We start from the raw sequence: 104384 nt of genomic DNA, 5'->3' as shown, positions 1-104384 counted from the left end.
CTCTGCGCCGATGGTACTGCAAGGGGGACCTTGTGGGAGAGTAGGACACCGCCGGACTTCAATTGTAAAATAGCCACACCCTTCGGGGTGTGGCTATTTTGCTTTAACCACCTATGGCGTCACAAAGGCAATGCCTGGGCGTACAGCTTCGCGGCGTAGCGTGAGGAGTGGATGCACTAGCGGCCCTCCCGCGAACTCCTCACTTCAGGGCACGCTCGCAGCACTCCCCAACTGCCAGGAGGCGACCATGCAGGTCATCGTCAATACCGATAACAACATCACCCTCAGCGAAGACACCATTGCGTCAATTACGGCGGAGCTCGAATCCAAGCTCGCGCACTTCAGCGCTCACCTCACGCGACTTGAAGTTCACCTGAGTGACGAGAGTGCCAGTCGCAGCACAGGCGACGACATCCGCTGCCAGCTTGAAGCCCGCCCCGAAAACCGCACCCCCGAGCTTGCCAGCGATAACGCGTCAACAGTGGATGCTGCACTCAACGGCGCCACTCGAAAGATGCAGCACGTGCTCGAGACCACCTTCGGCCGCGCTGACCAGCACAAGGGTGCCAGCTCGATGGGCGGGGTTGAACCGAGTTAATCCGTGCGCGCGCGCCTAGTGCTGCGCGCTCTGCATCTGAGTGTGCAGGGCGCAGGGCGCCGGGCGCCGGGCGCCGGGCGCCGGGCGCCGGGCGCCGGGCCGCTGACTTCGCATCGACAAAGTGGGTCGCCGCTGGCAGACTGAATGGCATTGCAATTGCAATGTCACTCAGAAGCGCGGGAAGGCTGGCCAATCGTGGCGGAACAGTATTCGACGGTGGATTACCACACGGGCGGTGAGCCGTTCCGAATCGTTTCGTCGCTGCCGGTGAGCATTGAGGGCGCGGGAGTTCCCGAGAAGCGCGTCTTCGCGATGCAATCACCGGAGATCGAGCGCATCCGCCAGATTCTCTGCTTTGAACCTCGCGGCCACGCTGACATGTATGGCGGCTTCATCGTTGAACCGAACGACGCCGGCGCACACTTCGGCGTGCTGTTCTGGCACAAGGACGGTTTCTCAACCGCGTGCGGGCACGGCACGATTGCACTCGGCGTCTGGTCCATCGAGAGCGGACTCGTTGCCATAGACCCGAGTGGGCTTACCGACGTTGTCATCGATGTTCCTTCGGGGCGAGTCACCGCGCGTGTGCACACCGATGGCGACACCGTCACCGGCGTCGACTTCATTAACGTCGCGAGTTACGTGCTTGCCGAACGCGTTCCCGTCGCTACTTCGCGGGGCGAGGTCGTAGTCGATGTGACTTTTGGCGGCGCAATCTACGCGCAACTGGATGCGGCATCCGTCGGGCTCACAGTGACCCCCGAAGATGCGGCAGCCGTGATCGCGATCGGGCGGGAGATCAAGTGGGCTCTCAACGATTCGGCGTGTGCCGTGCATCCGTCCGACGAGCGACTGAGCGGCATCTACGGAACTATCGTGTACGAAACGTTGCCACCGCATCCGGGCGGCGCTGTTCACCAACGCAATGCCACGATCTTTGCCGACGGCGAGCTCGATAGGTCGCCGTGCGGTTCGGGCACGTGCGCACGCCTTGCGACCCTCACGGCGAACGGCACTCTCGCTGAGGATGCAACGCTGGTGCACGACTCGATCGTGGGCTCGCAATTCACCGCCCGCGTACTCGAGCGCGTTGAGGCGGAAGGCCACGACGCGGTGATGCCGCAAGTGACGGGGATGGCGTTCAAGACGGGCGAGCATGTCTTTACCGTCGACGCTCGCGACACCCTCACCCCAGGGTTCGTGCTGCGATGAGCGCCGCGCCCCGCTACCTCGACACCGCGGCTCTGTATGCCGCGATCAGCCCTGTCGAAGCCGTTGGTGCAATTCAGGATGCGCTGCTCGCCGGATTCGATACGGGAACCGACCATGTGCGGTCGACCGAGAAGCTGACCCAGGGCGACTTTCTCCTGATGCCCTCGGAGGTCGGGCCCTACGCCGGCATCAAGATCATCACGATCAGTCCGGAGAATCCGGCGCGGGGACTGCCGCGCATCCAAGGCCTCTACGTGTTGTTCGACAGCGAAACGTTGACGCCACAACTGCTGATGGAGGGGGCCGCGCTCTCGAACATTCGCACGCCCGCCGTCTCGTTGGCTGCCACTGAGGGGGCGCTACTGCGCAGCGCGGAGCCACTCCACGTCGTCATCTTCGGGGCCGGGCCGCAGGGAATCGATCATTTTGCAACGCTGAAAGCTGTGCTGGGCTCGAAGCGTGAGCTCGCCTCGGTCACGTTCGTGGTGCGCACTCCGCGGCCCATTGACGTCGTTGAAGCCACGGTCGTGGCGGCGGGGAGCGCCGATGCCGAAGCCGCCGTCGCCGAGGCCGGTCTCATAATCTGCGCGACGACAGCCCGCACTCCGCTCTTTGACTCCGCGGCCGTTCGAGATGACGCCGTCGTGATTGCCGTTGGCTCGCACGAACCGGATGCCCGTGAACTCGACTCCGCGCTCATGGCGCGCGCGCAAGTGATCGTCGAAGACGTGCCAACCGCACTGCGGGAAAGTGGCGACGTGATCCTCGCGACCGGGGAGGGCGTGCTTTCGGCCGACAACCTTCTTGCGATGGCCGATGTCGTGTGCGGCCGGGTCGAACTGCAGGCTGACCGTCCGGTGGTGTTCAAGAGCTCGGGGATGAGTTGGGAAGACCTCGCTGTTGCGTCCGCGATTAGTCGTGCAACGGCACCATCGAGGGTCGACGATGGCTACGGCGTTACGGGTACTGATGACTGAGCAGACGGCGGCGTCGCGACCGCCACGCGCGAGCATCCGCCAGTACGTTGCTGACACGTTGCGGGCGGCACTCATCGCGGGCGAGCTGGTGCCAGGGCAGGTCTACTCGGCCCCGGCGCTCGCCAAACAGCTCGACGTTTCGGCAACGCCAATTCGCGAGGCGATGCTCGATCTTGCCCGCGACGGGATGGTCGATGTTGTGCCCAATACGGGCTTTCGCATAACGGAGGTCACCGCGCACGACCTCGACCAGATCGCCGAAGTACGCCTGCTGCTCGAAGTGCCGATCATGGTGGAAGTGGCTGCGGCATCCGGTGCTGAGCGGGATGCACAGCTGAACGCCCTGCGACCCATCGTCGACGAGATGGTGGATGCCGCCCGCCGTAAGGACCTCACGGCGTACCTCAGTGCGGATGCGACTTTTCACACCCGCTTCCTTGCCCTGCACGGCAACGAGATCCTCGTGGCGACCGTGCGGGAGCTGCGCGATCGCACTCGCCTGCACGGACTCAAGGGGGTTGCCGATGCGGGCCACCTTGTCGAAAACACGAACGAGCACTACGCGATGATCGATGCGGCGCTTGAGCACGATCGCACCGCGATGGAGCAGATCATGCGCAACCATCTCAGTCACGTGCGCACGAACTGGGCTGCTGGCGAAGCACCGCAGGGCTCGCGCTAGAGCGCACTCACGCTACCGTCGACGACGTCGCTCCGAGGTGCGCACTCCGTTGCGCCGCTGGCGCGGTCTCAGTGGCGGTGAAGCTCGAAGGGTGCACTGCTCCGGTACTGCTGACTCCATCCGGAGGTGTAGCGTGCACTAGCGTGGCTGGCCGTTGGCCGGCACCAACCAAAGGATCACACATGGATGTTGAGAACGAAGTTCTGCCCACCAGCAAGGAGCGTCTCGAGGAAATCGGGCAACCCGGTCCGGAAGGTCCCATCTTCATGGTCAACATGCTGAAGTTCAAAGATCACGCCGAGTACCCCGACGGCAGAGAAACCGAGCTCACTGGCCGCGAGGCCTACCACCTCTATGCCAAGGTGGCGGAAGAACTGATCCGGGGCATCGGCGGAGAAGTGACCTTCGACGGCGACGTAACGTTCCTGAACACCGGCGAGGTCGAAGAGCTGTGGGACGAGATCATGATCGCGCGCTATGGCCAAAGGTCCGATCTTGTGGACATGGTCCGCACGGACGAGTGGAAAGCCGCTGCGGTTCATCGCGTGGCAGGGCTGAAAGGCGAACTCAATATTGAAACCGTGGCGTCAGCTACGAGCGTTCAATCGGTGTAACCAGCATTGCTAGGAGCCGAGCCACAGTCTGAGCTCGGTCTCCGGCGCGCGGGAGGAGTCGGCCGTTCAGTCGCGAATGGTCGGCTCCTCGGCGAGGGGGAGGTGCAGCTCGAAGGTTGCACCGCCTCCCGGGGTTGGCCGCAATTGCACAGAGCCGTGATGCTGGAGTGCGATCTCCAGAGTGACGGCAAGGCCGAGACCGGCGCCGTCGTGACTGCTCCGTACGCGAGACGGATCTGAGCGATAGAAGGGCTGGAAGATTTTGTCTCGCTCGTCTTCGGCAATGCCTGGTCCGTGATCCACGATGCTGATCACAGCCTTGTTGTCAATGAGGTTCGCAACGACAGCGACGGCGGTATCAGTCGGAGTATGGCGGCACGCGTTCGCAACGAGGTTAAGCAGTGCTTGGTGGAGTTGCGCCGGATTGCCGGTGAGCGGAACGTTCACTACTGCGCCGAGATCGGTCGTGATCGTGCGCGACGGGAAAGCGACCCGTAGATCGTCGACCACGTTCTCTGCCACCGTGACCAGGTCAACATCCTCTTGCACGGCCTCAAGCGGTTTTCCCTCCCGCACCAGTTGCAACATCGAGTTGACGAGCACGTTGAGGCGGATGCTTTCGTCGCCTACGCGGGACATTGCGCGATCGAGAGCGCCCGGAGTGGAAAGCATGTCTTGCGCGTAGAGGTCGCTGTAACCCTTGAGGGCGGTTAGTGGGGTGCGAATCTCGTGCGCGACATCCGCAAGCAGACGACGCATGTCATTTCGAGCCCGCGTAGCATCGGCGGCGGACTGCTCTCGCTCGGCGAGGGCATCCCGCAGTCGGTTCACCATCCGATCGATATCGGTCGAGAGCTCCGCGATCTCGCGCGAGCCACCCGCCGGTGCAATCGGGGTATCAAGCCCGCCATCCGCGATCTGCGTAACGCTCCGAGCAACTCCGGCGAGTGGCCGTGCGATCTGCCGGGCGAGGAACCAGGCCATCGCAGCTTCGAGCACGGCGATCGTGACCCCGCCGACCACTAGCGTGCCGCGCAGGCTCGCCAACGCTGCGTTGTAGGAATCGAGCGATAACGCGGTCACGCGAACCACACCATCCGGGGTCGGCGAGATTGACACCCGATAGTTGTCGACCGTGACTGTAGTGCTCGTGGTCGTTGCCCCGAAGTACGCGAGATCCGCCGCAGCGAACGGGCTTGTGATCCCCAGATTGTCGAGAACAGTACCGTCGGGTGCGACGGTGAACTGGACCGGGAGGCTCTGGTCATCAATGTTCGGAGTGGGTGGCGCTTGCTCCGACTCCGTGGTCGGGCCGCTATCGGGAAGAGAATCGGGGCGTGGGGCAGGGGCGTCGGGGTCCGCGTCGGCGGGCGGTGGAACAGTGGTCACTTCCGCACGGGCGAGTTCGGCGTCCACTTCTGCGAGGCGACGAGCACTTTCGCTGACGTCCACAGCGAGGGCGAAGGCGAGGAAGCCTACGACGATCGTCGCGAGAACGGGCAGCAGCAGCATCCATCTCAGAGAGAGGCGTCTCACGGGGCATCCTCGCGCAGAACATAACCTATGCCGCGGCGGGTATGAATGAGGGTCGGATGCCCGTCGTCGAGCTTGCGGCGCAGGTAGCCGATGTACAACTCGACCACATTCTCGCTGCCGGAGAAGTCGTCTTGCCACACCTCAACGAGGATCTGGGCCTTAGAGAGCACAACGCCGCGATTGGCCATGAGGTAGTGCAAGAGCCGAAACTCTGTGGCCGAAAGATCAACGAGGGCTCCGCCGCGACGAGCCTGGTGGCCGGCTAGATCAAGAGTGAGCGCGCCAACCTGCAGCATGGTTGTAGCCGTGCTCGGGCTGGTGCGACGCAGGATCGCCGCAACGCGGAACACCAGCTCGTCGACGGTGAACGGTTTGGTCAGGTAGTCGTCGCCGCCGGTGGCGAATCCGCGGATGCGATCCTCGGGCTCCGCCAGCGCAGTGAGAAAGAGAATGGGGGTCGTCGACCCGGTGGCGCGCAGTCGGCGGCACACTTCGAGACCGTCAATGCCGGGGAGCATCACATCGAGAACGATGAGATCAGTGGGCTGGGCGAGCGCCGAGCTGAGCGCCTGATGGCCATCGGCGACGCTCGTAACCGCATGGCCCTGAAAGCTCAAAGCGGTGGTCACGACGTCACTAATCGCTTCGCTGTCTTCGGCTACGAGGATGCGATGGGCGGGTGACTGCGGTGCGTTCGACACGGCCTGAATCTAGCAAGAAAAACTGTGGCACAGTTGTGGCGAATTCCACAGCGTGACCACAGCAACCGCGCCGAGGGTGTCACTATGAACACAACTGTACGGCGCGACATCCGCCTCAAACGTCCCCCGCTGTTCGCGGGCGTGCTCGTCTTGTCAGCCCTCGCGCTGGCAGCGTGCGCTTCGGCCGACACCACCAGCTCGACCTCAACCGACGGTTCCACCACTGCCGTGTCGGCTGGACTCGACCTTGACCTGTTCGTTGATGGAGCGATCGTTGGTGACCCAGCGACCGTCGACTGCACGCTTAACGGCGGCACGGAAACGACCTGTTACGAGATCACGATCTCCGGATACCCCACCGACCACGAGATCGGCCCGTTCTGCCCTGACACGACCTCCACTTCGGCTGACGACGCCGGTATTTGGTTCGATGGAGAAGAGGTCTACGACCTCGATGGTGAGTTCATCGCGAACCTCGCGGAGACCTACGGCGACGACGGCTGGCACATGTATGACGAGGACGGCAACGTCTACGTCACCGACACCGTTGAGGCCTTCGAAGCCGCAGCGCGTCCGGATGTCGACCCCGAGTACCAGAACTACTGCATCGAGGGCAGCTATGACTTCCTCGACAACGGTGAGCCGATCGAGTCGACCGTTCTGATCCCCACCACTCCTGTTGCCGCTGACGCGTCAGCAGCATCGCAGGGCAACCAGGGCATCACTCTTGACGGTGTCGTCATCGCCGAGTCCGCTCCCGTTGACGCCATCCTCGGCGCCTACACGATCGCCTCGTTCGACGACTGCGGCGCCCACTTCAACCCGTTCGAGGGCTACCACCTGCACGGTGCGACAGGGTGCTCCGAAGTTGGCGATGCCGCCGAAGGCGAGACCCCGATCTTCGGTTACGCGATGGACGGCTTCGCCGTGCACAGCCCCTACAGCGACGAAGAGCTCGCCAACGTAGAGCTCGACGAGTGCAACGGACACACCACCGACGAACTCGGTTACCACTACCACGCGAACTCCGCTGAAAAGAACCAGGTTATTCAGTGCCTCGTCGGCGAGACGGTAGCCAGTGACGATGAAGGCGCGGGCGGCCCGCCCGCTGGTGGCGCTCCCGCTGACCCTAACGAATAGCCCCAAAGGCGATTGCAACTGAACCGTTTCTGACGAAACCTTCTGGAGAATCAGTATGAAAACATCCGCCCAATTTGTGTTGGTGCCCTTGGCCTGTCTCGCGCTGCTACTGAGCGCGTGCACAGCAGTTGACGACTCGACGGAGAGCACTAGCGACGCGGTATCGTCGGCGACGGATTCCGAAGTCGCAGCGCTCTTCGCCGACGGAGCGTTGACGTCAGACGCGATCACCGTTGACTGCACCCTCTCCAACGGCAGCGAGTCAACGTGCTACCAATTTGAGGTCGCGAGTCTCTCATCAGCGGTCGATACTGAGGGCCCGTTCTGCCCCGAAACCACCACAGACGAGGGTGGAATTTGGGTCTGGGATGGGGACGAACCTGGTCTCTACGCGCTCGATGAAGACTTCTGGGCCCTCATGGAGTCGCAGGGCTTCGAGTTCGCTGACGCGGATGGCGACATCACGATCGTGGACCCTGCTGGCGGAACTCCGTCGTCATCGACGACAGAGAATTCCTGCCTGCAGGCCACACCGGATGACAGCTATCACCTGCAGGTGCTGATCCCCACGACGCCCGAGCTTCTTGACGAAGTAACGGACCTCTCGGTGATCTCGCAGATCGGCCTCGCCTTTGACGGTGTAACCATCTTCGGCGACGCTCCCTCGGTGCTCGACACCGGCGGACTCCCGGCGCTTGATGCCTGTGGTGGACACATCGACCCCTCGGGTTACTACCACTGGCACTTCGGCGCCGAGTCGATCCAGTCGATCTTGGATGCCGCGGGTGCGAACGTGACCTGTGCGATCGAGCAAGATAACGAAGCTCCCGTCGCGCTCGCCTACGACGGCTACGTGATCTACGGCTCAGAAGAGGATGGCGCAGTACCTACCGACCTTGATGAGTGCGGCGGCCACGTTTCTGACACCGAAGAGTTCGGTGAGGTGTACCACTACCACCTCAGCACCGACGCATCCAACCTGCCGCTGTGCCGAGTAGGGGCAACGGCAGAGGTAACACTCTCTAGCCCTGACGGCGACAACGTCGCGTTGCCGAACGGCACCGCTGGTGGCGGAGGCGGCGCACCCGGTGACGGTGGCCCGCCCGACGGCGAAGCTCCTGGCCAAGGAAACTAGGTAGTGCACCACAGCACCACAGCACGATCCGCACGGCACGGTGGGTTCTCGCCTCTGGCGAGGCTCACCGTGCTGGCCGGGCTTATCGTTGCAACGCTGGCCCTCGTTATGCCGACTGCGGCATACGCTCACGACGGCACAAGTGAAGCCCTCATTCTTACCGTCGATCAGGGAAGAGTTGTCGGGACCGGGCTCGTCGAATTCGCCGAACTGGGCCTCGAAGACACCAGCGGCGACGGCCTGATCGATGCCACCGAACTAAGCGAACAAGAAGCCGCGGTTGCGGCGACGCTTGTAGGTACCATTCGCGAAAACGTGACCCTCACCGTCAATGGCGAGGTGCTTGAGATTATTGGGGCCGGGCTCTCGTTTCAGGGATCCAGCACCGATACCGAACTCGCGGCATCCGAATACGTTGGCGTCGCTTTCGCTTCAGCAGAATTTGAAGGCGAGCTGGATGAACTAGCCGTTACGTGGACATTCCCCTCACCGAGCAATGCGATTCTGCTTTCTGACGCGGAAGGCGCCGTTCTCGGCCACCTCAGCGAAGAGGGCGCAGTCTCGTTCACGCTGGGCGCCTGGGCGACCGCAAGCTCATTTCTCTTGCAGGGCTTCGAGCACATTCAGCTCGGCCCTGACCACCTCCTCTTTCTTGTCGTGCTCGCGTTGGGCGTAGTCGGAGTCAAGAAGGGTCGCGCCGTGTGGTGGCCCGCCATCAAACTCGTGACCGCGTTCACCGTCGGGCACGCGATCAGTCTCTGCCTTGCCTACTTCAGCATCGTGTCGATTCCTGCGGGCATCGTCGAACCGCTCATCGCCCTCTCCATCGTTGCCGCCTCGGTTCTCGCACTCCGACGAAAAGCTGGCGAATACCGCTGGTGGATCGCAGGTGTCGTCGGTCTGGTGCACGGCCTCGGCTTTGCATCCAGCCTCTCTGAACTCGGGCTCGTCACCTCTGACCACGTCATTGCGCTCATCTGCTTCAACCTCGGAATCGACATTGCACAGACCATCGTCGTGCTGCTCGTGCTCGCCGTTGCGGCAGTGCTGACTCGACTGGTGCCCAAACGCTTCGAAATCATTCGGGTCAGCGCGAGCATTGCGATCGGGCTCATCGGACTCTATTGGACCGTCACGCGAGTGTGGCCGTTCTAAGAGGCTGAAGCTAACGCACTCACGAGCCCGGGTGTCGCCCGCAAGTCTCCCGCACGATCTACCGTGATGACGTCGACATCCCAACGATCAGCAACATCGTCGAGAGCAGCCCGGCCACCCGCCACAATCGTTGTCGCCAGAACATCGGCGGTCACAATGTCATTCGCGACGACACTGACCTGCACGAACTCGGCAGGCTCGAAACTGCCGCCGCGCCAAATGTGATCGCCGCGTTGAGCGCTGCCCGAGGTCGCGATCGCGCGCCGCCGATGCCGCAACTCCAGCGAACACAAGAGCTGCGTGGGGGCGGCAGGGTCGGCGATCCCGGCACGCAGAAGCGGGGGCGCGAGTTGCCCGGCCGAAGAGGTGACCGCGGTGGCTGCGCCGGTGGGGGAGACGAGAATGTCGCCACCCACGTTGATGCTCCACTGCGGGCATCCGACCGACGTAAGGTATTCGCCAGCCTGCTCAATCGCTTCGGCCTTGACGATCCCGTTGAGGTCAATCGTGCCGTCGGGACGGTGTGGACTAAACAGCCCCGCCGTCTCGTTGCGCCAGGTGAGCGCGCGAGCGTAACTGGCGAGAAGCTCAGCGCTGGCGCTGGGCAAGACCAGTCGACCGGTCGCTAGCTTGCTGAGTTCTGACTCGGGGCGGTGCAGGCTGAAACGCTCGTCGATCAGGGAAAAGATGCGTTCGAGCGCTGCAACTTCTGACGTCCAGTCTTGCGGCAGCTCGATGGACGCGACCGTGCCCATCGTCTGAAACGTGTGGCGCATCAGGCACCCGCCGCATCTAGAGCAGACTGCAGCGACGCCAGATACGCGTCAGCCGTGTACGTCGCGCCGCTCACATTTGCTACGTCGGCAGTCTGCGATTCGATCACCGCGGCGCGCAGAATGGGGATCGCCTCGTTGCTGATCTGAGCCGACCGCCCTGTGGCCGTGAGCTGCAGGGTCGCCACATCGGCGATGGTTCCCGCACTGATGGTCACGGCGACCTGCACGTCGCCGTAGCGGGTCGTAACCGTCGCGCCGGAGTAGGTGCCATCGGCTGGTCCGGTCGGTTCTGCGTCTTCGGACGGCACCTCGTCGGTTGCCGTCTCGTCGGCCGCAGCATCGTCATCTGTCACGTTGGGGACGGTGTCTTCAGCGGCGTCCGACTCGGACGCGTCGGTTTCGGCGCCGGTGTCCGTAGACAGAACGAGTGAGGTCGCATCACCCGCGATAACCGTCGCACCGGCCTGATAACCAAGAACAAGAACACTCAGCGACGCCAAAATGCTGCCTAGAATTGCTCGGGTTCTCACCAGTCAAACCTTTCTGGGTGAACCTGATGGGGGTGGATTCCGGTGGCGCGAACATCCGCTTCGACGAGGTCGAGCCACGGCGTGGGGCCGCAGAGGTACACGTCGGAGTCGGTCAGGTCGGGGAAGGCGGTCGCGAGGGTGACGCCGCGTTCGGCATCCGCTGCAGCCATCCAGCTGAGCGTGTGTTGTGGTCGGTGGCCGATCATGGAGTAGCAGGTTGTGCCCTGCGCGGCGGCAATCGCTCGGATCTCGTCCCAGTGATAGGTCTCTTCTGTTGTACTAGCTCGCAGCAGAACGGTCGCTTCTCCGGGGGCAAGCGCAGCATTTTCGAGCAGAGCGCGCACGGGGGTCACACCGATCCCCGCGGCAATAATGGCCAGTTTCGGTGACGTGCGTGCGACGGACGAGAACAACCCATAGGGCCCCTCGATGCTTACGCGTGTGCCCATCGGCAGGGTGGCGAGTTGAGCGCTGCCCTTACCGAGAGCGCGAACGGTAATGCGCGCGGAAAGGTTGTTGGGCATCGAGGAAAGCGAAATCGGGTGGGAGTGCCACCAGGTTCGCCCCGTCCAGAAGCGCCAGATAAAGAACTGTCCGCCCGAGGTGCCCAGCGCTCGAAGCCTGCGACCAGAAAACTCGATGGTTGTCACGCCCGGGGCAATCTCAGTAACGGAGGACACGCGGAGGCGGTGGCGCAGGCTCGAGACAATCGGCTTGGCGAATCGAAATGTCACGATGCCGCCGATGGCGACAATGTAGAGCGAGATCCAGTAGGCCCGTTGAAAGCTGCCTTCGGCGAGCACGCCACCGACACTGAGTTGATGCGGCAGCGCAAAGAGCACAGAGGCGTAGCTGAGGAGGTGGATGAGGTGCCAGGCCTCGTAGCTGAAGCGCTTGCGCACGGCGATCAGTGACGTTACGACGACAACAATGAGGAGCCCCAAGGCGATAAACGCGAGAGGCATATCGGGCAAGGTCAGCATCGAACCGATCTCGGCGATCGGATTGATGCCCGATGACAGCCCATAACCGGTGAGGAGCAACGCCGCGTGCGCGAGCAGCAAGTAGAGCGCTGGCTTGCCCAGCGAACGGTGGAGAGCGATGGCGCGATCGTGACCGATCGTCGCATCGATGAGAGGGATGCGGGCGGCGAGCACCAGCATCACCAGAATAAAGTCAGTGCCGATCAACCCAGCGAGGATTCCGACGCTGGTGACGATTTCGGCGATCGAAGAAAACTGGCTGAGGCCTCCGGAGGCCAGAAAGAGCGCAGCGGCCGCGGCCCCGGACGCCCATAGCGCGATCACGAGCGCGTCGGAACGACGCCCACGACGCGCGAACGTACGCCGGTAGTCGCCGCCAGCGATAGGGGATTGGGCGACGACGCGTCGGGTCGCGGCGTGGGTGGTCATGTGTATACCCTGTGGCTTCAAGCTATGGGATTGCCCGGAACCATCCACCTATTAGCTGAGCGAGATCCGGGTTGGGAAGAGCGAGGTTCGCGAGCCGCCTCAGGAAGCAGCTTGGTCGAGTGCCGATTGCACCGACTCAAGATAGGCCTGACTCGTGTAGGTCGCACCGCTCACGTTGGAGACCTGAGCAGACTGCGACTCGATAACTTCAGCACGCAGAATCGGTGCCGTTTTGTTGCTGGTCTGGTCAGAGCGACTGTATTTGTCGGCCAGAGTGAGAGCCGCAACCTCGGTAACGATGCCGGCTGAGACCGTCACGGCGACTTGAACATCGCCGAAACGAGTGTTGATGCGTGATCCGGTATATGTCCCGTCAACGAGATCTAGCACGGCCTCCTCTGGCGTGATCACCACGCTCGGAGTGATAGCTGGTGTTGGATCGATTGGAGCCGTCAACGACGTGCCGTCGCTCGTGACAACTCTCATGCCTGCTTGGTGACTGACGATCAGCACGCTTCCGGCGGCCAGAATGCTCGCCAGCATTGTTCGTGTTCTCACCAGTCGAACCTTTCCGAGTGAATCTGATGAGAGCGCAGGCCGGCGGCTCGCACTTCTGCTTCAACGAGATCGAGCCACGGGGTCGGCCCGCAGAGGTACACATCGGAGTCGGCCAGGTCAGGGAAAATAGTGGCGAGGGTGACACCACGATCGACATCGGCGGCAGAGATCCAGCTCGAGGTGGTGCGAGACCGATGCCCGATCATTGTATAAAAAGCGGCACCTTTTGCGGTGGCGATCGCCCGAACCTCATCCCAGTGGTAGGCCTCGTCTGGAGTGCTGGCGCGCAATAATACAGTCGCATCGCCGGGGTCAAAACTGGCTTGCTCGAGAAGGGCACGCACCGGTGTCACACCGATCCCGGCGGCAATGATCGCCACTTTCGGGCTGGTGCGTGCGACATTCGAGAACAGCCCGTAGGGACCTTCGAAGCTCACGCGGGTGCCGACCGGCAAGGTTCCTAGTTGAGTGCTGCCTTCGCCGAGGGCTCGGACGGTAATGCGCGCTGACCTGTTGGTCGGCATCGCGGAGAGTGAAAAAGGGTGCGAGTGCCACCACGTGCGTCTCGTCCAGAAACGCCAGATGAAGAACTGGCCACCGGATGCGTCAAGTTCACGCAGCGCATGACCGCTGAACTGAATTGCGGTCACCCCGGGAGCGATCACGTCGACCGCCGAAATGCGAAGGCGGTGACGAATGCTCGACACTATCGGCTCGACAAAACGAAACATCACGATGCCACCGATCGCCGCAACGTAGAGGGCGATCCAGTAGATGCGCTGAAACGTTCCTTCAGCGAGCACCCCGCCGACGCTGAGCTGGTGCGGAAGAGCAAACACCACAGACGCGTAACTGAGCAAGTGAATGAGATGCCAGCCCTCGTAGCTGAAACGGCGCCGCACGGCGACGAGCGACGACACCACGACAGCAATCATGAGCCCGAGGGCGATGAAGGCGAGCGGCATATCGGGGAGGGCAAGCATCGGGCCGATCTCGGCAATCGGGTTAACTCCTGTGCACAGCCCATAACCGATGATCAACAGGACGGCATGGCCGAGCAGTAAATAGAGCGCAGGTTTGCCGAGTGAACGATGCATGGCGATAGCGCGGTCGTGGCCGATGGTCGCATCGATGAAGGGGATGCGGGCCGCGAGCACCAACATCACGAGAATGAAGTCAGTACCAATCAGGCCCGCAACGATGCCCATACTCGTGATGGTTTCGCCGACAGTGAATTGGCTGGCGGTTTGCGAGGCTAGATAGAGGGCGGCGGCGGCGGGCCCGGAGGCCCAGAATGCAATGACAAGGATGTCGGAACGACGGTTGCGGCGGGCATACTTGCGTCGGTATTTGGCGGCGGAATTGCGCGGTTTTGAGGCAGCGCGACGGGAAGTGGCCTGGGTATTGGCCTGGGTAGTGGGCATCCTCCCACTCTGTTCCTGCAAACTAAGGGAACGCTAAGAAATGGGCCGCTCTAACATGAGTGAACTCACATGTTTGGCAGAGTGACGATCACGCGTAACCCCGTGTCCGTATTCTCCAACGCCGCCGTGCCGCTGGCAGCCACAGCGATCGCGTGCACCAGAGCGAGTCCGAGACCACTCCCTCCCGTCATGGCAGTGCGGGAATTGTCGGGACGGGAGAAGCGATTGAAGGCGATCGGGATGAACTCCTCAGACATGCCGGGGCCGGTGTCGTGCACCTCCAACCGCAGTTGTGTCGCATCCTGATGCAGCGTGGCAACGACCTCACCCTTCGCGGCGATAGCGGCCACCGCATTCGATAACAGATTGTCGACGAGTCGACCAAAAGTGTGAACGCCCACGGCATAGCGTGCGCTCTCATCAGCCACATCGACCGTGAACTCCACCCGCGCCGACTTGGCCATGCCCACAAGCCGCGCCCGGTCGATGCTGCCCATGAACTCATCGAGAAGGCCGTTGGCTGCGGTCTGCATCGTGCCAGAGTCTGTATCTAGTCGATTGAGCTCCAACAGATTCGACGCCAACGAGGTCAGGCGATTGACGGATGCCTTGGCCAATGACACGTGGGCGGCGAGGGCAGCCGCATCTCCTAGGTCAGAGTGTGCGAGCTCAAGCTGAGTTTTGAGTGCCGCCAGAGGGGTGCGCAACTCATGGGCCGCATCCGACACCATCTGTTTTTCGCGTTCGGTAGAGGCGCGGCTGCCGGCAAGAAAGGTGTTGAGGGTTTCAGCGAGGGCCGATAGTTCGTCTCGAGCAGGGCCAACCGGAAGGGTAGCTTCGGAGTCTGCGCTGAGTTCTTCGGCTTTGCGACGCATCGCATTCACCGGCTGGAGGGCGACGGTCGCAAGAATCCACGAGGCGAGAGCGAAGCCGACTAGCAGAACGATGGCGGCGATCACGAGAATTTCGCTGAGGCGTTGCAGGGCTAGTTCACTGGCGGCAGTGGAGCGTGCTGCCCAGACCACCCAGTCCCCGGAGGTAGTCGCAACAACAGCACCGGAGATGACAAAGGCGTGTTTCTCATCGTCACGAAAATCGAAGGTTCCGGTGACCTGTTCGTGGCTATCGATGACCTCTCTCACCGTGAACGGCACCGAGTTGACCTGCACCGCTCCGGAGGGATCACACACATACACGAGAACGCCGGTGCCGGGACTCTCAATCGTGCCGTCGGGGTTTTCAGTGATGGCGGCGATAAGCGGGACTAGGTCGCTCGAGGCAAGGCTGTAATCGGCCTCAATCAGCATCTGATCGACTGAGGCACGGACAACCAACAGGGCGATCGTCAACAGGACCGCCACGGCCGCAACACTGCCCAACGTGATGCGGGCACGGATAGAGAGGGCCGAAAACATTACGCCTTTACTGACAGCGCGTAGCCAACACCGCGCACGGTACGGATCGCGAGCGCCGATTGAGTGGGCTGCAGCTTGCGGCGTAGGTAGCTCACGTATTGATCCACCACGTTGGCATCAATGTGCGCGGTCGTGCCCCAGACCTCCTCCAAGATCACCGAACGGGTGAGCGGTTCGCCTTCGTGCGAGGCGAGCATCCAGAGCAGCGCAAACTCTTTTGAACTCATGGGCAGGGGAGTGCCGCCAACGGTAGCGCGCACGGTAGCGGCATCGAGCGTGAGGTTTCCGATGATGAGGGTCGCTCTGCTGATAGCTAAATCTCGACGAACGAGAGCGCGGATACGAGCCGAGAATTCGACGAAAGCGAACGGTTTCGTGAGGTAATCATCCGCCCCCGAATCGAGGCCGACCACGCGGTCTTCGACAGCATCCCTGGCGGTCAGTAAGAGCACGGGAAGCAGGTTGCCTTGCTCGCGCAGGTGACGGCAGATTTCGAATCCGGTCATTTCGGGCAGCATGACGTCGATCGCGGCGGCCGAGTAGGTGTCGTGGGCGACGGCGATCAGGGCATCGACACCGTTGGTGACGAGCGTGACTTCGTGGCCGTCATCCTCGAGTCCATGTTGCACAAGAGCCCCCATGGTCGCGTCGTCTTCCACGACAAGGATCTTGGTCATGGCGGTCAGACTACGCGAGCGGGCTCGCGCGCAACGGCAGCGAGGGCGCGCCTGTGGACAAGAGCACCCTCACGCTAGTTACTCGCGTCTGAGCGCGCTGGCGGCGCAGACCGATCCCAGGCCGAATTGCGTGGCACTATCGGGCGCTGCAGCGCTGATACCGTGGCGGTGCAGCCAGTTCTCACCCGACTGGTGACACCAACACTTCGCTCAAAGGAAACCATGTCGCCGGAATCCGTTCCCATGCCCGATGCCCACCCGCACACCGCTCCCGCAGCGTCAGTGCCGCACCCTGATCGTGGCGACCCACGGTTGCCGCACTTGCGCAACGCGACCGGGTTCATCGAGTACATGGAGACCGGGTGGGCCACTCCCGACCGCACCCCCGATACTGTGCCGGGCATCGCCGCGGCAACGGCAGCGCACCGCGCACGACTGAGCCCCGCCTTTGCTGGACGCACGATTGTGGTGGCCGGCGGCACGGCTCCGGTGCGCGTGAACGACAACTACTACGGCTTCCGCCCCGACAGCAATTTCTTCTGGTTGAGCGGATGCTCGGCAGAAGACGCCGTGCTCGTGATGAGCCCCACGGCCGGTGGCCACGACGCGACGCTGTTTATTCCCGCCCCGGCATATCCCGGTGAGGCAGACTTCTTTGCGGATGCTGCCCACGGAGAACTCTGGGTCGGCTCCGCACCCGGGATGCCCGAGTGGACGGCCGCGCTGCAGATCGAGACGCGTCCACTTTCGGAACTCGATGCAGCTTTGGCGCGTGCGAGCGACATCGCGCTCACCGGATCACTGCACGGAGCGAACCCGCTGCTGCGCGACATCCCGGTCTCGCAGGATCTTGGTCGTGTGCTTTCGGAGATCCGGATGATCAAAGACGAGTGGGAAATCGCCGAACTGCGCGGTGCCGTGAACCACACGATCGAAGGCTTCAAGGCAGTCGCCCGCGAGATTCCGCAAGCCATCGAGTTCGGTGGCGAGCGCTGGCTGCAGGGCACCTTCGACCGCTACGCGCGCACCGTCGGTAATGGCACCGGCTACACCACGATCGTCGGCAGCGGAAAGAATGCGCCCGTGCTGCACTGGGTGCGCTGCGACGGCCCCGTGAATCCGGACGCCGCCGTGCTGCTCGACATGGGAGTGGAAGCCCGCTCCTTATATACGGCGGATGTCACGCGCACGCTTCCGGCATCCGGAACGTTCTCGGCCGCTCAGCGTCAAGCGCACGACCTCGTAGAGAAGGCGCACCGTGCGGGACTTGCGGCGGTTGGTCCCGGCAAGATCTTTAGCGACTTTCATCTCGCTGCGCTCGAAGTGATCGCGACGGGTCTGCACGACTGGGGCATGCTCCCCGTCTCGGTCGACGAAGCGTTGAGCCCGCAGGGTCAGCATCACCGCCGCTACATTGTGTGCGGCATCGGTCATCACCTCGGCCTCGACGTTCACGACTGCGCGCAGTCGAGCTATTCCGCCTACCAAAGCGGCGAACTCGTGCCCGGAATGGTCATGGCGGTCGAGCCCGGACTGTACTTCCACGAGTGGGACATGACCGTGCCGCCTGAGCTGCGCGGCCTCGGCGTACGCATCGAAGACAACGTGCTGGTCACCCCAACCGGGCACGAAGTTCTCTCCGAGGCACTGCCAATTACAGCGGATGGCATCGAAGGGTGGATGCGCGCGCTGTAACCAAGGACAATGGGTGCAGATCGCTCATTTTTTGAAAGGTGCATACATGGAAATCTTCGCCACTGGCGGACTCGTCCTCCTCATCGGAATCGGGGTGGTCATCCTTGTTGTACTTTTCCTGGTCATGTTGCTGATCGCTCGCGCCTGGTTTAAGGTCGCTCGCGCCGACGAGGCTCTCGTCGTTTCGGGGCGTTCGCAAAAGGACTCCTCGGGCAAGGACTCGGCCGTCACGGTCATCGTGAATGGCAAGGCACTGGTCAACCCGATCACACAGCGCCACGAGACGATTTCGCTTCGCTCGCGCCAGGTGTCAATGACTGCAGAGGCGCAGTCGGCTGACAACGTAACGCTTCAGGTTGAAGCGGTCGCGATCGTGAAGATCGGTTCTGACCCTGCCCTGGTTCGTCGTGCTGCCGAGCGTTTCGCTTCGCAGGATGCCGCCATCGAGCAGTTCACAACAGAGCAGCTTGAAGGTGCTCTTCGTGGTGTTGTCGCAACCCTCTCGGTTGTCGAACTCATGCGTGAGCGCAAGAAGTTCTCTGACCAGATCGCGACGGATGTGTCGACCGAACTGTCGGAGCAGGGACTGATTCTCGACTCCTTCCAGATCAAGGGCATCGGCGACAAAGTTGGCTACATCCAGTCGCTCGGAACTCCGCAGATCGAGTCGAAGCGTCGTGAAGCAGAACTCGCCACGGCCGACGCCAACCGCGAGATCTCGAAGCGCAACATCACTGTTGCCGAGGCGAACCTGATCGAGCAGACCGCGCTCGACAAGAACACCGCAGACTCCAAGGCTGAGGTCGGTAAGGCCAACGCTGAAGCTGAGCAGGCCGAAGCGCTCGCTCGCGCCACTGCCGAGCAGGGCGTTCTGCAGCAGCGTGCCGAGAACCGTCAGGCAGAGCTCGACGCTGACGTGAAGCGTGTAGCCGATGCCAACCTGTACAAGGCTCAGAAGGATGCCGACTCCGACGCCTACCGTCTGGTCAAGGGTGCCGAAGCTCAGGCCCAGATCGCGGCTGTCGAAGCTGAAGCAGTGCGCGTTCGCGCCGCCGCCGACGCGGATGCCGTTCGCCTTTCCGGTGAAGCACGCGCAGCAAGCATCGAGGCAGAAGCTGCGGCTCTCGCCAAGCACCAAGATGCGCTCCTCGCGCAGCGTGCCCTCGAATCACTGCCACTCGTCATGGAGCAGTGGGCAAAGGGTTATGGCCAGATCGGTTCTGTCACCGTCATCGGTGGCAGCGGATCAAGCGCAGCCGACACCATCGGAAACGAAAGCTCAATCGCTTTGCGTAGCTCCTTCGAATCGATCAAGGCTGCAACAGGTCTCGACCTCGCCTCGATCATTCAGGGCCGCGCCGTTGGTCAGGCTGTTGGTGAAGGTGCTCGCGGCAGCGCCGGCACCAGCGCCGGCACCAGCGCAAGCGACAGCTCAAACGACACCTCGCTCGCAGCAAAGCTTGCAGAAGTAGCACTTAGCGAGACCTCCGCCGGCGCTACCGAGGGCAGCGACAGCTCGGAATAATCGCATAACGGTAAAAGGGCGGGCATCCAGATCATCGGATGCCCGCCCTTCGTCTGCCGCGACGTGAACGCTAGTCGTGGTCGTGGTCGCTGACCTGGTCGAGGCTCGCTGCACCGCTGTCTGCGATGCCGAGACCGAGGTAGTTGGCCGTGCGCGCGGCGCGGCGCTGATCGTTGTCTTGGGTCTCCAGATCGGCCAGCTGGCGCACGATCGCGTGACCGACTCTGCGGCAAAACTCAGCGGGCTCGACGTCAGCAGAGGGCCATTCTTCGACGATTTCATGAACGATTCCGTCGTCGAGCAGATCCTGAGAACGCACGCGCTGGTCGACGGTCATGCTCGCGGCGTGCGTGGTGTCGCCGAACATGATCACGCTGGCTCCTTCGGGCGGCAGCGGCGCGAGCCACCCGTTTCTGGCCGCAATGACGCGGTCGGCGGGCATGAGCGCGAGTGCGCCGCCCCCCGTTCCTTCGCCGAGGATGACGGCAATGGTCGGCACCGGCAGGTCGAGCATCTCCGCCAAGCAGCGTGCGATCTCTCCGCCGAGACCGCCCTCCTCTGCCTCGCGAGAAAGGGCTGCGCCGGGAGTATCAACGACGGTGATCAGTGGCAGCCCGAGCTCAGCGGCGAGAGCCATTCCGCGGCGGGCTTGGCGCAGAGCATCCGGACCCAGCTCGGCGTCGCCCTGTGCTCGCCGATCAAGCCCGACAACAACAGTTCCTCGTCCGCCGATGGTGGCCAAGGACACCACAGCCGACTTGTTCGATTCGCCTTGACCGGTTCCGCTCAGGGGAACGATGGAGGTCGCGGCGTAGCGCAGAAGCGAACGCAGGCCGGGGCGCCCGCTGCGGCGCGAAATCTGAATTGACTCCCACGACGAGGGAATCTGCGTCGCGGGTTCCTCCGCCGGCGGAGGAACGGAATCATCAGCGGCAGCGATGATTGCCAGAGCCTCACCGGCCATGGTGCGCAAATGCTTGGCATCGAGCACGGCGTCGACAATGCCGTGGGCGAAAAGGTTCTCGGCGGTTTGAACACCTTCCGGAAAGTCGGCACCATAGAGCGCCTTGTAGACCTTGGGGCCGAGGAAGCCAACCAAAGCGCCCGTTTGAGCGACGGTGATGTGGCCGAGCGAACCCCACGAAGCGAAAACTCCGCCGGTCGTGGGATGCCGGAGGTAGACAAGGTAGGGAAGTTTCGCCGCTTTGTGTGCCACGACTGCTTCGGTGATCTTGACCATCTGCAAGAACGCCCGGGTGCCTTCTTGCATGCGCGTTCCGCCCGAGACGGGGGCGGCAAGCACCGGTAATCCCTCTCTGGTTGCTCGCTGGATTGACTCCACCATCCGGGTCGCGGCGTTGACGCCGATGGAGCCACCGAGAAAACGGAACTCACCCACGACGACAGCGACGCGCGCCCCATTGAGTAGGCCTTCGCCGGTGACGAGTGATTCGTCTTCACCGGTCTTGGCGCGGGCCGCCTCCAGTTCGCTGCGGTAGTTCTCCTCGATGGCCAACGGAGCCAGCGGCGAGTTCCAGCTGACGAAGGTGTCATCATCGAGCGTCATAGCGATGAGCTCGCGAGCGCTGGGATGGGTGTTCATTGGTTAAGCCAATCACGCACAGAGTCGTTGTGTTGTCCGAGGGTCGGCGGCGCGCTGTGTGCCGTGCGCGTGTGCTCTTCGCCGTCGGCGCTGAAGAAACGCAATGGCGGGCCAGGCAGGCTGATCTCGCCGAGGGTCGCGTGGTCGACATCCACGATGAGTCCCTGCGACTGCGTTTGGTCCCACTCATAGACCTGCTGCAGGTTGCGCACTCGCCCGGCGGGGATTCCCGCTTCTTCGAGAGCGATCAGCAGGGCATCCGCATTCCAATCCGAGAATACTTCTTCTAAGGCGGCGATGAGGGAGTCACGATTATCTACACGCTGACCATTGGATGCCCAGCGCTCGTCATCGACTGCGATCCCGGTCATGGCGCACAACCGCGCCCAGAGGCTCTCCGACCCCACCGCAATTTGCACCGCTCCGGATCCCGTGTAAAAGAGCCCGTAGGGAGCGATGGATGGATGATGGTTTCCGTTCGCCAGCCCGACCTCCTTGGCGACAGTCCACCGCGTGCCTTGGAAGGCGTGCACTCCCACGACGGAGGCGAGAAGCGACGTGCGAACAACCTGCCCGCGTCCCGTGCGCTCTCTTTCGAGCAACGCCGCGAGCACGCCATAGGCGCCGTACATGCCGGCGAGCAAGTCGCCGATCGGCACACCAACGCGCTGGGGATCGTCTGGCTTGCTGCCCGTGATCGACATGAGCCCGGCTTCGCCCTGAGCGATCTGGTCGTAGCCTGCCCGTCCGCCCTCGGGACCGTCGTGGCCAAAGCCACTGATCGACAACAACACGAGGCGCGGGTTGAGCTCTTCTAAGCGTGCGGGGGAAAAGCCCAAGCGATCGAGCGTTCCTGGTCGAAAGTTTTCGAGCAGAACATCAGCACGCGTTATGAGGTCTGCCAGCAGAGCCGAGTCTGCTGCATCCTTCAGGTTGAGGGTGATCGATTCTTTGTTCCGGTTGGTGGAGAGAAAGTAGGTCGACTCCCGAGCTCCTTCGTCGCCGACAAAGGGTGGACCCCACCCGCGAGTGTCGTCGCCGGTGCCGGGGGTCTCCACTTTGATGACGCGCGCACCTAAGTCGCCCAGCATCATCCCGGCGTGAGGGCCTGCCAAGGCGCGAGTGAGGTCGAGCACGAGATAGCCGCTCAGTGAACCGGTGTCTTTCATGCTCGTGCCTCCAGCGTGGAGACGCCGAGCTGGTCGCTGAAGGCGAGGATCATGGCGCTGGTTTCGACCCCAGTGGCGGCGCCAAAGGTGTAGAAGTCAGGGCGGATGAGCACGCTCTCGGCGTTGAGCTGGCCGAGCCACGCAGCGTACGTGCCGTCGACTTCGTCAATCGTGATGACGGCGGGATGCTCGCCGGAGAGGGCCACGACGGTGATGCCCCGATCGCGGATCGCAGCGGCGGCCTCAGGGGAGAGAAGCGTGTAGAGCTCGGCCTGCGCCATCATCAGTACCGCCCCTGAATACAGGTCGTCGAAGCGGGCAGCGGAACCGTCGAAGTGAATAGTCGCTTGGGGCGAAAGCTGTCCGCCGTCGGAGAGATGAAGTCCTGGGCCCAGTAGCGGGGCGGGAGGCGCAGGGGGAGCGTGTCCCTTGGCGAGCTCGGCGATCATCCGTTCGTCTCGTTCTGCTGCTTCTGCGGGATCAGTGATGCAGATCACGCGCCCCAGTGAAATGGAGAAGTCGATGAACTCGCGGATGTGAGTGAGGCGTTCGGTCTCGTAGGTGTCGAGAACACTCTCGGCGGCGCGACCGTCAAGCACAGCCCCGAGTTTCCAGAACAGATTCATGACATCGCGCAGACCGGCGCCCAAACCCTGGCCGGCGAAAGGAGGCATGAGGTGGGCGGCGTCTCCCGCCAACAACACGTGGCCCTGACGCCAGCTGGTGGCCCAACCGGCTTGGAAGGTGTACACCGAGTGTCGTTCGAGTTCAGAGTTGTCGGGGCGAATTCCGAACGGTTCGAGCAGCTCCCACGCCCGTTCGTTCTTGTTGAGCGACTCGATGGTCTCGTGCGGCAAGCGCATGAACTCCCAGCGCCGTCGCCCGGGGCCACCGGGAACCATCGTGGCGGGGCGAGCGATGTCGCAGGTCTGAATCGCGACGTGAGGAAATTCGAGAGAGGGATCGGGGATGACGTCGACGACAAGCCAGTCGTAGAAGAATCCCATGTCGTGCCAGTCGATACCGGCCCACCGGCGAACAGTGCTGTTCGCTCCGTCAGCGCCCACCAAGTAGCGGGATTCAACGATGAGCTCGTCTGCTGTGGCGAGGTTGCTCAGTCGGGTTGAGACAACGTCGTCGTCGGCGATGACCTCTGCCGACCATCCGCGAAGCACCGTCACAGTGGGCAATGCCAGGAGCACCGCCTCCATGCGGTCTTCAAGCGCAGGTTGGCTGAAAAAGTAGGTGTTGTACCAACCGGATGATCCGATTCCGCTCCAGTCGACTTCGACAAGGCTTTGGCGCTCGGCATTGCGCCAGACATACATATCGTCGTACGGCTCGGTGATCTCCGGAATCGTGTCCGGGGCCAGACCGATGGATTGCAGGATCCGTGCGAACTCAAAATCATGAGTAACCGCACGGGGCAGGGGATAGCCCTCGGTCTTGCGATCGGCGATGAGGACGCGATGACCAGCACGGCCAAGTTGGATCGCCAGTAGCTTTCCCACGGGACCAAGTCCCACGATCATCACGTCATAGTTGTCGGTTGCCGCTGTTGGCGGCGTAGCTTCATTGCTCACGTCGCCGAGCCTAGAAGTAGCGAAAGCGGGCGCCGAAGTTCTGTCCCGAAATACGGGATGGAAAGTTGTTTGCTTGCCGACAGGGTTTGAGTATGGGGTATCCCGTGCACCACGGGCCGCAATCAAAGGAGATTCGCGATGCACCTCAGTACCCGACGTAGGCGCTTGGCTGGCGGCCTCGCGTTCATCACGGCAACAGCACTTGCCCTGACTGGTTGTTCCCCCATAGGGGCGGATGGAGGAACCTCTGATTCCTCAGAACCCATCCGCATCGGAGCAACAATTCCCCTCAGCGGAGCGCTCGCAGGCTTCGGCAGCTTCCTTCAATGGGGCTACCAGCACGCCGTCGACGAAGTGAATGCTGCTGGCGGCATCATGATCGATGGAACAGCTCGCGAAGTCGAACTCACTCTCGTCGACGATAAGTCCGACCCCAACGAGGTCACGTCATCGATCAAGACCCTCATCTCTTCCACCAAGGTGGATGCGTTGCTCGGTTCCTGCACGCCTGACCTGGTGAACCCGGGAGCGGTCGTTGCCGATTCCCAGGGCGTTCCGTTCGTCGCGGAGTGCACCCCCATCGAGGTATTCAAGTCCGTGAAGGAGTGGACCTACGCCTGGGACATCTTCTTCTCGGTCGCCGACCAGGCTGTCGCTCCATTCGAAGCCCTTGAGGCGAATGGGATCGAAACCAACAAGCAAGTGTTCATCCTTCACGACAACGGCCCTGACGGGCAGGCAATCGGGAACGAAATCTGGCCAGCCGTTGCTGCCGACCAGGGGTACACGATCGCGGGAAATATCGAATTCCCCGCTGACAACACCGACTTCTCGGCCGCCATTCAGAAGGCCAAAGAGTCAGGCGCTGACATCGTCTTCATTTCGTCGATCACACCAGCGGCGATCTCCATCCGCAAGCAGATGGCAGCCATCGGGTGGACCCCGAAGGTCATCGTCGCCGAAAAGGGCGCCGAGCCAGTCCAGTTCGCTGAAGCGCTCGGAGACCTGGCCGACGGCATCATCGTCGGAGCCTACTGGGACCCGTCCTTCGGTTACCCCGGCGCAGAAGAGCTGAAAGACGCGTTCGAATCCGAGACCGGCCTGACCTCGAGCCAGCACATCGCTGATAGCTACACGGCAGCAATGGTGCTGATGGATGCCATCGCAGCAGCAGGGTCGCTCGACAAAGACGAAATCAACGACGCCATCGGCGAAACCGACGGCATCTACGCCGTCGGTCCGGTGAGGTTTGATGACGAGCACGCGGCAAAGATCCCCGTCGTGTCGTCGCAGTGGCAAGACGGCGTTCCGATCATCGTGTGGCCGACGGAACAGGCGACAGGGGACTTCCTCTTTCCCGTTCCCTAATCCCGGTGACACGGGGGCCGGCACTGCGGTGTCGGCCCCTCACCCCACCGCCCCTACAACGATGTGGATGACTCTCGGATGAACTCGATTGACCCTGTAGGACTGGCTAACACAGTCCTCGGCGGAGCCCTTCTCGGTGGGCTCATCGCCCTCAGTGCGGTAGGGCTCTCCCTCGTGTTGGGAGTGATGAAACTCGTCAACCTCATGCACGGCCAGATTGTCGTGCTTGGTGCTTACGCCGCCTTCTACTTGGCCGCGTTCTGGGGCATCAGCCCTCTGCTCGCGTTGCCCATCGTCTTTGTGCTTGGCTTCGCCTTCACCGCGCCCGTGCAGCACTTCATCCTCGCTCCCGTCGCCAAGCACGGCGAAGAAGCGGGATTGCTCACCACGTTCGCCCTCGCGATCATTCTCGAGAACCTCTTCATTCGGTTCTTCTCCGGCGACAGCCGATCGCTCGACACGGCCTTCAGCCGCGAAACGCTCGCTATCGGCCCCATCAACCTCCCGACGATTTACCTCATCGGGTTCGCCATTTCGTTGACCGTCTGTCTGGCCGTCTGGATGTTGGTGACCCGCACCTCGTTCGGTCGCTCGCTGCGGGCCAGTTCTGAAGACCCGATCTCGGCGGCCATTGTCGGCATCCACGTGAGTCGCGTGCGCTGGGGCACCTTCGCCCTCAACGGAGGGTTGGCATCGATGGGTGGAGTGCTCATCGCACTGTGCTTCTCGTTCACCCCGTCATCCGGCTCGGAGTACCTGCTCACCGCGTTCGCGATCATCGTGCTCGGCGGTCTCGGCAACATCATGGGCACCTTCGTGGGCGGAATCGCCCTCGGCGTCATCCAATCGCTCGGCGCCTACTTCTTCGGCGACGGTTACCGCACTTTTGTTGGACTCGTCATGCTCATCATTCTTCTGGCCATCGCGCCTAACGGAATCCTCAAACGGAGGCGCTCACTGTGAAGAACGGAATTTCTATCCTGCTCAGTCGCATCGCGACCCCCACTCGTGTGGGCCCGAGAGACTTCATCATCGTTGCCGTGCTGGCCGCAGTTGCCTTCGCCGTGCCGTACTTTGCGGGAACGTATCAGCAAGAGGTCGGCTTTCGCATCCTGCAACTAGGAGCGCTTGCCGCCGCCTGGAATATTGCCGCCGGGTACACGGGGCTAGTGTCGCTCGGCTCGGCAGCGTTCTTCGGAATCGGCGTCTACACGATGGCGATAGCCAGCAACGCGGGCTTGCCGATTGCGCTGTGTGTTGTTCTCGCAGCACTAGTCGCGGGGCTGTTCGCGCTCATCGTGAGCCCGGCGTTGTTCCGCCTTCGTGGCCTGTACTTCACCGTGGGCACTCTCGCGCTCGCCGAAGCGATGCGCATCTTCGTCGTCAATAGTCCGTGGTTCGGCGGCCAAGCAGGAATCTACCTGACCGCCAGAGCGCCCAAGGCCTATGACCTGTATTGGATCGCGCTGCTCATTGCCGTGTTCGTCGTGGTCTGCGTTCTGCTCTTACTGCGCAGCCGATGGTCGTACCGGATGCAAGCGGTGCGCGACGATGAAGATGTCGCAAGCCAGCTGGGGGTGCGCACCTATCGCACCAAGCTGTGGGCGTTCGGACTCTCTGGTGCACTCATCGCCATCGTCGGCTCGATTCAGGCGCTCAACCAGGGCATCGTTCAGCCCAACGGTGGGTTCGGGATGAGCTGGACCATTGACATCGTTTCCGTTGCCATCATCGGCGGCATGGGCACCAAGGTCGGCCCGTGGGTCGGTGCCGTATTTATCGTGTTGCTTGGCGAGTTTCTCATCCAGTTCCCCGAGATCCACTTGGCCGTCGTCGGTGTGGTTCTCGTGCTGGTCATCCGCTTTATGCCCAATGGGATCTGGGGCACGCTCACGCTCGCTCTGCAGAAGAACAGGAACTTCTCATGACCGCCGTATTGCAGCTCGAGTCGATTACCAAGTCGTATGGCGGGGTTCGTGCGCTCGATAGCCTTTCGCTCGAAGTAGCGCCCGGCGAAGTTTTGGGTGTCATTGGCCCCAACGGTGCGGGCAAGAGCACCCTCATCGGGGTCATTGGGGGCGCGCTCACGCCGAACTCGGGCACCGTCACGTTCGATGGCCGCGACATCAGCAAACTCAGCTCCGCCGATCGGGCGCGCCTGGGCATCGGTCGCACGTACCAAATTCCACGACCATTCACTCGGATGACCGTGGCCGACAATGTGCGCCTCGCCGCGACAAACTCGGGCCACCACATTTCGCAGCGCGAGCTCGAGCCCTTCGTTGCCGGCATCCTGGAGCGCCTGGGGCTCACCCCTTTTGCCGAAGAGGTTGCGGGCAAGCTGCCCCTGCTGCGTCGCAAGCGATTGGAACTCGCCCGAGCGTTGGCGTTGAAGCCCCGCGTGCTGCTGCTCGACGAAATCGGCGCTGGTCTGGTTCGCTCAGAGACCGAAGAGCTGATTGCGATCATCCAGAGCCTGCGCACCGAGGTTGAGTCGATGGTGCTCATTGAGCACGTGATGGATGTCATTTCGCAGTGCTGCGATCGCACTGCGGTTCTCGACTTCGGCAAGATGGTCACGATTGATGAGACGCCCAAGGTGCTCGCTGACCCCGTGGTCGCATCGCTCTACCTTGGCTCGGTTGCGGAGAGCGCCGACACTGTTGTGGTTGACGAGGAGAAGCGGGCAGGCATCCGTGCCTCGCTCACGTCGCTTGTGAGCGTAGCGACGTCAGTGCCCGGCACGCCTCTGCTCGCCGTCGACGATATTTGGGTGCGTTATGGCGGCCTGAATGCGCTCAAGGGCGTCTCGTTCTCGGTGAATGCCGGGGAATGTATCGCGCTCCTGGGAGCGAATGGTGCGGGCAAGACGACGATGGCTCGCTCGCTCGCCGGCGCTGTTCCACTGACCTCGGGAACGATCTCCTTCGCCGGCAAATCAATTGCCGGGCTGCGACCGGATGAGGTGACGGCGCTGGGGATCGCTCAGTGCATGGAGGGTCGCAAGATCTTCGGAACCCTGTCGATCGAGGAGAACCTGATCGCTGGTGGATTGGACGCGCGCAAGCACGTGAAGGCAGAGCGACTCGAGGCGGTCTACTCGATCTTCCCGATTCTCAAGCAGCGCCGCAAGAACTCGGGAACAGCCTTGTCGGGCGGGCAACAGCAGATGCTCGCCATCGGACGAGCACTCATGTCTGCGCCCACGCTTCTGGTCTTTGACGAAATCTCTCTCGGTCTCTCGCCGATTGCGGTCGACGAAGTGTATGAAGCGCTCGGAGCGATTCGAGATTCTGGCGTCGCGATGATCGTCGTTGAACAGAGCGTGGACCGTGCGCTGGGGCTGGCCGACCGCGCGATGGTGCTCGGCCAGGGCGAGATCACTCTGGAGGGCAAGCCTGCAGAGTTGCTCGCTGATGCCCGGCTCTTGTCGAGCTACCTCGGCTGACCTGCGGGCGGGGTGGCTAGCTAGCTGGCCGAGGGAATGTTGCGAGAGTCGAACAGCAGGTTTCGGGTATCGATGCTTCCCTGCAATTTCATGAGCCGTTCCACGAAGAGCGCCTGCAAGACGTCAAACCGTTCGGTGGGGGCCACGATGGCGACAGCCTGATTGACGCCAGCCGAGTTTTGGATGCACGTGGCGACCGCCGAGATGCCGACGTCGCGTTCTTCGTGGTCGAACGCCAGATTGTTGGCGCGCACTTCATCGAGTTCAGCGATGAACTTGTCGACGTCGGTAATGGTCTTGTTGGTGTGTCCGACGAGTACGTCAGGCAGCACTTCACGCACTTTTTGGTCGGGCAATTGTGCCAGCAGCACTTTGCCAATGCAGCTTCCGTGCAAAGAAAAACTCTTGCCCACTTGAGTGACGGCGTGAAGGCGTGCGGTCGAGGCAACCTGGTCGACGACAACGACTTCTCGGCCGCTAAAGATAGCGAGTTCGACATTCTCGTTCACCGCCCGCGCGAGCGAGGTGAGCACGGGGCGCATGCCAGCGACGAGTTGCAAGTGGCTGTTCATCCCGAACTTCAAGACACCGGGACCGAGCGAGTAGCCGCCGGCGGATGACGCTCGAATGACGAAGCATTCACGTTCGAGTTCTTGAATGATGCGGTGCACGCTCGAGCGGGGCAGGCCGCTGCGCTGAGAAAGGTCAGTCAGAGAGAGCTGCCCGCGGCCCTCAGCGACAATATTGAGGATCGTTGTGGCGCGGCCGAAGATGGACATCAGCTCACCGGCCACGTTCGAGTGACGATGAGGGAATCGATACCCCAGGTGTGCCCGTCGCGCGAGAATGACATCTCGTACTCTCCCATCGTCGTCAAGAGTGGGGCAGGAGTGAACTCCCACCGGGTATATAAAGCTACGGCTGAGTATCCCAGTTCTGACTCAACAAGGCGAACATTGGTGATGATGTGGCGGTGGCTGTTGGGTTTGCCCCACAGCTCGGAGTAGAGCTCGGTGAGTTGATCGTCACCCGCTACAGTGCGTTGAGGAAACGTGACGGTGGCGCGGCGAAAGAGCTCCAGCGCCGCGGGGATGTCTTTGGCGTCGGCGATCGCTCCGTAGCGATAGAGGAGCTGCTGGGCTGCCGAATATGCATCCTCAGTCATGAGTCGCCTCGTACCGTCGCAACAGTGCTCTGCCGTAGTCGTTGCCATTGGGGGTGCGCACGATGGTGTGAATGTGGAACCCCGCAGGCTCGGTGTTGCTGAGGAAGACACCGCAGTGGTGATCGAGTTCGAGGATGACGACGGGGCTCTGTACACGGATGTAGAACACATCCTCGGGGCCGGTTCCGCCAATCCACGAGATCCAGGTGTCGTCGAAGTGCGCTTCGATTTCCTGTTGCCGGGCTCGAGCCGGGCCCTCAGGCAAGTAGTCGATGAACTCGTGCACGAGCTCACGGAGTCGATCGCGCGCATCCGCTTCGAGCTCCGACGCGCGAACTCCCTCGTAAGGAATCACGCGGTTGTCTTGAAACGCGCCGGCAAGGTGGCGCTCATCGCCGGGATGGATGCGGCCCGCCGGCATGGCGGGATCCACCATCGATTCAAAGAGCACGGCGGTGTTCCTCTGAGCCGGAGTTAGCGCAGCCAGCAGCGCGCGAGCTTTCGTCACGCGCGGGGTCAGCGCAGGGTCGTCGTCATCGTGAAGCTTGTCGGGTTCGGCGCCAAAGAAGATCGGCGAAATCACGAGTTGGTCGGCGACGACCGCGCAATTCAGGGCGAGGTGGTGTCCAAAAATCTGCCACCCCCACGGTTCGGTGAGCGAAGGAGTTCCGTAGAGAGAAACGTTGTAGCTGAGGCCGTTCATGATTGGCTCAAGGCCGGTAAGCCCGCCCAAGTGGCCGTTGATGTGCATGAGCGTGCGAGCGAGCGTGGCGCCCTGGGGGCTCAGCGTGGCATCGAGGAGCGCGAGGAGCGCTTCGCGAGCGTCGGCGTTGAGAAACTCGAGCCGCAGACCGGTGTCGTGCTGCATGAATTCGGGGTTCGCCCATGATTGCCATTCCACGGCATCCACGGGGTACTGCAGCGTCTCGCGTTGCTCAGGAGTGAGCGCCGCCAGCGCTGCCGTTGCTGCGCTCACCATCGCTGTGACGGGCGCACCGTTGGGGGCTGCTTCGAAGAGGTCGGGGATGATCGTGCCATCAGAAGTGACGCCGACGAACTCTGCGGGGTAGAGCGGTTGCCACCCCCGAATCAGGTTTCCCGTGAAGGCGTCGTGCTTCGCGGCCTCCCGATAGGAGTACGCGTCGAGGCCCCGGAGGCCCACGATCCGTTCATCGTCGGATGGGTATAGGTAGTGCCGGAAACCAGCGTCGTCGCTCATCACGTCGCTATTGAAGCACAGCAGTTGTGCGCTCCCGTAGGAGGTGTCCCGTGAAGTGAGACAGGCAGTTGACCGGGGTCGCTGGCGGGCTCAGGATCGATCTCAAGCAGGGTCGCTTAGCGCTACGCCTGCATCCATCGCTTAGAAAGGCGCGGCATGAGGCTTGTCGGAGCACGACTCTCCCCGGGGAGCGATACGTTCATCGCAGAATTGACGATGAAGGATGGCGTGGAGGCCGCCCGCATCCTCACGGATCTAGAAACCTTTTGGGCCTCACCGGCCGCCGCCTTGGCAAGCTACTCGTCCGAGGGCGGAACGGTTGTTCCGCTCGACCAATTGCAGTTGGTGCCTCCCGTGTTGCCGGGTGCCCGTGTCATTTGCATCGGGCTCAATTACCTCGATCACGTACTCGAAGGAAGCTATGCCGATGCAGGCTTGCCGGAGTACCCGACGCTTTTCGCACGCTGGACTTCGTCGCTCACCGTGAGCGGTGCGCCCATTCCCGTGCCGTCTAATGAGGACGGAATCGACTGGGAGGGCGAAATCGCCGCCTACATTGGTGTGCCTCTGATCGATGCGGATGCGGACAAAGCTCGCGCGGCAGTGATGGGATATTCGGCGTTCAACGACGTCACCTCACGCCGGGCCCAGAAGCTCACCTCGCAGTGGATCTTGGGTAAAAACGGCGACAACAGCGGCCCTCTTGGCGCCCTCGTCACGGCCGACGAAGTGGGGGATTTGCGCGACGGCTTACGGGTGCAAACCCGGGTGAACGGTGAGCAAGTTCAAGACGGCAACACCAAGAACATGATCTATGAACTGGGCGAAGTTCTCTCGCTCGTCTCCCATAGCTTCACGCTGAAGCCCGGCGACATCATCTGCACCGGTACTCCCTCGGGCGTCGGCTACTCTCGCACGCCCGCATGGTTGCTGCAGCCCGGTGACGTGGTCGAGGTGGAAATCGAACGCATCGGAACGATCAGCAACCCGATCGTGTCGAACTCGCTGCGCCTCGAAAGCTAGTCGTCGTCGCTGACCAGTTCTGAGCCTTCGGGATACACGTCGAGCTGGGGTTTGCGAGCAAGGAAGATGATGCTCGCGATCAGGCCGCCCCACACGAGCACGGCGGCGACGATGAAGAACGTGATGGCGATGCCGCTCATTTGCTGAGCTCCTTCAATGCTTGGGCGCTGGGCCACGGGGTGAAATCATCCGGATCGTGCTTCCAGCGCAGCGCGGTCATGGTGATGGCGCCGATCAGGATTACCGCGATGGTGCCCCAACCTGCAATCGCGAGGTACCAGAGCGGGTAGCCCTCGTATCCTTCCGTGACGAGCACGATGATTCGCTGGATGAGCATGTAGAGCAGAACGGCCGGCGCCAGAACTCCGACGAGCAGTTGCCACAGGCGCCCCACCTTGAATGTCGAGACGGCGTTGAGGTGTGCTGCGAGCTCGGGGCCCTTACGGAACACCCAGATCACGAGGATCGTCGAGGCAATCGCGGCGACGACGATACCGATATTGTTCGCCCACTGGTCAACGGTGTCGAGCGTAATCAAACCGGTGGTGGTCGAGAACAGCAGCACTGAAACAACGGCCAGGGCGGCCCCGACGCGCACTGATGCTTGGCGGGCGGTGATCCCGAACTTGTCTTGGAACGCGGATGACACGACCTGAAGCACTGACAACAACGAGGTGAATCCGGCCATCACGAGCGAACCGAAGAACAACGCCCCGAAGAGTGGTCCGCCGGGCATTTGCGAGACGATCGCTGGGAACGTGATGAACGAAAGCCCGACACCGGTGATGCCTTCGAGCTCGTCGACACCGACCCCCTGCTGGAACGCGAAGAACCCGAGGGTGGCGAAGACGCCGATACCGGCGATGATCTCGAACGAGGAGTTGGCGAACGCAACCACGAGCGCGGGCGCCGTGACGTTGGCTTTGCGGCTGCGGTAGGACGAGTAGGTGATCATGATTCCGAACGCGATCGACAGCGAGAAGAAGATCTGGCTGTAGGCCGCAATCCACACGCCGGGGTCGCTCAGAGCGGAGAAGTCAGGAGTGAAGAGAGCATCCAACCCGGTCATCGCGCCGTCGAGGAACAGAGCGCGAACCACGAGGATGAGGAAGGCCACCACGAGCAGCGGCAAGAAGATCACGTTGGCGCGCTGCACCCCCTTGGCAATGCCGGAGCCGAGCACGGCAAGAACCGCTACCCACACGAGCACGAGGGGGATGAGAACTGCGGGCACAAACTGCGCGCTAAAACCAGGTTCCGAGGTTTGAAGGAACTCGGTGACGAAGAAGCCCTGAGTGTCGTCACCCCAGCGCAGGTCGAAACTAAACGTGAAGTAGCTGGCTGCCCACGCGACAACGGCGGCGTAGTAGACGGCGATGATGATGCAAATCCAGACCTGGAACCAGCCAAGCGACTCTAGCCACTTGCCCGCCTTGCCGCCGAGGCGACGGAACGCTGTTGGCGATGATCCACGAAAGCGGTGCCCGATCGCATAGTCAAGAAAGAGAATCGGGATGCCGGCCGTGACCAATGCGATCAGGTACGGAATCAGGAATGCCCCGCCACCGTTCTCGTAGGCGACGCCGGGAAAGCGCCAAATGTTGCCGAGACCCACGGCGGAGCCGATGGCCGACAGGATGAAACCCCACTGGCCCGACCACTGCTCACGTGGTCGCGAGGCGACGGATCCGTGTTCGCCCGATTGTTGCTGCACCGACACAGTTGCTCCTATGCGTAATGGCCACCCGAATGGCCGCCGCTGGGGCCACCCCGAAATTGCGGCCCGCTACCCCCGAAGAGGGTGTTCTCACGTTAACACTTGGGGGTACAGAGTTGCGACATGTGACGGTGCGAAGCGGTCAGCGGTCAGCGGTCAGCGGTCAGCGTGCGGCGATCAGCGTGTAGCGACCAATCGGATGGTTGTTTCGGCGGTGGCATTTTTGGGGGAACCGGGGGAGACAGTGATAGCTCGTGCCGCGGCATCCAACGTAATGGTGGCTAACGTTGCCCAGCGGTCGCCGAACACTGCGCCAATGGCGGGAACGCAGCAGAGTTGGGCGGCGTCACCCGGTTCGGAGAAGAGGTAGGGGATGAGGGCGCTCGCCGTGGTCGGCAGCGGTGCGGCGGCTGCTCGTTCGGTAAGAACGTCGTAGCGTGCTTGGGTGTCTGGATCGTAGAGCCCCAGTTTTTCGCCCTTGCTCAGCTCGGGGTCAACAAAGTGGTTGGTGTGGATGAGCACGCCATCGGTTGGCTCGAGCACGGCGGCGCCGTCGGGGTTCAGCTCGACTGTGACGGAACCTTCGGGGCTCACGACGGTGATGGCGCTGGACGTGCTCACGGGTGCAGTGCGCAGAATTTCGACCGCTTCGGCCAGGGTCGACGCTTCGGCGAGAACGCGGGCGGCAACAAGGTGCACGGGCACGCCGTCTGGCCGGTCTGCTTGGTGGCCGAGGATGTTGAGCATGATGCCCACTCCGGCGTCATTGATTCCGATTTTGCCGAGGATGCCGTGCTCAGTCAGGCCGACAAAGGTGCGGGGAGTGCCGGTGACTTCGTGCAGGTGCCAGCAGTCGGCGAGGTCGTCGTGCCAGTCCCACGTTTGGGCTCCGACCGGGCTCTCGCGGGCGTTGACGATGGTGGAGCATTCGCCCGGTTTGGTGCCGATCGCTTGAGAGAGAATCTCGGTGCGAGCGTTCACGGCGGCGATCTTCCAGAGCGGCAGGTCGCTTCCTTCGGCTACTCCGCGCATTTCGGCGGCGAGGTCGGCGCTCCAGCGTTCGGTGACGATCACGGCGTTGTCGGCATACTTCTGTACATCGCCGAGGCTGATTCCGGATGTCTCGAAGAGGTCGAGATAGATGGCAACGCCGCGCTTCAGAGTCTCAGCAATCGCGACGCCGCGGCTCAGGCCGCGGTGGAAGGCATCCGCTGAATTGATCTGAATAAAGGGAGGGGTGGTGCTCATGATGCGATCTCTTCCCGAAGCTTGCGGATCATTCCTCGCTCGGGCTTCCAGCCGGGGCGGGGCGCGCAGGCGAGGAGAAGTTGAGTGTACGGATGCTGCGGGTTGGTGAGCACTTCGGCGGTCGTTCCCCGCTCCACGATGCGGCCCTGGCGCATCACCACAACCTGATCGGCAATCATCTGCACAACAGAGAGGTCGTGCGTGATGAAGAGGTAGGTGAGGCCGTGAGAGGTGCGCAGGTTTGCGAGCAGTTCAAGGATTTGGGCTTGAACCGTCACATCGAGCGCGGCGACGGATTCGTCGAGCACGATGACCGCGGGGTCTGCCGCCAGCGCACGCGCGATAGCAACCCGCTGCTTCTGGCCGCCCGACAATTCGCTGGGGAGGGCGTCGAGAAACCGAGGTTCGAGACCGACAAGAGTGAAGAGCTCAGCGCAGCGCACCTGTCGCTGCGCTCGGTTGAGGTTTGAGTGAGCTTTGAGCACTTCGTCTACCGCGACGCGCACGGACAGCCGTCGATTGAGCGAGCTTTGCGGGTCTTGGAACACCATCTGGATGTCGCGGGCGCGGCGTCGCAGTTCGCGTCGGTTCGCACGCGGTGCGACGGGCTTCCCGCTCACCGTCACGGCTCCGGAGTCTGGTGTTTCGAGCCCGACTATGATGCGCGCGAGCGTGGTTTTTCCTGAACCGGACTCGCCAACGACGGCCAAGCACGAGCCCTTGTCGACGCTGAGCGTGACGTTATCGAGTGCCTTCACCTGCTGTTTTGGCCCGCTGTGGAAGGTCTTGTTGAGTGCGTCTACGGTGATAGCTGGGGTAGTCATGAGGTCGGTCCGCCTTCCGGGGTCCAGGCGAGTCCGGCCGGGCGCGACTCCATCAGGGCTCGGGTGTACGGATGTTGAGGGTTGTCGCGAAGCTGTACTGGCAATCCGATTTCCACTATTTCGCCATCTTTCATCACAGCGATCCGGTCACACACTGCTGCGGCCAAATCGAGGTCGTGAGTAACAAACAACATGGCCATTCCGAGCTCGTGGCGGCACTCGTCGAGGATGGCCATCACTTCTGCTTGGGTGGTGACATCCAGAGCGGTGGTTGGCTCATCGGCAAGCATCAACCGTGGCCGTCCGGCAATGGCGCCCGCGATGACAACGCGCTGAAGCATTCCGCCGGAGAGCTGGTGCGGGTAGGAACGCAGCACGCGGTCAACGGCATCGATACCGACCTGTTCGAGCAGTTCGCCAGCGCGAAGCTTCGCGGTTTTCGTGGGCTGCCCTTGAGCGTCATGCATTCCCTCAATGAGGTAGCGCTCGACAGGGAGCACGGGGTTGAGCACTGCGTGCGGGTTCTGGGCGATCATCGAGACGTCGTTGGCCCGCATCCGCCGTAATGCTTCACCGCTGAGACTGCGAACGTCGACGCCATCGAACGTGATCGTGCCGGTGACCTGCGATCCCTCTGGTTCGATGTGCAAGATGGAGCGTAGGGTCATGGACTTGCCACTGCCCGATTCGCCAACAAGGCCGACTGCTTCGCCCGCAGCGACAGCGAGCGACACTTCGCGCAGAATCTGCAGATCAGGGCCAATCGTGAGCGAGAGGTTGTCAATGTTAAGCATCAGGCTTTCCTCCCTGCGGCGGCACGGCCACCGAGTCGTTCTCCGACGTAACCGAAGGCGGCCACGGTGATGACGATGCTGAGTCCCGCGAGAACGCTTTCTGCGGGGTAGCCGTTCAAGAGTGATTGCTGTCCACTCGACACCATGAGTCCCCAGTCGGCTGCCGGCGGTTGCACGCCGAGGCCAAGGAACGAGAGTGCCGCGAGCTCGATCATCGCGAACCCGAAGTTGATGGTGGCGCCGGTCACGATGAGCGGTGCGACGTTCGGCAGAAGGTGCCGCGCGGTAATCACAATTCCGGGGATGCCCTGCAATTCAGGAGAGCGGATGTAGGGCAGGTTGCGCTCACGCATCGCCATACTGCGAACCACGCGAGCGGAATACGGAATGTAGGCCACCGACAGCGCCAGTGCTGCTGTAGTGAGGCTGGGACCGAAGACCGCGATAGCGAGCATGGCGAGCAACAGGTTGGGGAAAGCGAAGAGAAGGTCGAGTACGCGGCTGAGGAACGAGTCAACGATGCCGCCCCACCAGACGGCGGTGAGAGCGATCAAGGTTCCGAACACCGCAGTGACAGCGACGACGATGAGTGGCCCGGTGAGGCTTGACCGTGCTCCCCAGAGCAGGCGCGAGAAGATGTCGCGGCCGGCCTGGTCGGTTCCGAACAGGTGCTCGAAAGACATTCCCTGGTAGCGCTGGGTGACAGATCCGATGGTCGGGTCGTAGGGCGCAATGAGAGGGGCAAAGAGCGCACCGAGGACGACTACGGCGATAACTCCACACGCAATGAGGCCTAGTGTGCCCATTCGTTCAGCGAATTGTTTCATCGGTTCGTCTCCACTTTCACTCGCGGGTCGATGGAGGCGTAGAAGAGGTCAACCAGAAGGTTGATGATGCCGAACGCAGCGACCAGCACGATGGCGATGGCTTGCACGACGGCGAAGTCTTTTCGCTGCACGGCATGAACCAGCAGCGTGCCGATTCCGTCGAGGGTGAAGGCGTATTCGACAACGAATGACCCGGCAATCAGCCCGGCGATGTGAACGCCGACGATGGTGCTCACGGGAAGCATCGAGTTGCGGATGACGTGGCGTCTCATGACGAGACGTTCGGCTACTCCACGAGCTCGAGCCATTACCGAATGCTCGGAGTCGCGTTCCTCACGAATAGAGGTGCGAGTGATGCGCGCCACGACGGCAGACGAGGGGAGGGCGAGGGCGAAGGCGGGCAAGGTGAGGTGCCACACCCGGTCGATGAAGCCGTCTCCAGATCCGAAGACAGGGAACCAGCCGAGGCCAACGCTGAAGATGCTCATGAGGATGAGAGCGGCGAAGAAGGTGGGAACGGCGAAGCCCAAGTTGGAGCCGAGGAGGATGATCTTGTCGACGATGCCACCGCGGGTTCCGGCCAGAATACCGAGGCCAACGCCGAGCACGATGATGATGAGGGCGGCCAGTGTGACCAGCATCAGTGTGGTGGGCAGTCGGGCGGCCAAGAGGTCGCCCACATCCTGCTGGTTGGCAAGCGAGCGACCGAAGTCGCCATGAAGCACGTTGGTGAGCCAGTTCCAGAATCGCACCAGGAACGGGTCATCGAGGGAGTACTGCGCTCGAATAGCTTCGAGCACTTCTGGGCTTACCGTTCGTCCTTGAACGAGAAAGTTTTCTGGGCTTCCCGGTGCCGCATACATGGCGGCGAACACGAGGAAGCTGGATGCGATGAGGACGCCGATGAGCGCCGCCAGTCGTCGAAGTATGAAGGTCACGGAATGAGCCTTTTCATTGGAGCCGAACCCCGGGGGCCGCGGGCGTGAGCCACGCGACCCCCGGGCGTGTGAACTATTCGCCCGAAGCGCCGAGGTCGGCAGCCCAGGGGTAGTACAGGTAAACGAAGGATGCGGGAGCACCCGTGACGCGGTCATTCATGAACAGTCGAACGGCAGGGTCGACGATCGGGATCCAGGTCAGATCCTCCATCACGAGTACTTGCGCTTCGTTCACGAGTTCAGCGCGCGCACTGTCATCGGCGGTTGCAGCGGCCTCGTCCAGCAACGCGTCGATGGAGGAGTTGCTGTAGTCGTTGTAGTTCTGCGATCCACCGGTTCCGGCGATTGCGCGGAGGAACGCGAGCGGGTCAGGAACGTCCATGTAGTTGTAGGTCACGAACGCGTCGTGGCCTTCGCGGGCTGCGGGGTCAGAGAAGAATGCACCGAACTGGGCGCTGGGCACACCTTCCGGCTCAACAGTCAGGCCAATGGCGCGGGCGCCGTTGGAGATCTCCGAGATGATGTCGGCGTAGTAGGTGCGCTCTGACGGGTACACGATCTTGATCGGCTCGGTGAGGTCGACCTTGGCGTCCTTCAGAACTTCCTTGGCACCTTCGATGTCGATTTCTGCCGAGGCGAGTTCGTCGCGGCCTGCCGTGAATTCGGCGTCGCCATATGACCAGCCGTTGTCGGGAACGAGAGACTGTGACGCGCTCGCCGTGCCTTCAAAGACTGTCGCGGCAATGGCATCCCGGTCGGTCGCCATCATGAGCGCCTGGCGAACGGCGGGGTCGGCGAAGATGCCGTTTCCGGTGCCGATGATGCCGACGATCTGCAACGAATTGCCGAGGTAAAGGGATCCCTCGGTCGAGCTCTGTAGCGACTTGAGCGCACCGAGCGGCACGTCGTACGAACCGTCGATCGCGCCCGTGTCGAGTGCGGTGGCGATAGCGGCTGCGTCAACGATGAAGTTGATGTCGACCTGAGCCGTCTGAGCCTGCTTGTCACTGTTCCAGTAGTTGTCGTTCTTGATCAGCGAGATCGACTGGCCCTGGTCCCAGTCTCCAACGGAGAACGGGCCGGTGCACATGACCTTGCCGGTCGGGTTGCCGAAGGTGTCGCCAGCTGCTTCGCGGAAGTCTTGCTCCACGATCGTGCCGACGGGGGTCACCATGTAGGAGTTGAAGGCGGCATCAGGCTTCGAGAGCGAAACGGTAACTTCCCAGTCAGCGGTCTTCTCGATGGAAGCAATGTTGCCGACGAGCCCGCCGGCCCAATAGCTTCCTTCGTCAGCATCCAGGTGACGACCGAGGCTGTACACGACGTCATCGGCGGTCATTTCCTGGCCATCCCAGAATTCGACGCCCTCGCGAATTGTGTAGATGTAGGTGAGATCGTCGGGGGTTTCGACCTTTTCGGCCAACCCGGGTTCGATCGTGAAGTCGGGCTGCAACTGCATGAGTCCTTCACACAGGTTGGCCACAACGGTGTTCTCGGCGTAGTTGAACGACTTGATCGGGTCGAGCGATGCTGGCTCGCCGAAGGGAAGGTTCCACGTCACCAAATCGAGCTCGCCGGTGGCGGCAGGAGTGAGGGTGAGGAGGTCGTTGTTGTCAACGCTGGACGAGGTGTCGCTGCTGGTGCCTGCTGCGCACCCGGTCAGTGCGAGGGCAAGAATGCTGCCGATCGCTATTGCTTTTTTCTTCATTGAATTGCTCCTAGGTAGATCGAACCTGAACGCTAAGACGCTTGATGTGTGTGAAAACCTAGTTGACCAAAACGTTTTGGGGGAAAAATACCCAAAACGTTTTACATGCCGGAAACTCAGGTAGCCTGCCAGAGTGACCATTAACCAGCCACGCAGACGAGCGACAATCCATGACGTCGCCAAGCGGGCCGGGGTCTCGATCACCACCGTTTCTCACGCCCTCAATGGCAAGGGAGTCATTGCGGATGCCACCAGGAAGCGAGTCGTCGAAACCGCCGCTGATCTGGGATATAGCCCCGATGCGATCGCTCGCGGACTCCGCAGCCGTCGCCTCGGAATCCTGGGACTCGTCATCCGCCCGCTCGACACTCTGGGCTCCTACCAGCCGGAGGGTGTTGACTACTTTTTGCGGTTTGCGGGAGCCGCCGCAGTCGAAGCATTGGATCGCGGTTACGGGCTTGCGTTAATGCGGGACCCCACCGTTGGTAATGCCCCCGGCATCGCTCTGGCCGCCGATGGTTTCATCATTTCTGACCCGGTGGCCAGCGATCCGGTTATCGAATTGCTCACTCGAAACGGAATCGCGGTCGTCGCGGTCGGGCGTGATATTGAGCGACCGGAATTCAGCGCCTGGCTCGGCGCAGGCACTCACACCAACACGGATGCTGTTATCCAGCACTTTCTCGAACGCGGTGCCACGCGCATCGCGATTGTTACTGGCGAGGACAACAACTCGTGGAACGCCGATAGCGAGTTGACGTACCGGGCGTGGGCTGCGGAATGCGGACAAGCTCCGCTTGTGTACCACCAAGATGAGGGCTTAGGCGAGGCGGGTGGTCGCGCACTGGCCGAGCGGATGCTGGCCTCAGGCGAGCCGCTTCCGGATGCCATTTATTGCCTGACCGGGCGCCACGCTGCGGGCATGCAAGCTGGGCTGCAAGCGGCCGGCTATCTGATTCCCGACGACATCATGATTGCCTCAGGGTCTGACTCGGAGCAAACCAGAAACAGCGCTCCGCCCATAACTTCGATCGATTTGGCGCCCGAGGCAACGGCGAAGGCTGCGGTCACGTTCTTGGTCGAATTGCTCGATGGCGTGCCCGATGCCGATCCGGGCGCCGACCCTGACAGCGACGGCGGTGGCGATCCGGTTCCTCCGGAGGTGGACTACCGGATCAGAGACCGTGCATCGACTCGCTCAATCGGCTGAATGACAGCTCGTGCCCGAGGATGTTCTCGGCCGCACGATGACCGGAGCGTAGCGCCGCGGTGACGGTGGCTGGATCATCCGTCCACGTCGCTTCGCCCGCAAAGTGCAGCACGTTCTCGACCGGTGTGGCCATCAGGTCGTGGTCGTCGGGCGTGGACCCCGGGCGCATGTAGGCGTACGACCCGTACGAGTATGGATCGTCTTGCCAGCGCGTCACGAGCACTTCGTCGGGGTGCTCGACGCGCTCGCCGTAGAGCCCGCGCAGAGCATCGAGAACGGACGAGCTGATCTGTTCGTCGCTCCAGTCGCGCGCTTCGATGGCGCTGGGGCCGGCAGCGAACGTGAGCAGGGTGGGAACGCCGTGCAGATCGGTGAGGTCGTACCAGGAATGCCACCACTTGCCCGCCTCGCCCTGCTGGCGAATCGCGTAGACGCTCTCATCCCAGAAGCGAGTGGGGAAGCGCAGAAAGACCTTCTCGAAGTTGTTCATCTCGAAGCCGTCAATGGCGTGGGTGAGCCATTCGGGCAGCGCCGGCTCGAACGCGAGATCGCCGCTCTTGAGCACCCCAATCGGCACCGTTACGACCACGCGATCCGCGGTGAAATCGCCCTGCGCGGTGGCGACCGTTGCGCCCTGCTTTGACCAACGGATGCCGGTGACCACATGCTCGAGGCGAACGTCGAGTCCCTGTGCGAGATTCGTTGCCAGCTCGTCATAGCCGTCGGGGAACACCACCTCGTCGCCCTCGACCGTGTCATCGTCGAGACCGTGCGCATCGAGCAGCCCGGCGTGCACGCCGTACTGCTCCTCGGAGCGGTGCAGCACGAACTCGCGCACGCGCTCCGCCCGATCGGGGTTCCAGCCGAGCGTGGAAAGCGCGACGCCCATCGTCTGCTCATAGCTTGTGCCGAGAGTGGAAGCCTGCACCGCCGTCGCAAGGTGCGCGTCGAACGTGCGTACGTCATCCGCGAACTGGGCGACAGCGTCGTCGCTGAGGCGCTCGCCGGTGGGGCTGTAATAGGCGATGGGGCGGCCGGTGGGCTGGTAGCTGCCAACCGTGAACTCGACCGTGCGCATGCCGAAGGCGTTGACGATATCGGTGAGGGGGTTGTCGTCGACGCCGTGGATCCAGGATGCTCCGCGGTCGGTGGCAACGTCGCCGGAGCGTTCGGTGTGCGTGCGGCCACCCGTGCGGTCGCGGGCTTCGAGCACGAGCACTCGTTGGCCGGACTGGGCGAGAAAGCGTGCCGCGGTGAGCCCGGAGACTCCGGCGCCGACGACGATCGTGTCGAAGGCTGTCGCAGCCGGGTCTGCGGTAGGCGCGCTAGCGATGTCGGTCATGAGGTCACAGTAGCAACGTGGTGCTGGGTTCGGCTGACCTTGACGTCGGTTTAGGGCGAACCCCACGTGGACGGCTCGCGACCGCGAACGTCCGTAACGGGAACCTATTACGGGCGGTAGTCTTCGCGGTCTTCGTAGAGTGAGCGAGCGCTGGGATCTGCGCTTCGGCCACCGTTGGCCGCCCCGCCTAACTGGGTAAACACGAATGCCAGGCGCTTAGCGGCCCGACCCATCAAACTGAGAAACCGTGTGAACATCGTTGGTCCCTTCTCGGTTAGAACAACTATATTCAGCATCGCAGTTCGACTGCAATGCTCGCCTCCGCATCCCGGAGTTCGAACGGCGCCACTGGCGGAGTGCCGAATCCGCGCACCATGTTTCGGCGTGAGATCGTCATGTGGCAGACGCTAGCGTTGGTTTGGGATGAACCCCAATTAGGCAGCCAGTTGGTTAAGTCGCTGCTTCGAGCTCGGCGATATTGGTCAGGATGTACTCCGAGTCCACGAGAAAGATTGCTGGGCTGCATGTCTCGTCAGTGATGTTTACATCGCTGCCAGTCTGGATGTCGAGTGATAACGACCAGCACAAGCTCCTAATGTGACGTGCAGCTACTAGCCCTGAATCGAATCGTGCTAGCCCGGTTGTATATGCAGTAAGCGTCAGACGCTGTTCAGCCGTGTGGCCAGAGACGAGCCAAGTACCGTCCCCTGCAGGGCGAAACTCCGACAAGATCTCTTCATCGGTGAGGTCAAGTATCTGCAAGCTGAATCCACATTGGTCGAGTTTCGATTCGAATAGCTCAACGTCCTCGATAGGTGCTTCCTCCTCGGCTTGGATCTGAATGCAGGCCGAGGCGTCAGCGAATAGGAAGGCGGTGCGCTCTAGCGCCTTTACTTCGAGGTCGGCACCGATCTCATTGGCAGGGACCCCTACGCAGCTTCCAAGCAGACTTGTGCTGGCTAACAAGACGATTACTGATTTCACAGGCCTAGAGGGGCGCAAGTTCTGCCTCCAGGGCGTCAAAATGCAAGTTCGTGTCTACTGCGAAGGCCGGGATGGATGCAGCGGGAGTCCAGATATAAGCCCCGCTTCGGGGATTGCTGATAACGCTAAGCCACTCCTGGCCTAGCTTTTCGAGATGAATTACCTCATCGTTGGTGATCGCACCGCTGAGCTCAGCGAACGATCCAACAGCCGCAACGCCCGCAATGAGTTTTTGGGGCGCACCGTCAGCAGAGCAAAGCAAGTATGACCCTCACTGTCGAAATACGAACATTTTTCGATTTAGGGCGATGCTATCGCTTGTATTACTCCCTGGGCAATAGCGCAGCCGCGTTCGCGAAGGCCTGCTGTGCGGCCGCCAGACGCTCGCTCTGCTGCGCTTCACGGTCGAAATGTCGAGCAGGTAGACAGGTCGGCAAATGTGAGACATTATTGATTTCACATAGTTGAGACCGGAAAATTGGTGTGTGCGAAGACGCGTCGCACACAGCCCCACTTGCGCGGTTCGCTGGAACCGCAACCTGCTAAGGAGCCTAATGAGACGTTTGCTAACCGCGGCCGTATGCGCCGGAATGCTGATCTCTGTTTCTGCATGCACCCAAGTCGAGCCGCCACCGCCCACCGAACCTTCGTCAAGCGCAGCCGCGACTTCGTTGGAGGAGGGCAACGTTGGGCTGTGCCATTCGCTCTCGATCGAACTCATGACGGTGAACGGCGTGGTCTCGGGGTATGAGGCCGGCGAGTTGAATAGGGAATCGTTCGATTACATGATTGCCACTATTGCCGACGGCTTCCCGATCCTTGGAATCTTGCACAAGGACGCGCTTTTGAGCAGCCAAGTCGACGACCTACGTTCGGCAATCACGGAGCTAGGCGCCGACGGTGCCGAACCGGCCGTAGGGGACGCGTCAGCGTTGGGAGAAGCGACGACGGCGCTCGCTGTCGAATGCGATGCAGTCGGCGCACCTTTGAGCTTTTACCAGTAGCCACAGGCGAGTCGCCCTCTCGATGCCGATGACGATGCCGATGCCAGGTGTGAGGTCACAGTAGTAATGCGCCCCCGCATTCGGCTGACCCGCTCGCGATAAAGTGGCGATCACATGAAGAGCTCAGTGAGTCAGTTGCGCGGTCGTGGATTCTTGCGCGACGAAGACCTCGATGCGTCCCGTCATCTGTCGGCGGCCGAACTGACGCGACAGTTGGACTCCACTGACGCTGTCGAGCGATCAGCCGCAGTCCGGTTGCTCTCGCGTGCTGCGGGACCGGATGCTTCGTTGGATCAGCTTTTCGTGGAGCGACTCACACGAGAGACCAAGCTCTATACCAAGCTCGAACTGTGCGAAGCGCTCCAAGCGGGCGGCCAAGAAACCGCCCAGCGGCTCATTCCGCTGCTCGGTGCTATTGGGCGGAATCAGCACGAACAGCCATCCACTGAAGCGTTCAAGAAGACTAGCTACCCGCTTCCGCGAGACATCGTGGCGCGAGTTCTCGCCCGGATGGATCCTGTGGTGTTGCCGCCGTTAATCGCGGCCGTTGTCGACGGGCCACGGACGCGGGCAGTCGAGGCGATCGATGCCGTCGGCTTCCTATGTTTCTACTCAGCGGTGACAACGCCGGATCGGCTGGCAGCGCTGAACGCGCTCACCGAGAAGCTTCGGGGCAACCCTGATGACGAGCTCATGCAGTGGAAGATTGTGCGTGCGCTCGAGAGTTTCAATCATCCCAACGCCAAGCTCCTCCTCGAACGACTCGTCGCGGGAAGTACCAATCCGGTGATAGTCCAGGAGGCTCAGCGATCGCTCGCATTAGTGGTCGAGCAGCCTGCGCTGTAGAGGGTTTTGTGGCGTTCTCCTGCGCCAATCATGCGCAGTAGAAAGATTCGCAACTTTTGCTGGTTCGCCGCATTTTCGAGAAACTACGTCTAGGCGTAGTTTCTTAAAGAGGCTCTCCCAACTTAGGATCAGAACATGGGAATCAGAGCCGCAACAGGTCGCACGCGCACCGCACGCGCGATGCTGATTGCCGCTGCAGCATCCGCCCTTCTGCTCGGTCTCGCTGGCTGCACGGCGGCTTCGGATGCTGGCGCCACGACTGACCCGAACGACGACCGCCCTGTCGTGCTCACGACCTTTACGGTGCTCGCCGATATCGCCGAGAACGTGGCCGGCGACAACCTGCGGGTGGAATCCATCACCAAGGTGGGGGCCGAGATTCACGGCTACGAGCCCACGCCCGGCGACATTGCCAAGGCGGCCGAAGCCGACCTGATTCTCGACAACGGGCTCAACCTTGAGGCGTGGTTCGCTCAGTTCGTCGATGGTCTCGACGTGCCGCACGTGGTTGTTTCTGACGGCGTCGACACGATCAACATTGCCGAGGATGCCTATGAAGGGCTGCCCAATCCGCACGCATGGATGAGCCCCCTCAACGCACAGATTTACGTCGACAATATGGAAGCCGCGTTCGCTGAACTCGACCCCGAAAACGCCGCCGACTACGCCGCCAATGCCGAAGCGTACAAGGCTGAGCTGCAACTTGTGAACGACGAGCTCACGGCCGAACTCGCCGAGTTGCCGGCGTCGCAGCGGGCTCTCGTCTCGTGCGAAGGAGCGTTCTCGTACCTGGCGCGCGACGCTGGACTGAGCGAGCATTACCTGTGGGCGGTCAACGCCGAGCAGCAGTCGACGCCCCGCCAGATCGCGTCGGTGATCGAGTTCGTGCGAGACAACGACGTGCCCGCCGTGTTCTGCGAATCCACAGTCTCCGATCGCGCGATGCAGCAAGTGGTCGAGGCCACTGACACGACCTTCGGCGGAACCCTCTACGTCGACTCGCTGTCGGAGGACGGTGGCCCGGTGCCGACCTACCTCGAGTTGCTGCGCCACGACGCCGAAACCATCATCGCCGGATTGACCGGCGCCACGGAATGAGTGTGCCCGCCATCGACGTGCGCAACGTCACCGTTCACTACGGCGACGTGCTCGCGCTCGACAACGTGAGCCTCAGCCTCGCGCCGGGCCGCATCTACGGCCTCATCGGCATGAATGGCTCGGGCAAGTCGACCCTCTTCAAGACCATTACCGGGATGCTGCGCCCCGACCACGGAACAGTCACGTTGGCAGGTCAGCAGCCTGCACTCGCTCGCAAGGCCGGAGCGGTCGGCTACGTTCCGCAGAGCGAAGACGTCGACTGGGCGTTCCCGCTCTCGGTTCGCGATGTGGTGATGATGGGCCGCTACGGGCACATGGGTTTTTCGCGTCGACCCAAGGCTGCCGATAAGGCTGCCGTCGCCGAGGCTCTCGAACGTGTAGAACTGACGGACCTCGCCGACCGCCAAATTGGCCAACTCTCGGGCGGCCAAAAGAAGCGGGCGTTCGTGGCGCGCGGCATCGCCCAGGGCGCGACGATCCTGCTTCTCGACGAGCCCTTTGCCGGGGTCGACAAACGCTCCGAGGGAACGATCACGAAACTCTTGCGCGAGCTCGCCGCCGAGGGTGCCACGGTTCTCGTCTCGACCCACGACCTCAATGCGCTGCCGAAACTGGCAGACGAGGCAATCTTGCTGATGCGCACGGTGCTGCTGCAATCCACTCCCGCCGAGGTGCTGAAGCCCGAAAACCTTGCGCGCGCCTTCGGCCTCGATGTCACGGCGGGAGACGCCGCGTGAACCCTCTCGACTTCCTTCTCGAACCCCTGAGCTACGACTTCATGGTGCGGGCCCTCGCCACGAGTGTGACCGCGGCTATCGTGTGCGCCGTGCTCTCGTGCTGGCTCGTCCTCATCGGCTGGTCGCTCATGGGTGATGCTGTTTCGCACGCCGTGCTCCCGGGTGTGGTGCTCGCCTACGTCGTCGGCGCCCCCTTTGCCCTTGGTGCGGTCATCTTTGGTTTCCTTGCCGTCGCCCTCATCGGCATCGTGAGAAACACGAGCCGCATCAAAGAGGATGCCGCGATCGGCATTGTCTTCACGACACTGTTCGCCCTGGGAATCGTGCTCATCTCGGTGACCCCGTCGCAGACCGACCTCAACCACATCATCTTCGGCAACCTCCTCGGAGTCTCCTGGGCCGACCTCACCCAAGTGCTCATCCTCGGCGCGATCACACTCACGATCCTGCTCGTGAAGCGCCGCGACTTCACCCTCTACGCCTTCGACGCCACCCACGCCCACGCGATCGGCCTTAACCCCAAGGTGCTCGGCGCTGCGCTTCTCGGGCTCCTCGCCCTTACCGCTGTCGTCGCGCTTCAGGCCGTCGGCGTCGTTCTCGTCGTGGCACTGCTCATCATCCCCGGCGCCACCGCGTACCTGCTCACCGATCGCTTCTCGCGCATGCTCGTGATCGCCCCAGTGATGTCGGCGCTCGCGGCCGTCACCGGGCTGTACCTCAGCTACTACTTAGACACGGCATCCGGCGGCATGATCGTGCTCGTCGAAGGCTGCATCTTCGCGCTCGTTTACCTGTTCAGCCCCACGCAGGGCGTGATCGGCAAGCGACTCGGTGCGATGAAGCGGCAGCGGATGCTCGCCGCCCAGTAGCTCGGAAGACACCGCCAGCGCACCGAACCCGCGCGGTGCGCCTCAAGTCATTCGGCGAGGGTGCCGCCCGATACGTAGAGTGCGTCGGTCGCGCTCCGGCCCAGGCTAATCGGCACAGCGGATTGGCGCACTGCACCACCCGGCGCCTCGCCGCTCGCCCCACCGGTTTCTCCGCCGACGCCACCGAGCACCACCACCTCGAGCGCATCCGAATACGGTGCCCCGGCATTCACGCTGAGGGTCGCTTCGAACCCGATGCCGCGCTCTTCGAAGAACTTGAGCAGCTCGGGGTCGTCGTCGGAGATGCGTTCGACGACCACGGTGCTGCCGGGGGCGACGCGGCTGAGCTGCACGGCATCCGGAATCGTGATCACGCCGTCGGCGCTGGGGATGGGATCGCCGTGCGGGTCACGGGTGGGGTGCTCGAGAAACTCGTCGATGCGTTCGACCATGAAGTCAGAGACGGCGTGCTCAAGGTTTTCGGCTTCGTCGTGCACTTGGTCCCAGGTGTAACCGAGCACGCTCACGAGAAACGATTCGATGAGGCGGTGGCGGCGAACCATCGCGACGGCGTGAGCACTACCCACCGCGGTGAGAGCGATGGAACCGTAGCGGGCATGATCAAGGAAGCCCTGATCGGTGAGGCGACGCACGGCATCCGAGACGCTCGACAGCGTATAGCCGGTGCGCTCGGCGATCACGGTGGCGGTGACGGGCGCATCGGACCATTCGGAAAGGCTCCACACAGTCTTCAGGTAGTTCTGGGTGCTGACCGAGAGCTCTGTGACCGACATGCGCCCAGTCTAAAGCCGAAGATTGAAGTACGGGCAGACGTAGTTAACGAAACTTGCCCCCGCCCGGAGAACATCGGGCGAGGGCAAGCGGGTGAAGAAAGTTAGTTGAAGATTCCATTCAGACCGAGGTCACCGGTGATGTCACCGACGATGTCGTCTGCGTCAACAACATCGTCGAGGATGTCGTCGACATCAACAATGTCAGTGACGTCGGTCACTACGTCAGTGGCGTTGTCGACAACGTCGGTTACCTGAGTGGCGTTGTCGACGACGTCAGAGACGTTGGCGTCGTTCGCTACGTCAGAAACGTTCGCGGAGTCGCTCACGTTGCCAACAGCGGTGTCGTTGCCCGAAGCTACGGGAGCGTTGACCTCGTTGCCTGAAGCAACAGCGTTGCCGTTGAGGAGGTCACCGTTGAGGATGCCGCCGCCGAGAACGTCGCCACCGAGAAGGTCAACGTCGCCGACCTCGGGTGCTACGACGACGGGGATGTCGGTCTGCTTGGGGGAGGAGTAGGAGTATGACTTCGTCGAGGTGTAGCTATCACCGGTTGCTGCCATGGCGGGAGCTGCTGCTCCGACTGCGATGAGGGCTACTGCGGTAGCGGTTGCGCCGAGCGTTGTCTTCTTCGTAAATGCGTTCATGACTGAACTCCTTCTTACGTGGTCGGCCTCCGTAGAGGCTCTGCGTCTCGAGGCTTTCCCGAGGCGCAATGAGTACTCCGGAGTGCGGCCGTAACCGGTTTGGGGGTCATGTCAAAAAAGTTGAAATTCGAGCAATCTGGGGTGCGGATGCTGGCTGTCGGGGGCCTCGGATCCGCATGATTCCGGTGCTATTGGCGCAAGCTGGCAGTCAACTGAGTGGAGTCTGGTGAAGTGCCCAGTGCTGCATCCAACGGTCGATTCGAGTTTGTTGGGCGCGCGAAGGACGGCCGCCGTGTGGCTGCCGTGAGCCTGCTACGCCGACCCCGGGGGAGTCCTTATTCGGCCGCTGCAGCTTTCACGGCCGTGTACGCCTCGAGAGCTTCGCGGCGGGTTTCGGCGAGATCCACGATGGGTTCGGGATACGCGTCGGTGCCGAGTTCGGGAATCCAGTACGAGACGTAGTGGCCCGCGGGGTCGAACTTTTTCTGCTGCAAGACCGGGTTGAACACACGGAAGTAGGGGGCGGCATCCGCACCGGATCCGGCAACCCACTGCCAGTTGGCGGGGTTGCTGGCTTCGTCGGCGTCGACGAGGGTGTCCCAGAACCACTGTTCGCCGGCCCGCCAGTCGATGAGCAAGTTCTTGATGAGGAAGCTCGCGACGACCATGCGTACGCGGTTGTGCATCGTGCCGGTGTGCCAGAGCTCGCGCATCCCGGCATCGACGAGGGGGATGCCGGTGCGGCCGCGGCGCCACGCGTCGACTTCGCTGACACCGGCGGGTTCGTTCACGTCGCCGAGTTGGTCGACGGTGTAGCCCCAGGGAAAGGCGTTGTAGGCGGGCCGGTAGCTGTCGGTCGCGAGGCGCGGGTTGTCGAAGAGCAAGGCGGTGGAGAATTCGCGCCAGCCAATTTCGCTGAGGAACTTGGCGACGTTCTTGCGGGCGGCGGCGGGCACGTCGGCGGAGCCGTCACCGGCGCCGCTACCGTTGCCGCGCAGCCGGTTCCAGACCTGAGTGGGGCTGATCTCGCCGAACCGCAGGTGCGGGCTGAGGCCACTCGTGGCATCCACGGCAGGTTCATCGCGGCGGTGATAGTCGGCGAGGCGTTCGGCGACGAAACTCTCAAGGCGAGCGTGGGCGCCGTCTTCGCCGGGAGTCCAGGTCTCGCGCAGTCCTTCGGCCCAGTCGGGGCGGGTGGGCAGCAGATTCCAGTCGGCGAGGTCGTCGCTCGCGGGGGAGTCGGCAGGCCAACTCAGCTCGGCTGCGGTCGGCGCCGACAGTGTATCCCGCACCGGACGATCTTGCGCCGCACGCCAATACGGAGTGAAAACCTTGTACGGCTCGCCCTGCCCATTGCGGATATGCCACGGCTCGTTCAACAGATTGCCCTGATGGCTTTCGACCGAGAGCCCCTGCTCGCGCAGGCTAGTTTTGAGGCCAGCGTCAATATCCCGGGCGGCCGTGTAGCGGCGGTTCCAGTGCACCGAGGCGGCGCCGAGCTCGTCCACGAGCGCCGGCAGCACCTGCGCGGCCGGGCCGTGACGCAGAGTCAGTTGGCCGCCTAGATTCTGCAGGGCGGCATCCAGAGCAGTGAGGCTGTGATGCAGCCACCACTTGCTGGCCGAACCCAGCGGGCGGATGCCGTCGCCGGTTTCATCATGAATGTAGACGACAACAAGCGGTCGGTCTTCGCTCGCGGCCGCCGTTAGCGCAGGGTTGTCGGCTAGTCGCAGGTCGTTGCGCAGCCACACGACGGAGGGCTGATTCTGGTTTCCGCTCACGGCTCAACTCTAGGGTCGGCGGCTGACTATTTAGCTGAGCAGGTGAAAGTGCTCGCATTGCCACTGCTGCGTGTTCTGGGCTTGGCGATTGCGGGTGTCGGCCCAGGGCGGGTACACGCGAAAACCGCGCTTGCCGCCGCGGCCGCCATCCGAAACGATGCCGCGGACGATCAGGACGCTGAGCGGAAAGACGAACGCACCAAAGCCGTTGCTGTCGCGGGTGGCGACGACGAGGTGCTGGGTGCCATCGTCGCTGGGGAATGGTTGCGTGGTGCCGTCAGTGTCTCGCCGCCAAACGGTGACGAAGAAACCCGGCTTAGTGGGGGTCAGTTTTGCGACCCGAAACCGGGTTGCAGCAGGAAGCGTGGTGACGGCCCCGTACTCGGCGTTGTCGGGCTCGGCCACGAGTTGATCGTGCTCGGGCAGTACGTCACCGAGAGCATGGATGGCGCGGGCTACATCCGGATGCAGCGGGGCAGTGGTCACGGTCATCCGTTCGATTCGGCGGTCGTGTCAGCCTAGGCCGAAGCGCGCGCGATCGCCGCACGTGTGGGCTGGTGGAGCAACGCTTTCTGGGTAATACTCTGGGAATGACCGCACGCACGGCAGGCCCGCTGAATGAACGATATGAGGTGCTGGGCATTCTGCTATTCGTCTTTGCGGGGTGTGGATTTGTGGTGCTGAGCGCTCTGGCGGGCACTGCGACCATCATGGCGAGTGGGGTGCCCGCTGTGGTCCCTGTGGCCTGGAACGGTCAGGCGTTGGTTGTTGCTGGTGCCGCGTGGTGGATGGGGTTGGCGGCCGCTCTGGCGGGGCTGGCGATCTGGATTATCCGAGCCAAGGCAAAAAGGACACTGTTGCCGTGGGCGATTGTTGACTGTGCCCTGATGGCCGTTCTTATCGTGGTGGTGTGGCTTTTTGCCCTGTAGCGGTGCCCGTTAAATGAGTTGGTTGACGCCTGCGGGGTGGTGTTGCCGGGGGCGTAGACTCGCGCAAAACAGTTGTCGGTGTCGATGGCGGCGTTTCGAGCGAGGGGTTACCGTGCGATGACAGGATCTGGTTTTCGGCAGGAGTCGGTCGATTTCGGCGATGTGATTGAGCGTGTGGAGAACATTTTCTCCTCCCTATTTCTTTCCCTCCCTAATGTGATCATCGGCATTGTGGTCTTCCTCATTTTTTGGGCCCTGTCGTGGGCCGTGGCCAAGCTCGTGGGGCTGGCTATGCGGCGGGCGGGCCGGCCGCGCGGGCTCCAGATGGTGCTGAGCCGCCTTACTGCTTGGAGCATTCTCACCTTTGGGCTGCTTGTCGCGCTCACGGTGATCTTTCCGACCATCACCCCGGCGTCATTGTTCGGAGCTCTGGGCGTTGGCGGTGTGGTGATCGGCTTCGCCTTCCGCGACATCTTTCAGAATCTGCTTGCCGGCATCCTGATTCTGTTTACTCGACCATTTCGCATCGGTGACCAGATCGTGTCGGAGAATCATGAGGGCGAGGTTGTGGACATTTTGGTGCGTGCAACGCTGCTGCGCACCTATGACAACCGGGTGGTGGTGATTCCCAACAGCGAGCTCTACACGAAGCGGGTTGTCGTGAACACGGCGTATGAGAACCGCCGGCTCAGTGTTGAGGTGGGGATTGGCTATGACGAAAGCATTGCGGATGCTCGTGCCGCCATCCTTGAGGCGATTGCGACCTTGCCGGGCATCGTCACAGACCCGACGCCGGAGGTTCTCGTGAATCTGCTCGGCGACTTCAGCGTGATTCTTGAGGTTCGCTTCTGGATTAGCCCACCGGATCGTCGCGAAGCGGTTGAGGCACAAGATCAGGTTCTTGAGGCGATCAAACGGGCACTCACGGCGGCCGACATTGAGATGCCGTTCCCGATCCAGAAGATCATGCTCGATCCGCGGGAGCCCCGCAGCGAGGACAGTCTCTAGCCGCAGGCGTCGTGACGAGGTTCGCGGTCAATTGCTTGATTGTGGAAGTTTGCTGGGGTGCCCGTTAAATAGTTCGAGGGCCGGTTTCAGAGGCATGAAACCGACCCTCTCCCTTTGCACCAAGAGTGTCCTGCAATCACATTCCGCAGTAGCTGCCACAGCAAACAACTTCTGCTCTATGAATGTATAACGGAAACATAACGCTGTCTAGTTACCATTCCGTTATTTTTGGCAAATTTCCAGAAAAGTCTGTCTACCCCCTACGTTTCTGGGCAAAATGGGCCGAAATCGGATGTTTCCGCGCAGATGAGCAGCGACGTTCGGTTGCCGCTCGATGTGCCGCTCGCTCCGGCAGGAAAGCTAGTTCAGCGCCACGATCTGGCCGACCGCGGTGTCGAGCTGCACCATGCTGCCAAAGGTTGCACCCTTAAGGGTCATGACGTAATTGGAGCCATCTGCCGAGGGGGCATAGTTGACCACGGTGCCTTCGGGCAAGATCGTGAGCGCGTGCCCGTCCGGTGTCGAGAGGGTGCCGCCGGGGGTGGCAAGGCTGAGGCTGGCGGGCTTGCTCTGCGGCGCGATCTGCTTCAGCACGAACTGCACGGTGCCAAGATGTTGAATGAGCGCCATCCGTTCTTCGGCGGCGGACGCGAATGACGCAGGCGCGGCGACCGGCGCTGGTGTGATGATCTCGGTGGTCGGGCCGGTCCCGCCGTTAGCCGCGCTTTCGGCGGGCGTCGACAGGGCTAAGCCTTCCGAATCAAACGTGAATTCTGTCTGCCCGACCTGAAATGTCAGGGGAGAGTTGAGGGCCGACCCGTTGAGATAGAAGTTGGCGACAAGTGCGGTCATCAGAAGCGTTCCGAAAGCTCCCAGAAGGATGCCAATGATTGGACTTAGCCGGGCGGTGGCCTCCCGGTAGTGGCGAAGTCTGAGGGCGTAGAAACCGTAGGCGATCGCGGTGATTCCCACCGTGGAGGCAATGTATCCGTTCCCTGCTCCCGCCGAGGCGATGGGGAACAGGGCAAGCCCGGCAGCGATGATGCCGAAGAGCAGCGAGATTCGTCCGGGCCCGTTGCGCACCAACTTCCGTGGGGCGAAAGCGGTCGCCGATTGATTCGATGGGTAACGGTAGCTATCTGCCGGACGATAGTTGTTGTTCTCGGGCGGCGACCAATCCCGTGGTCCAGCTTGCCTCATCAATTCCCCTCGACTCGCACCCCCGCGCGAGCATCACTCAATTCTCGCAGCCTAGTGTCAGGCGGGGACAACCCCAGAAGGGGTGGGCGACTCGGCCGGTTGCGACGGCCGACAGGTGTTCCTTGCCCCACGTTTCCTGCGCAAAGCGGGGAGGCGGCTGACCCCGACCGCGGGTCAATACCGCGAACGCTTCAGAACGCCAGCCTGCCAGCCTGCCAGCCCGCCAGCCCGCGACCCACCCTCATTCGCGGGCTGGCGGGAGTGCGCAAAGTGACGCATGCTCGACAGGTGATCCTCGGCGCTGGCACTGATAAGTACGCGGCGTTATTCGCTTACGTGGGTGCCACTGCGCTCATGCTCTCCGGTGCCTATCTCAGCTCGCCCGCCGGCGACGAATTCGTTGTGTTCTTTGGCTTAGCCATCTTCTTTGTGCTGGGCCCTCTCGGTGTCATTACGTTTTCCACGCTCGCGCTTCCGATCGTCTTCGTCCTCTGGAACGCCGCGTTACCTTCTGTGCTGGGTCTCGCCATTGTCATCCCGCTATCCGTGGGCACCGCACTGCTCAATGTTGTTGTCGTCTTCGGCTGGATCGCCCACCTGCGCAGCGGGGTGCGAGTCGCCGACCGGCGTGCCGGCGACACTGTGTTGGGTCGAGTAGCCGCGGCAGTCTTGTTTGTCGTCGCGGGGTTTGTGTTCATCGTGCTGTGTGTAGTGACGGGATACCTGGCTCTGAACGCTGGCCAGGGAACAGCCCAACCCGGTGCCGGACCTTACCTGGCACCGTTCTTGTTCGCTGTCTGGTTGGTGGGGCTCGCCGCAGCGCTCGGCGGTCTTGTGCTGTGGGTGCTGAACGAGGTCCGAGGGAGGGGCAGTCTGTCTTGGGCGCTTGCCGACGCCCTTCTCCAGCTCGCACTCCTGGCGACGCTGTTGTTCGGGTCGGCTGGAGTCTCGCATCTCGGATAGGAGAAACCGCTCAAGCCGTCGTGAGCTACCAACGGCGCGACATGAGCCACCCTCATTCGCGGGCTGGTGGGGTGCGGCCGTGTGCCCCATGATCAACTAATGACTCTGATCGACAATGCCACGCGCACACCGAAGAAGCGCAAATACATTGTTGGCGCCGGGGTGATGACCGTGGTGGCATTCTCGCTAGCAGGGCCAGGCGTTGTGTTCTCGCCGATCGCCGAGTTGGCCCTAGCCATCTATTTGGGTCCTCTAGGACTTGTCGCGCTCTTCTTGGGAGCGCTCCGACTTCCCGAGGTGTACGGGATTTATGAGTGGATCGCTGCTCTGTTTACCCTAGTAATGGCGGTCGGCATTGCGTTCGTCAATGTCGAAATTCTTGCGCGGTGGCGCAGGCCTGCACCTCCGCTGGAGAGGCCGTTTGAAGCGGAGGAGCGTCGGCATGGTTGGCGCCAGCAGCTCGCCGCCGTTCTGTTCGTGGCGGCTGGGCTCGCGTTTATCTTTCTCTGTTTCTTCGCCGGGGGTACGGCGGGAACCACTGCCGGTATTGCGGTTCGCGAGTCGGCCGAGCGGGCGAACCATCTGATCTTCCTGTCGGCGATCGTGTGGGTGCCGGGTCTTGTCGTCGCGATTGCAGGCCTGCGGCTGTGGATTGTGAATACCCGTCGCGGGGAGCCCGTGCTGCGGTGGGCGATCGCGGACCTCGCGATCATGCTGACGCTCATCGGCATTCTGTGGGCCGACGTCACGCAGGGCGCTGCGCCCTAATCCTGCGCCCTCGGTGCACACTGCGCGCCGCGAGGGGCCGATCGGGCTGAGCCTGCCGCAAGGGCATGTTGGGTTACGCTCACTATATGACTCTCAGTGCCGTCGTCGATCGCTGGGCTATTCAGCTTGAGAGATGGCCTGTCACGGTCGGCTACATCGCCGGGGCCGGGGTGCTGAGTGCACTGCTCATCTGGATCTCTCAATTCGACCTGCGAACCCTTCCGCTGCTGATGATCCTCTACCTTGGACCGCTGGGGCTTGCGGCCGCTGCCCTTCTGGCATTCCCCGTCACCGCGGTGTTTGCTCTAGCGAACTCTGCCTCAGACGTGGCGATCGCGGTTGCGATGGGAGCCGCGGTCGCGATGGCTACCGCGTCACTCAACGTGATCATCGTGAAGGGCAGACGTCGCCGACGAATCGCCGCTGCGACGCCTTCCTCTGAGGGGCTGAGTGGGGACGAGCCGGACGTGGCGCGGAGGTATGGGCTAGCGTTCAGCAAGCTGCTCTTCGCGCTTGCCGGTTGGGCCTTCATCGCGCTCTCCGTGATCGCGGGAGGCGTCATCCTGCTGGCGGATGGAATGTCGTCCGGCGTCTCGGTAGACGAGGCCGACCCGGTGAAATGTGCAGCTGCCGTCATCTGGTGGCCGGGCTTACTGATTGCTGTCGCCGGTCTTGTGACGTGGATTATTCGCGTCGATAAAGGAAGACCCGCTACCGCGTTGGCAGCGATCGATCTCGTGGCAATGCTCGTGCTCATCAGCGTTCTCTTAGACGTCAGTTCCCGCTAGTGAGCGGCGATTCGCGGCACATTATTGATCGTCGGCCCGCGCAGATCGGCTACATCGTCAGCGTGGGTGTCATCGCAGTGGTTGCTTCATCCCTCGGCCTCGCCGGCATCCTTCAAGGATGGATGCTCGTTCTTCTCGTGGTCGTCTGCCTGGGGCCGCTCGGTCTCGCTATTTTTATCGTGGCCAGTTCGATCGCTCTTTTTGTGACGGCGGTTCCTGGTTGGGCGATTATTGGTCTCGCCGCTGTCGTTTCCCTCGGCGTCGCATCCGTCAATGTCGTCAGCACCCGCCAATGGAGGGCCAGGCGGCTATTCGAACCCGATGCCCTCGCTCCCCGACACTTTCCGCGTGGCTGGGACCAACTCTATGGAGGCATCCTCTTTGTGTTGGCGGGCGGCGCGTTCATCGTGCTCTCCATCGTCGCAGGCTACGCGGCAGGTACCGCGGGTTATAACGTCCTCGCGTCCAATCTTGCGGATCGTGCTGACGAAGTGAAGTTTGTCGCCTCGGTCACGTGGTGGCCCGGACTGCTCATCGCAGTAGTGGGTCTCTTGTGGTGGAGAATGCGCGTAGGGCAACGGCGGCGAATCTTCTCGTGGGGTGCCCTCGACTTGGCCGCAATGCTGGGGTTAATCGCCGCGGTCGTGCACGCCTCGCGCTAGCCCCCTGCGCTGTGTCGGGGCCGCGGCAGGCGACCGCTAGTGGGCTGTGTCGACGAGCTTGAGCCCGACAATGCAGCCGATGAGTCCCGTAATGAGCAGCACCTTGATCCACGAGATGGGTTCGCCGCCGAAGACCATGGCGTAGGTCACGGTCAGCGCTGCGCCGATGCCGACCCAAATCGCGTAGGCGGTACCGATAGGAATCTCGCGCATGGCGTAGCCGAGGCCGCCCATGCTCACGAGAATGGCGACACCGAAAATCACGGTCGGCCAAAGCTTCGTGAAGCCCTCCGACTTGCCGAGGGCGGTGGCCCAGACGGCTTCGAGCACGCCAGAAAGAATCAAAACAAGCCAATACACAAGAGTCTCCTTGGCCAGTCTTTTCGCGTACCCGGTACTGATCCGTCGTCGGGAGCCGACTATTGCGGCTACAGATTCAGCGTATCAAACGGGGCATGACTTGCCGGGGCAGCGCTTATTCGAACGCCCGAACAGACTCAGGCACGCGGATGCCGGAGCGCAGGTCAGGCGTGGCAACAACCTCCACGGCTCGAGCTCCGAATCGCACTTGCCCGCCCCACGCGTCACCGGCGATATCGTCGTCGGTGTCATCGGGCCAGTCGTCGGAGGTGCGCAACGACCATTCCGCGATCGGCAGCGCAAGCACGAGGGTGGCGGCGAGTTCCTTCTTGCTGTTGGGGCGCACTTCGGCCAGGCGGCCGGGGATCATCTTCTCGGTGATGGCGTTGATGGCGGCAGCTTTTTCCTCATCCTCGAGCACGCGAAAGGAGCCGAACAGTACGGCGCTGCTGTAGATGAGCGACGACTCGAAGGCGGAGCGCGCGACGACAATGCCGCCGACTGCCGTGACCGAGATCGCGACGGGCGCACCAGAAACGAGCCGCATCCAGCGTGAACCGCTCGACCCGTGCACGATCAACTCATCGCCGAGCCGGGCAACCGCGGTCGGTAAAACGCCCGGGGTCCCGTCGTCGTGCACGTAGGCGACATTCCCGACGATCTCCGAGTCGAGGAGGGCGTCGAGCGCTTCTCGATCCCGTGACATCTTCTCGGGCATCCGGGTGGCATCAGTCGTTGTCATCCGGTCAGTGTGACACGCGCCAGCGCTGAACCTCTACGTCGAGCGAGAGTGGTTCTCTGCACCCGCAGCGACGGCGCGAAGAGCCGCTAGATGAAGTCGGGGCTGGGGGTCGAGGCGAAGCGCACCGAGACATCCGGATGACGGTCGTAGCGGTACCCGATGCCTCGAACCGTACGAACAACATCTTCGTACGCGCCGAGCTTGGAACGCAGGCGACGGATGTGCACGTCGATGGTGCGTTCGTTGGGCGCTTCGTCGTCTTCTGCTGACCACAGGGTGGAGATGAGCTGCGCGCGGTCGATGGTCTGCGATTCGCGCAGGATGAGGAACTGCAGCAGTTCGAACTCTTTGTAGGTGAGGGCTGCGGGCGCGTCATCGATGAGCACGCGCTTGCGGGAGAGGTCAACGACCACACCGCTCGCGGGCTTCTCTTCGGGCTCTTCAACCTGGCGGTGCTTCGCGAGAGCGGAAGGGTCCTGCAGGGCGAGGCGCACGACGTCGACGTCGCGTCCACCGGCGCCCACGGGGGCGAGGGCAACGGCGGCGTGAGTTTCGGCGTTCGGTACGAGCTGCTGCGTGAGGAGCTTGAGCTGTTCGACGATCGCGCTGAGGTCGGTGCCGGCTGCGGCGGCCTTGAGCTCGTCGATGCCGACGTAGAGCACGAAGCCACGAGCTTCGGTTCCCTGCGGAACAGCGCGCAAGTGCGGTGCGTCAGCGGCTGGCGCGGCGGGTGCCGGTGTCGGCGTTGCGGGGCGCGCGGTGCGAGCGGGCTGCACAGCAATCGACAGGTCGCGGGCCGGCGGAGTGTAGGTCGGTGCCAGCGCGGGAGCCGCAGAAGCGAAAGAGGTGCGAGTGGTGCGTTCGATTGTTGCAAGTGACATGGGTCCAGAAATCCTTGGATAAGGGGTGAAGGGCCTCTGATGATGAGGGTGTGATCCTTCGGAAAAAAATAGTGTGTCGAGCTAGATAGTCGCCGTTATGAGGACGAAGATCTGGGGGCATCCCATCTGGTGAGAATGCCCGGCGCAGGTAGGCCGACTAGGCACACATTCGACAACACGAAACGTCGCCCGCCACCGCAGTGCTCGTAAGCATCGCGCTAGCGGTCCTGGAAGCCACGAGGGCGGTCAGGTCGCGAGTTTGTACAGTCATGGTTGCAATGATGTTTCATGCAGCGCGCCTCTGTCAAGTTGCGCGCGACAATTATGCTGCTAGACGAGACCGTATAGTCGGTCGCCAGCATCGCCCAGGCCGGGCACGATGTAGCCGTTCTCGTTGAGGCGTTCGTCGAGCGCGCCGAGCACGATCGTGACGTTTTGGCCTTCCATGGCCTTTTCAACAGCGGCGAGACCTTCGGGGGCTCCGAGGATGCAGACGGCCGTGACATCCGTAGCACCGCGGTCGAGCAGGTACTGGATGGCCGCAATGAGCGAGCCACCGGTGGCCAGCATCGGGTCGAGAACGAAGCACTGGCGGTTCGACAGATCGTCGGGCAGGCGTTCGGCGTAGGTGTCTGGCTTCAGCGTTTCTTCGTTGCGCACCATGCCCAAGAATCCGACTTCAGCGGTCGGAACGAGCTTGACCATTCCTTCAAGCATTCCGAGTCCGGCGCGAAGAATCGGCACCACGAGCGGCTTGGGCGAGCTGATTGCCACACCCTTCGTCGCGGTAACGGGGGTCTCAATGTCGACCTCTTCAACGCGCACCGAACGGGTCGCTTCGTACGCCAAAAGCGTGACTAGCTCCTCCGTCAGCGCCCGAAAAGTGGGGGCCGCGGTGTTCTTGTCGCGCAGCACGGTGAGCTTGTGCGTGATGAGCGGGTGGTCGGCAACGTGAACTCGCATAGGCTAAATCTACTTGAGGTACGGACCACTTGGAGAACCGATCGTGACAAAGTTCGATCAATGGATGACGCTGGCCATCGCTGAGGCCAAGCTCACAGCCAATTCTGCCGACGTTCCTGTCGCCGCTCTCGTCTTTGATCAGAACGACAATCTCGTCTCCGTTGGGCGCAATGAGCGGGAGCTCACGGGCGACCCTACGGCGCACGCCGAGGTAGTCGCAATACGGGCAGCGGCCGCGGCCACCGGTTCGTGGCGCCTCGACGAGATGACTCTCGTGGTCACCCTTGAGCCGTGCACGATGTGCGCTGGCGCGATTCTGCAGGCCCGCATCCCGCGTGTGGTGTTTGGGGCATGGGACGAAAAAGCCGGCGCATCAGGCAGCGTTAATGATTTGCTGCGTGACCGCCGGCTTCCGCACAAGGTCGAAGTTGTGGCGGGCATCCAAGAGGCTGAATGCGCTGCACTGTTGACGGACTTCTTCGAAGCCCGTCGCTAGCGTTCGCTCTGGCGCCGCCTGGCTTAGTGCCAGAGCACCGCAACGAACACGTTGATGAGGGCGCCCATGCCCGCAAGGTGCAGGAACGGCAGGGTGGCTTTCTTTTCGCTGGTACCAGCGCTGAGGGCCTTGGCCTGGCGTGAGCGCGCGATCATGACGGCGACGAGCACAACGATTGCGAAGATCAGTTTCACGGCGATCTTGGCGTTGTTGACGTCTTCGTCGTTCATCTGCACGAGGCCAACAAGGATGAGTCCGGTGACGAGCTGCGTGATGGCACCGATCAGCATGGTGCCCAGTTCGAAGCCTTCTTTGCGGCGCAGCTGGAGCGCGAACGAGCCAATGATCAGAGCGAGCCCCAGAATGTGCAGCGCGAGCACGGTGTGAATGATTGGTTCGAAGTTCATGGTTTCGGGTTCCTTCGTTAATCGTTGCCCACGATGACGATGGCATCGGTGGGTGGGGCAGCTTCGGGAGGGCGACGGTAGACATCGGGCTCGATATAGATGACACGGGCCATCGGCTCGGCCTCACGAATCTCTCGTTCGACACTATCGATACTGGCAGCCACGTCGCTCACCCGGGTCTGCGCTCCGAAGTCGATCTTGGCCGCAACCATGAGTTCTTCTGGCCCGAGGTAGAGCGTCTTCATGTGGATGAGCGAGCGAACGTCGGGGTGGGCGTTGATCGTGTCGCGGATGAGGTTGCGCTGCTTCGTGGTTGCACCTTCGCCGACGAGCAGGCTCTTCGTCTCGATGCCGAGAACGACAGCGACCAAAATGAGCAGGATACCGATGGCGATCGTGCCGATGGCATCCCACATTGAGTCGCCAGTAACGATCGTGAGACCGACACCGAAGAGGGCGAGAACGAGACCGAGGAGAGCAGCGACATCTTCGAGCAGCACGACGGGCAGTTCGGGGGCTTTGGCGTGGCGCACGAAGGCAATCCAGCTCTGCTTGCCCCGCACGAGGTTCGACTCTCTTACCGCGGTGCGCAGCGAGAAACCTTCCAGCACGATGGCAATCAACAGCACTGTGATCGGCAACCACGCTTGCTCAAGAGGGTGCGGGTCTTGCAGTTTGTTGATGCCCTCGTAGAGCGAGAACACGCCACCGACCGAGAACAGAATGATCGAAACAACAAATGCGTACACGTAGCGCTCGCGACCGTAGCCGAACGGATGCTCGGCATCCGCCTGCTTCTTCGCCTTCTTGCCACCGAGCAAGAGCAACGCCTGATTGCTGGTGTCCGCTACCGAGTGCACGCTCTCAGCGAGCATCGCACTGGACCCCGAAATCAGAAACGCAATGAATTTAGTGACAGCGATTCCGCCGTTCGCCACCATTGCAGCGATGATTGCCTTAGTTCCGCCTGACGCGCTCATGGCATCAATCCTAGGATGTTCACGTGACTACTTCTCTTCCTAGCATTGCAATTGTCGGCGCCGGATCAATGGGGGGTGCCATCCTGCAGGGTTTGCTTGACCCCTCGGTGACTGTAAGCGGGGGCATCCGCGTCACAAATCGCACCGAGGCTAAGGCTGCTGTGGTGCGTTCTGAGGGCGTGGAGTCCTTTGCGCTGGAGAATACTCCTGATGGCAATGCGCGCGCTGTGAAGGGGGCAAAGGTCGTGATGCTGGGCGTCAAGCCCGCCATGATCCCCGACACCCTTACCGCCCTCGCCCCATTCTTGGAACCCGATGCGATCATCATCAGCGTTGCTGCGGGTGTGACAACCGCGCGCATGGAGGGCATCGTCGACAACGTCGTGTTGCGTGCTATGCCCAACACTCCCGCTATCGTCGGCAAGGCCGTGACCGGACTCAGCGCCGGATCGCGCGCCACCGCGGATGACCTCGCGCTCGGCCGCGCCGTGTTCGAAACGGTCGGCACCGTCGTCGAAACGCCGGAATCGCAGATTGATGCGCTCAGCACCATCTCGGGTTCCGGCCCGGCCTACGTGTTCTTGATTCTCGAAGAGTTTTCTCGCACTGCGGTCGACATGGGGTTCACGCCCGAGCAGGCACTGACCTTGGTGGCGGGAACGTTCGAGGGATCGCTCGCCCTGCTGGCGTCATCCGATAGTTCTCCGGCGCAACTGCGTAAGCAGGTTACGAGCCCCAAGGGCACGACCGAGCGTGCGGTTGAACAGCTGCAGGCTGCCGACCTGAAGGCGATTTTCGACAAGGCGACCGCTGCGGCGCTCGCTCGGGCCACGGAGCTCGCTGCGGGCTAACGCCACCACCGGTTCACGCAGCGTCGTTTATGCGGCTGCGCGACCGCTTTTAGAAGCGGCCGTGCAGCGCGCGCGAACGACGAGACATCGAGTCGATGATCACGGCGAGCAGCAACACTGCTCCCGTGACCATGTAGCGCACCGATGAATCAAGGCTCAGCAGGGTGAGGCCGCTCGAGATCGACTGAATCACGACAATGCCCAGCAGGGCAGACCAGGCGCTTCCGCGACCGCCAAAGAGGCTTGCGCCGCCGATCACGGCTGCCGCAATGGCGGTGAGGTTGGTGTCGCCTCCGCCGCTGCTCTGGTTGGCAGCGGCAAGCCGTGATGCGGCCAAGACACCACCAAGAGTGGCGAGCATTGCGCTCACCATAAACACCGAAATGTAGACGCGATCCACTCGGATTCCGGCACGCCTGGCTGCTTCAACGTTGCCGCCGATGGCGTAAATTGAGCGCCCCCACCGCGTGCGCTTGAGCGCAAAGTTGACGGCCATCACGAGCACGACAAAGAGCAGAAACATGAGGCCGATGCCGCGGTCGGTGTTGAGATACCAGGTTCCCAACAGGAGCGCGACGAGCATGAGCCCGCCGCGAAGCAGGATCGCGGTGCGTGACTCGGGCAGCAGGCCAGCGCGGATGCGGCGGTTGGCCAGCGAGAGATGCGTGCCAACGTAGGCGAGGCTTGCGAGCGCGGCGAGCAGGTAGGAGAGCCACGCAGGCAAAAACATGAGCTGGGCGAATTGCACGATCCATGAATCAAACGGAATATTGATCGAGCCGAGCTTGCCAAGCACCCACAGTTGGAGCCCAAGCACGCCGAGGAGGCCCGCGAGGGTGATGACGAAGCTGGGAACGCCGAAGCGGGTCAGCAAGAAGCCATAGAACCATCCGAACAGTGCTCCGGCGGCGAGCGCGGCGAGGATGGCGAACGGCAGCGGCCAGTTCAGCTGGGTAAACGTGACCGCCAGAATCGCGGCCGCGAGCCCGGAGAGCGAGCCGACCGAGAGGTCGATTTGGGCGAGCAGCAATACGAGCACTACACCGAGCGCGATCGTGCCGAGCGCGGCGGACTGCATCGCAAGGTTCACGAGGTTCGCACTCGACAGGAACGTCGGGTTCAAGATTTGGAACACGGTCCAGATGAGGGCAAGGCCCACGACAACGGGAATCGCCCCGAGATCGCCGCCTTTCACGCGTGACCGAAACCCGGCCCAGGACTCTGCGAGACCTGACGTTGGCGGCAACTCGACGGCTGGCGAGTTGTTCGTGGGTGGTTGCGAGTCGGAGGTGCTCATGAGCTGAGTCCTTCCTTGATGCGGGTGAAGGTCGCGCCGGTCAATCCAGCACGGCGACTCACCGCGTTGTCCGTTGCGCCCGTAATCGCCGCGATGATGTCTTCGTACGTCACGTCGGCAACAGCAAAGTCGCCATTGTTGCGACCGAGCCGCAACACCACAACGCGGTCAGCCACGGCCTGCACGTCAGCCATGTTGTGGCTCACTAAGACAATGCCGTGACCGCGCTCGCGGAGGTGCTCAATAAGGTTCAGCACCTCAGCAGTTTGAGCGACGCCGAGGGCGGCGGTGGGCTCATCCAACACCACAATCGACGGATTGCCGATGAGTGAACGCGCAATGGCGACGGTCTGGCGTTGCCCGCCCGAGAGCCCGGCAACGGGAGTGCGCACGGAAGGAATCTTGGCCGAGAGCTGCCGCAAGAGCGCCCAGGTCTGCTGCTCCATCTCGACCTCATCGAGCGCTCGAGTGCCGAGTTCGCGACCCAAGAACAGGTTCGACACCACATCGAGGTTGTCGCACAGCGCCAAATCTTGAAACACCGTCGCGATGCCCAAATCGCGGGCATCCGTGGGGTTCGCCAACGACACTTCGTCGCCGCGATAGGTAATAGTGCCCGAAGTGGCCGGATGCACGCCAGCGAGCACCTTCACGAGGGTCGACTTTCCCGCACCGTTGTCGCCAACGATCGCCACGACCTCGCCGGGATAAATGTCGAGCGACACATTGCTCAGTGCCTCAATCGCACCGAACTGCTTGCTGATTCCCCGCAGCGAAAGGATCGGCTCATCGTCTGAGGTGGCCGGAGTGACATTAGTCATTGTGGCTCTCTTCCTTGAGTTCGTTGACCGTGCTGGTGTCGTGGGGCATTACTGAATCCCCGCCGCCGCACACGCTTGGGCATATTCGGTCGTGCAAATTTGCTCGACGGTGTAGAAACCATCAGCGACGACGGTCTCCATAATGTTGTCCATCGTCACGATTACGGGAGTGAGCAGTGTTGTCGGAACGCCGTTGGTTTCCTCGCTCTGTCCCACGAGTTGCTTGCCGTCGAGCAGCGCCACCGCGTGTGTCGCCGCGATCTCAGCCTCGCGCTTCAGATCCTTGTAGACGGTCATGTACTGGTCGCCGCTCACAATGCGTTGGATGGCGGTGAGTTCGGCATCCTGACCGGTGACGGGTGGCAGCGGGGTCACCCCGCCAGCCTTGAGCGCAGCGATAGCTCCGCCAGCCGTTGCGTCGTTAGCGGCATAGACGCCAATGAGACTGTCGCCGAACTGGGTGACCTGGCTCGCCATCCACTCCTGGGCTTTGTCTGGGCTCCAGTCGGGAGTGTCGAATTCGGCAACGACCGTATAGGCGCTGCCATCGATCACACTGTGCGCGCCCTTCTTGAACAGGCGCGAATTGTTGTCGGTGGGGGAGCCGTTGATCATCACAATGTTGCCCTCAGAGAGGCCCTGATCGGCGAGACGCTCGACGAGCGCTTTGCCCTGCAACGAACCCACTTTTTCGTTATCGAACGACACCCAAAATGCGAGTTCGGGGCTGCCAATCAGGCGGTCATACGAAATCACGGGAACCTTATAGGACTGGGCCGTAGCGACGATCGTTACCGCCGCCGAAGAATCCACGGGGTCGAGCACGAGCACGCTAATGCCCTGCGCAAAAGCAGACTCGGCCTGCTGTTGCTGCTTCGCCGGGTCCTGATCGGCATTCGCATAAATCACGTTGCACTCAGGGCACAGCTCGGCAACCTTCGCCTCAAAGAACGGGCGATCATAGGCCTCGTAACGCGCCGTCTTCGATTCGGGCAGCAGCAGCGCGATCGTGCGGGAGTTATCTGCCGACGCGTTAGGGGAGATCATCGCGCAGCCGCCGAGAGCGAGAACCGTCACGAGCGCGGTCGCCAGCAGTTGCACAATTCGAGAACGGGCGGATGTCACGAGGCCTCCGTTATCGAAGGCTCGGCGCTCAGCGTGGCGTCGGCTCCAATCGTGAGTTGATCAATCGCAAAGGCGATCGACCCCAACAGCTCGCTGCGCGGCCCCAGCTGGCTCTGCACAAGATCAGCAGCCTGCCCGGAGCCCACAATGACCGAACGTTCCATCGCGTGCCGCATCGGGCCCAACAGCAGCTCACCCGCCTGCGAGAGTTCGCCGCCCACCGCGATGCGCTCGGGATCAAAGACGTTACTCAGATTGCCGGCGGCGATGCCGAGATGGCGTCCCGCATCGGCAATGGCCCGGATGCACGCGTTATCCCCGGCGATTGCGCGCACCACCACATCGTGAAGCTTGAGACCGCGACGGCCAGTGCGCACCGACTCAACGATGGCTTGGCCACCAGCGAGGGTTTCGAGACATCCACGATTGCCGCAGCGGCAGAGTGCGCCATCTTCGTCGAGAACCATGTGGCCAAATTCACCGGCAGTGCCGTGGTGTCCACGGAACACCGCGCCGTTCAGGATGAGGCCAGCGCCAATACCGTCATCGATGCTGACGTAGAGAGAATTGGGCTTGCCGCGCAGCGCGCCCGAGCGGTACTCGGCGAGCGCCCCCATGTTGGCGTTGTTGTCGACATACACCGGGCTATTGAGGCGGATGCCGAGAGATTCTGCGACGGGAACGCCGTCCCAGCCGCGCATGATCCCCGTGCGCGAAATGATGCCCGTCGATTGATCCATGGGGGCGGGCATCGCGAGGCCAACCGCCAGGATCTCATCGTGCGTGGCATCGACCGATTCGAGCATGTCGGTGATGAGTTGGGCAGCCCGATTGAGCTCGTTGTCGGCGCGGTGGTCTTTCGCGAGCGGCATGTGGTGCTCGGCGACTACCGTGTGGGCGACATCCGAGAGCGCTACGCGCATGTGGCGTTCCGAGAAGTGAACGCCAGCGACGAGGCCAAGGGCGCGAGCAAGCGTGATCTGGTGGGCGCGACGACCACTGCGCGTGCTCATCGTGGTCGCGAGCACTCCGGAGGTGACGAGCTCTTTGACAATGTTGGAGACGGTGGCTGGCGAAAGACCGGTAACCCCGGCCAATTCGATCTGCGTGAGGCCACCATGGTGCTTGACCGCGTCGACAATGCGAGCGCGGTTAGCTTCGCGGAGCGAAGTTTGCGACCCCGGGGTCGCCCGTTTTTTGCTCACGGAATCAAGATACAGGTAGCGAGTGCGCGCAGATCAGTCCACGAACGGGGCTAGGTCGCTAGTGTCGCGAACTTTTCGATGTCAACGGAGTTGCCACTGACGATCACGAGGTCGTGATTCGAGATCACCGTCTCGGGAGTGGCGTAGGTAAATTCCTTACCGGGCGACTTCACCCCGACCACTGTGATGCCGTACTTGCGGCGAACTTGCGATTCGCTCAGCGGAAGGCCGCGGATGGGCTTCGGCGGGTACATCTTGACGATGGCGAAGTCGTCATCGAACTCGATGAAGTCGATCATCCGGCCAGACACGAGGTGCGCGACGCGCTCGCCGGCCTCAGCTTCCGGGTAAATCACGTGGTTGGCGCCGATGCGGTTCAGGATCTTGCCGTGGGAGCGACTGATGGCCTTGGCCCAGATCTGCGGAATCTTGAGGTCGACAAGGTTGGCCGTGATGAGCACGCTGGCTTCAATCGACGAGCCGACAGCCACGACAGCGATCGAGAAGTCTTGCGCGCCGATCTGCTGCAGAGCGTCGAGGCTGCGAGCGTCAGTTTGCACGGCGTGAGTGACGCGCTCCGACCATTTTTGTACGAGGCTGAGGTCAGCATCGATCGCAAGAACTTCGCGGTCGAGGCGCTGAAGTTGACCGGCAGTGGCCGCACCGAAGCGACCAAGCCCGATTACTAGCACCGGGGCATTGTGGGCGATCTTGTCAACCAACGATGGGCCTCTCTTCTGCTCTCGTGAACAATTGACGGCGCTGACTGGCCGCAAGGGCTGCCGCCAGCGTAACCGTTCCCACTCGTCCAGCCCACATTGTGGCGGCGAGGATGTACTTGCCGCCATCGGGCAGGGTCTCGGTCAGTCCCGTGGAGAGTCCACAGGTGGCAAAGGCAGAAATGACATCAAAGAGCACCCGGTCGAGCGGTTCTTTAGTTATCTGCAATATCGCGATGGTGGAGATGGCGACGATCGTTGCGCCCCACAGCGTGACGCTGACGGCGAGGCGAAGCACGTCGGTGGGGATGCGGCGCTCGAAAGCGTGCATGTCGTTGTCGCCGCGCGCTTCGGCGAGGGCGGCCAAGAACAGCACGGCCAGAGTCGTGACTTTGATGCCACCCGCAGTGGAGGCGGAGCCGCCGCCCACAAACATCAGCATGTCGAAGACAAGCAGCGTCGACCCATTGAGCTCGTTGATATCGATGGTGGAGAACCCACCCGAGCGCGTCATGGTCGATAAGAAGGTGGATGTCAGGGGTCTCGAAATCAGGCTTTGCCCACCAATGGTGTTGGTGTTGTTCCATTCGAGAATCAGCACAGCTAGCGCCCCGGCAAAGATCAACAACACCGTCGTGAAGAGGGTGAGACGGGCGTGCACCGAGAGACGAGCGCCGCTCTTGAGGTTGCGAACCACCGCGAAGATCACGGGAAAGCCGAGGCTGCCGAGGAAGACGCCGACACCGATCGCTCCGAGCATCCACGGGTCTTGAGCGAAGGCTTCCATGCCGCTGACCGCAGGCACAAAGCCGGTGTTGGTGAATGCGGATGCCGCGAAGTAGAAGCCCTGCCAAATGGCGGGCCACACGTCGTAACCCTCCACGAGCAATCGCGGGATGATCACGAGGGAGAGCACGATTTCAATGGCGAGCGCGCTGATCGCGACCGTCGCCAGAAGCCCACCGATCTCGCCAAGCCGGATCGCTTGTGATTCAGAAACCGGCCCGACGTGGATGCGCGAGGGGTTGGTGTCGCTCGCGGCGATGAGTCGTTGGCGAAGGCCTAGGCGGCGCGACACAACGAGGCCGAGCATGCTCGCCAGGGTGAGAACGCCGATTCCGCCCACTTGAAGACCAATGAGAATTGCGGAGTTGCCGAAGGCTGACCAGTGCGTCGACATATCGACGGTGGTGAGGCCGGTGACGCAAATCGCGGATACCGCGGTGAAGAGCGCGTCAACGAGGGGAGTTGCCTGACCGTCCCGAGCCGAGATCGGCAGCACAAGAATCGTCGTGAGAACGACTACGAGCGCCGAAAAGATGGCGATAGCGAAGCGCGCGGGGGTTGCCGCAGCGAAACGATCGATCACATCACGAACGCGGGCGAGGATGCTGCGTTCACGAGGGTGCGCACGCATAGGTGCCCAAGAACTCATAAAATTATCTCCCCACGCACAGGAGGCCATGGTACTCCTCAGAAACCCCCGGTACCCTATTGCAATGGCCGACATCTTTGACGTAGTAGCCGATTCAACTCGGCGTAGCCTTCTGACCGTGCTGCTTGAGCAGTACATCGCCTCGGATTCTCCGAGTGGCGAGCTGAGCGTAAGTGAGATTGTCGAGAAGCTCGATTTGAGTCAGCCGACGGTCTCTAAGCACCTCAAGGTGCTGCGCGATCACGGGTTGGTGTCGGTGCGTGAAGACGGCCAACACCGCTATTACCGTCTCGACTCTTCTCCTCTTGAAGAGGTTGAAGACTGGCTGATTCCGTTCTTGAGTGCGGACTTCCAAGAAGACTTCGATGAAGAGCTGCTCGCGTCGACCGGCGCTTTCTCGGCCTGGTCGGGAGCGGATGTCGGAGACAACTTGGGTCGCCAAGTCGCCGATCGTGCCTACCAAGCTCGCACCGCACTTCACGATGTTGCGGAGGCTGCAAAGCACCTCCCGGGCACCGTGCGCTCTCGCATCTTCCGCAAGGATTAAGCGCGAGGCGCGCCGGGGGAGCGCGTTTAGGGGTGGACAGCGAGTCACACCAGCCCCTATTGTTACCGATTAGCACTTCAGTCACATGCTGGGTGCTTTGTGCAGTCGCTTTGTGCGTTCTGCAGTTGGTGAAACTAAAGGGGCTGGTCCGATGTCACGGGATCTATCTGAGATGCGCTTTCTCACCGTCGCTGAGGTGGCGGACATGATGCGCGTCTCAAACATGACCGTGTATCGTCTCGTTCACTCCGGTGAACTCCCGGCTGTTCGTTTTGGTCGCTCATTCCGCATCCCGGAATCGGCTGTAGCGAGCGCCGTTGCGCCCCCAATCTCCGAGGTTGGATAGCGGCGAATCGTCGCTGAGGGTTCATTCCCAGTTCATCGAGACTTTTAAACCCGCCCGGTGCGGTAAACTCTTCCGGTATGTCTTTCCGCGGTTCTGAATCGGACCGGGTCGGTTCGTTCAGAAATCAGTGAGGTTCCTATGGGTTCAGTCATCAAAAAGCGTCGCAAGCGTATGGCAAAGAAGAAGCACCGCAAGCTGCTTCGTAAGACACGCCACCAGCGTCGTAACAAGAAGTAACTAGTCCCAATGACTAGCGGCCGTCTTTCGAGACGGTCATAACTCGAACACCCGAACGTTCATCTGAACGATCGGGTGTTCGGCGTTAACGAGCGTTTTTGCGCACGATCTTGGCTTGCCGCTTCACGCGGCGCCGAGCTTCTTTGAGGCCGGCGCGGCTCAGCGGCAGAACTGGCCAGCCCATTTTTTGGGCATAGTGCGTGAGTTTTACATCCGCGTTTACGGCAACACGATTGCCTACGGCGCTCAGTAGCGGGATGTCGTTGCTGGAATCGGAGTACGCCCAGCAGTCTGCCAGGTTGGCCCCGAGCCGCCCAGCGAGTTCGGTGGCGACGGCAGCCTTTTCGGGGCCGTGAAGCACGTGGCCGTCGAGTTCTCCCGTGAGAAAGCCGTCTTCGGCGCGCACGCGGGTGCCGAGCGCCCCGGTGAGGCCGAGTCGTTCGGCAATCACTTGTGCCACGAACTGAGGCGTCGCAGTGATGAGCCAGACTTCATGGCCTTTCGCGAGGTGCTCTTTGGCCAGGTCGACGGTTTCGGGCCAGAGGTTGGGCAGAATGTCGCGCTCATAGATGGTCTCAGCCAGCTCAATGAGGGTCTGCAGGGAATGCCCGCCCACGATCTCAAGCGCCCGTTCCCGTGCAGAGGTCATGTGTTTGTGGTTTTCTCCCACAGCGACGAACCGAAACTGGTGCCACGCAAAGCGAGCAATATCTCGCCAGCCCACGATTCCACGCCGCCAGGCTTCCTTGCTCAAATAGAAAGCACTCGCACCACGCATGAGCGTGTTGTCCACGTCAAAGAAAGCCACAACGGCGTTCTGGCTGGGTGGGGGCGACGTTACCTCGTGCATTCGCATTATTCTAGGGTCGTGCCCACGAAACGTCTCACTTTAATTGGCAAGCCGGGATGTCATCTTTGTGACGATGCCCGCGAAACGATCAATCAGGTCATCGCGGCACTGCCCTCAACCATCGAGATCGAACTCACTGAGCAGTCGATTCTCGAGGATGAGCAGTTGAATGCGAAGTACTGGGACGAGATTCCCGTTGTGCTCATCAACGACCGCGTACACACCATTTGGCGTGTCGAACCCGAGCGCCTCAGCGCTGCCCTTCTGGAGGAAACAGAATGATCCGTCACGTTGTTATGTGGAAGCTCATCGCCGAAGATCCGGCAGACCAGAAGATCGCAGCGGATGCGATGGCTGCTGCGCTGGAACCTCTCGTCGGCAAGATCGATGGTCTCGAAGCGCTAACCGTGCGCCCGGATGTGGCAACTGTCGCCGGAAATTGGGACGTCATCCTCGTGTCTGATCACACCTCCGTTGAGGCTCTCGCGGCTTACGGAACGCATCCGTTGCACGTGGAAGCGGGTGCTGTGGTGAAGGCAAACACTCGTGAACGGGCCTGCGTCGACTTCGAGCTCTAAACCGGGGAGCGACGCCGCCTCTTGTGGGCTGCTCATACCTCCGCATTAGGATGTGGGGCACTTGCCGCGCTCTCGCGTGGTCCCGAAACGAGGATCGAAAGAGGAAACTATGAAGTTTCAAATCGTCAAAGGCAAGAGCGAGACGCAGCCATTCTTTTGGCGCATCGTTGCCAGTAACGGCCAGACTCTTGCGGTGAGCGAGAACTACGTCGCTAAGGCATCAGCCAAGAGTGCTGTGGAGTCCGTCATCAAGAATGCCGGCGGGGCCAGCATCGAAGACCTTACGTAAAACAGGGTGTCAGTGCTCGCGGGGCATCCTCGCGAGCACGACCGTCGTGACTGCTACTTGCTGACTTCGATCGGGCCAGTCATGTGGTTCTTGATGGAGTCGCGCTCGGCTGCCAATGACGCGAGCGTTCCGCTGTCGAGTCCTGGTTGCAGCATGTCGTCGAAGGGATTGCCCATTCCACTCTTGGAGTGCACTACTTCGGCATAAGCCGTTGCTGCTGCCGCTACCTTGGCGCTCGCACGCTGGGCCTTCTTCAGCGAGACAGCACTGCTGCCTACGACCTCAGCATGCTTGTTGAGTGCCTTCTTCAGATCTTTGAGTGCTGAATCAATTTTCTTTGACATGGGGTCATCCTGCCTTAGTGAGCTATGCGCTGGCTATGGGTTCGGTGTGTCGAACTGTGAGGCCCTCGCGAGCCCCACAGGGCGGCTACGGAGTGAGGCGGGTTGGTCCGCGGAAGAGATACGTCGCTTCGCGCAGGTTGGGCAGACCGAGGAGCAACATCAGCACGCGACCGAGGCCCATGCCGAAGCCTCCGTGCGGCGGTACACCGTAGCGGAAGAAGTCGAGATAGAAGTCGAGCTCTGCGGGGTCCATGCCCTTGTCGCGGATCTGAGCCTCCAACACGTCAACGCGGTGCTCGCGCTGGGCGCCAGTGGAGATCTCGACGCCGTTGAACACGAGGTCATAGCTGTTCGTGAGGCCTGCATCATCCGCGTGACGCATGTGGTAAAACGGGCGGATGCTGGCGGCGTAGTCGGTCAAGAACACGAAATCGTGGTCGTACGTTTCTTTCACGTAGGCGGCGATCTGGCGCTCACCCTCCGGGTCCATGTCAGCGTCGGCGCGCGGCACCGTGTAGCCACGGTCGCTGACGATCTGCTTAGCCTCGGCCAGCGGGATACGGGGGAAGGGGCGAGTCGGCACCGTCATTTCGATGCCGAACAGCTTCTCGATCTCTTCGCCATGCTTGTCTTTGACGGCTTGGAAGCCGGCAACCATGAGCTCTTCGTGCAAGTTCATGACGTCTTCGTGGCTGGAGATCCAGCTGATCTCGCTGTCGACCATTGTGAACTCGGTGGCGTGACGCGAGGTGAAGCTGGGGTCGGCACGGAAGCTCGGTGCGATCTCGAAGATCTTGCCGAAACCTGCGGACTGAGCCATCTGCTTGAAGAACTGCGGGCTCTGCGCGAGGTAGGCCTTGGTGTCGAAGTAGTCGACCTCAAACAGCTCAGCCTTCGATTCGCTCGCGCTGGCCATGAGCTTGGGGGTGTGAATTTCGATGAAGTCGTTCTCAACCCAGTAGGTGCGCCAGGCGTGCTCAAGCGTGGTCTGGATGCGGAAGATTAGGTTATTGCGCGGTACCCGCAGGTCGAGGAAGCGCCAGTCCATGCGCTTGTCAACACTGGTGTCTTCCGCGATTGGCGTCTCAGGGATGGCCTCGGCGGCGATCTCGATATCGGCAAGCTTGATCTCAACGCCGCCGAGCTTCACGCGCTCGTCGTGCTTCAACTCACCGGTTGCGGTGAGGAAGGTGCCCTGAGCGAGCCCGGAAATGATCTCGGCGAGGGGATCCTCTGCCGGGGTGCCGCCTTCGTTGAACGAGCGGGGGTGAACAAGCTGCACCGCACCCGACTCGTCACGCAGCACAACGAATTGCACCTTCTTTTGATCTCGAACAGTGTCGACCCAACCCGAAACGGAGGTCTCTCCATCGCTAGCGGCGGCCAGGTTCTTAATGAGGGTGCGTGTAGTCACAGCGCCGAGTTTACAAGGGATCACGCAAGAGAAAGTGCGGGAGGGCAGCAGACGTAGACTGAATACCGTGCCAGCAGACCTCATCCATCTCGTTCGCCATGGTGAAGTGCACAATCCCGACCGCATTCTCTATGGCCGTCTCCCCGGGTATCACCTCAGTGAACTCGGTCATAAAATGGCGGATGTCGCCGCCGCAAGCTTCGCCCAGCGGCCCCTCACGGCGCTCTATGCGAGCCCCCTGCAGCGCGCTCAAGAGTCAGCGCAACCCTGGTCGGAGCGCTATGGCTTCCCCATCACGACCGAAGAGCGCATCATCGAGCCGTCCAATTGGTTCGAGGGAGGTCGACTGCGCTTTCCGCAGGTTCTCGGCCAGCCGCGCGCGTGGCCGCACCTGATCAATCCGTTCAAGCCCAGTTGGGGTGAGGCGTACGTGAGCATTGAGGCCCGGATGCTCGCTGCCATTGACGAGGCATGGTCCGCGGCAGACGGCGGCGAAATCGTTATGGTCAGCCATCAGCTGCCCATCGTTGTTGTAGCCCGTTCCGTGAAGAAAATGCGGCTCGCCCACGACCCCCGCCACCGCCGCTGCACCCTGTCTAGCATCACGACGCTCGCCCGCGAGGGAGACCATTTCGTCGAGGTTGACTATCAGGAACCTGCGGGAGACTTGCTGGCAGCATCCATCGATTTAGGAGCCGTGTGAATCGCCGTCTCATCGCCGCTGTTGTGGCGAGCCTTGCTCTGTTTACTGTGTCGTGCTCCGGCGCCACCGAAAGTCTCGCGCAGCAGTACGAGAACGGATCAGAAGAGGGCTACATTTCGGGTGACGGTTCGACCGTTGAGATTCCGGCCGACAGCCGCGATGAACCCATCACGTACGACGCAACCCTCGACACGGGCGACTCCGTCTCAAGCAATGACTTCGTCGGCTCCGTTTACGTCGTGAACTTCTGGTACTCGAGCTGCCCGCCGTGCCGCCTCGAAGCGCCTGACCTCGCCTCCCTGAGTGAGGAATACCCCGAGGTGCCGTTCTTGGGCGTCAACGTGTCTGACACTGCCGAAACGTCGCTCACCTTCGCTGACGAGTTCGGCATTCCGTACGCCTCCGTTGTGGATGCCAGGACCGCGGGCGTGCAGCTGGCGTTCGCCGGCTCCGTGCCTCCCAACGCAGTGCCGACCACGCTCGTGGTTGACCGCGAGGGCCGAGTGGCCGCTCGCATCAGCGGGCTCGTGCGTGACCCGAGCATCCTCGCCGCGATGATCGACTCCGTCATCGCCGAGGAACAGTAGTGTCGAACCCGGTCGGGGAGCTCATTCTCGGCGGCAACCTCCTTCTGGCGATTCCGATTGCGCTGCTCGCGGGCCTCGTCTCGTTTGCCTCGCCCTGTGTTCTGCCTCTCGTGCCCGGCTACCTTGGCTACATCGGCGGGTTCACGAGCAATGAGGAGAAGGGGAGCACGAAGCGCCTCGTTCTCGGTGTGAGCCTCTTCATCCTGGGGTTCACTGTGGTCTTCGTGGCCTTCACGGTGCTGTTTGGCACGGCCGGTCTTCTGCTGCGCCCGTGGCTCGATCTGATCACCCGCATCGCCGGGGCGCTCGTGATCGTGATGGGCGTCGTGTTCATCGGGCAAGTTACCTTCGCCCAGCGCACGATCAAGCCGAAGTTCAAGGTCGCGACCGGTCTTGCTGGCGCGCCGTTGCTCGGCATTGTCTTCGCCTTGGGCTGGACACCCTGCGTGGGCCCCACCCTCATCGCCGTCGGAAGCATGGTGCTGGATGGCGGAGACCCCGGCCGTGCCGCCATCGTCGGCATCGCCTACAGTCTCGGTCTCGGCATCCCGTTCCTCTTGGTGGCGCTTGGGCTCAACTGGGCAACCGGTTCGGTGGCGTGGATGCGCCGCCACATCCGTCTTATTAATCTGATCGGCGGAGCGCTGCTCGTGCTGATCGGTCTACTCATGGTCACCGGTGTGTGGCGTGCAATCGTGACAAGTTTGGGGGCGGTGATCGGTGGCTTCGACACACTCCTCTGATTCAGAAGCTGGCGATTCGGTGACTGGCGGGGATGCGACGCGTCCCAGCGACCACATGGATGCGCCAGCGCCGGAAAGCAAGATCACGCAGCCGAAGCTCGGCTTTGTGGGCTACGCGCGGTTCTTCTGGCGCCAACTCACGAGCATGCGCACCGCACTGTTCTTGCTGCTTCTCTTGGCCGTGGCGGCGATTCCGGGTTCTCTCGTGCCGCAAATCACATCCGACCCCAACGGTGTTATTGCCTACCGCAACAATTATCCCGACACTGCAGCGGTTCTCGACTTCTTCCAAGTGTTCAACACCTACTCCTCGGTGTGGTTCTCGTCGATTTATCTTCTGCTCTTCATTTCACTCATCGGCTGTGTGCTGCCGCGCACCAAACACCACTTCGATGCGCTGCGCGCTCGCCCACCCAAAACCCCCGCCCGCCTTTCGCGGTTGCAGGGCTTCACGACCCGCACGACCGAAGCGGATGCCACAGCCACGATCGACTCGGCTCGCCGCCTGCTGCGCTCGCAGCGGTACCGCACCGAACTGTATGGCGATTCGGTCAGCGCCGAACGTGGCTACCTGCGGGAGACCGGAAACCTCGTCTTTCACGCCGCGCTCGTAGGCGTGCTCGTCACGGTGGGGATCGGCGGCGGCTTCGGCTACACGGGCCAGCGCGTCGTTGTTGAGGGGTATGCGTTCAGCAACTCTCTCGCCAGTTACGACTCCTTCAACCCGGGGCGCTTCTTCACGGATGACTCGCTCGATCCGTACACCGTTGCGCTCGACTCGTTCGAGCCGGTCTACGAAATCGAGAACCAACAAGCGATCGGTCAAGCGATTGACTTCACTGCGAATGTCACCACCACGGTGCGTGGCAGCGAACCGCAGCAGTCCCAGATCAAGGTCAACGCGCCTCTGAGCCTGAGCGGCACCAATCTGTATCTTCTCGGCAACGGCTATGCCCCGATCATCACGGTGCGTGACGCGGACGACAAGGTCATCTGGTCGCAACCCACTCCGTGCCTCCCGTTCGACGCCAACCTCGGCAGCACCTGCATCATTAAGGTTCCCGACGGACTCGATCAGCAGATTGGGATGCTCGGGTTCCTGTACCCGACCACGGGAACCCTCAGCTCTGGCGCACTTGCTTCCGTGTATCCCGACCTGGTCTCACCCGTGCTCACACTGGAGGTGTACGAGGGTGACCTCGGCCTCGATAACGGGCAGGGCACCAATGCCTATTCGCTCAACACCGACTCGCTCGATCAGATCGCGGGTCGAAACTCTGAAGCTGAAACCTTGCGGCTCACTCCCGGCGACAGGCTTGAACTGCCCGACGGTTTGGGCAGCGTTGAGTTGACGAGCATCCCGCGATTCGTCTCCATTGATGTGCACCATGACCCGTCGCAGCTGCCCGTGCTCTTGTTCTCGATGTTGCTGTTCGGCGGGCTCATCACGAGTCTCTTTGTGCCGCGCCGTCGCATGTGGGTAGCAGCCACAACCGACCTGTCGGGTGTGACAACGATTGAATACGCCGCCCTAGCCCGCGGCGACGACCCCAACCTCGAGTCAGCGGTCGCTGACTTCGCCGATAAACATTCCCAGCAACTGAGAGTTAGGGTGGAATCGTGACTGAGACCTTCGTGTCGTATTCGCTGATTGCGGTCTATTCAGCGATGGCGATTTATACCTTTGCGTTCGTAATGTTCGCCGTCGACTTGGCGCGCCGCTCGGCAGAGTCGAGCGATGCTTCCGCAGCAGGCGCGACCGGCCTTGCGTCGGCATCCGCTCAGCAGGCATCTGTATTGCAGGCGGCGGGTTCTGGCCGTACGGCAACGCTGACCGCAGGCCCCGCTTCAACGGGTGATGCTGCTGTTGCGCACTCGCCTAAGTCGTTGCGAATCGCCATGGCGCTGACCGTCATCGCCTGGGTGCTGCACGTGAGTGCCGTCATTTTCCGTGGAGTTGCCGCTGGCCGCGTTCCGTGGGCGAACATGTTTGAGTTCACACTCACCGCAACAGCCCTGATCGTCGGCGTCTTCTTACTGGTGCAGTTCTGGCAAGACTTGCGCTTCCTCGGCTCGTTTATCACCGGGTTTGCATTGCTCGCGCTCGGCGTCGGCACCTCAAGCTTCTATGTGGATGTCGTGCCGCTGCCGCCAGCGTTGCAGTCGGCTTGGCTGGTCATCCACGTCTTCGTCGCCAGCCTCAGCACCGGGTTCTTTGCCCTCGCCGCCGGGCTCTCGATTGTGCAGCTCATGCAGTCGCGTCGCGAAGCGGGCAAGGCACTCAAGCTGCGCTTTCTCGACACCCTGCCGGCCGCTGACCGCCTCGAAACTCTTGCGTACCGACTGACGGTCGTTGGCTTCGTCATGTGGACCTTCACCCTCATCGCCGGAGCTGTCTGGGCCGAGCGGGCCTGGGGCCGTTACTGGGGCTGGGACACCAAGGAAGTCTGGACGTTCATCATCTGGACCATCTATGCCGGTTACATTCACGCCCGGGCAACCCGGGGATGGCGCGGCTCGCGTTCAGCGTGGCTCGCCATAGTGGGATTCGCCGCCATCATCTTCAACTTCACCGTCGTGAACCTCTTCTTCAAGGGGCTTCACTCCTACTCAGGCCTGTAGAATCAGGCTCAGCGAGGCGCGTCATCAGCGCCTCTGTTTCGCCGTGCCCGGAGGGCTGGGCGCGCCGACGTCCTGGCGGAAGAAAAACGCTGGGGCCGCACCGAGCTGAACCCCAGCGTTTGATCGAGGAGAGCCCCCAAGGGCTCAGTGTGGTGCGCCGCGTTAGCCTGCTGCAGTGAGCTGGATTGGCACAGTGGGCTTTCCCTCGCCGGTGCTGAACTGCAACAGCGGACCCTCGGCGCCGCATTCATACGGTGCCGAGTTGATGGGCGCGCTGGCCAGGAAACTGTTCGTGAGGTCCGCGCCATCCATCGTGACGCCAGACACAGTCACCGTGACGGCAATATCGCTCACCTCTTGAGAGGTCGTAATCACTGTCTCGGTGGCGCTGTACTCCCCGCTGATGCCGCCGGTGATAGCGCCGGTTCCTTCGGTGCCTGCGACCTGCAACAGGATCGCAAAGTCGGGAGTGTAGGTGTAGCTCGTGGCGGTGAAAGCGAGCCCGGTGCCGCCCTCCACCGTGATGTCGAGTCCTTCGTTGGTGCCGCTGACTGCGGAGTAGAAGCTCTGCATCTGATCCTCGGCAATGTACCAGTCGCCGATGAGGCACTCGGGGCCGGTGGCGGCTTCTTCTTCCACTTCCTCGGGGGCCGTGGCATCCACTGCGGCATCGGTCGCGGTCGGCTCGTCGGACGGTGACGCGCAGGCCGTGAGGGTGGCGAGGCTGAGCAGGCTGACGGCGGCTACGGCACGCAAACGGCGCGACTCAATACTCATTCTTGCTCCTCGGATGTGCTTGCCGGTGGCGGCAACCAGTGATTCCACCCTACTGAGCGTCCGCGTTACTGAGGTGAGTAGTTTTTACCTAGTTCGTGGCAGCGAACGACGCGATCGCGCCACCACTGCGTGCGTTCAGGGTTTGCGGCCCAGCGCGTGAGCAACGCCTCATCGGCCTCGATGCGACGCACTTCGAGGTGGCCGTCGCGAGCGCGCAGGGGAGCGGCGGTGACATCGGCGGCCAGGAGGGATGCCGTGGCAAGTCCACAGTCGTAGTCGAGGGGGTCGATGGCGGCGGCGAGATGCGCGCCCATCGCAAGCCCCACGGAGGTCTCCAGGGCGCTCGAGACCACGACGGGCAGCCCGGCATCCTTCACGATTGTCAGGGCTCGAGAGACGCCTCCCAGCGGCTGAGCTTTGATGACGAGCAGGTCGGCGGCACCCGCCCGAGCAACCGCAAGCGGGTCGGCGGCTTTGCGCACACTCTCGTCAGCCGCCACAGGAATCCCCATGTACGCGATGCGGGTGCGCAGCTCGCCCAGCTCGTCGACGGTCGCGCACGGCTGCTCGACATATTCGAGGTCAAATTTGGCGAGGGCATGCACGGCACGTTCGGCCTCATCGACTGTCCACGCGCCGTTGGCATCAATGCGGATGCGGCCGGTTGGCCCCATGACGCGACGCACTTCGGCGACGCGAGCAATGTCATCCTCAAGGGTCTGATCGGGCTCGGCGACCTTTATCTTGGCGGTGCGGCAACCATGGAAACGTTCGAGAACCGCTTCGACAAGGTCGGCGGGAACAGCGGGCACGGTGGCGTTAACCCAGATGCGGTCGCGCACGAGCGGCGGCATCTCATTCCAAGCGTAGTCAATTGCGGCCAGCAGCCACGGGGTCGCTTCGGCATCGTCGTATTCCACGAATGGTGAGAACTCGCTCCACCCCTGAGGGCCGCGAAAGAGGAGCGCTTCACGCTGATCGATGCCGCGAAAGCGTGAGGTCATGGGCAGAGACACCACGTGCGCGGTGTCGAGAATGTCGTTCACTGAAGGGAACATGTTCCCAGTCTGACAAGTTCCTCTGTCAGTTAGGGTAATTGCGTGACTAATCCGGGGGATATTGAGCGCGTAGCGACCAAAGTCGTGCCGTACTACGTCGTGGGCGTCGTCGACGACGAAGAAACTGAGCTGCCCACCGACGGCGAGCAGGAGCCAGCCCCCGACGCCGAAGAGGGTCCGGTTGCGCGGCGATCACGCCCGCGGTGGCTGGGGTTTATTGCCGCAGCACTGGGCATCGCCACGCTTGTGTTGTTCATCATCGCGATGATCGTCTCTGCTGGCGGGGACTACCCGAACGGCACCGCTCTGGCGTATGCCGCGATCGTGGTCTCAATCTCGGCCGCAATTACCGCCATGCTGTGTCTCATTTTCGGACTGCAGCGCCGCTGGGCAGCCTTTGGGCTTGCCGTCGCTGTTCTCGCAAACCCGCTCATCGTTTTGTACGTGTTCCGCTTCTTCGGCAGCTAAAGGGTTCGTCGCGACGAACGAAAGCCGAACATCCCCGGTTCGGCATCAGCCCGCTCTGCACCCCGATGGTTAGGGTGGAGCCATGGCGCCTGTTTCTGAAATTTTTGACGAGAAGTTGTGGCGATCGGTCGCCGGGTTCGATGACCTCACCGACATCACGTACCACCACGATGTGACGGGCACGATTGCGCGCATTGCGTTCGATCGCCCCGAAGTGCGCAACGCCTTCCGGCCGCACACCGTCGACGAGTTGTATCAAACCCTGGACGACGTGCGTCAGAATCCACGCATCGGCGTCGTGCTTCTCACCGGCAACGGCCCGAGCGAGAAAGATGGCGGCTGGGCGTTCTGTTCGGGCGGCGATCAGCGCATCCGTGGCCGTGCCGGTTACGAGTACGAAGGCCAAGAGGGGGCGACGAACCCCACGGCGGCCGGTGTTGCCGCTGCGAATGCTGATGCCCAGCTCACTGAAGCAGACGCTGCTGCTGCCGCAGGAAAGCGCCGTGCCGCCGCCGGTCGCCTCCACATTCTCGAAGTGCAGCGCCTCATCCGCTTCATGCCCAAGGTCGTTATCGCTGTCGTGCCCGGTTGGGCAGCGGGCGGAGGGCACTCGCTGCACGTCGTCTGCGATCTGACGATTGCCAGCGCCGAGCATGCCCGCTTCAAGCAGACGGATGTCGACGTCGGTTCGTTCGACGCCGGTTACGGCAGCGCCTACTTCGCTCGCCAAGTCGGCCAAAAGTTTGCGCGTGAAGTGTTCTTCCTCGCCCGCGAGTACGACGCGCAACGCGCCCTCGACGCGGGAGCGATCAACGCTGCCGTGCCCCACGCCGAACTTGAAGCAACCGCCTATGAGTGGGCGCAAACCATCATGACGAAGTCGCCGACGGCGATCCGCATGGTCAAGTTCGCCCTCAACGCGGTTGACGATGGCCTTGTTGGCCAGCAAGTTTTCGCCGGCGAAGCGACCCGCCTCGCCTACGGCACCGACGAAGCCGTCGAAGGCCGCGACTCATTCCTGCAGAAGCGCGAACCCGATTGGTCGCCTTTTCCCTGGCAATACTAGGCAACGGAGCCATAGCAATGACACGAGAACTCTGGTCAATTGACGCGCGCGATCCCCGCAAAGTGTGGGCGGCGCTGAAGCCAGCACTCGATGGTTCGGGAGCCGCGATTCTGCCGCACCCGGCCTCCCCCTCTGGACTGCCAGAAACAGTGCCCGCGAACGTTGCGGTGATCGTAGAAACGAGCGGATCGACCGGCCGACCCAAGCGCGTGATGCTGAGTGCTGCCGCGCTGAAGGCGAGTGCTGCGGCATCCGATGAGCTTCTGGGTGGCCCGGGACAGTGGCTTCTTGCTGTGCCTGCGCACTACATCGCCGGAATCAATGTGTTGGCGCGTTCGCACTGTGCGGGCACCGAGCCGGTCATGATGGCGACTCGAGACTTTAGCGCCACCACGTTTATCGAGGCAGCAGCGCAGCTCACGGGGGAGCGGCGCTTTGTGTCGCTCGTGCCCGTGCAATTGGCGCGACTGCTCGAGTCAGAAGAGGCCGTTGCGGCGCTTTCCACCTTCCAGCGGATTCTGGTCGGCGGCCAGTCGATCCCGGTAGCGTTATTGGCGACAGCCCGCGCTCGCGGTCTTGCCGTATCGACCACCTACGGGTCGAGCGAAACCAGCGGCGGCGCTGTCTGGGACGGCAAGCCGCTGCCCACCGCCCAGGTGCGTCTCGTGGATGACCGCATTGAACTAGCTGGCCCCATGCTTGCCGAGGGATACCTTGACGACCCACGCCGCAGTGCCTTCTCCTTCCGCATGCAGGATGGCGTGCGCTGGTACCGTACCGACGACGTCGGTGAACTCGTGGATGGCGTGCTGCGCGTACGCGGTCGCGCCGATGACATGATCATTTCCGGCGGAGTGAAAGTCTCGATCGCGGAGGTTGAGAACGCAGTGCGCTCGTTGCCCGGCCAGGATGCTGCTGTCGTTGTCGCCGCTCCCCACCCCGAGTGGGGTGAAGCCCCCGTGGTGATCACGACGCGGGCGATCGACCTCGACGTGGTGCGTCAATCGGTGTCGGCCCAGCTGGCTTCGGCCGCGGCAGCGCCCGCGCGGATCATGCTGATCGATGAGATTCCGCTGCTGTCGACGGGCAAACCCGACAGACTCGCCTTAGCCACAGTCGTGCTTAAGTAGAATCCCTCCGTGGCCTCTCCTAAAAAGCAACGCATCGACCCCGCAACCGTTTCCGCCTCCGCGGCGAAGAAAAAGGGCGGACGCCCAGGTCCTCGACCGCCGAAAGCACCCAAGATTGCCAAAGCCACCGCGCGCGATTGGATCAGCGGTGCCCGCATCCAAACGTTGCCTTTGGCTTTTGCCCCCGTTGCGCTGGGTACAGCGGCGGCCTACGTGCTTCCTCACGAAGAAGATGGCGCCGGCTGGCACTGGGCCCGCGCACTGCTCTGCCTGATCGTTGCGGTCTCGCTCCAAATCGGCGTCAACTTCGCCAACGACTACTCCGACGGAGTGCGGGGAACGGATGACCACCGCGTTGGTCCTCGTCGCCTCACTGCCTCCGGTGCTGCCCGCCCGCGCACCGTCATCACTGTCGCGTTCGTCTGGTTTGGCATCGCCGCCATCGCCGGACTCATCATCGTCGTGCGAAGCGGACACTGGTGGATGCTCGCCGTCGGTGCTGCGGCCATCATCGCCGCCTACTTCTACACGGGAGGCAAACGCCCCTACGGCTACCTCGGCCTCGGTGAAGTGTTCGTCTTCATCTTCTTCGGTCTCGTCGCGACCGCCGGCACCACGTTCGTGCTCGCCGGCACCGTGAATCTTGAGTCGTGGTTGGCGGCCGTTGCTGTCGGGTTGTTCGCCGTTGCAACGCTCATGGTCAACAACATCCGCGATATCGCCCAAGACAAGATCGCCGGAAAGCGCACCCTGGCCGTGCGGATGGGCAACCTGCCATCGCGCATCTTCTACGTCGTAGCGATGCTCGTGCCGTTCGGCATCTTGGGCGTCTACTCGTTGCTGTACTTCAACGCTTACTTGGTGAACTTCGTACTGCTCGTGGCGCTGCCCGCCTGCGTGATCGTGCTCACCGCAAAGACGCCAGCCGAGCTGATCTTGGCGCTGCGCCTCACCGGGCTTACCGCCCTGTTGTTTGGGCTAGGGCTCGCGGCAGCGATCGTGTTCTAGACGTCGTTACGGGGAGTCATTGCGAGGCGTAGGCGTCGTGCCCTGCTCGGTGGGTGACGCGCTGGCTTCCGTTTCGGACTCCGTGTCTGCTTCAGCGTCTGCTTCCGCAGCATCGCGGTCGGCGGCGGCATCCTCAGCGTCACGATCAGGATCGTGGGCGGGGCGTCCGCGACGGGAAGCAAGGTCGAGAGCCACGGCATCCCGCAGCTTCGAGAAAAACACATACGAAATAGCGAATCCCAGAATTGCGGCGATGAGGGCGGCGATCCACGGCTCGACGTTCGCGATCATCAGCACGGTAAAGGCTGCGGCGAAGACTCCGACGCGGAGAAGAGAGTAGGCGATCCAAGGTTTCACGGCAACAGTCTAGGCTCGCAACCCGCGTGCAGACTGCGAGCGGTAGAATGGTGGCATGCCTCGCCTATTGGTCGTCCTCGCTTTCGCGATCGTCGCGGTAGACGTGTTCTCCATTGTGGATGTGATCCTTACCGAACGCAGCCGGGTTCGCGCTATGCCGAAGGTGTTGTGGATCATCGTGATCCTGCTGCTGCCGGTTATCGGAGTGGTGCTCTGGTTCATGCTCGGCAAGGCACGTAGTGCCAATTCTGGCCAGACGCGCACTGTTGCACCCGACGATGATCCTGACTTCTTGCGCAAGATGCGCCGTCAGGAAGAACAAGATGAGCGCATTCGCCGCCTCGAACAGGAACTTGCAGATCTCGACGATGACGATAAGACCAACTAACTCTCCAGCCACCAACTTCTCGGTAGCCCTTCTCGAAGAGTTCGTTCGTCTCGGCGTTCGAGACGTTGTGCTGAGCCCAGGCTCGCGCTCGCAGGCTCTCGCACTGGCTGCTGCCGAATTCGAGAAGCAGGGCTTGTTGCGGTTGCGCGTGCGCATCGATGAGCGCGTTGGTGCCTTCCTCGCCTTGGGCCTTGCCGTCGAAACAGGCTCGCCCGTGCTCGTCGTCACCACCTCTGGCACCGCCGTCGCCAACCTGCACCCTGCCGTTCTTGAAGCGCACCACTCGGCAGTTCCTCTGATCATCATTAGCGCCGACCGCCCCGACTCCTTGCGCGGTATTGGCTCCAACCAGACCACGCAGCAGCCGGGTATTTTTGGCACCGCGGTGCACCAGACGTGGGATGTTGAAGCGCCGACCGGCGCTGATGGTGAGATGGATGCCGCAGCGCAACTCGCTCGCGATGCTGTCGCCGCGGTCAATGGCCCCGTTCACCTCAATCTGTCTTTCGATGATCCGCTGTCTGCGCCCTTCGTGTGGGAACCCGGTGACAGAGATGTCGCCCCCGAACCGGCGGGCACCCGCGAGCCCGTCTTTCCCGATCTCTTCAGCGACCTCGATCCTGTGATTGAAACCACCACGCATCAGTCGCCGGGCGCTCCCACAAATCTCGCCATCTCGCCGTCGCCCGCCACCGTCGTTATTGCGGGCACCGGCGCTGGCCCTCGCGCCGAGCAAGTAGCCCGCGAGCTCGGCGCACCGCTCATCGCGGAGGTCGCGAGTGGAGCCCATTTCGGGCCCAACCTCGTGGTCGCCTACCGCGAGCTGCTGAATGCCGCCAACTTCGGTGACCGGGTGGCACGCGTGATCGTGTTCGGGCACCCGACTCTCAGCCGAGAGATTCCCGCGCTCATTCAGCGTCGTGGGGTGCAAACCATTGTGGTGCGGCATCCGTCGGCCGACGATTACAACCCCGGTCGGTGCGTTCGCCTCTTTGTCGATGAGGTTTCGGTCTCGGGCGAAGCCACCGATCGCGCATGGTTGGGTCGCTGGGTGATGTCGAGCCGTCAGTTGCTCGAAACCGAGAGCATTGCCCCTGACATCGAAGCGGATGCCGGAACCCACGCCAAATCAGAACTCGCGATCGTGCGCACCCCCGTTGACCGGCGGATGCTCGCCGAAGCCGTCTGGCGTGCCACGTGGCCGCACGATCGTCTCGTCCTTGGCGCGTCACGACTGATCCGCGAGGTCGATCGTGTGGTGCCGGGCAAGAAGATTTCGGTGCACTCCAATCGTGGCCTCGCCGGTATTGACGGCACGATCTCGACCGCTCTCGGAATCGCGCTCGCGAGCCAAGCCGAAGCTGGCAACGAGGGAGTCACTCGTGTGCTCCTTGGTGATCTTGCAATCTTCCACGATGTGGGCGCGCTGATGTTTGGCGTTGGCGAACCTCGCCCGCGCATCCAAGTGATTGTCGGCAACGACAACGGCGGCACCATCTTCGACGGCCTCGAGGTGGCGAGCCAGGCTGGCGACAGTTTCGACCGGGTGCTGCTCACGCAACAGAACGCCTCCATCGAGGCGCTCGCTGTCGCGTACGGCTGGCGGTATGTTTCTGCGGCAACGCGGGGCGAACTCGATCAAGCATTGTCTGCACACCCCGAGCCGACCATCATCGAGGTTCCGCTCGGCCGCTAATGTCGATGCCGTGGCCGCAGTCGCGCCCGGTACCCCTAGCGCTGAGAAGCGTGCCGAGTAGCCTTGAGGCATGAGCACACTCACGCCTGTCACCGCTGATTTCGAGCTTGCCAGCATCGATCCGTCATCCACTCCTGAGTTCGATGGCAACAAGAAGGATGCCGAAAAAGCTCTCGAGAAAAACGGCGAACGTCTCGCTGCGCTTCAAGAGCGGCTCTTCGCCGAGAGCAAGTTCGGTGGCGAGCGCCGCGTTTTGCTCGTGTTGCAGGCGATGGATACCGCGGGCAAGGGCGGCATCCTGCGGCACGTGATTGGCGGGGTCGATCCGCAGGGCGTGCAGATTCATGCCTTCAAGGCACCGACCGATGAGGAGAAGTCACACGACTTCTTGTGGCGCATCCGCAAGGAGCTCCCGGGCCCCGGCTTCATCGGAGTCTTTGACCGCTCGCACTATGAGGACGTGCTGATCCACCGCGTGCGGGGGTTCTCGACGCCTGAGACGGTCGACGAGCGCTACGGCATCATTCAGGAGTTCGAAAACGAATTGATCGCGCAGGGCACGACGATCATCAAGGTCATGCTGCACATCGGCGCTGACGAGCAGAAGGACCGCCTGCAAGAGCGACTTGATCGCCCCGAGAAGCACTGGAAGTACAACCCGGGCGATGTCGACGAGCGACTGCTGTGGGATGACTATCAAGAGGCTTACGAGATCGCGCTGCGCCGCACGACGACCAAGAACGCTCCCTGGTATGTGATTCCGGCGAACCACAAGTGGTACGCGCGCTGGGCTGTTCAGCAGCTTCTGCTCGAAGCGTTGGAGAGCCTTGACCTGCAGTGGCCGAGCGCCGACTACGACGTCGAGGCTGAGAAAGTGCGACTCGCGAACAGCTAGTCGGCTGGTGTGGGCTGGCCGTTAGTGAACGGGAAATGAATCTGCTCGTTAACACTCGAAAATACATAGACGTTCATCTATGCTTTGAGTGTTCAAGCGAAACGAGGAATCATGCGCACCCCATCTTCTGGTCAACTTCCGCTTACTGACCCCAACGACGTTCTTCGCCGCGGCGCTGAACGTCTTGCGGTGCAGTACGACGGCCTCGTGAGCGAGGAAACCATCGAGCGCGTTCTCTTCGAGTCCTACGCTGCGCTCGCGCGCACCGCGAAAGTTTCTACGCACCTCGCGAGCCTCGCCTACCGCTTTGCGCACGACCGCCTCGCTGCTCTCGCTCAGGCGAAGGGCGTGATTCCGAAGACGGTGCCTGAGGTGCTCTTTGTCTGTGTGCAGAACTCCGGGCGCTCGCAGATGGCCGCAGCGTGGCTTCGCGAGCTCGGCAAGGGGCGCGTTCACGTGCGCTCCGCCGGATCAGAGCCGGGCGCGAGCATCCTGTCTCTCGTCGTCGACGCGATGGCAGAAGAGGGCATCGCCCTCACCGACGACTTTCCCAAACCACTCACCGACGACGTCGTGCGTGCCGCGGATGCCGTGATCACGATGGGCTGCGGCGACGCCTGCCCGATTTACCCGGGCAAGCGCTACCTCGATTGGCAGCTCACTGACCCTGCCGACCTCGACATCGACGGAGTTCGACGGGTGCGCGATGAGATCCGCGCACGTGTGGAAGAACTACTGCGCGAGATCGCGCCCTAGCTTCCGGCGACGGCAACAGAGGAGGCGGCAGCGGCGGCTTGCCCGCGTCGCTACCCGAAAGCTTCGACGATGGGACGGAACTTCAGTTCGGTCTCGGCGAGTTCCTTCTTGGCGTCAGAGCCCGCCACGATTCCCGCTCCGGCGTAGGCCGTGATGCGCGTGCCGGTCACTTGGGCGCAGCGCAACGCAACAGCCCATTCGCCGTTGCCGTGGGCATCCACCCAGCCAACCGGGCCGGCGTAGCGTCCGCGATCGAAGCCTTCGAGTTCATCGATGATGCGGATGGCATCGGGCGTTGGGGTGCCTGCGACGGCCGCGGTCGGATGCAGAATCTCGATCAGGTCGAGCGCACTCGCGTGCTCCCGGAGCCGGCCATCGATGTCAGTCGCGAGGTGCCACAGGTTGGGCAGCTGAAGCGTGAAGGGTGCGGATGCCGCATGCAGTTCACTGCTGAGCGGTGCGAGGGCATCCATGACGCTGGCAAGCGCGAGCGCATGTTCTTTCTGATCTTTGGGGGAGTTCATGAGGCTTCCGGCGGCTCGCCCGTCGGAGATGCGGTCTCCGCCGCGCGCGGCACTGCCGGCAAGCACGCGGGCGCTGACGGCACCGTTGTGCACTCGCACGAGCGTTTCGGGGCTCGAGCCAATGAGGCCGTCGACGGCAAACGTAAAGGTGTCGGGGTAGCGCGCAGCAAGGGCGCTGAGGGGGATGCGCAGATCGGCGTTCTCGGGCAGGTCAGCGTGTTGGTCCCGCGCGATAACGATCTTGGCTGCCGCACCGTGGGAGATTTCGCGCAGGGCCGCTTTGACGGTCTTGGTGAAGCCTTTTGCGCTCATCTCACCGGGGGTGAAAACGATGTGCACGGGGTCCCCGGCGGCTTCTCGAGGGTCAGCGGGAAGGCCATCGGAGGTGACAGGCAGGCCGCTGGCTTCTCCGGCGGTAATGGTGGTGACCCACTGGATACCGTCGCGGCTCCCGACAACAATGCGGGGAACGATCAGCACACTCACGGCATCCGAAGAATCGGCGAACGCGAAGCTGCCGAGGGCGATCAGGCCGGTGCCAGCGCGCTTCACGCTGTCGTGAATGATTGCGGTGCGCGAGAGTTCGTTCCAGGCGGCCGCGGCGTCGGTGAATCGGGTGGCACCTCGGAACTCGAGTCGCAGCAATTCGCCAATACCAACAAGGCCTTCGCCGTCGCGAATGAAGCCGAGAGGATGCTGCGGGGTGATCCAGTCGAGTAGTCGATCGACGGCTGCGGTTGGGCGCGTAACACTGCTCAGGACGGCATGGGTGCTAGCCATGGCACCTTCTCCGATTCTGCCCGTGACCGGACGGCTTTTGCCCCAACAATGTCTCCCAAGTATCAGAGTACCTGTCAGTTGCGGGCAGGAAAGTGAGCATCCGCTCTGAGCGCCCTAGACTAGTGATGTGGGTAAGGCTGACATGAACAAGCGACCGGAAGACGTAGCCGGAATGTTCGATGGTGTCGCAAAACACTACGACCGCACAAATAACGTCCTTTCCGCCGGCAATGCGGTGCTGTGGCGCGCTGCAACAGTGCGAGCGGTGGCCCCAGAAGCGGGCGAACGCATCCTCGATATTGCGGCTGGCACGGGCACAAGCTCGGCAGCTTTGCACCGCAACGGTGCCCGCGTTGTCGGTCTCGATTTTTCGACCGGGATGGTCGAACAGGCCCGCAAGCGTCACAAGAAGATCGAGTTCATTCAGGGCGACGCTCAGCAGTTGCCGTTTGGCGACAATGAGTTCGACGCCGTCACGATCAGCTTCGGTCTGCGCAACATCAACGATCCGCGCGCAGCGCTGTCGGAGATGTACCGCGTTCTTAAGCCGGGTGGCCGTCTGGTGATCACCGAGTTCTCCAAGCCTCCCGTCGCGATTGTTCGTGCCGGATACTTCACCTACTTGAACCGTGTCATGCCGATCATTGCTGATCGTTCAAGCTCGAACCCTGAGGCATACACCTACCTCGCCGAGTCGATTCGCGAGTGGCCAGACCAGGGCGAACTCAGCCAGTGGATTCGGGCTGCCGGGTTCACTCGCGTCGCGTACCGCAATCTCACCGCAGGCATCGTTGCCATGCACCGTGGCCACAAGCCTGTTGATGAAACAGTGCTGGCCTCCGTCGCTAAGCGCAAGGGCAATGCCACTCGTCCGATCAAGACGATCACTATGCCCAAGACGCCCAAGACCTCTTCTGACAGCACACCGAAGCCGTAGCGCTTCGCAAAAGAAACCGGTTGATAGTGAACCCGAGTGTTCCGTCTGCTCGCCGCAGCAACACCCTGAGCTCCTCACTGGGCTTGGGCGAGAAGCTCTTTGCCTCAAGCGATGAGCGTCGTTTTGCTGCCGCGATTGAGGAAGGTCTCGACCAGGTCGAGGCCGGCCTCTTGGCCCACATGGCCTTCGCCGACGACGTTGCGGATGCCACGAGTCGCTACTTGCTCGAAGCGGGCGGCAAGCGCGTGCGTCCGGTGCTTGCACTGCTCACGGCTCAGCTCGGTGAGGGCAATAACGCTGAGGTGGTGACGGCGGCTCAAGCCGTAGAGATCACTCACCTCGCGTCGCTCTACCACGACGATGTCATGGACGAAGCGCAGTTGCGCCGCGGAGTTCCGAGCGCTCAAAACGTGTGGGGCAACTCCGTCGCGATCCTCACGGGCGACCTGTTGTTCGCGCGGGCAAGCAAGCTTGTCGCGGGTCTCGGCGAAGAGGCCCTGATGTTGCAAGCGAACACGTTTGAACGGTTGTGCCTCGGCCAATTGCACGAAACTCTGGGCCCGAAGCCGGGCGAGAACCCTGTTGAGCACTACTTGCAGGTACTGGCCGACAAGACGGGGTCGCTCATTGCGACCGCCGCCGAGGTTGGCGTGATGTTCTCGAATGCGCCGGTGGAGTACACGAAGCCGGTTCGCGAGTTCGGCGAAAAGGTCGGCATCGCCTTCCAGCTCATCGATGACGTGATTGATCTGTCTGATGAGACCGGCAAGACGGGCAAGCAGGCGGGAACCGATCTGCGCAGTGGCGTTGCCACGCTGCCGCTGCTGTACTTGCGCGAGCTCGCCGTCACCAACAGCGATGCTGCCGAGTTGTTGACCCGCATTGAGCGCGACGTGAATGCCAACTTCTATGGTGAAGGCGACGAAGAAGCTCTCGATGCTGCCGTGACCGAGCTCCGCGAGCATCCCGTCACGAAGAAAACGTTGGACGAAGCCCGTCGTTGGGGTCGCGAAGCTGTTGACGCTCTTGCGCCGCTGCCCGATGGTCCAGTCAAGAAGGCACTCACGCGCTTCGCCGAAAACGTCGTCGAACGCTCGAACTAACTACTCCATACTCGCCCGCGCCCCGGGCGCCCCGAGATGAACGGAAACGACAACTGATGAGCAAACTGCGACTCGCCATTGTTGGTGCTGGCCCCGCCGGAATCTATGCTGCCGACATCCTGCTGAAGGCGGAGCGACAGTTCGAAGTGTCGATCGACCTGTTCGAGCAACTGCCGGCACCATACGGTCTTGTTCGCTACGGTGTTGCGCCCGATCATCCGCGCATCAAAGGCATCGTGAACGCGCTGCGCGACGTGCTCGACACCGGCAACATCCGCCTCTTCGGCAATGTCACGTACGGTCGCGACATCACGCTCGACGACCTCAAGAAGCACTACAACGCCGTGATCTTCTCCACCGGTGCTGTGCGGGATGCCCCGCTGCCGATTCCCGGAATCGAGCTGCCAGGCAGCCACGGTGCCGCCGACTTCGTCAGCTGGTACGACGGTCACCCCGACGTTCCGCGCGAGTGGACCCTCGACGCGAAAGAGACCGCCGTCATCGGCAATGGAAACGTCGCCCTTGACGTCGCCAGAATGCTCGCTAAGCACGCGGATGACCTGCTGCCGACAGAGATCCCCGCCAACGTCTACGAGGGCCTTAAATCGAGCCCCGTGACCGACGTGCACGTCTTCGGCCGCCGTGGACCGATGCAAGTGAAGTTCACGCCGCTCGAACTGCGCGAACTCGGCGAACTCAACGACGTCGACCTCGTCGTGTACGAAGAAGACTTCGACTACGACGCTGCCTCGAAAGCGGCCATCGAATCCAACAAACAGATCATGGTGCTCGACCGCATCTTCACGAAGTGGCGTGGCGAAGAAAAGGGCACGGCATCCCGCCGCTTGCACTTGCACTTCTATGCTGGCCCCGTTGAGGTGCTCGGCACCGATCGCGTTGAAGGCTTCCGTTACGAACGTACGAAGCCCGATGGTGAAGGCGGAGTGGTCGGCACCGGCGAATTCCGTGAGGTTGCGGTGCAGAGCCTGTATCGCGCTGTCGGCTACTTCGGATCACCGCTTGACGGCATCCCGTTCGACGACCGCCGCGGAGTGATCCCCAACCGCGAGGGTCAAGTCATCGACGACAATGACGAACAGGTCAATGGCGTTTATGCGACCGGGTGGATCAAGCGTGGGCCAGTCGGTCTCATCGGCCACACCAAGTCTGACGCGATGGAAACCATCAGCCACGTCATGAATGATCAGGCCAACTGGTGGGCTCCCGAGCATCCCGATGAGCAGTCGGTCATCGACCTCCTCACGAGCCGTGGTGTCGAGTACACGAACCTGCAGGGGTGGCAGTCGCTGGATGCCCACGAGATCGCTCTCGGTGAGCCTGAGGGCCGCGCGCGCATCAAGCTCGTCGACCGCGACGAGATGATTGCGGCATCCAGAGCCACTGACTCGGAATAGCAGTTCAGGGCCGATTCGCCCACGGAAAGCCGAATGCGGCGTGACGTGCCGCTGTCGTTACTGAACGGCGGCGGTGAGCCGCGCGAGGTTATCGAGCACCTTTGACCGTCGTGGTCGTTCCATCCACTCCTCAAGGGTGAGTTCGCGGCTGACACCGCGATACTCGGACTCGAGCTCGCGCATCTCAGCGATGAACTCCGGCCCGCGAACCATCACCGAGATTTCAAGGTTGAGGCTGAACGAGCGCATGTCCATGTTGCTCGAGCCAATCACCGCGACTTGATCGTCGATGGTGAAGTGCTTGGCGTGCAGCACCGTTGGGGTGGGGTAGAGCCAGATTCTTACCCCGGCACGAAGTAGCGTCTCGTAGTAGCTGCGTTGCGCGTGATAAACCAAAGCCTGGTCGCCCACCTCCGAGACGAAGAGCTGCACATCGAGACCGCTCTGCGCGGCAGTAGTGATGGCGTAGAGCATCGAATCGTCGGGCACAAAGTACGGGCTCGTGATGATCACGCGCTCTTGAGCGGCATAGAGCAACGAGTTGAACAGCCGCAGGTTGTTCTCTCCCTCAAAGCCAGGGCCGCTCGGCACAACCTGAGCATCGAGGCTCGTTGTGGTTGCGGTGGGAGGTGCCAGCGACGCCTCACGCACTAAGAGTTCGTTTGTTTCGCTGTACCAGTCGGTGATGAAGAGTGCATGGATTCCCGCAACGATCGGTCCCTCAAAACGCACCATGAGGTCTTTCCACTGCAACCCGCGCTTTTTGTTCACACGCTTGTTGTAGGTGGAATCGACCATGTTCTGAGAACCCGTGAACGCAAGCTTGTTGTCGATGACGAGCAGCTTGCGGTGATTGCGCAGATCGGGGCGCTGGAACTTCCACTTGAGCGGCTGGAGGGGGAGCATGACCTCCCACTGCAATCCGATTTTCTTGAGGCGACGGATGGTGGTGAGGTATCCGGGAGCGCGAAGCGATGCCAGATGATCGAGCAGAACGCGCACCCGAACACCGCGGTTGTGGGCGGCTTCCAACGCGTCAAAGAATGGCGCAGTGGTGGGGTCGAGACTCAGAATGTAGAACTCGACATGAACGTAGTTGTTGGCATCGTTGACCGCTGCAGTCATCGCCTCCAACGATTCTTGATAGTCGGAGTAGAGCGTTGCAGAGTTGCCGCCCACGAGAGGCATCGCGCCAAGCGTGCGATTGAGCTCCACCACGGGAGCAAGCCAGAGCGGCCATGGTTGATCCTGTTTGACCTGGTCCATGCCCTCCGTGGACTCGAGGATGAACTGGTTGATTTCGGACTGCTTATCGCGTCGCCCCTTGGGGAGCTTGCGGCTGCCGAAAATCAAGAACAACAGGATGCCGACATAGGGAATGAAGAAGATAGCCAGCAGCCACGCCATGGCGGTTTGCGGTCGGCGATTGCGAGGAACGTAGATGAGCGACAGCACCCGAATCACGAAGTCGAGAAGCACAAGAAAGGCAGCTAGTACCGCTGTAAAGCTGAAGTCGATGCCGCTCAGGTCCATGGGCGAAGTCTACCGAGTTCTCGCCAGTAACCGACTGCCTGGTCGCGGCGACGCGGCGGCTACCAGCGCGGGGGAGGGCCCTGCCAAGCGGGGGTCTCATCGGGCGTGACGAACGATCGAGCCACCACGACATCCGTTGACGAATGGGCGACGATCGACATCGCAATCGTGAGCGCCACGATGTGGAAAATCAGGTCGCCAGCCGGGATGTCGGCCGAGACCACGACGAGCACGTACACGACCGACGCGAACCCCTTGGGCCCGAACCACATGGCGGCAACCTGTTCACGCATGGAGAGGCCGGAGCCGAGGAACGAGAAGTACAACGCGATCGGGCGAGCAGCGATCAGCGCGAGCACGGCGAAGAGCCAGCCCGTCCACGCGATTTCGCCCAAGAACTTGAACGACAAGAGAGCGCCAAAGACCATGAGCGCCAAGAGTTTCAGAAGCTCGGAAATGATCTCGCCGAACTCCTCGAAGGCTTCGCGCTCCTTCTGCCCCACCGTTGCCACCATCACGCCAGCGGCAAACGCAGCCAAGAAGAGGTTCGCGTGGGTATAGCTTGCCAGCGCGAACACCAAGAGGCCGATAGCAATCGGCACGATCGGCTCGAAGACGCCGGCAGCAGCAAACAGCCGAGTGTGGAGGGCCTTGATGACGATCCACGGCACCGCAATACCGATGGCGGTGCCCGCGAGAAGTTCTATTCCCAGCTCGCCCAAGTGCAAATCTTCTGAGCCCGAGCTGACAGCCAAGAACACGACCACAAAGGGCAGCGCCAAACCGTCGTTGACGCCCGACTCCACATTCAGCAGCTGACGCAACCGCTCGGGCACCTGTTTGTTGCCGACAAGGGCGGCCGCGAACACCGGGTCTGTGGGGGCAAGGATCGCGCCGATCAGTAACGCTTCAGGCCAATCCAGTCCCAGCATGAAATGCGCCAATACCGCTGTGATGCCGAGAGTGAGAGGCAAACCCCACCCGAGAGCGCGACCGGGAAGTCGCCACGCCTTGCGCAAGTCACCCCAGCCCATCTTCATGCCATCCGTGAAGAGCACTACAAAGAGTGCGATCTCGGCGATTGTCGAGACCTCGGTCGACGACGAATCGATATCGAGGATGCCCGTTGTCTCCGAGCCGATCACAAAGCCGACAACCAAAAACAGGACAGCGGCCGACAGTACCGTTCGCCCCGCGAGCGCAGAGAACAGCACCGCAACCAGCAGGGTCGCAGCAAAGATCAGCAGGAAAACATCCATGCTGGGGGAGTCTTAGCGGAAGTTCACAAACTGGAGAGCGACTTCGATGTCTTTGCCCTTCAGCAGTGCCATCGTGGCCTGAAGGTCGTCGCGGCTCTTCGACTGCACGCGCAGTTCGTCGCCCTGAATCTGCGACTTGACGCTCTTGGGAGCTTCGTCGCGGATGATCTTCGAAATCTTCTTGGCGTCTTCTGACGAGATGCCGTTCTTGAGGCTGATCTCGATGCGGTATTCCTTGCCGCTGGGGAAAGGCTCGCCGGCGTCGAGGCTGCGCAACGAGATGCCGCGCTTGATGAACTTGGCCTCGAGCACCTCGAGAACCGCTTTCACGCGCTCTTCAGCGCTTGCCTTGAGGAGGAGGCTTTCGCCAGTCCACTCCACCGAGGCGCCTACGCCCTTGAAGTCGTAACGCTGAGCAAGCTCTTTTTGCGCCTGGTTGACGGCGTTTTCCGCCTCCATTTGGTCAACTTTGCTCACAATGTCAAACGAAGAATCAGCCATGCGCCCATGCTACCCGCGGTCGGCCGAGAACTCCCACCGACCAGTTTTCGGGAAGTGGTCACGTGAAGCCCAGATTCCTTGTATTCTGGTTCAGCGCGTTCGGTCAGATGAATACATGTGGCCGGAGGCGTCTCGGCGAGTTACCCAAGTGGCCAAAGGGATCTGACTGTAAATCAGACTGCATCGCATTCGAGGGTTCGAATCCCCCACTCGCCACCGAGATACCGAAAGGCCCCGCGCGCACAGTGTGGGGCCTTTCGTGAATAATAGGCGCGTGACTCTAACTTCTTCTCCCGAGAGCCCGTCTTTTCGTCATCGGTTAGCGCAGTTCGTTGACTCAGCCCCAGTGCAGAACTTCGTTCTCGCCGTCATCATCGTGAACGCCGTGGTGATTGCCCTCGCTACCGCGGCCGAGGAGGGAACGACCACCTACAGCGTGCTCCATGCCCTCGACAGCATTGCGCTCGTGGTGTTCGTTATTGAGCTGCTGCTCAAGCTCGTCTCCTACGGTCCGAAGCGCTTCTTTACCGACGGCTGGACCGTTTTCGACTTCATCGTTGTTGCGATCGCCCTTGTTCCGAGTTCTGGGCCGCTTTCGGTGCTGCGGGCATTGCGCGTGCTGCGAATCCTGCGCGTCGTGAAGTTCCTGCCTCAAGTGCGGATGGTCGTGGAAGCGTTGCTGCGCTCATTCCCCGGCATCGGCGCCATCGCACTGTTGATGTCCCTCGTCTTCTTCGTCGCATCCGTCATGTCAACAGAACTGTTTGGCGATGCGTTCCCCGAATGGTTCGGAGACATTGGAAAGTCGACCTACTCGCTCTTTCAGATCATGACGCTGGAAAGCTGGTCGATGGGAATCGTTCGCCCCATCATGGAAGTGATGCCGCTAGCGTGGCTCTTCTTTGTGCCGTTCATCCTGATCGCCGCCTTCATTACGCTCAACCTCTTTATTGCCGTCATCGTCGACACCATGCAATCGCTGCGTGTGGAGCGCGAAGAGGCAGCAGGTGCTGAGGCGGAAAAAGAGAGTCCGCGCCTGGCCTTGGAACTGGACGACGACGAGCTCGCCCTGCTATCCACCGGCCTAGCTCGGTTGTCGGCGACAGACTCTGCTCCGCACGAAGTTCTTCAGGTGTGGGGGATCGAAACTTCCGCAGCGTTGAAAGAGGAAGCGCAGCGACTGCACGAGGCGCTCGCCGGGGACAAAGAGCTCTCGCACGCAGACTGGGCGCGAACGTTGTTCGCCGCCGATATGGCACTAATTAGGGGTCTCTCTGATGGGGCTGCTGAACAGCGCGCCGCCGACGATCAGGCTGCCCTCGCTCTCTCTCGTTCAATTCGCGCTCGGATCAATGCGCACGGTGCGCTGACTTCACCTGCGATCGGATGACATCTCGCCGCTTGTAGGTGCGGTGCTGTTGCCGGGGCCCCAATGGTGCGGGTCTCGCATCCTCCGCTGAGCCCTAGGCTTAAGTCATGCCTCATGACGAACTCCTCGACCTTGCCCGCAGCGTTGCCACGCAGGCGGCAGAGCTCGCCGCTCGGCGCCGCATCGAAGGTGTCGCCGTTGCCGATCGCAAGACATCGTCAGTGGATGTCGTGACCTTCGCCGACCGCGAAAGCGAAGAACTCATCCGCAGCCTGATCGCCGCCGCGCGCCCCAACGATGGATTCTTGGGCGAAGAAGGCGAAGCGAATACGGGCACGAGCGGACTGACCTGGGTTGTTGATCCCATTGACGGCACCGTGAACTACCTCTACGGCATCCCGCACTACGCCATCAGCGTTGCCGTTGTCGAAGGCGACCCCGACCCTTCGACGTGGCGCGCGCTCGCCGGGGCTGTCGTGAATCTCGGCGCTCAGGAGACCTATACCGCCACGGCCGGCGGCGGGGCCTTCCTCAACGGCGAACGACTTCAGGTGGCCGAAGCAGTAGACCTCTCGCAGGCTTTGGTGGCGACGGGGTTCTCCTATTTGCAAGAGCTGCGAGTGAAACAAGGGCGAGTGGTTGCAGGACTGCTTCCCCAGATTCGCGACATTCGCAGAATGGGCACCGCATCCCTCGACCTCTGCATGGTGGCATCGGGGCGCGTGAATGCGTACTACGAAGAAAGCCTGAACCCGTGGGACCATGCGGCCGGGGCACTCATTGCCCGCGAGGCCGGCGCTACGGTGAAAGGCCGGGGAACGCAGGCTGAAGGCAAGGACTTTATCTTGGCTGCGGAACCAGCCGTTGCCCAGAAACTTGAGGCAGTATTAATGCAGCTAGACGCGTGAACTAGACCACTTTAAAAAGGTGTGGCAACTAGACCACTTGCGCGCTAGCCTTTATGAATCTGTTACCTGCGTGCAACCCGTACGCGCGCAGGTTCATACCCGAATTATGCATTCACACCTAGCAGGTGAATCGCGTGGAGGAGAAGAATGTCACTGACGAGCGCCAGCGCCGCAGCGACTCTCTCCTCCCGTCACGCCGGTCTCGCTCTATGAGCCAAGACCACCTGTTCCCACAGCAACCGGGAACCGCGGGCAACGCTCCGCTCACTCGAAAGCAACTGCGCGAGCTCGAGCGCGTGGCTCAGCTTGACGCTAAGCAGAAGCACGGCACGAAGCAGCGCAGCACGAAGCAGTCCGCTGCTACCCCGTCGGTGGAGGCGCCGACTACTCCCGTGCTCGCTGACCTGTTTACGCCGCACTCGATGGATGAGCCCACTGCCGCCCACGCGCCGGTAGTGGTTGAGCGGGCACCCGCCATTGACGTGGCTGTTGTCGTCGAAGCGGCTCCGGTGGCCTATACGGCGCCGGTTCTCGAAGCGGCTCCCGTAATCACTACGGCCCCGGTGGTCGAAGCTTCGCTGCCCAGCCGACGCTCTTTGCGCGCCCAGCAGGCCAACGCAGCGGCAGTGCCGGCGATCCCCACAGCGCCCGCCTCGGCGTCGGTGCTCGGCGCCACTGCGCCAGCAGCGGGAGCCCCAACCGTTTCAGAGCGACTCTTCACCGCGCCGATCGCGACGGTGCCCGCATCCACCGCGTCGGTTGCGTCAGATCTGGTGGCTGAACAGGCTTCGTCCGACGAGCCGCTCAGCATTTTTGGCATCACCCCTGATCCGGCTATCGCATCCACTTCTGTGGCTGTCGCCCCGGCTGCGCGCGTTGCGCACGATCTGCCGAGAAAGAAGCGGGCGAAGTCGGGCAAAGCTGCCACGAGTGCTCGTGCGCCGAAGCCGACGAAGGTTGCCACAGCTCCAGCTTCACGCGCGCCACGTGGCTCCGCCGTGAAGTCGAAGCGCGTCTGGGTTTCGAGTGCAGCATTCGCACCAAGTGGAACGCCCCGTCGCCGCACGAAGGCCGCCGCATCCAAAGCCTTCTCCTTCGTCGCCATGCTTTTTGCTGGGGCGATCCTGGTTGGCGTCTCGGTGCCCTCGAACGCGTTCGTGGATGGCGACGCTGCGATCACGGCAGCTATTGCCCCGGAAGCAGATCTCGCGGCCCTCAGCAACAACGTTCGCCCGTCGCAGTCCTTGGCGGTGTCGGGTGAAGTCGAAAGCGAACTCGCTGCCCACGACAGCATCAAGGTCATCTCCTACGCCGAAGTTCTGGCGCTGCAGTATGCGGGAGTCGACTACGACTACAACGCGACTGTCGGTGCTGTGCGCTGGCCGTTCCCCTATACGGTCCCCATCACTGATGGTTTCGGCGATCGCGTCGGCGGCTTCCACAAGGGAACAGACTTTGCGGCCGCATCCGGTACGCCCATCTATGCAATCGCAGACGGCACTGTTGACCTCATCCAGGCCGACTGGTCGGGCTACGGATATCACGCGATCATTAGCCACGTCATCAACGGGCAGCAGGTCGAAAGCCTTTACGCCCACATGATCACCGACTCCAGCCCGCTTGTGGTTGGACAAGAGATTAAGGCCGGCGATTTCATCGGTCTCGTTGGTGAAACTGGTATCGCCTACGGCGCACACTTGCACTTCGAAGTGCACCTCGATGGTGTTCCCGTTGACCCCTATGCTTGGCTCACGACGAATGCTGTCGACTAATTTTCTTGTAGGGTCGATTTTGACCCAAAAGCGTACTTAGAGGCCCTAAACGGGTGCTAGTCTCTTACGGTGCCAATTGCGCGTTCAGCGCTTTTGTGTGCCCCCTTAGCTCATTGGTAGAGCACTTCCTTGGTAAGGAAGAGGTAGTGGGTCCGATTCCCACAGGGGGCTCGCTTATCCAGTAATTGGATGATGCGGCTGAGTAGCTCAGTTGGTGAGAGCGCACGACTCATAATCGTGAGGTCGCGGGTTCGAATCCCGCCTCAGCTACAACTAAAGACGCCCGAGAATCCGCAGATTTGCCGCGTTCTCACCCCCTCGAAATGTGACCTCACGATTTGAGGGGTTCATCTTCTCTCGCACTGCCAGCGCTGCTTCGGTTGACGACGAGCGCGTATAAAGCTCAGTGGTCGTAATGGATGCGTGACCAGCGACGCGCTGAATGTTCTGGGGCGAGTTTCCCGCCCGCGCGAGACGCGTCAGGAACGTGTGCCGGAGGTCATGGAACCGAAGCTCACGCCCGTCAGGGAACGTCGCGATCTTTTCGCGAATCTGCGGCCACTTCACGGCCCGCGAGAGGTTGCCGCTATCGAACGGCCCGCCACGCACGCCCGTGAAAACGTGATCGAACCCGGCCTCCTGTGCCTGCTCGAGCCACGGCAGTAGTTCGTTGAGGATTGGCACGCTTCGGATATGCCCGCTCTTCGTGGGGCGAATCTCGAGTTTGCCGCTGCCGTTGGGGGAGTAAGTTCGGCGCACCGTAATGAGGCCTTGACCCGTGTCAACGTCCTCCCAGCGCAGCCCGACGAGTTCGCCCAAGCGCAGGCCGGTGAAGGCAAGCCCGGCGAGCGAACGCTGCCCGAAAGGGTGGAAGTCTGCGAGCGTAAGCATTCGTGCCACCTGAACGTCGCTCAGTGCGCGGCTTACGGGGTCAGCATCGTGGGCTTTGCCGCGTGATGCACGGAGTGATTTGCAGGGGTTCGCAAGAATGAGGCCTTCCATCACGGCGAGACCCAGTAGACGGGAGAGCAGCGCGAGCGCGTCCTGTTTCGTGGAGGCGCTGCCGCTCCAAGAGGCGCGAGCGCGGGAGATGGTCAGCGGCGTTAGCTTCCCGAGTGCCAATCCACCGAGGGACGGTTTGACTCGTAAACGCCAAGCACGTTCGTACGCAGCAATCGCGTTCGAAACCAAGTCTTCGTTGACGATTGAGTGATACTCCGCGTGGAACTCCGAGAGCGTCACCGCCGATGGGCGCAGCGCAGCGGTTAGTGCCGCTTGAGTTCCAACGCTTTGCGATTCCATCGTTCTCCCATGAGTGCGCCAGTGTTAGCGCATAGGAGCAGTCTATGGGTTGGTGTTAGCGAACGCAAACAGTGACGCACGCGTTCGCGATCACGAGCAATATCGGTGCATCGCGGTACGCTTGGCGCATGAGCAAAGAACCTGACGACTCGCCACCTCTCGCGCTTGAAGAAGTCAGCTTTGATCAGCTCGGAGCGATAATCGAGGCACTTGTGGAACAGCTAGGCACTGTTGCTAATCGTGCCGAGGCAAATGACGTTAAACGGGACATTCAGGAGGTCCACACCCACGGTGTGACTCACGAAGACGTTATAGACGAGCTGGACAGGCGCACAGAAGCCGTCGTTATCCGAACCCTCTCGGGCCTTAAGCAGTTCCGTAGGAACTACGAGTATTGGGAACGCGCGATTGCGGAGTACGCGCTAGAGAAGCAGGGTCTATCTCAGCGCGACGTCGCAAGGTATCTCGGGGTAGCTGCAAGCACAGTGAACCGTTGGGCACAGAACCCTCTCGAAGCACAGGATGCACGCGACTAGTTTTTAGATCTCCCGAAATCTTCTATACAGGATCAAGAACGCCGACGGCTCTGGCAAAAGCTCTGCCGAATTCGGTTATCTCTGCGATTCCTTTGTCAAAACGGAGAGACTGGTCGGGTCCTAGTAGGGCTTCTTCCTGCTTGAATTCGGGGCGGAGCTCAACCCAGTCATATGTGTCTTCGCCAACGCTGTGACTTGTGTAGCTGATACGGATAAGACCCAAGCGTGCCCAGTTGTCGAGGTAGGCGGGCAACATCGGATCTTGGGCTGGCTTGTCGCCAGTCATCCACGGACCCAAGTGATTTCGGATAACGGTGTATCCCTGAGAGCCTTTGGAAACGACTTTTAGGCGTGCCAGATCGATTCGAAAGCGCCGGACTAGGATGTCGAGCGGTGCCACTTCCGCAGCTGAAAGCGCAGAAACTATCTCAGCGAAGGCGGGATGAGCAGAAGTTGAAACTCGAGAGTCCATCGCCGTGGCGAGAAGGCTCATATACATATCGCGAAGTTCTGGCTCTTCATGGGAGTAATTCAAGCCTTGCAGCGTGGGGCCCGCGACTGATGGCTTAGGGGTTTCGAGATTCTCAGGAGGCACAGCTGCAAGTTTCTCGGCCAGCAATTCGGGAAACTTGGTTTCGAAAAAGTCTTGTGCGCGAGCGTTGACAACGGCAAGAGGCATCAGCACGGTCTTGATAACACCAGTTATGACGTCGAGGCTGTATGCCAAGTTCCCGCCAGCGTCTCGCATTCGAGGGCTATCTGAGCCCAGCTTGATAACGGCGCCGATTCCCGAGGCGACATCAGATAGTGGTCCATTTTCTGCCATGGGAGCACAGTACCGGACTCACGATTCGATTGGGCTGCCGCCCTACGCGCTTCGCGCTACGGTTGCCCTTGGATTCGTGGTTGGCTTCCCAGCATGGCCGGGTTGATGGCCCGGAGCGCAGGCGGGTGGCAGTGCGGGGCCGCGCGTTCGCCCCTCCGGGGCTACCACACGCGACACCCGCCCAGCCCGCCACCTTCATGGCCGGCTACATCCACCAGTCAGACGCAGTAAGCGCACAACTCGCGCCCAAACGCGTCACGTTCTTCCTTTGGCGGGGTGGGGTTTCCGCACGCATCACATGCGCGAAGGCCCATCATCGCGCAGATTTGGCAATCAGGTTTAGCCATTCTCATCACCTCCCTTCCCGCTCACGGAACCGCCGCCGCACACGGGGCTAGTTCTCGCCGGATACGCAGCGAGCGGCCCTCGACGGCCTCCACTTGCTCCGCTGGATG

At 61.9% G+C, this 104384-nt stretch carries 111 protein-coding genes, 3 tRNA genes and 1 riboswitch (1 of these 115 only partly in view); of the genes, 58 read left to right on the top strand and 56 right to left on the bottom strand.

Annotation, left to right across the window (positions count from 1 at the left end; all coding sequences use genetic code 11):
• The first annotated feature begins 247 nt into the window (after window positions 1-247).
• The 5 genes from I6E51_RS12900 to I6E51_RS12880 all read left to right on the top strand — a co-directional run bounded on the left by I6E51_RS12900 (window position 248) and on the right by I6E51_RS12880 (window position 4083).
• Window positions 248-598: an HPF/RaiA family ribosome-associated protein gene (locus I6E51_RS12900; protein ID WP_197110548.1), complete on the top strand. Its 351-nt coding sequence runs from the start codon at window positions 248-250 to the stop codon at window positions 596-598.
• A 195-nt stretch (window positions 599-793) separates the two neighbouring features.
• Window positions 794-1810: a proline racemase family protein gene (locus I6E51_RS12895; RefSeq protein ID WP_307783989.1), complete on the top strand. Its 1017-nt coding sequence runs from the start codon at window positions 794-796 to the stop codon at window positions 1808-1810.
• Complete coding sequence (locus I6E51_RS12890; protein WP_197108473.1) at window positions 1807-2787, top strand: ornithine cyclodeaminase family protein; 981 nt, start codon at window positions 1807-1809, stop codon at window positions 2785-2787. The genes I6E51_RS12895 and I6E51_RS12890 overlap by 4 nt, the downstream gene beginning before the upstream one ends.
• Window positions 2780-3469: a GntR family transcriptional regulator gene (locus I6E51_RS12885; protein WP_197110546.1), complete on the top strand. Its 690-nt coding sequence runs from the start codon at window positions 2780-2782 to the stop codon at window positions 3467-3469. Before I6E51_RS12890 ends, I6E51_RS12885 begins: the two co-directional genes overlap by 8 nt.
• Window positions 3470-3651: 182 nt before the next feature.
• Complete coding sequence (locus I6E51_RS12880) at window positions 3652-4083, top strand: hypothetical protein (protein ID WP_197110545.1); 432 nt, start codon at window positions 3652-3654, stop codon at window positions 4081-4083.
• A gap of 66 nt (window positions 4084-4149) precedes the next feature.
• Here the strand turns inward: I6E51_RS12880 and I6E51_RS14595 are convergent, their stop codons facing one another.
• Both I6E51_RS14595 and I6E51_RS12870 read right to left on the bottom strand, forming a co-directional pair.
• On the bottom strand, window positions 4150-5619 hold the full coding sequence (locus I6E51_RS14595; RefSeq protein WP_197110544.1) for a cell wall metabolism sensor histidine kinase WalK: 1470 nt from the start codon (window positions 5617-5619) through the stop codon (window positions 4150-4152).
• Window positions 5616-6320, bottom strand: a complete 705-nt coding sequence (locus I6E51_RS12870; RefSeq protein WP_307783986.1) for a response regulator transcription factor — start codon at window positions 6318-6320, stop codon at window positions 5616-5618. Before I6E51_RS12870 ends, I6E51_RS14595 begins: the two co-directional genes overlap by 4 nt.
• 84 nt (window positions 6321-6404) lie before the next feature.
• On the opposite strand from I6E51_RS12870, the gene I6E51_RS12865 reads away from it, so the two are divergent.
• The 3 genes from I6E51_RS12865 to I6E51_RS12855 are packed head-to-tail and all read left to right on the top strand — an operon-like array spanning window position 6405 to window position 9750.
• Window positions 6405-7460, top strand: a complete 1056-nt coding sequence (locus tag I6E51_RS12865) for a YHYH protein (protein ID WP_197110543.1) — start codon at window positions 6405-6407, stop codon at window positions 7458-7460.
• A 55-nt stretch (window positions 7461-7515) separates the two neighbouring features.
• Window positions 7516-8595 carry a YHYH protein gene (locus I6E51_RS12860; RefSeq protein ID WP_197110542.1) on the top strand — a complete coding sequence of 360 codons (1080 nt, stop codon included), beginning with the start codon at window positions 7516-7518 and terminating at the stop codon, window positions 8593-8595.
• A 3-nt stretch (window positions 8596-8598) separates the two neighbouring features.
• Window positions 8599-9750, top strand: coding sequence for a HupE/UreJ family protein (locus I6E51_RS12855; protein ID WP_197110541.1), 1152 nt, complete (start codon window positions 8599-8601; stop codon window positions 9748-9750).
• Here the strand turns inward: I6E51_RS12855 and I6E51_RS12850 are convergent.
• The 7 genes from I6E51_RS12850 to I6E51_RS12820 all read right to left on the bottom strand — a co-directional run bounded on the left by I6E51_RS12850 (window position 9747) and on the right by I6E51_RS12820 (window position 16542).
• Window positions 9747-10526: an FAD:protein FMN transferase gene (locus tag I6E51_RS12850; protein WP_231600049.1), complete on the bottom strand. Its 780-nt coding sequence runs from the start codon at window positions 10524-10526 to the stop codon at window positions 9747-9749. The genes I6E51_RS12855 and I6E51_RS12850 overlap by 4 nt on opposite strands.
• Window positions 10526-11056, bottom strand: coding sequence for an FMN-binding protein (locus tag I6E51_RS12845; protein ID WP_307783985.1), 531 nt, complete (start codon window positions 11054-11056; stop codon window positions 10526-10528). The genes I6E51_RS12850 and I6E51_RS12845 overlap by 1 nt, the downstream gene beginning before the upstream one ends.
• On the bottom strand, window positions 11053-12468 hold the full coding sequence (locus tag I6E51_RS12840) for a ferredoxin reductase family protein (protein WP_197110540.1): 1416 nt from the start codon (window positions 12466-12468) through the stop codon (window positions 11053-11055). The genes I6E51_RS12845 and I6E51_RS12840 overlap by 4 nt, the downstream gene beginning before the upstream one ends.
• Before the next feature lie 99 nt (window positions 12469-12567).
• Window positions 12568-13026, bottom strand: a complete 459-nt coding sequence (locus tag I6E51_RS12835) for an FMN-binding protein (protein WP_307783983.1) — start codon at window positions 13024-13026, stop codon at window positions 12568-12570.
• The gene (locus I6E51_RS12830; RefSeq protein WP_197110539.1) at window positions 13023-14450 is read right to left on the bottom strand and encodes a ferric reductase-like transmembrane domain-containing protein; all 1428 of its coding nucleotides are present in this window, start codon (window positions 14448-14450) and stop codon (window positions 13023-13025) included. The genes I6E51_RS12835 and I6E51_RS12830 overlap by 4 nt, the downstream gene beginning before the upstream one ends.
• Window positions 14451-14515: 65 nt before the next feature.
• Window positions 14516-15865, bottom strand: coding sequence for a cell wall metabolism sensor histidine kinase WalK (locus I6E51_RS12825; protein WP_197110538.1), 1350 nt, complete (start codon window positions 15863-15865; stop codon window positions 14516-14518).
• The gene (locus tag I6E51_RS12820; protein ID WP_197110537.1) at window positions 15865-16542 is read right to left on the bottom strand and encodes a response regulator transcription factor; all 678 of its coding nucleotides are present in this window, start codon (window positions 16540-16542) and stop codon (window positions 15865-15867) included. Before I6E51_RS12820 ends, I6E51_RS12825 begins: the two co-directional genes overlap by 1 nt.
• 222 nt (window positions 16543-16764) lie before the next feature.
• Between I6E51_RS12820 and I6E51_RS12815 the strand changes: the two genes are divergently transcribed.
• Together I6E51_RS12815 and I6E51_RS12810 are read left to right on the top strand one after the other, a co-directional pair.
• Entirely contained in the window at window positions 16765-18237 is a 1473-nt protein-coding gene (locus I6E51_RS12815; RefSeq protein WP_231600048.1) for an aminopeptidase P family protein, read from the top strand.
• 46 nt (window positions 18238-18283) lie between these two features.
• On the top strand, window positions 18284-19762 hold the full coding sequence (locus tag I6E51_RS12810; RefSeq protein WP_197110536.1) for a flotillin family protein: 1479 nt from the start codon (window positions 18284-18286) through the stop codon (window positions 19760-19762).
• 70 nt (window positions 19763-19832) lie between these two features.
• Here the strand turns inward: I6E51_RS12810 and I6E51_RS12805 are convergent, their stop codons facing one another.
• The 3 genes from I6E51_RS12805 to I6E51_RS12795 are packed head-to-tail and all read right to left on the bottom strand — an operon-like array spanning window position 19833 to window position 24117.
• On the bottom strand, window positions 19833-21365 hold the full coding sequence (locus I6E51_RS12805; protein WP_197110535.1) for a carboxyl transferase domain-containing protein: 1533 nt from the start codon (window positions 21363-21365) through the stop codon (window positions 19833-19835).
• Window positions 21362-22534: a CaiB/BaiF CoA-transferase family protein gene (locus I6E51_RS12800; protein WP_197110534.1), complete on the bottom strand. Its 1173-nt coding sequence runs from the start codon at window positions 22532-22534 to the stop codon at window positions 21362-21364. Before I6E51_RS12800 ends, I6E51_RS12805 begins: the two co-directional genes overlap by 4 nt.
• The gene (locus I6E51_RS12795) at window positions 22531-24117 is read right to left on the bottom strand and encodes a bifunctional 3-(3-hydroxy-phenyl)propionate/3-hydroxycinnamic acid hydroxylase (protein ID WP_197110533.1); all 1587 of its coding nucleotides are present in this window, start codon (window positions 24115-24117) and stop codon (window positions 22531-22533) included. Before I6E51_RS12795 ends, I6E51_RS12800 begins: the two co-directional genes overlap by 4 nt.
• A gap of 138 nt (window positions 24118-24255) precedes the next feature.
• Between I6E51_RS12795 and I6E51_RS12790 the strand changes: the two genes are divergently transcribed.
• The 4 genes from I6E51_RS12790 (at window position 24256) to I6E51_RS12775 (ending at window position 28933) form a co-directional block, all read left to right on the top strand.
• Entirely contained in the window at window positions 24256-25485 is a 1230-nt protein-coding gene (locus I6E51_RS12790; RefSeq protein ID WP_197110532.1) for an amino acid ABC transporter substrate-binding protein, read from the top strand.
• A gap of 78 nt (window positions 25486-25563) precedes the next feature.
• Window positions 25564-26448 carry a branched-chain amino acid ABC transporter permease gene (locus I6E51_RS12785; protein ID WP_197108448.1) on the top strand — a complete coding sequence of 295 codons (885 nt, stop codon included), beginning with the start codon at window positions 25564-25566 and terminating at the stop codon, window positions 26446-26448.
• The gene (locus I6E51_RS12780; RefSeq protein WP_197108446.1) at window positions 26445-27413 is read left to right on the top strand and encodes a branched-chain amino acid ABC transporter permease; all 969 of its coding nucleotides are present in this window, start codon (window positions 26445-26447) and stop codon (window positions 27411-27413) included. The genes I6E51_RS12785 and I6E51_RS12780 overlap by 4 nt, the downstream gene beginning before the upstream one ends.
• Window positions 27410-28933 (top strand): ATP-binding cassette domain-containing protein, encoded by a 1524-nt coding sequence (locus tag I6E51_RS12775; RefSeq protein ID WP_197110531.1) that lies wholly within the window; start codon window positions 27410-27412, stop codon window positions 28931-28933. Before I6E51_RS12780 ends, I6E51_RS12775 begins: the two co-directional genes overlap by 4 nt.
• 20 nt (window positions 28934-28953) lie before the next feature.
• On the opposite strand, the gene I6E51_RS12770 is transcribed toward I6E51_RS12775, so the two are convergent.
• Genes I6E51_RS12770 through I6E51_RS12760 form a run of 3 tightly spaced genes read right to left on the bottom strand, consistent with a single transcriptional unit; the run spans window position 28954 to window position 31317 of the window.
• The gene (locus I6E51_RS12770; protein WP_197108436.1) at window positions 28954-29727 is read right to left on the bottom strand and encodes an IclR family transcriptional regulator; all 774 of its coding nucleotides are present in this window, start codon (window positions 29725-29727) and stop codon (window positions 28954-28956) included.
• The gene (locus I6E51_RS12765; protein WP_197108434.1) at window positions 29712-30098 is read right to left on the bottom strand and encodes a nuclear transport factor 2 family protein; all 387 of its coding nucleotides are present in this window, start codon (window positions 30096-30098) and stop codon (window positions 29712-29714) included. The genes I6E51_RS12770 and I6E51_RS12765 overlap by 16 nt, the downstream gene beginning before the upstream one ends.
• Complete coding sequence (locus tag I6E51_RS12760) at window positions 30091-31317, bottom strand: DUF3500 domain-containing protein (protein WP_197110576.1); 1227 nt, start codon at window positions 31315-31317, stop codon at window positions 30091-30093. The genes I6E51_RS12765 and I6E51_RS12760 overlap by 8 nt, the downstream gene beginning before the upstream one ends.
• A 156-nt stretch (window positions 31318-31473) precedes the next feature.
• Here I6E51_RS12760 and I6E51_RS12755 point away from each other — a divergent pair, with 156 nt between their 5' ends.
• Window positions 31474-32340, top strand: a complete 867-nt coding sequence (locus I6E51_RS12755) for a fumarylacetoacetate hydrolase family protein (RefSeq protein WP_197110530.1) — start codon at window positions 31474-31476, stop codon at window positions 32338-32340.
• Here I6E51_RS12755 and I6E51_RS12750 read toward each other — a convergent pair.
• The 8 genes from I6E51_RS12750 to I6E51_RS12715 form a co-directional block, all read right to left on the bottom strand.
• On the bottom strand, window positions 32337-32480 hold the full coding sequence (locus tag I6E51_RS12750) for a MetS family NSS transporter small subunit (RefSeq protein WP_197108430.1): 144 nt from the start codon (window positions 32478-32480) through the stop codon (window positions 32337-32339). The two genes, I6E51_RS12755 and I6E51_RS12750, sit on opposite strands and share 4 nt — an antisense overlap.
• Window positions 32477-34060, bottom strand: a complete 1584-nt coding sequence (locus tag I6E51_RS12745; RefSeq protein ID WP_197110529.1) for a sodium-dependent transporter — start codon at window positions 34058-34060, stop codon at window positions 32477-32479. The genes I6E51_RS12750 and I6E51_RS12745 overlap by 4 nt, the downstream gene beginning before the upstream one ends.
• 174 nt (window positions 34061-34234) lie before the next feature.
• Complete coding sequence (locus I6E51_RS12740) at window positions 34235-35305, bottom strand: C45 family peptidase (protein ID WP_197110528.1); 1071 nt, start codon at window positions 35303-35305, stop codon at window positions 34235-34237.
• Window positions 35302-36129 carry an ABC transporter ATP-binding protein gene (locus tag I6E51_RS12735; protein ID WP_197110527.1) on the bottom strand — a complete coding sequence of 276 codons (828 nt, stop codon included), beginning with the start codon at window positions 36127-36129 and terminating at the stop codon, window positions 35302-35304. Before I6E51_RS12735 ends, I6E51_RS12740 begins: the two co-directional genes overlap by 4 nt.
• Window positions 36126-36923, bottom strand: coding sequence for an ABC transporter ATP-binding protein (locus tag I6E51_RS12730; RefSeq protein WP_197108414.1), 798 nt, complete (start codon window positions 36921-36923; stop codon window positions 36126-36128). The genes I6E51_RS12735 and I6E51_RS12730 overlap by 4 nt, the downstream gene beginning before the upstream one ends.
• Window positions 36923-37750, bottom strand: a complete 828-nt coding sequence (locus I6E51_RS12725; RefSeq protein WP_197108412.1) for an ABC transporter permease — start codon at window positions 37748-37750, stop codon at window positions 36923-36925. The genes I6E51_RS12730 and I6E51_RS12725 overlap by 1 nt, the downstream gene beginning before the upstream one ends.
• Complete coding sequence (locus I6E51_RS12720) at window positions 37747-38688, bottom strand: ABC transporter permease (RefSeq protein WP_197110526.1); 942 nt, start codon at window positions 38686-38688, stop codon at window positions 37747-37749. Before I6E51_RS12720 ends, I6E51_RS12725 begins: the two co-directional genes overlap by 4 nt.
• A gap of 73 nt (window positions 38689-38761) precedes the next feature.
• A complete protein-coding gene (locus I6E51_RS12715; protein ID WP_197110525.1) occupies window positions 38762-40396 on the bottom strand; it encodes an ABC transporter substrate-binding protein in 1635 nt (544 codons plus the stop codon).
• 133 nt (window positions 40397-40529) lie between these two features.
• Between I6E51_RS12715 and I6E51_RS12710 the strand changes: the two genes are divergently transcribed.
• Window positions 40530-41606 carry a LacI family DNA-binding transcriptional regulator gene (locus I6E51_RS12710; RefSeq protein WP_307783979.1) on the top strand — a complete coding sequence of 359 codons (1077 nt, stop codon included), beginning with the start codon at window positions 40530-40532 and terminating at the stop codon, window positions 41604-41606.
• On the opposite strand, the gene I6E51_RS12705 is transcribed toward I6E51_RS12710, so the two are convergent.
• The 3 genes from I6E51_RS12705 to I6E51_RS12695 all read right to left on the bottom strand — a co-directional run bounded on the left by I6E51_RS12705 (window position 41572) and on the right by I6E51_RS12695 (window position 44194).
• Window positions 41572-42948 carry an NAD(P)/FAD-dependent oxidoreductase gene (locus I6E51_RS12705; RefSeq protein WP_197110524.1) on the bottom strand — a complete coding sequence of 459 codons (1377 nt, stop codon included), beginning with the start codon at window positions 42946-42948 and terminating at the stop codon, window positions 41572-41574. The two genes, I6E51_RS12710 and I6E51_RS12705, sit on opposite strands and share 35 nt — an antisense overlap.
• Before the next feature lie 450 nt (window positions 42949-43398).
• The gene (locus I6E51_RS12700) at window positions 43399-43932 is read right to left on the bottom strand and encodes a hypothetical protein (RefSeq protein WP_197110523.1); all 534 of its coding nucleotides are present in this window, start codon (window positions 43930-43932) and stop codon (window positions 43399-43401) included.
• A gap of 4 nt (window positions 43933-43936) precedes the next feature.
• Window positions 43937-44194 (bottom strand): hypothetical protein, encoded by a 258-nt coding sequence (locus I6E51_RS12695; RefSeq protein WP_197110522.1) that lies wholly within the window; start codon window positions 44192-44194, stop codon window positions 43937-43939.
• A gap of 292 nt (window positions 44195-44486) precedes the next feature.
• On the opposite strand from I6E51_RS12695, the gene I6E51_RS12690 reads away from it, so the two are divergent.
• The 5 genes from I6E51_RS12690 (at window position 44487) to I6E51_RS12670 (ending at window position 48486) form a co-directional block, all read left to right on the top strand.
• On the top strand, window positions 44487-44936 hold the full coding sequence (locus I6E51_RS12690) for a hypothetical protein (RefSeq protein WP_197110521.1): 450 nt from the start codon (window positions 44487-44489) through the stop codon (window positions 44934-44936).
• A 114-nt stretch (window positions 44937-45050) separates the two neighbouring features.
• On the top strand, window positions 45051-45782 hold the full coding sequence (locus I6E51_RS12685) for a hypothetical protein (protein WP_197110520.1): 732 nt from the start codon (window positions 45051-45053) through the stop codon (window positions 45780-45782).
• A 135-nt stretch (window positions 45783-45917) separates the two neighbouring features.
• A complete protein-coding gene (locus I6E51_RS12680; RefSeq protein ID WP_197110519.1) occupies window positions 45918-46880 on the top strand; it encodes a metal ABC transporter substrate-binding protein in 963 nt (320 codons plus the stop codon).
• Window positions 46877-47617, top strand: a complete 741-nt coding sequence (locus I6E51_RS12675; protein ID WP_197110518.1) for a metal ABC transporter ATP-binding protein — start codon at window positions 46877-46879, stop codon at window positions 47615-47617. The genes I6E51_RS12680 and I6E51_RS12675 overlap by 4 nt, the downstream gene beginning before the upstream one ends.
• Window positions 47614-48486: a metal ABC transporter permease gene (locus tag I6E51_RS12670; RefSeq protein WP_197108391.1), complete on the top strand. Its 873-nt coding sequence runs from the start codon at window positions 47614-47616 to the stop codon at window positions 48484-48486. Before I6E51_RS12675 ends, I6E51_RS12670 begins: the two co-directional genes overlap by 4 nt.
• A gap of 47 nt (window positions 48487-48533) precedes the next feature.
• On the opposite strand, the gene I6E51_RS12665 is transcribed toward I6E51_RS12670, so the two are convergent.
• The 4 genes from I6E51_RS12665 to I6E51_RS12650 all read right to left on the bottom strand — a co-directional run bounded on the left by I6E51_RS12665 (window position 48534) and on the right by I6E51_RS12650 (window position 52197).
• Window positions 48534-49280, bottom strand: a complete 747-nt coding sequence (locus I6E51_RS12665; RefSeq protein WP_197110517.1) for a metal-dependent transcriptional regulator — start codon at window positions 49278-49280, stop codon at window positions 48534-48536.
• 101 nt (window positions 49281-49381) lie between these two features.
• Window positions 49382-49924: a hypothetical protein gene (locus tag I6E51_RS12660; RefSeq protein ID WP_197110516.1), complete on the bottom strand. Its 543-nt coding sequence runs from the start codon at window positions 49922-49924 to the stop codon at window positions 49382-49384.
• A gap of 335 nt (window positions 49925-50259) precedes the next feature.
• Window positions 50260-51705, bottom strand: a complete 1446-nt coding sequence (locus tag I6E51_RS12655; RefSeq protein ID WP_197110515.1) for a deoxyribodipyrimidine photo-lyase — start codon at window positions 51703-51705, stop codon at window positions 50260-50262.
• 30 nt (window positions 51706-51735) lie between these two features.
• Window positions 51736-52197: a MepB family protein gene (locus I6E51_RS12650; RefSeq protein ID WP_231600047.1), complete on the bottom strand. Its 462-nt coding sequence runs from the start codon at window positions 52195-52197 to the stop codon at window positions 51736-51738.
• Window positions 52198-52295: 98 nt separating this feature from the next.
• Here I6E51_RS12650 and I6E51_RS12645 point away from each other — a divergent pair, with 98 nt between their 5' ends.
• The gene (locus I6E51_RS12645; protein ID WP_197110514.1) at window positions 52296-52634 is read left to right on the top strand and encodes a hypothetical protein; all 339 of its coding nucleotides are present in this window, start codon (window positions 52296-52298) and stop codon (window positions 52632-52634) included.
• Between the two features lie 117 nt (window positions 52635-52751).
• On the top strand, window positions 52752-53642 hold the full coding sequence (locus tag I6E51_RS12640) for a mechanosensitive ion channel family protein (RefSeq protein ID WP_197110513.1): 891 nt from the start codon (window positions 52752-52754) through the stop codon (window positions 53640-53642).
• Between the two features lie 360 nt (window positions 53643-54002).
• On the opposite strand, the gene I6E51_RS12635 is transcribed toward I6E51_RS12640, so the two are convergent.
• Entirely contained in the window at window positions 54003-54725 is a 723-nt protein-coding gene (locus tag I6E51_RS12635) for a hypothetical protein (protein WP_197110512.1), read from the bottom strand.
• 405 nt (window positions 54726-55130) lie between these two features.
• Between I6E51_RS12635 and I6E51_RS12630 the strand changes: the two genes are divergently transcribed.
• The 4 genes from I6E51_RS12630 (at window position 55131) to I6E51_RS12615 (ending at window position 58023) form a co-directional block, all read left to right on the top strand.
• Window positions 55131-55805, top strand: a complete 675-nt coding sequence (locus I6E51_RS12630; protein WP_197218711.1) for a hypothetical protein — start codon at window positions 55131-55133, stop codon at window positions 55803-55805.
• A 99-nt stretch (window positions 55806-55904) separates the two neighbouring features.
• A complete protein-coding gene (locus I6E51_RS12625) occupies window positions 55905-56573 on the top strand; it encodes a hypothetical protein (RefSeq protein WP_197110510.1) in 669 nt (222 codons plus the stop codon).
• An 86-nt stretch (window positions 56574-56659) separates the two neighbouring features.
• Window positions 56660-57361, top strand: a complete 702-nt coding sequence (locus tag I6E51_RS12620; RefSeq protein WP_197110509.1) for a hypothetical protein — start codon at window positions 56660-56662, stop codon at window positions 57359-57361.
• The gene (locus I6E51_RS12615) at window positions 57361-58023 is read left to right on the top strand and encodes a hypothetical protein (RefSeq protein ID WP_197110508.1); all 663 of its coding nucleotides are present in this window, start codon (window positions 57361-57363) and stop codon (window positions 58021-58023) included. Before I6E51_RS12620 ends, I6E51_RS12615 begins: the two co-directional genes overlap by 1 nt.
• Window positions 58024-58059: 36 nt before the next feature.
• Here I6E51_RS12615 and I6E51_RS12610 read toward each other — a convergent pair whose 3' ends face one another.
• The 4 genes from I6E51_RS12610 to upp form a co-directional block, all read right to left on the bottom strand.
• Window positions 58060-58383 carry a multidrug efflux SMR transporter gene (locus I6E51_RS12610; RefSeq protein ID WP_197108374.1) on the bottom strand — a complete coding sequence of 108 codons (324 nt, stop codon included), beginning with the start codon at window positions 58381-58383 and terminating at the stop codon, window positions 58060-58062.
• 9 nt (window positions 58384-58392) lie between these two features.
• Window positions 58393-58457, bottom strand: a riboswitch (guanidine-III (ykkC-III) riboswitch).
• Between the two features lie 41 nt (window positions 58458-58498).
• Entirely contained in the window at window positions 58499-59125 is a 627-nt protein-coding gene (locus tag I6E51_RS12605) for a pyridoxamine 5'-phosphate oxidase family protein (RefSeq protein ID WP_231600046.1), read from the bottom strand.
• Window positions 59126-59211: 86 nt separating this feature from the next.
• Window positions 59212-60006 (bottom strand): winged helix-turn-helix domain-containing protein, encoded by a 795-nt coding sequence (locus I6E51_RS12600; RefSeq protein ID WP_197110507.1) that lies wholly within the window; start codon window positions 60004-60006, stop codon window positions 59212-59214.
• A gap of 330 nt (window positions 60007-60336) precedes the next feature.
• Entirely contained in the window at window positions 60337-60969 is a 633-nt protein-coding gene (gene upp, locus I6E51_RS12595; protein WP_197108370.1) for a uracil phosphoribosyltransferase, read from the bottom strand.
• Window positions 60970-61012: 43 nt separating this feature from the next.
• Here upp and I6E51_RS12590 point away from each other — a divergent pair, with 43 nt between their 5' ends.
• Window positions 61013-61465, top strand: a complete 453-nt coding sequence (locus tag I6E51_RS12590) for a nucleoside deaminase (protein ID WP_307783977.1) — start codon at window positions 61013-61015, stop codon at window positions 61463-61465.
• 23 nt (window positions 61466-61488) lie between these two features.
• On the opposite strand, the gene I6E51_RS12585 is transcribed toward I6E51_RS12590, so the two are convergent.
• Window positions 61489-61872, bottom strand: a complete 384-nt coding sequence (locus tag I6E51_RS12585; protein ID WP_197108368.1) for a hypothetical protein — start codon at window positions 61870-61872, stop codon at window positions 61489-61491.
• A gap of 17 nt (window positions 61873-61889) precedes the next feature.
• Window positions 61890-62852: a cation diffusion facilitator family transporter gene (locus I6E51_RS12580; RefSeq protein ID WP_197108366.1), complete on the bottom strand. Its 963-nt coding sequence runs from the start codon at window positions 62850-62852 to the stop codon at window positions 61890-61892.
• A 23-nt stretch (window positions 62853-62875) separates the two neighbouring features.
• Here I6E51_RS12580 and proC point away from each other — a divergent pair, with 23 nt between their 5' ends.
• On the top strand, window positions 62876-63703 hold the full coding sequence (gene proC, locus I6E51_RS12575; RefSeq protein ID WP_197108357.1) for a pyrroline-5-carboxylate reductase: 828 nt from the start codon (window positions 62876-62878) through the stop codon (window positions 63701-63703).
• A gap of 49 nt (window positions 63704-63752) precedes the next feature.
• Here the strand turns inward: proC and I6E51_RS12570 are convergent, their stop codons facing one another.
• From I6E51_RS12570 to I6E51_RS12545, 6 genes are read right to left on the bottom strand one after another with little or no spacing between them, the layout of a single operon-like run.
• Complete coding sequence (locus tag I6E51_RS12570) at window positions 63753-65000, bottom strand: sugar ABC transporter permease (RefSeq protein WP_197110506.1); 1248 nt, start codon at window positions 64998-65000, stop codon at window positions 63753-63755.
• Window positions 64997-65821 (bottom strand): ATP-binding cassette domain-containing protein, encoded by an 825-nt coding sequence (locus tag I6E51_RS12565; RefSeq protein WP_197110505.1) that lies wholly within the window; start codon window positions 65819-65821, stop codon window positions 64997-64999. The genes I6E51_RS12570 and I6E51_RS12565 overlap by 4 nt, the downstream gene beginning before the upstream one ends.
• 48 nt (window positions 65822-65869) lie before the next feature.
• Window positions 65870-66946, bottom strand: coding sequence for a sugar ABC transporter substrate-binding protein (locus I6E51_RS12560; RefSeq protein WP_307783975.1), 1077 nt, complete (start codon window positions 66944-66946; stop codon window positions 65870-65872).
• Complete coding sequence (locus I6E51_RS12555) at window positions 66943-68151, bottom strand: ROK family transcriptional regulator (RefSeq protein WP_197108337.1); 1209 nt, start codon at window positions 68149-68151, stop codon at window positions 66943-66945. Before I6E51_RS12555 ends, I6E51_RS12560 begins: the two co-directional genes overlap by 4 nt.
• A 50-nt stretch (window positions 68152-68201) precedes the next feature.
• A complete protein-coding gene (locus tag I6E51_RS12550) occupies window positions 68202-68873 on the bottom strand; it encodes a TrkA family potassium uptake protein (RefSeq protein ID WP_197108335.1) in 672 nt (223 codons plus the stop codon).
• Window positions 68866-70305 (bottom strand): TrkH family potassium uptake protein, encoded by a 1440-nt coding sequence (locus I6E51_RS12545; protein ID WP_231600045.1) that lies wholly within the window; start codon window positions 70303-70305, stop codon window positions 68866-68868. Before I6E51_RS12545 ends, I6E51_RS12550 begins: the two co-directional genes overlap by 8 nt.
• Before the next feature lie 64 nt (window positions 70306-70369).
• Between I6E51_RS12545 and I6E51_RS12540 the strand changes: the two genes are divergently transcribed.
• From I6E51_RS12540 to I6E51_RS12530, 3 genes are all read left to right on the top strand, one after another.
• Window positions 70370-70852, top strand: a complete 483-nt coding sequence (locus tag I6E51_RS12540) for a helix-turn-helix transcriptional regulator (RefSeq protein ID WP_197108333.1) — start codon at window positions 70370-70372, stop codon at window positions 70850-70852.
• A gap of 151 nt (window positions 70853-71003) precedes the next feature.
• Window positions 71004-71198, top strand: a complete 195-nt coding sequence (locus I6E51_RS12535; RefSeq protein WP_129072959.1) for a helix-turn-helix domain-containing protein — start codon at window positions 71004-71006, stop codon at window positions 71196-71198.
• A 138-nt stretch (window positions 71199-71336) separates the two neighbouring features.
• A complete protein-coding gene (locus tag I6E51_RS12530) occupies window positions 71337-71435 on the top strand; it encodes an AURKAIP1/COX24 domain-containing protein (RefSeq protein ID WP_003792170.1) in 99 nt (32 codons plus the stop codon).
• Window positions 71436-71520: 85 nt separating this feature from the next.
• On the opposite strand, the gene I6E51_RS12525 is transcribed toward I6E51_RS12530, so the two are convergent.
• Window positions 71521-72285 carry an HAD family phosphatase gene (locus I6E51_RS12525; protein WP_197110504.1) on the bottom strand — a complete coding sequence of 255 codons (765 nt, stop codon included), beginning with the start codon at window positions 72283-72285 and terminating at the stop codon, window positions 71521-71523.
• A gap of 18 nt (window positions 72286-72303) precedes the next feature.
• On the opposite strand from I6E51_RS12525, the gene I6E51_RS12520 reads away from it, so the two are divergent.
• The 3 genes from I6E51_RS12520 to I6E51_RS12510 all read left to right on the top strand — a co-directional run bounded on the left by I6E51_RS12520 (window position 72304) and on the right by I6E51_RS12510 (window position 73152).
• Entirely contained in the window at window positions 72304-72567 is a 264-nt protein-coding gene (locus I6E51_RS12520) for a glutaredoxin family protein (protein ID WP_197108329.1), read from the top strand.
• Window positions 72564-72863: a Dabb family protein gene (locus I6E51_RS12515; protein ID WP_197108327.1), complete on the top strand. Its 300-nt coding sequence runs from the start codon at window positions 72564-72566 to the stop codon at window positions 72861-72863. Before I6E51_RS12520 ends, I6E51_RS12515 begins: the two co-directional genes overlap by 4 nt.
• A 109-nt stretch (window positions 72864-72972) precedes the next feature.
• On the top strand, window positions 72973-73152 hold the full coding sequence (locus I6E51_RS12510) for a YegP family protein (protein WP_197110503.1): 180 nt from the start codon (window positions 72973-72975) through the stop codon (window positions 73150-73152).
• Window positions 73153-73205: 53 nt separating this feature from the next.
• Here the strand turns inward: I6E51_RS12510 and I6E51_RS12505 are convergent, their stop codons facing one another.
• The gene (locus tag I6E51_RS12505; protein ID WP_197110502.1) at window positions 73206-73496 is read right to left on the bottom strand and encodes a hypothetical protein; all 291 of its coding nucleotides are present in this window, start codon (window positions 73494-73496) and stop codon (window positions 73206-73208) included.
• Window positions 73497-73581: 85 nt separating this feature from the next.
• On the bottom strand, window positions 73582-74910 hold the full coding sequence (gene aspS / locus I6E51_RS12500) for an aspartate--tRNA(Asn) ligase (protein WP_197110501.1): 1329 nt from the start codon (window positions 74908-74910) through the stop codon (window positions 73582-73584).
• 67 nt (window positions 74911-74977) lie between these two features.
• On the opposite strand from aspS, the gene I6E51_RS12495 reads away from it, so the two are divergent.
• Genes I6E51_RS12495 through ccsB form a run of 5 tightly spaced genes read left to right on the top strand, consistent with a single transcriptional unit; the run spans window position 74978 to window position 79565 of the window.
• Window positions 74978-75613: a histidine phosphatase family protein gene (locus I6E51_RS12495; RefSeq protein WP_197110500.1), complete on the top strand. Its 636-nt coding sequence runs from the start codon at window positions 74978-74980 to the stop codon at window positions 75611-75613.
• Window positions 75610-76200: a TlpA disulfide reductase family protein gene (locus I6E51_RS12490; RefSeq protein ID WP_197108317.1), complete on the top strand. Its 591-nt coding sequence runs from the start codon at window positions 75610-75612 to the stop codon at window positions 76198-76200. Before I6E51_RS12495 ends, I6E51_RS12490 begins: the two co-directional genes overlap by 4 nt.
• Window positions 76200-76943 carry a cytochrome c biogenesis protein CcdA gene (locus I6E51_RS12485; protein WP_197110499.1) on the top strand — a complete coding sequence of 248 codons (744 nt, stop codon included), beginning with the start codon at window positions 76200-76202 and terminating at the stop codon, window positions 76941-76943. Before I6E51_RS12490 ends, I6E51_RS12485 begins: the two co-directional genes overlap by 1 nt.
• The gene (locus I6E51_RS12480; protein WP_307783972.1) at window positions 76921-78567 is read left to right on the top strand and encodes a cytochrome c biogenesis protein ResB; all 1647 of its coding nucleotides are present in this window, start codon (window positions 76921-76923) and stop codon (window positions 78565-78567) included. The genes I6E51_RS12485 and I6E51_RS12480 overlap by 23 nt, the downstream gene beginning before the upstream one ends.
• Window positions 78564-79565 carry a c-type cytochrome biogenesis protein CcsB gene (gene ccsB, locus I6E51_RS12475; protein WP_307783971.1) on the top strand — a complete coding sequence of 334 codons (1002 nt, stop codon included), beginning with the start codon at window positions 78564-78566 and terminating at the stop codon, window positions 79563-79565. The genes I6E51_RS12480 and ccsB overlap by 4 nt, the downstream gene beginning before the upstream one ends.
• Before the next feature lie 162 nt (window positions 79566-79727).
• Here ccsB and I6E51_RS12470 read toward each other — a convergent pair whose 3' ends face one another.
• Together I6E51_RS12470 and I6E51_RS12465 are read right to left on the bottom strand one after the other, a co-directional pair.
• Window positions 79728-80342 (bottom strand): hypothetical protein, encoded by a 615-nt coding sequence (locus I6E51_RS12470; RefSeq protein WP_197110498.1) that lies wholly within the window; start codon window positions 80340-80342, stop codon window positions 79728-79730.
• Between the two features lie 65 nt (window positions 80343-80407).
• Complete coding sequence (locus I6E51_RS12465; protein WP_197110497.1) at window positions 80408-81400, bottom strand: o-succinylbenzoate synthase; 993 nt, start codon at window positions 81398-81400, stop codon at window positions 80408-80410.
• Window positions 81401-81442: 42 nt separating this feature from the next.
• Here I6E51_RS12465 and I6E51_RS12460 point away from each other — a divergent pair, with 42 nt between their 5' ends.
• The 4 genes from I6E51_RS12460 (at window position 81443) to I6E51_RS12445 (ending at window position 85072) form a co-directional block, all read left to right on the top strand.
• Window positions 81443-81868, top strand: coding sequence for a 1,4-dihydroxy-6-naphthoate synthase (locus I6E51_RS12460; RefSeq protein ID WP_197110496.1), 426 nt, complete (start codon window positions 81443-81445; stop codon window positions 81866-81868).
• Between the two features lie 82 nt (window positions 81869-81950).
• Entirely contained in the window at window positions 81951-82934 is a 984-nt protein-coding gene (locus I6E51_RS12455; RefSeq protein WP_197108307.1) for a 1,4-dihydroxy-2-naphthoyl-CoA synthase, read from the top strand.
• 17 nt (window positions 82935-82951) lie between these two features.
• A complete protein-coding gene (locus tag I6E51_RS12450) occupies window positions 82952-84064 on the top strand; it encodes an AMP-binding protein (protein WP_197110495.1) in 1113 nt (370 codons plus the stop codon).
• A 9-nt stretch (window positions 84065-84073) separates the two neighbouring features.
• Window positions 84074-85072 carry a 1,4-dihydroxy-2-naphthoate polyprenyltransferase gene (locus I6E51_RS12445; protein ID WP_197110494.1) on the top strand — a complete coding sequence of 333 codons (999 nt, stop codon included), beginning with the start codon at window positions 84074-84076 and terminating at the stop codon, window positions 85070-85072.
• 6 nt (window positions 85073-85078) lie between these two features.
• Here the strand turns inward: I6E51_RS12445 and I6E51_RS12440 are convergent, their stop codons facing one another.
• Window positions 85079-85429 (bottom strand): DUF4229 domain-containing protein, encoded by a 351-nt coding sequence (locus I6E51_RS12440; protein ID WP_197110493.1) that lies wholly within the window; start codon window positions 85427-85429, stop codon window positions 85079-85081.
• Window positions 85430-85484: 55 nt separating this feature from the next.
• Between I6E51_RS12440 and I6E51_RS12435 the strand changes: the two genes are divergently transcribed.
• The 4 genes from I6E51_RS12435 (at window position 85485) to I6E51_RS12420 (ending at window position 89164) form a co-directional block, all read left to right on the top strand.
• Window positions 85485-85817: a PLD nuclease N-terminal domain-containing protein gene (locus tag I6E51_RS12435; RefSeq protein WP_197108278.1), complete on the top strand. Its 333-nt coding sequence runs from the start codon at window positions 85485-85487 to the stop codon at window positions 85815-85817.
• Complete coding sequence (gene menD / locus I6E51_RS12430) at window positions 85798-87513, top strand: 2-succinyl-5-enolpyruvyl-6-hydroxy-3-cyclohexene-1-carboxylic-acid synthase (protein WP_197108276.1); 1716 nt, start codon at window positions 85798-85800, stop codon at window positions 87511-87513. Before I6E51_RS12435 ends, menD begins: the two co-directional genes overlap by 20 nt.
• A 70-nt stretch (window positions 87514-87583) precedes the next feature.
• Window positions 87584-88408 carry a polyphosphate kinase 2 family protein gene (locus tag I6E51_RS12425; RefSeq protein ID WP_197110492.1) on the top strand — a complete coding sequence of 275 codons (825 nt, stop codon included), beginning with the start codon at window positions 87584-87586 and terminating at the stop codon, window positions 88406-88408.
• 111 nt (window positions 88409-88519) lie between these two features.
• Complete coding sequence (locus I6E51_RS12420) at window positions 88520-89164, top strand: arsenate reductase ArsC (protein ID WP_197108272.1); 645 nt, start codon at window positions 88520-88522, stop codon at window positions 89162-89164.
• Between the two features lie 50 nt (window positions 89165-89214).
• Here I6E51_RS12420 and I6E51_RS12415 read toward each other — a convergent pair whose 3' ends face one another.
• Window positions 89215-90468 carry an isochorismate synthase MenF gene (locus I6E51_RS12415; protein WP_197108270.1) on the bottom strand — a complete coding sequence of 418 codons (1254 nt, stop codon included), beginning with the start codon at window positions 90466-90468 and terminating at the stop codon, window positions 89215-89217.
• Between the two features lie 127 nt (window positions 90469-90595).
• Between I6E51_RS12415 and ubiE the strand changes: the two genes are divergently transcribed.
• The 3 genes from ubiE to I6E51_RS12400 are packed head-to-tail and all read left to right on the top strand — an operon-like array spanning window position 90596 to window position 93923.
• On the top strand, window positions 90596-91405 hold the full coding sequence (gene ubiE / locus I6E51_RS12410) for a bifunctional demethylmenaquinone methyltransferase/2-methoxy-6-polyprenyl-1,4-benzoquinol methylase UbiE (protein ID WP_307783970.1): 810 nt from the start codon (window positions 90596-90598) through the stop codon (window positions 91403-91405).
• Between the two features lie 26 nt (window positions 91406-91431).
• Window positions 91432-92508: a polyprenyl synthetase family protein gene (locus I6E51_RS12405; RefSeq protein WP_197110491.1), complete on the top strand. Its 1077-nt coding sequence runs from the start codon at window positions 91432-91434 to the stop codon at window positions 92506-92508.
• A 56-nt stretch (window positions 92509-92564) separates the two neighbouring features.
• On the top strand, window positions 92565-93923 hold the full coding sequence (locus tag I6E51_RS12400; protein ID WP_197108266.1) for an FAD-dependent oxidoreductase: 1359 nt from the start codon (window positions 92565-92567) through the stop codon (window positions 93921-93923).
• Between the two features lie 57 nt (window positions 93924-93980).
• Here I6E51_RS12400 and cls read toward each other — a convergent pair whose 3' ends face one another.
• From cls to I6E51_RS12385, 3 genes are read right to left on the bottom strand one after another with little or no spacing between them, the layout of a single operon-like run.
• On the bottom strand, window positions 93981-95456 hold the full coding sequence (cls, locus tag I6E51_RS12395) for a cardiolipin synthase (RefSeq protein ID WP_197110490.1): 1476 nt from the start codon (window positions 95454-95456) through the stop codon (window positions 93981-93983).
• Between the two features lie 59 nt (window positions 95457-95515).
• Window positions 95516-96715, bottom strand: a complete 1200-nt coding sequence (locus tag I6E51_RS12390) for a sodium:proton antiporter (RefSeq protein WP_197108262.1) — start codon at window positions 96713-96715, stop codon at window positions 95516-95518.
• Between the two features lie 12 nt (window positions 96716-96727).
• Window positions 96728-97216, bottom strand: a complete 489-nt coding sequence (locus I6E51_RS12385) for a YajQ family cyclic di-GMP-binding protein (RefSeq protein ID WP_197108252.1) — start codon at window positions 97214-97216, stop codon at window positions 96728-96730.
• Between the two features lie 134 nt (window positions 97217-97350).
• Here I6E51_RS12385 and I6E51_RS12380 point away from each other — a divergent pair.
• From I6E51_RS12380 to I6E51_RS12355, 6 genes are all read left to right on the top strand, one after another.
• Window positions 97351-97432: transfer RNA gene (locus tag I6E51_RS12380), tRNA-Tyr, on the top strand.
• A gap of 58 nt (window positions 97433-97490) precedes the next feature.
• Entirely contained in the window at window positions 97491-98606 is a 1116-nt protein-coding gene (locus I6E51_RS12375) for an ion transporter (RefSeq protein WP_307783968.1), read from the top strand.
• Between the two features lie 86 nt (window positions 98607-98692).
• The gene (locus tag I6E51_RS12370; RefSeq protein WP_197110488.1) at window positions 98693-99493 is read left to right on the top strand and encodes an inositol monophosphatase family protein; all 801 of its coding nucleotides are present in this window, start codon (window positions 98693-98695) and stop codon (window positions 99491-99493) included.
• Window positions 99494-99627: 134 nt separating this feature from the next.
• Window positions 99628-101265, top strand: a complete 1638-nt coding sequence (locus I6E51_RS14590) for a peptidoglycan DD-metalloendopeptidase family protein (RefSeq protein WP_307783966.1) — start codon at window positions 99628-99630, stop codon at window positions 101263-101265.
• Window positions 101266-101364: 99 nt separating this feature from the next.
• Window positions 101365-101436: transfer RNA gene (locus I6E51_RS12360), tRNA-Thr, on the top strand.
• A gap of 25 nt (window positions 101437-101461) precedes the next feature.
• A tRNA-Met gene (locus I6E51_RS12355) sits at window positions 101462-101535 on the top strand.
• A 3-nt stretch (window positions 101536-101538) separates the two neighbouring features.
• Here I6E51_RS12355 and I6E51_RS12350 read toward each other — a convergent pair.
• Window positions 101539-102567: a site-specific integrase gene (locus I6E51_RS12350; RefSeq protein ID WP_197110487.1), complete on the bottom strand. Its 1029-nt coding sequence runs from the start codon at window positions 102565-102567 to the stop codon at window positions 101539-101541.
• Window positions 102568-102695: 128 nt separating this feature from the next.
• Here I6E51_RS12350 and I6E51_RS12345 point away from each other — a divergent pair, with 128 nt between their 5' ends.
• On the top strand, window positions 102696-103103 hold the full coding sequence (locus I6E51_RS12345) for a helix-turn-helix domain-containing protein (protein WP_197110486.1): 408 nt from the start codon (window positions 102696-102698) through the stop codon (window positions 103101-103103).
• A gap of 22 nt (window positions 103104-103125) precedes the next feature.
• On the opposite strand, the gene I6E51_RS12340 is transcribed toward I6E51_RS12345, so the two are convergent.
• Together I6E51_RS12340 and I6E51_RS12335 are read right to left on the bottom strand one after the other, a co-directional pair.
• Window positions 103126-103929 (bottom strand): DUF4393 domain-containing protein, encoded by an 804-nt coding sequence (locus I6E51_RS12340; protein ID WP_197110485.1) that lies wholly within the window; start codon window positions 103927-103929, stop codon window positions 103126-103128.
• A gap of 368 nt (window positions 103930-104297) precedes the next feature.
• Window positions 104298-104384, bottom strand: partial view of a replication initiator gene (locus tag I6E51_RS12335; RefSeq protein WP_307783964.1) — the 3' portion only. The gene runs 987 nt beyond the window's last position; 87 of the gene's 1074 nt are visible here — the last part of the coding sequence; its start codon lies off the right edge, out of view — the gene reads right to left on this strand; it ends in the stop codon at window positions 104298-104300.

The sequence above is a fragment of the Salinibacterium sp. NSLL17 genome (assembly GCF_015864935.1).
GTDB lineage: Bacteria > Actinomycetota > Actinomycetes > Actinomycetales > Microbacteriaceae > Rhodoglobus.
Note: the sequence above shows the minus strand (reverse complement) of the source record. Positions and strands in the feature narration are given on the sequence as shown.

Bases quoted from the DNA above. Each gene is read 5' to 3' on its own strand.
- upp (WP_197108370.1), bottom strand. From the start codon at position 60,969: ATGCGAGTTCACGTTGCCGACCACCCGCTCATCACGCACAAGCTCACC.
- I6E51_RS12580 (WP_197108366.1), bottom strand. From the start codon at position 62,852: ATGAGCGCGTCAGGCGGAACTAAGGCAATCATCGCTGCAATGGTGGCG.
- I6E51_RS12530 (WP_003792170.1), top strand. From the start codon at position 71,337: ATGGGTTCAGTCATCAAAAAGCGTCGCAAGCGTATGGCAAAGAAGAAG.
- I6E51_RS12815 (WP_231600048.1), top strand. From the start codon at position 16,765: ATGTCGCCGGAATCCGTTCCCATGCCCGATGCCCACCCGCACACCGCT.
- I6E51_RS12350 (WP_197110487.1), bottom strand. From the start codon at position 102,567: ATGGAATCGCAAAGCGTTGGAACTCAAGCGGCACTAACCGCTGCGCTG.
- I6E51_RS12620 (WP_197110509.1), top strand. From the start codon at position 56,660: ATGACTCTCAGTGCCGTCGTCGATCGCTGGGCTATTCAGCTTGAGAGA.
- I6E51_RS12400 (WP_197108266.1), top strand. From the start codon at position 92,565: ATGAGCAAACTGCGACTCGCCATTGTTGGTGCTGGCCCCGCCGGAATC.
- I6E51_RS12570 (WP_197110506.1), bottom strand. From the start codon at position 65,000: ATGAGCACCTCCGACTCGCAACCACCCACGAACAACTCGCCAGCCGTC.
- I6E51_RS12725 (WP_197108412.1), bottom strand. From the start codon at position 37,750: ATGAAACAATTCGCTGAACGAATGGGCACACTAGGCCTCATTGCGTGT.
- I6E51_RS12385 (WP_197108252.1), bottom strand. From the start codon at position 97,216: ATGGCTGATTCTTCGTTTGACATTGTGAGCAAAGTTGACCAAATGGAG.
- I6E51_RS12525 (WP_197110504.1), bottom strand. From the start codon at position 72,285: ATGCACGAGGTAACGTCGCCCCCACCCAGCCAGAACGCCGTTGTGGCT.
- I6E51_RS12465 (WP_197110497.1), bottom strand. From the start codon at position 81,400: ATGTTCCCTTCAGTGAACGACATTCTCGACACCGCGCACGTGGTGTCT.
- I6E51_RS12435 (WP_197108278.1), top strand. From the start codon at position 85,485: ATGCCTCGCCTATTGGTCGTCCTCGCTTTCGCGATCGTCGCGGTAGAC.
- I6E51_RS12885 (WP_197110546.1), top strand. From the start codon at position 2,780: ATGACTGAGCAGACGGCGGCGTCGCGACCGCCACGCGCGAGCATCCGC.
- I6E51_RS12740 (WP_197110528.1), bottom strand. From the start codon at position 35,305: ATGAGCACCACCCCTCCCTTTATTCAGATCAATTCAGCGGATGCCTTC.
- I6E51_RS12865 (WP_197110543.1), top strand. From the start codon at position 6,405: ATGAACACAACTGTACGGCGCGACATCCGCCTCAAACGTCCCCCGCTG.
- I6E51_RS12760 (WP_197110576.1), bottom strand. From the start codon at position 31,317: ATGAGCGACGACGCTGGTTTCCGGCACTACCTATACCCATCCGACGAT.
- I6E51_RS12660 (WP_197110516.1), bottom strand. From the start codon at position 49,924: ATGAACGCATTTACGAAGAAGACAACGCTCGGCGCAACCGCTACCGCA.
- I6E51_RS12455 (WP_197108307.1), top strand. From the start codon at position 81,951: ATGGCGCCTGTTTCTGAAATTTTTGACGAGAAGTTGTGGCGATCGGTC.
- I6E51_RS12730 (WP_197108414.1), bottom strand. From the start codon at position 36,923: ATGCTTAACATTGACAACCTCTCGCTCACGATTGGCCCTGATCTGCAG.
- I6E51_RS12645 (WP_197110514.1), top strand. From the start codon at position 52,296: ATGACCGCACGCACGGCAGGCCCGCTGAATGAACGATATGAGGTGCTG.
- I6E51_RS12805 (WP_197110535.1), bottom strand. From the start codon at position 21,365: ATGAACACCCATCCCAGCGCTCGCGAGCTCATCGCTATGACGCTCGAT.
- I6E51_RS12345 (WP_197110486.1), top strand. From the start codon at position 102,696: ATGAGCAAAGAACCTGACGACTCGCCACCTCTCGCGCTTGAAGAAGTC.
- I6E51_RS12840 (WP_197110540.1), bottom strand. From the start codon at position 12,468: ATGACCACCCACGCCGCGACCCGACGCGTCGTCGCCCAATCCCCTATC.
- I6E51_RS12650 (WP_231600047.1), bottom strand. From the start codon at position 52,197: ATGACCGTGACCACTGCCCCGCTGCATCCGGATGTAGCCCGCGCCATC.
- I6E51_RS12715 (WP_197110525.1), bottom strand. From the start codon at position 40,396: ATGAAGAAAAAAGCAATAGCGATCGGCAGCATTCTTGCCCTCGCACTG.
- I6E51_RS12830 (WP_197110539.1), bottom strand. From the start codon at position 14,450: ATGCCCACTACCCAGGCCAATACCCAGGCCACTTCCCGTCGCGCTGCC.
- I6E51_RS12665 (WP_197110517.1), bottom strand. From the start codon at position 49,280: ATGTCGGTCACAGAGCTCTCGGTCAGCACCCAGAACTACCTGAAGACT.
- I6E51_RS12505 (WP_197110502.1), bottom strand. From the start codon at position 73,496: ATGTCAAAGAAAATTGATTCAGCACTCAAAGATCTGAAGAAGGCACTC.
- I6E51_RS12680 (WP_197110519.1), top strand. From the start codon at position 45,918: ATGGGAATCAGAGCCGCAACAGGTCGCACGCGCACCGCACGCGCGATG.
- I6E51_RS12685 (WP_197110520.1), top strand. From the start codon at position 45,051: ATGAAGAGCTCAGTGAGTCAGTTGCGCGGTCGTGGATTCTTGCGCGAC.
- I6E51_RS12370 (WP_197110488.1), top strand. From the start codon at position 98,693: ATGCCTCATGACGAACTCCTCGACCTTGCCCGCAGCGTTGCCACGCAG.
- I6E51_RS12535 (WP_129072959.1), top strand. From the start codon at position 71,004: ATGTCACGGGATCTATCTGAGATGCGCTTTCTCACCGTCGCTGAGGTG.
- I6E51_RS12585 (WP_197108368.1), bottom strand. From the start codon at position 61,872: ATGAACTTCGAACCAATCATTCACACCGTGCTCGCGCTGCACATTCTG.
- I6E51_RS12705 (WP_197110524.1), bottom strand. From the start codon at position 42,948: ATGACCGACATCGCTAGCGCGCCTACCGCAGACCCGGCTGCGACAGCC.
- cls (WP_197110490.1), bottom strand. From the start codon at position 95,456: ATGGACCTGAGCGGCATCGACTTCAGCTTTACAGCGGTACTAGCTGCC.
- I6E51_RS12800 (WP_197110534.1), bottom strand. From the start codon at position 22,534: ATGAAAGACACCGGTTCACTGAGCGGCTATCTCGTGCTCGACCTCACT.
- I6E51_RS12820 (WP_197110537.1), bottom strand. From the start codon at position 16,542: ATGACCAAGATCCTTGTCGTGGAAGACGACGCGACCATGGGGGCTCTT.
- I6E51_RS12340 (WP_197110485.1), bottom strand. From the start codon at position 103,929: ATGGCAGAAAATGGACCACTATCTGATGTCGCCTCGGGAATCGGCGCC.
- I6E51_RS12545 (WP_231600045.1), bottom strand. From the start codon at position 70,305: ATGAGTTCTTGGGCACCTATGCGTGCGCACCCTCGTGAACGCAGCATC.
- I6E51_RS12515 (WP_197108327.1), top strand. From the start codon at position 72,564: ATGATCCGTCACGTTGTTATGTGGAAGCTCATCGCCGAAGATCCGGCA.
- I6E51_RS12775 (WP_197110531.1), top strand. From the start codon at position 27,410: ATGACCGCCGTATTGCAGCTCGAGTCGATTACCAAGTCGTATGGCGGG.
- I6E51_RS12600 (WP_197110507.1), bottom strand. From the start codon at position 60,006: ATGTCACTTGCAACAATCGAACGCACCACTCGCACCTCTTTCGCTTCT.
- I6E51_RS12640 (WP_197110513.1), top strand. From the start codon at position 52,752: ATGACAGGATCTGGTTTTCGGCAGGAGTCGGTCGATTTCGGCGATGTG.
- I6E51_RS12390 (WP_197108262.1), bottom strand. From the start codon at position 96,715: ATGGATGTTTTCCTGCTGATCTTTGCTGCGACCCTGCTGGTTGCGGTG.
- I6E51_RS12825 (WP_197110538.1), bottom strand. From the start codon at position 15,865: ATGTTTTCGGCCCTCTCTATCCGTGCCCGCATCACGTTGGGCAGTGTT.
- I6E51_RS12860 (WP_197110542.1), top strand. From the start codon at position 7,516: ATGAAAACATCCGCCCAATTTGTGTTGGTGCCCTTGGCCTGTCTCGCG.
- I6E51_RS12690 (WP_197110521.1), top strand. From the start codon at position 44,487: ATGAGACGTTTGCTAACCGCGGCCGTATGCGCCGGAATGCTGATCTCT.
- I6E51_RS12415 (WP_197108270.1), bottom strand. From the start codon at position 90,468: ATGGCTAGCACCCATGCCGTCCTGAGCAGTGTTACGCGCCCAACCGCA.
- I6E51_RS12605 (WP_231600046.1), bottom strand. From the start codon at position 59,125: ATGACAACGACTGATGCCACCCGGATGCCCGAGAAGATGTCACGGGAT.
- I6E51_RS12750 (WP_197108430.1), bottom strand. From the start codon at position 32,480: ATGAGCGGCATCGCCATCACGTTCTTCATCGTCGCCGCCGTGCTCGTG.
- I6E51_RS12425 (WP_197110492.1), top strand. From the start codon at position 87,584: ATGAGCACACTCACGCCTGTCACCGCTGATTTCGAGCTTGCCAGCATC.
- I6E51_RS12565 (WP_197110505.1), bottom strand. From the start codon at position 65,821: ATGACTAATGTCACTCCGGCCACCTCAGACGATGAGCCGATCCTTTCG.
- I6E51_RS12540 (WP_197108333.1), top strand. From the start codon at position 70,370: ATGGCCGACATCTTTGACGTAGTAGCCGATTCAACTCGGCGTAGCCTT.
- I6E51_RS12450 (WP_197110495.1), top strand. From the start codon at position 82,952: ATGACACGAGAACTCTGGTCAATTGACGCGCGCGATCCCCGCAAAGTG.
- I6E51_RS12755 (WP_197110530.1), top strand. From the start codon at position 31,474: ATGAGGCTTGTCGGAGCACGACTCTCCCCGGGGAGCGATACGTTCATC.
- I6E51_RS12890 (WP_197108473.1), top strand. From the start codon at position 1,807: ATGAGCGCCGCGCCCCGCTACCTCGACACCGCGGCTCTGTATGCCGCG.
- I6E51_RS12810 (WP_197110536.1), top strand. From the start codon at position 18,284: ATGGAAATCTTCGCCACTGGCGGACTCGTCCTCCTCATCGGAATCGGG.
- I6E51_RS12900 (WP_197110548.1), top strand. From the start codon at position 248: ATGCAGGTCATCGTCAATACCGATAACAACATCACCCTCAGCGAAGAC.
- I6E51_RS12420 (WP_197108272.1), top strand. From the start codon at position 88,520: ATGCGCACCCCATCTTCTGGTCAACTTCCGCTTACTGACCCCAACGAC.
- I6E51_RS12675 (WP_197110518.1), top strand. From the start codon at position 46,877: ATGAGTGTGCCCGCCATCGACGTGCGCAACGTCACCGTTCACTACGGC.
- I6E51_RS12765 (WP_197108434.1), bottom strand. From the start codon at position 30,098: ATGACTGAGGATGCATATTCGGCAGCCCAGCAGCTCCTCTATCGCTAC.
- menD (WP_197108276.1), top strand. From the start codon at position 85,798: ATGACGATAAGACCAACTAACTCTCCAGCCACCAACTTCTCGGTAGCC.
- I6E51_RS12470 (WP_197110498.1), bottom strand. From the start codon at position 80,342: ATGAGTATTGAGTCGCGCCGTTTGCGTGCCGTAGCCGCCGTCAGCCTG.
- I6E51_RS12880 (WP_197110545.1), top strand. From the start codon at position 3,652: ATGGATGTTGAGAACGAAGTTCTGCCCACCAGCAAGGAGCGTCTCGAG.
- I6E51_RS12790 (WP_197110532.1), top strand. From the start codon at position 24,256: ATGCACCTCAGTACCCGACGTAGGCGCTTGGCTGGCGGCCTCGCGTTC.
- I6E51_RS12785 (WP_197108448.1), top strand. From the start codon at position 25,564: ATGAACTCGATTGACCCTGTAGGACTGGCTAACACAGTCCTCGGCGGA.
- I6E51_RS12735 (WP_197110527.1), bottom strand. From the start codon at position 36,129: ATGACTACCCCAGCTATCACCGTAGACGCACTCAACAAGACCTTCCAC.
- I6E51_RS12850 (WP_231600049.1), bottom strand. From the start codon at position 10,526: ATGCGCCACACGTTTCAGACGATGGGCACGGTCGCGTCCATCGAGCTG.
- I6E51_RS12625 (WP_197110510.1), top strand. From the start codon at position 55,905: ATGACTCTGATCGACAATGCCACGCGCACACCGAAGAAGCGCAAATAC.
- I6E51_RS12510 (WP_197110503.1), top strand. From the start codon at position 72,973: ATGAAGTTTCAAATCGTCAAAGGCAAGAGCGAGACGCAGCCATTCTTT.